Source organism: Polyangium spumosum (assembly GCF_009649845.1).
In the GTDB taxonomy this organism is placed as follows: Bacteria; Myxococcota_A; Polyangia; order Polyangiales; family Polyangiaceae; genus Polyangium; species Polyangium spumosum.
The window spans coordinates 115,343-230,685 of sequence record NZ_WJIE01000009.1; the positions used below are offsets into that span (position 1 = coordinate 115,343).

Annotated in this window: 85 protein-coding genes (1 of these 85 cut by a window edge); 47 read left to right on the forward strand and 38 right to left on the reverse strand. The window is 70.0% G+C overall.

From position 1 onward, the window contains the following. From GF068_RS28425 to GF068_RS28475, 11 genes are all read left to right on the forward strand, one after another. Positions 1-3,454 carry the 3' portion of a type VI secretion protein IcmF/TssM N-terminal domain-containing protein gene (locus tag GF068_RS28425; protein WP_153822628.1) on the forward strand. 614 nt of this gene lie to the left of the window's left edge, so only the last 3,454 of its 4,068 coding nucleotides appear in the window; the start codon falls outside the window, past its left edge; it ends in the stop codon at positions 3,452-3,454. A 5-nt stretch (positions 3,455-3,459) separates the two neighbouring features. Beyond that, positions 3,460-4,539 carry a type VI secretion system protein TssA gene (gene tssA, locus GF068_RS28430; protein ID WP_153822629.1) on the forward strand — a complete coding sequence of 360 codons (1,080 nt, stop codon included), beginning with the start codon at positions 3,460-3,462 and terminating at the stop codon, positions 4,537-4,539. A gap of 161 nt (positions 4,540-4,700) precedes the next feature. Next, entirely contained in the window at positions 4,701-5,204 is a 504-nt protein-coding gene (gene tssB, locus GF068_RS28435) for a type VI secretion system contractile sheath small subunit (protein ID WP_153822630.1), read from the forward strand. 21 nt (positions 5,205-5,225) lie between these two features. Then, positions 5,226-6,728, forward strand: a complete 1,503-nt coding sequence (gene tssC / locus GF068_RS28440; protein WP_153822631.1) for a type VI secretion system contractile sheath large subunit — start codon at positions 5,226-5,228, stop codon at positions 6,726-6,728. Positions 6,729-6,834: 106 nt separating this feature from the next. Continuing rightward, positions 6,835-7,329, forward strand: a complete 495-nt coding sequence (locus GF068_RS28445; RefSeq protein WP_153822632.1) for an Hcp family type VI secretion system effector — start codon at positions 6,835-6,837, stop codon at positions 7,327-7,329. Between the two features lie 36 nt (positions 7,330-7,365). After that, entirely contained in the window at positions 7,366-7,842 is a 477-nt protein-coding gene (gene tssE / locus GF068_RS28450) for a type VI secretion system baseplate subunit TssE (RefSeq protein WP_153822633.1), read from the forward strand. Then, complete coding sequence (gene tssF, locus GF068_RS28455) at positions 7,839-9,647, forward strand: type VI secretion system baseplate subunit TssF (protein ID WP_153822634.1); 1,809 nt, start codon at positions 7,839-7,841, stop codon at positions 9,645-9,647. The genes tssE and tssF overlap by 4 nt, the downstream gene beginning before the upstream one ends. After that, positions 9,611-10,666: a type VI secretion system baseplate subunit TssG gene (gene tssG, locus GF068_RS28460; RefSeq protein ID WP_153822635.1), complete on the forward strand. Its 1,056-nt coding sequence runs from the start codon at positions 9,611-9,613 to the stop codon at positions 10,664-10,666. Before tssF ends, tssG begins: the two co-directional genes overlap by 37 nt. Positions 10,667-10,719: 53 nt before the next feature. Continuing rightward, positions 10,720-14,433, forward strand: coding sequence for a hypothetical protein (locus tag GF068_RS28465; RefSeq protein ID WP_153822636.1), 3,714 nt, complete (start codon positions 10,720-10,722; stop codon positions 14,431-14,433). 83 nt (positions 14,434-14,516) lie between these two features. Beyond that, positions 14,517-14,843: an ArsR/SmtB family transcription factor gene (locus GF068_RS28470; RefSeq protein WP_338046604.1), complete on the forward strand. Its 327-nt coding sequence runs from the start codon at positions 14,517-14,519 to the stop codon at positions 14,841-14,843. Positions 14,844-14,908: 65 nt separating this feature from the next. Next, positions 14,909-15,412, forward strand: a complete 504-nt coding sequence (locus tag GF068_RS28475; protein ID WP_153822637.1) for an ArsI/CadI family heavy metal resistance metalloenzyme — start codon at positions 14,909-14,911, stop codon at positions 15,410-15,412. Between the two features lie 3 nt (positions 15,413-15,415). Here the strand turns inward: GF068_RS28475 and GF068_RS28480 are convergent, their stop codons facing one another. From GF068_RS28480 to GF068_RS28490, 3 genes are read right to left on the reverse strand one after another with little or no spacing between them, the layout of a single operon-like run. Beyond that, a complete protein-coding gene (locus GF068_RS28480) occupies positions 15,416-15,805 on the reverse strand; it encodes a DUF4280 domain-containing protein (RefSeq protein ID WP_153822638.1) in 390 nt (129 codons plus the stop codon). Positions 15,806-15,807: 2 nt separating this feature from the next. After that, entirely contained in the window at positions 15,808-16,563 is a 756-nt protein-coding gene (locus tag GF068_RS28485; protein ID WP_153822639.1) for a toxin-antitoxin system YwqK family antitoxin, read from the reverse strand. 13 nt (positions 16,564-16,576) lie between these two features. Continuing rightward, positions 16,577-18,577: a type VI secretion system Vgr family protein gene (locus GF068_RS28490; protein ID WP_153822640.1), complete on the reverse strand. Its 2,001-nt coding sequence runs from the start codon at positions 18,575-18,577 to the stop codon at positions 16,577-16,579. Between the two features lie 113 nt (positions 18,578-18,690). Here GF068_RS28490 and GF068_RS28495 point away from each other — a divergent pair, with 113 nt between their 5' ends. After that, entirely contained in the window at positions 18,691-19,533 is an 843-nt protein-coding gene (locus tag GF068_RS28495; RefSeq protein WP_153822641.1) for a hypothetical protein, read from the forward strand. Between the two features lie 14 nt (positions 19,534-19,547). Here the strand turns inward: GF068_RS28495 and GF068_RS28500 are convergent, their stop codons facing one another. From GF068_RS28500 to GF068_RS28510, 3 genes are read right to left on the reverse strand one after another with little or no spacing between them, the layout of a single operon-like run. Beyond that, the gene (locus tag GF068_RS28500) at positions 19,548-20,330 is read right to left on the reverse strand and encodes a hypothetical protein (protein WP_153822642.1); all 783 of its coding nucleotides are present in this window, start codon (positions 20,328-20,330) and stop codon (positions 19,548-19,550) included. A 4-nt stretch (positions 20,331-20,334) separates the two neighbouring features. Then, positions 20,335-25,359 carry a pesticin C-terminus-like muramidase gene (locus GF068_RS28505; protein WP_153822643.1) on the reverse strand — a complete coding sequence of 1,675 codons (5,025 nt, stop codon included), beginning with the start codon at positions 25,357-25,359 and terminating at the stop codon, positions 20,335-20,337. Between the two features lie 41 nt (positions 25,360-25,400). Then, entirely contained in the window at positions 25,401-26,945 is a 1,545-nt protein-coding gene (locus tag GF068_RS28510) for a class I SAM-dependent methyltransferase (protein ID WP_170319731.1), read from the reverse strand. Between the two features lie 106 nt (positions 26,946-27,051). Here GF068_RS28510 and GF068_RS43750 point away from each other — a divergent pair, with 106 nt between their 5' ends. Continuing rightward, on the forward strand, positions 27,052-27,951 hold the full coding sequence (locus tag GF068_RS43750) for a hypothetical protein (protein ID WP_170319732.1): 900 nt from the start codon (positions 27,052-27,054) through the stop codon (positions 27,949-27,951). Between the two features lie 88 nt (positions 27,952-28,039). On the opposite strand, the gene GF068_RS28520 is transcribed toward GF068_RS43750, so the two are convergent. The 5 genes from GF068_RS28520 to GF068_RS28540 form a co-directional block, all read right to left on the reverse strand. Further along, entirely contained in the window at positions 28,040-33,982 is a 5,943-nt protein-coding gene (locus GF068_RS28520; RefSeq protein WP_153822646.1) for a MopE-related protein, read from the reverse strand. A gap of 104 nt (positions 33,983-34,086) precedes the next feature. Beyond that, the gene (locus GF068_RS28525) at positions 34,087-35,118 is read right to left on the reverse strand and encodes a tetratricopeptide repeat protein (protein ID WP_153822647.1); all 1,032 of its coding nucleotides are present in this window, start codon (positions 35,116-35,118) and stop codon (positions 34,087-34,089) included. Positions 35,119-35,310: 192 nt separating this feature from the next. Then, a complete protein-coding gene (locus GF068_RS28530; RefSeq protein WP_153822648.1) occupies positions 35,311-36,285 on the reverse strand; it encodes a hypothetical protein in 975 nt (324 codons plus the stop codon). A 65-nt stretch (positions 36,286-36,350) separates the two neighbouring features. Next, on the reverse strand, positions 36,351-36,965 hold the full coding sequence (locus tag GF068_RS28535) for a hypothetical protein (RefSeq protein WP_153822649.1): 615 nt from the start codon (positions 36,963-36,965) through the stop codon (positions 36,351-36,353). Positions 36,966-37,008: 43 nt separating this feature from the next. Then, the gene (locus GF068_RS28540) at positions 37,009-38,505 is read right to left on the reverse strand and encodes a M20/M25/M40 family metallo-hydrolase (RefSeq protein WP_153822650.1); all 1,497 of its coding nucleotides are present in this window, start codon (positions 38,503-38,505) and stop codon (positions 37,009-37,011) included. Between the two features lie 161 nt (positions 38,506-38,666). Here GF068_RS28540 and GF068_RS28545 point away from each other — a divergent pair, with 161 nt between their 5' ends. From GF068_RS28545 to GF068_RS28555, 3 genes are read left to right on the forward strand one after another with little or no spacing between them, the layout of a single operon-like run. Beyond that, positions 38,667-39,479: a metal-dependent hydrolase gene (locus GF068_RS28545; protein WP_153822651.1), complete on the forward strand. Its 813-nt coding sequence runs from the start codon at positions 38,667-38,669 to the stop codon at positions 39,477-39,479. Continuing rightward, positions 39,476-40,123 carry a hypothetical protein gene (locus tag GF068_RS28550; protein WP_153822652.1) on the forward strand — a complete coding sequence of 216 codons (648 nt, stop codon included), beginning with the start codon at positions 39,476-39,478 and terminating at the stop codon, positions 40,121-40,123. Before GF068_RS28545 ends, GF068_RS28550 begins: the two co-directional genes overlap by 4 nt. Next, the gene (locus GF068_RS28555; RefSeq protein ID WP_153822653.1) at positions 40,120-41,493 is read left to right on the forward strand and encodes a DUF4831 family protein; all 1,374 of its coding nucleotides are present in this window, start codon (positions 40,120-40,122) and stop codon (positions 41,491-41,493) included. The genes GF068_RS28550 and GF068_RS28555 overlap by 4 nt, the downstream gene beginning before the upstream one ends. A 10-nt stretch (positions 41,494-41,503) precedes the next feature. Here the strand turns inward: GF068_RS28555 and GF068_RS28560 are convergent, their stop codons facing one another. The 5 genes from GF068_RS28560 to GF068_RS28575 all read right to left on the reverse strand — a co-directional run bounded on the left by GF068_RS28560 (position 41,504) and on the right by GF068_RS28575 (position 48,062). Then, positions 41,504-43,186, reverse strand: a complete 1,683-nt coding sequence (locus tag GF068_RS28560; RefSeq protein ID WP_153822654.1) for an ATP-binding protein — start codon at positions 43,184-43,186, stop codon at positions 41,504-41,506. 73 nt (positions 43,187-43,259) lie between these two features. Then, on the reverse strand, positions 43,260-44,507 hold the full coding sequence (locus tag GF068_RS28565) for a hypothetical protein (protein ID WP_153822655.1): 1,248 nt from the start codon (positions 44,505-44,507) through the stop codon (positions 43,260-43,262). 40 nt (positions 44,508-44,547) lie between these two features. Further along, complete coding sequence (locus GF068_RS28570; RefSeq protein ID WP_170319733.1) at positions 44,548-45,864, reverse strand: monooxygenase; 1,317 nt, start codon at positions 45,862-45,864, stop codon at positions 44,548-44,550. Between the two features lie 44 nt (positions 45,865-45,908). Further along, complete coding sequence (locus tag GF068_RS43755) at positions 45,909-46,664, reverse strand: alpha/beta hydrolase (RefSeq protein WP_170319734.1); 756 nt, start codon at positions 46,662-46,664, stop codon at positions 45,909-45,911. 48 nt (positions 46,665-46,712) lie between these two features. Continuing rightward, complete coding sequence (locus GF068_RS28575; protein ID WP_153822657.1) at positions 46,713-48,062, reverse strand: NAD-dependent malic enzyme; 1,350 nt, start codon at positions 48,060-48,062, stop codon at positions 46,713-46,715. Positions 48,063-48,273: 211 nt separating this feature from the next. Here GF068_RS28575 and GF068_RS28580 point away from each other — a divergent pair, with 211 nt between their 5' ends. After that, positions 48,274-48,522: a hypothetical protein gene (locus tag GF068_RS28580; RefSeq protein ID WP_153822658.1), complete on the forward strand. Its 249-nt coding sequence runs from the start codon at positions 48,274-48,276 to the stop codon at positions 48,520-48,522. A 150-nt stretch (positions 48,523-48,672) separates the two neighbouring features. Continuing rightward, the gene (locus tag GF068_RS28585; RefSeq protein WP_153822659.1) at positions 48,673-49,506 is read left to right on the forward strand and encodes an SAM-dependent methyltransferase; all 834 of its coding nucleotides are present in this window, start codon (positions 48,673-48,675) and stop codon (positions 49,504-49,506) included. Positions 49,507-49,516: 10 nt separating this feature from the next. Here GF068_RS28585 and GF068_RS28590 read toward each other — a convergent pair whose 3' ends face one another. The 5 genes from GF068_RS28590 to GF068_RS28610 form a co-directional block, all read right to left on the reverse strand. Then, entirely contained in the window at positions 49,517-50,731 is a 1,215-nt protein-coding gene (locus GF068_RS28590; RefSeq protein ID WP_153822660.1) for a GNAT family N-acetyltransferase, read from the reverse strand. A 40-nt stretch (positions 50,732-50,771) separates the two neighbouring features. Next, the gene (locus GF068_RS28595) at positions 50,772-52,061 is read right to left on the reverse strand and encodes a matrixin family metalloprotease (RefSeq protein WP_170319735.1); all 1,290 of its coding nucleotides are present in this window, start codon (positions 52,059-52,061) and stop codon (positions 50,772-50,774) included. Between the two features lie 83 nt (positions 52,062-52,144). Next, a complete protein-coding gene (locus GF068_RS28600; RefSeq protein WP_153822662.1) occupies positions 52,145-52,639 on the reverse strand; it encodes a hypothetical protein in 495 nt (164 codons plus the stop codon). Between the two features lie 34 nt (positions 52,640-52,673). After that, positions 52,674-53,132: a hypothetical protein gene (locus tag GF068_RS28605; protein ID WP_153822663.1), complete on the reverse strand. Its 459-nt coding sequence runs from the start codon at positions 53,130-53,132 to the stop codon at positions 52,674-52,676. A 1-nt stretch (position 53,133) separates the two neighbouring features. Further along, positions 53,134-56,580, reverse strand: coding sequence for a hypothetical protein (locus GF068_RS28610; RefSeq protein ID WP_153822664.1), 3,447 nt, complete (start codon positions 56,578-56,580; stop codon positions 53,134-53,136). Between the two features lie 159 nt (positions 56,581-56,739). On the opposite strand from GF068_RS28610, the gene GF068_RS28615 reads away from it, so the two are divergent. From GF068_RS28615 to GF068_RS28640, 6 genes are read left to right on the forward strand one after another with little or no spacing between them, the layout of a single operon-like run. Beyond that, entirely contained in the window at positions 56,740-59,286 is a 2,547-nt protein-coding gene (locus GF068_RS28615) for a penicillin acylase family protein (RefSeq protein WP_153822665.1), read from the forward strand. A 35-nt stretch (positions 59,287-59,321) separates the two neighbouring features. Beyond that, the gene (locus tag GF068_RS28620; protein ID WP_153822666.1) at positions 59,322-61,178 is read left to right on the forward strand and encodes a hypothetical protein; all 1,857 of its coding nucleotides are present in this window, start codon (positions 59,322-59,324) and stop codon (positions 61,176-61,178) included. A gap of 30 nt (positions 61,179-61,208) precedes the next feature. Beyond that, entirely contained in the window at positions 61,209-62,234 is a 1,026-nt protein-coding gene (locus GF068_RS28625) for an AAA family ATPase (protein ID WP_153822667.1), read from the forward strand. Next, complete coding sequence (locus tag GF068_RS28630) at positions 62,231-64,351, forward strand: hypothetical protein (protein ID WP_153822668.1); 2,121 nt, start codon at positions 62,231-62,233, stop codon at positions 64,349-64,351. Before GF068_RS28625 ends, GF068_RS28630 begins: the two co-directional genes overlap by 4 nt. Further along, positions 64,348-65,565 carry an ABC transporter ATP-binding protein gene (locus tag GF068_RS28635; RefSeq protein ID WP_338046605.1) on the forward strand — a complete coding sequence of 406 codons (1,218 nt, stop codon included), beginning with the start codon at positions 64,348-64,350 and terminating at the stop codon, positions 65,563-65,565. Before GF068_RS28630 ends, GF068_RS28635 begins: the two co-directional genes overlap by 4 nt. Beyond that, positions 65,562-67,289: an ABC transporter permease gene (locus GF068_RS28640; RefSeq protein ID WP_153822669.1), complete on the forward strand. Its 1,728-nt coding sequence runs from the start codon at positions 65,562-65,564 to the stop codon at positions 67,287-67,289. The genes GF068_RS28635 and GF068_RS28640 overlap by 4 nt, the downstream gene beginning before the upstream one ends. 3 nt (positions 67,290-67,292) lie before the next feature. Here GF068_RS28640 and GF068_RS28645 read toward each other — a convergent pair whose 3' ends face one another. Together GF068_RS28645 and GF068_RS28650 are read right to left on the reverse strand one after the other, a co-directional pair. Beyond that, positions 67,293-69,272: a YfbK domain-containing protein gene (locus GF068_RS28645; protein WP_153822670.1), complete on the reverse strand. Its 1,980-nt coding sequence runs from the start codon at positions 69,270-69,272 to the stop codon at positions 67,293-67,295. Next, the gene (locus tag GF068_RS28650) at positions 69,269-69,796 is read right to left on the reverse strand and encodes an RNA polymerase sigma factor (protein ID WP_153822671.1); all 528 of its coding nucleotides are present in this window, start codon (positions 69,794-69,796) and stop codon (positions 69,269-69,271) included. The genes GF068_RS28645 and GF068_RS28650 overlap by 4 nt, the downstream gene beginning before the upstream one ends. 209 nt (positions 69,797-70,005) lie before the next feature. Between GF068_RS28650 and GF068_RS28655 the strand changes: the two genes are divergently transcribed. The 5 genes from GF068_RS28655 to GF068_RS28675 are packed head-to-tail and all read left to right on the forward strand — an operon-like array spanning position 70,006 to position 75,004. Next, positions 70,006-70,563 carry an NADAR family protein gene (locus GF068_RS28655; RefSeq protein ID WP_153822672.1) on the forward strand — a complete coding sequence of 186 codons (558 nt, stop codon included), beginning with the start codon at positions 70,006-70,008 and terminating at the stop codon, positions 70,561-70,563. Between the two features lie 47 nt (positions 70,564-70,610). Further along, positions 70,611-72,083 (forward strand): serine/threonine-protein kinase, encoded by a 1,473-nt coding sequence (locus GF068_RS28660; protein WP_153822673.1) that lies wholly within the window; start codon positions 70,611-70,613, stop codon positions 72,081-72,083. Between the two features lie 17 nt (positions 72,084-72,100). Then, a complete protein-coding gene (locus GF068_RS28665) occupies positions 72,101-73,093 on the forward strand; it encodes a tetratricopeptide repeat protein (protein ID WP_153822674.1) in 993 nt (330 codons plus the stop codon). Then, positions 73,093-74,394, forward strand: coding sequence for a hypothetical protein (locus tag GF068_RS28670; RefSeq protein WP_153822675.1), 1,302 nt, complete (start codon positions 73,093-73,095; stop codon positions 74,392-74,394). The genes GF068_RS28665 and GF068_RS28670 overlap by 1 nt, the downstream gene beginning before the upstream one ends. 19 nt (positions 74,395-74,413) lie before the next feature. Beyond that, entirely contained in the window at positions 74,414-75,004 is a 591-nt protein-coding gene (locus tag GF068_RS28675) for a Uma2 family endonuclease (protein ID WP_153822676.1), read from the forward strand. 3 nt (positions 75,005-75,007) lie between these two features. Here GF068_RS28675 and GF068_RS28680 read toward each other — a convergent pair whose 3' ends face one another. Beyond that, positions 75,008-75,586 carry a prolyl hydroxylase family protein gene (locus tag GF068_RS28680; protein WP_153822677.1) on the reverse strand — a complete coding sequence of 193 codons (579 nt, stop codon included), beginning with the start codon at positions 75,584-75,586 and terminating at the stop codon, positions 75,008-75,010. Between the two features lie 106 nt (positions 75,587-75,692). Between GF068_RS28680 and GF068_RS28685 the strand changes: the two genes are divergently transcribed. Beyond that, entirely contained in the window at positions 75,693-78,290 is a 2,598-nt protein-coding gene (locus GF068_RS28685; protein ID WP_153822678.1) for a helix-turn-helix domain-containing protein, read from the forward strand. Positions 78,291-78,530: 240 nt separating this feature from the next. Beyond that, positions 78,531-79,955 (forward strand): serine hydrolase domain-containing protein, encoded by a 1,425-nt coding sequence (locus GF068_RS28690; protein ID WP_170319736.1) that lies wholly within the window; start codon positions 78,531-78,533, stop codon positions 79,953-79,955. A gap of 55 nt (positions 79,956-80,010) precedes the next feature. On the opposite strand, the gene GF068_RS44455 is transcribed toward GF068_RS28690, so the two are convergent. After that, positions 80,011-82,692 (reverse strand): hypothetical protein, encoded by a 2,682-nt coding sequence (locus tag GF068_RS44455; protein ID WP_153822680.1) that lies wholly within the window; start codon positions 82,690-82,692, stop codon positions 80,011-80,013. Positions 82,693-82,953: 261 nt separating this feature from the next. Here GF068_RS44455 and GF068_RS28700 point away from each other — a divergent pair, with 261 nt between their 5' ends. Genes GF068_RS28700 through GF068_RS28710 form a run of 3 tightly spaced genes read left to right on the forward strand, consistent with a single transcriptional unit; the run spans position 82,954 to position 88,959 of the window. Further along, entirely contained in the window at positions 82,954-83,850 is an 897-nt protein-coding gene (locus tag GF068_RS28700) for a DUF58 domain-containing protein (RefSeq protein ID WP_153822681.1), read from the forward strand. Between the two features lies 1 nt (position 83,851). Beyond that, positions 83,852-85,843, forward strand: a complete 1,992-nt coding sequence (locus GF068_RS28705; protein ID WP_153822682.1) for a vWA domain-containing protein — start codon at positions 83,852-83,854, stop codon at positions 85,841-85,843. Beyond that, a complete protein-coding gene (locus GF068_RS28710) occupies positions 85,840-88,959 on the forward strand; it encodes a VWA domain-containing protein (RefSeq protein WP_338046607.1) in 3,120 nt (1,039 codons plus the stop codon). The genes GF068_RS28705 and GF068_RS28710 overlap by 4 nt, the downstream gene beginning before the upstream one ends. A 38-nt stretch (positions 88,960-88,997) precedes the next feature. Here GF068_RS28710 and GF068_RS28715 read toward each other — a convergent pair whose 3' ends face one another. The 5 genes from GF068_RS28715 to cysT form a co-directional block, all read right to left on the reverse strand. Beyond that, positions 88,998-90,101, reverse strand: coding sequence for a PHP domain-containing protein (locus tag GF068_RS28715; protein ID WP_153822683.1), 1,104 nt, complete (start codon positions 90,099-90,101; stop codon positions 88,998-89,000). Between the two features lie 58 nt (positions 90,102-90,159). Further along, entirely contained in the window at positions 90,160-90,684 is a 525-nt protein-coding gene (locus GF068_RS28720) for a hypothetical protein (protein ID WP_153822684.1), read from the reverse strand. A gap of 121 nt (positions 90,685-90,805) precedes the next feature. Continuing rightward, positions 90,806-91,885 carry a sulfate/molybdate ABC transporter ATP-binding protein gene (locus tag GF068_RS28725; protein ID WP_338046608.1) on the reverse strand — a complete coding sequence of 360 codons (1,080 nt, stop codon included), beginning with the start codon at positions 91,883-91,885 and terminating at the stop codon, positions 90,806-90,808. Between the two features lie 6 nt (positions 91,886-91,891). Next, entirely contained in the window at positions 91,892-92,737 is an 846-nt protein-coding gene (locus GF068_RS28730; RefSeq protein ID WP_153822685.1) for a sulfate ABC transporter permease subunit, read from the reverse strand. Then, positions 92,730-93,572, reverse strand: coding sequence for a sulfate ABC transporter permease subunit CysT (gene cysT / locus GF068_RS28735; protein ID WP_206079575.1), 843 nt, complete (start codon positions 93,570-93,572; stop codon positions 92,730-92,732). The genes GF068_RS28730 and cysT overlap by 8 nt, the downstream gene beginning before the upstream one ends. A 392-nt stretch (positions 93,573-93,964) precedes the next feature. Between cysT and GF068_RS28740 the strand changes: the two genes are divergently transcribed. Beyond that, on the forward strand, positions 93,965-94,201 hold the full coding sequence (locus GF068_RS28740) for a hypothetical protein (protein WP_136927744.1): 237 nt from the start codon (positions 93,965-93,967) through the stop codon (positions 94,199-94,201). Between the two features lie 8 nt (positions 94,202-94,209). Here GF068_RS28740 and GF068_RS28745 read toward each other — a convergent pair whose 3' ends face one another. Further along, positions 94,210-94,653 carry a universal stress protein gene (locus tag GF068_RS28745; RefSeq protein WP_153822686.1) on the reverse strand — a complete coding sequence of 148 codons (444 nt, stop codon included), beginning with the start codon at positions 94,651-94,653 and terminating at the stop codon, positions 94,210-94,212. Positions 94,654-95,066: 413 nt separating this feature from the next. Here GF068_RS28745 and GF068_RS28750 point away from each other — a divergent pair, with 413 nt between their 5' ends. Then, complete coding sequence (locus GF068_RS28750; RefSeq protein ID WP_153822687.1) at positions 95,067-95,528, forward strand: RNA recognition motif domain-containing protein; 462 nt, start codon at positions 95,067-95,069, stop codon at positions 95,526-95,528. Between the two features lie 82 nt (positions 95,529-95,610). Here the strand turns inward: GF068_RS28750 and eno are convergent, their stop codons facing one another. Next, positions 95,611-96,885, reverse strand: coding sequence for a phosphopyruvate hydratase (gene eno, locus GF068_RS28755; RefSeq protein ID WP_153822688.1), 1,275 nt, complete (start codon positions 96,883-96,885; stop codon positions 95,611-95,613). Between the two features lie 116 nt (positions 96,886-97,001). On the opposite strand from eno, the gene GF068_RS28760 reads away from it, so the two are divergent. Both GF068_RS28760 and GF068_RS28765 read left to right on the forward strand, forming a co-directional pair. Next, entirely contained in the window at positions 97,002-97,637 is a 636-nt protein-coding gene (locus tag GF068_RS28760) for a DotU family type IV/VI secretion system protein (protein ID WP_338046609.1), read from the forward strand. Beyond that, entirely contained in the window at positions 97,637-98,725 is a 1,089-nt protein-coding gene (locus GF068_RS28765) for a type VI secretion system protein (protein WP_153822690.1), read from the forward strand. The genes GF068_RS28760 and GF068_RS28765 overlap by 1 nt, the downstream gene beginning before the upstream one ends. Here GF068_RS28765 and GF068_RS28770 read toward each other — a convergent pair. Continuing rightward, entirely contained in the window at positions 98,722-99,603 is an 882-nt protein-coding gene (locus GF068_RS28770; RefSeq protein WP_153822691.1) for a thioredoxin domain-containing protein, read from the reverse strand. The genes GF068_RS28765 and GF068_RS28770 overlap by 4 nt on opposite strands. 82 nt (positions 99,604-99,685) lie before the next feature. Here GF068_RS28770 and GF068_RS28775 point away from each other — a divergent pair, with 82 nt between their 5' ends. Both GF068_RS28775 and GF068_RS28780 read left to right on the forward strand, forming a co-directional pair. Next, entirely contained in the window at positions 99,686-101,161 is a 1,476-nt protein-coding gene (locus GF068_RS28775) for a YncE family protein (RefSeq protein WP_153822692.1), read from the forward strand. Beyond that, the gene (locus GF068_RS28780; RefSeq protein ID WP_153822693.1) at positions 101,158-102,540 is read left to right on the forward strand and encodes a YncE family protein; all 1,383 of its coding nucleotides are present in this window, start codon (positions 101,158-101,160) and stop codon (positions 102,538-102,540) included. Before GF068_RS28775 ends, GF068_RS28780 begins: the two co-directional genes overlap by 4 nt. A gap of 22 nt (positions 102,541-102,562) precedes the next feature. On the opposite strand, the gene GF068_RS28785 is transcribed toward GF068_RS28780, so the two are convergent. Both GF068_RS28785 and GF068_RS28790 read right to left on the reverse strand, forming a co-directional pair. Then, the gene (locus tag GF068_RS28785) at positions 102,563-102,958 is read right to left on the reverse strand and encodes a RidA family protein (protein WP_153822694.1); all 396 of its coding nucleotides are present in this window, start codon (positions 102,956-102,958) and stop codon (positions 102,563-102,565) included. Between the two features lie 59 nt (positions 102,959-103,017). After that, the gene (locus GF068_RS28790; protein ID WP_153822695.1) at positions 103,018-103,314 is read right to left on the reverse strand and encodes a hypothetical protein; all 297 of its coding nucleotides are present in this window, start codon (positions 103,312-103,314) and stop codon (positions 103,018-103,020) included. Between the two features lie 176 nt (positions 103,315-103,490). On the opposite strand from GF068_RS28790, the gene GF068_RS28795 reads away from it, so the two are divergent. Further along, complete coding sequence (locus GF068_RS28795; RefSeq protein ID WP_170319737.1) at positions 103,491-106,196, forward strand: M1 family metallopeptidase; 2,706 nt, start codon at positions 103,491-103,493, stop codon at positions 106,194-106,196. Positions 106,197-106,716: 520 nt separating this feature from the next. Here GF068_RS28795 and GF068_RS28800 read toward each other — a convergent pair. The 3 genes from GF068_RS28800 to GF068_RS28810 all read right to left on the reverse strand — a co-directional run bounded on the left by GF068_RS28800 (position 106,717) and on the right by GF068_RS28810 (position 109,540). Then, positions 106,717-107,592: a hypothetical protein gene (locus GF068_RS28800; RefSeq protein ID WP_153822697.1), complete on the reverse strand. Its 876-nt coding sequence runs from the start codon at positions 107,590-107,592 to the stop codon at positions 106,717-106,719. 86 nt (positions 107,593-107,678) lie between these two features. Continuing rightward, complete coding sequence (locus GF068_RS28805; protein ID WP_153822698.1) at positions 107,679-108,794, reverse strand: hypothetical protein; 1,116 nt, start codon at positions 108,792-108,794, stop codon at positions 107,679-107,681. A 14-nt stretch (positions 108,795-108,808) separates the two neighbouring features. Then, the gene (locus GF068_RS28810) at positions 108,809-109,540 is read right to left on the reverse strand and encodes a hypothetical protein (protein ID WP_153822699.1); all 732 of its coding nucleotides are present in this window, start codon (positions 109,538-109,540) and stop codon (positions 108,809-108,811) included. Positions 109,541-109,794: 254 nt separating this feature from the next. On the opposite strand from GF068_RS28810, the gene GF068_RS28815 reads away from it, so the two are divergent. The 6 genes from GF068_RS28815 (at position 109,795) to GF068_RS28840 (ending at position 115,319) form a co-directional block, all read left to right on the forward strand. Further along, on the forward strand, positions 109,795-110,694 hold the full coding sequence (locus tag GF068_RS28815; RefSeq protein ID WP_153822700.1) for an RNA polymerase sigma factor: 900 nt from the start codon (positions 109,795-109,797) through the stop codon (positions 110,692-110,694). Positions 110,695-110,728: 34 nt separating this feature from the next. After that, complete coding sequence (locus tag GF068_RS28820) at positions 110,729-111,952, forward strand: hypothetical protein (RefSeq protein WP_153822701.1); 1,224 nt, start codon at positions 110,729-110,731, stop codon at positions 111,950-111,952. Positions 111,953-112,014: 62 nt separating this feature from the next. Continuing rightward, positions 112,015-113,151: a hypothetical protein gene (locus GF068_RS28825; protein WP_153822702.1), complete on the forward strand. Its 1,137-nt coding sequence runs from the start codon at positions 112,015-112,017 to the stop codon at positions 113,149-113,151. Between the two features lie 290 nt (positions 113,152-113,441). Further along, positions 113,442-114,056: a hypothetical protein gene (locus GF068_RS28830; RefSeq protein WP_153822703.1), complete on the forward strand. Its 615-nt coding sequence runs from the start codon at positions 113,442-113,444 to the stop codon at positions 114,054-114,056. 122 nt (positions 114,057-114,178) lie between these two features. Next, entirely contained in the window at positions 114,179-115,036 is an 858-nt protein-coding gene (locus tag GF068_RS28835; RefSeq protein ID WP_153822704.1) for a DUF6748 domain-containing protein, read from the forward strand. Between the two features lie 67 nt (positions 115,037-115,103). Continuing rightward, a complete protein-coding gene (locus tag GF068_RS28840; protein WP_153822705.1) occupies positions 115,104-115,319 on the forward strand; it encodes a hypothetical protein in 216 nt (71 codons plus the stop codon). The last annotated feature ends 24 nt before the right edge of the window (positions 115,320-115,343 follow it).

Below are 115,343 nucleotides of genomic sequence, written 5' to 3' on the forward strand. Positions count from 1 at the left end.
CGGCATGAACGTCCCGGTCTACGTGGTCGTCACGCAGACCGATCGCCTCTCCGGCTTCCGCAGCCTCGGCACGGAGGTCACGCAAAACGGCAAGGACGACATCCTCGGCTGGTCGAGCCCGCACCCGCCCTTCACCGAGGGCTCGGACGACTGGGCCTCCGAGGCGATCGGCTCCGTCCGCGACGCGCTCCTCCGCTACCAGGCGCGGCGCTTCGCCGGCGCCCCCGTCGTCCGCTCGCCCGACGACTTCTTCCTCTTCCCGAGCGAGATCGAGTCCCTCGGCGACGGCCTGCGCACCTACGTCGATCCCGTCTTCCTCGAGGGCGCCGGCCAGGAGACGCTCACGCTCCGCGGCATCTACTTCACGGGCCTCGCCGATCCGCCCGCCGGCCCTCTGCCGCTGCCGGCTCCCGGCGCCTCGCCCGCCGCGCTCGCGCCCCCCGCCAAACCTGCCGCCGCGGCCGCGCCGCCGGGCAAGGTCCTCTTCACGAAGGACCTGTTCGAGCACAAGGTCTTCGCCGAGCGCAACCTCGGCAAACCCGCCGCCGCCGCGCTCCGCCGTCGCCAGCGCGTGAACCTCGGGCTCCAGCTCGTCGCGGGTTGCCTCGCGGGCATGTTCCTCGCGGCCCTCTGGATCGACGCCTCGCGCCTCGAGCGCCGCACCACGGCGGTCATGCCCTTCCTGCGCGACGTCCAGAGCAGCGTCCTCTCGGCGAAGAGCGAGGCCCCCGGCACCGAGACGAGCTTCGAGGCGAAGAAGCTGCGCGCCAAGGCCCTCATCGAGAAGCTCGAGACGATCGAGGAGTCGGGCCGCCTGCGCTCCCCGCTGAACCCTGCCTCCTGGTGGAGCCGCCTCGACGGCCGCGTCGACAGCGCCTTCGTCATCGCCCTCGAGCAGGTCCTCGTCGACACCTTCCGCGCCGGCCTCGACGAGGAGGCCAACCACCTCCTGCGCCCGCTGCCGCCGCAAGCTCCGCCCGACACGTTTTTCCCGCTCAGCGTCGAGAAGAGCCAGGAGTACATCCTGCTCGAGACGTGGCTGCGCGAGCTCGGCGCGTTCGAGGCCCACGTCGCGCGCCACGACGCCCTGCTCGGCGAGCTGCCGAAGGACGCCACGCCCGACGCGCGTATGCAGGGCGTCGCCGACCTCTCGGACTACCTGCTCGGCTACAAGACCTCACCCACGATCGCGGTCGAGTACTACCGCAACGCCCTCGCCCGCGGCGCGCGCCGCCAGCCCTTCGACCTCGCCCCGCGGCGTGATCCGGCCCGCGAGAAGGCGCAGGCCCTCTTCAAGGGCTTGCAGGATCGTGTGCTCGAGGCCTACAGCGACGCCGTCGTCCGCGCCGACGTCGAGCAGCTCGTCCAGAGCCTGAAGGACCTCGAGACGAAGGGCGCCGAGTACACCGCGCAGGACCTCTGGACCTTGCGTGACGCGATCGCCCGCGTCGAGGCGCACCTCGGCGCGCCCACGCTCGCCTGGGTGTCGAGCGAGTCGCTGCCGCCGAACGAAGGCATCGCGGGCCTGCTCAAGGCCGTCAAGACCTCGCGCCTGCTCGGCCCCGACGTCGAGGCGGCCCTGCGCGGCGGCGTCGACGCGCGCCTGCTCGATCTCAAGACGTACGTCGCGAGCGCGGGCGCGCCCCTCTCCGGGCCCATCCTGGAGCGCAAGGGCGGCGTCCTGCTCATGCGCCTCTCGCCCTTCATCCTCGGGCTCAAGGCGCCCATCGACGCGCTCCGCCAGCAGACGTTCATGACGGCCGAGGAGGAGCAGACCCTCACGGCCGAGCTCGATCGCGCCCGCGTCGACTGGGACGCCGAGGTCCTCAAGGAGGCCTCGCGTTTGCCCAAGGACTACGAGACCTTCCTCCAGGGCAAACTCCTCACGACCATCGACCCGCGCGTCCGCAACACGATCTCCGATCTCACGGTCCGTCAGGTCAAGGCGAGCACCCTCGGCGCCGTCGCCCGCGCCGCGCGGCCGGCCACGCCCCTGCCTGGGAACAGCAATCGCCAGTTCGAGACCGTACGCGCCGACGCCGCGAACCTCGGCCAGGCGATGGCCCCCATCCGCGAGATGATCGGCGCGTTCGTGCGCCTGCGCATGGACGACGCCCGCGACAGGTTGCGCGAGCTCTTGCGCGGCCAGGGCTCCGAGGTCCTCGGCCGCGGCGCGGAGGTCCTGCGCGCCGAGAACCTCTACGGCCTCAAGAAGGGCGGCTTCACCTGGTGGGACGGCCGGTCCACGCCTGCCTTCGAGGCCTTCAGCGTGCCCGACGCGGGGCGGTTGTCCGAGTACGCCGCGGCCCAGCGCACGCGCGCGGCCACGCTGCACAAGGAGCTCGCCGAGCCCGTGCTCGCCGCGATGGAGAGCCCCGAGGTCGCGGGCGACGGCGCCGGGGATCCAAACGTCGCGCTTTGGCAGAACGTCGCCTGGCCGCTCAAGGACCACGAGAACAAGAAGGCGGGCAACGGGGTCTCGAACCTCGAGACCTTCATGCTCTCGGACCTCCCGCTCATCACGGGGAAGAACTGCATCGCCGAGCTCGACAAACGCGCGAACGTCGACGGCTCGGGCGGGTTCTTCGCGGGCAAACAGAAGTACATCGTCGAGGAGCTACGCGAGCGCTGCCGCGCCCTCGCCGGCGACGAGATGCGTGATCGGTACGCCGCGCTCCGCCGCACCTTCAACCGCGAGCTCTCGGGCAAGTTCCCCTTCGTCAAGATCGAGCCTGGCATCCGCGTCGAGGACGCGCGGCCCGAGGTCGTCCGCCGCTTCCTCCAGGACGCCGGCGATTTCCGCGCCGATTTTGGCTACGTCCTCGGCAAGGAGACGAAGGCCTCGGCGGGCGAGGTCGGCCGCTTCCTCGACAAGATCGAGGCCGTCCGCGCCTTCATGATGCCCATGTGGGCGCAGGTCGAGTCGGCCGAGGACGGCATCTACGACGTCAAGGTCGAGTTCCGCGTCAACCCCGGCCTCGAGGTCGGCGGCAACCGCATCGCCGAGTGGGCCATGCGGCTCGCGGACGAGCGCCTCTTCCGTGACGGCCCCAAGGTCGAGGCGAGCTGGCGCGTGAACGATCCGGTCCGCGTCGATCTGCGCTGGGCGAAGTCGAGCCTCGACGTGCCTCTGTCGACGCAGGGCCCGAACGTCTTCGTGAACGACAGGACCGTCACCTTCGAGGAGCGCGGCCCCTGGGCGCTGCTCCGCATGATCGCGTTCCACCAGACCTCCGCGCGGGACGCGTCGCAGAAGTCCGAGGGCGGCTCGCACGTGCTCGGCTTCGTCATCCAGTCCTCGCCGGATCCCACGGGTGGCTTCATCGAGCGCGTCGGGACCGAGGCCAACACCGTACGTGTCTTCATCCGCATCGGGATCACCGGCGTCGAGAAGGACCGGTTCCTCCGCTACCCCGAGTTCCCCGCGGTCGCCCCGACCCTCTACGAGAGATAACCGCGATGTCGTCGACGAACGCCCTGCACATCGATCTGGAGACGTTGCTCCAGCCCATCTCCGAGGAGGCGCCGTGTGGCGCGTCTCTCCGGTACGAAGGCACGTACGACCGGGTCCGCGAGGCGCGCCGCGAGGACGATCCGTCGCTGCCCATGGGCGACTGGGAGACCAAGCTCAAGGTCGCCGACTTCGCGCTCGTGGACAAACTTTGCCAGGAGGCGCTGCGCAAGAAATCGAAGGACCTCCAGATCGCGGCGTGGCTCGTGGAGGCTTGGCTGCGGCGCTATCGCGTGAAGGGCCTCGGCCAGGGTTTGTCGCTCGTCGCCGCGCTCTGCGAGCGGTACTGGGACGGCCTCTTCCCCGCGCTCGGCGACGACGAGGACGCCTCCGCGCGCGCGGCGCTTTACGAGTGGATGGACGACGTCCTCTCCGATCGCCTGCGCCAGACGCCGTTCGCGGACGGGGACGCGTCGTTCTCGCTGCTCGATTGGGAGCTCGGCGCGAAGGCCGGGCCTGTGGACGGGGAGGGGGAGGCGGCGCGGCCGACGCGGGAGTCGCTGCTCGCCAAGATCTCGCTCGGCGGCGCGCGCTTCACGGACGTCGCGCTCGACGCGGGCACGGCGATCATCGCGGCCGAGGCGGCCGAGGCGGCGATCGCCGCGCAGATCCCGCGCCCGCCCACGCTGCGCCGCGTGCGTGAGGTCCTCGCGCAGATCGAGATGCTCGCGCGGGACGCGGCGCGTATCAACGGCGAGAGCGCTCCCTCCGCGGCGAGCGCGCCCGGGGAGAGCCCGCCGCTGCTCGGATCGGCCGCGGCGGCGGCGGCGGCGTTCACGGCCTCGGGCGGCGCGGGGGCGTCGGGCTCCTTCGCCATCTCGAGCCGCGCCGACGCGTATTACCGCCTCGCCGAGGCGGCCGAGTACCTCATGCGGACCGAGCCGCACAGCCCCGTCCCGTACCTGGTCAAACGTGCGGTGCAGTGGGGCAACATGTCGCTCGCGCAGCTCCTCTACGAGTTCGTCGGAAACCCTGATGATCTCGTGGCGATACAGCGCTTGCTCGGGATGCGCGGGAGGGAGGAATAACGGGGGATCCGCGAGCGCGCCCCTACGAGGGTGTTGTGTTTTCGAGCCCGAGCACGGTAAGAAGGAAAATGCGCCAGAAGTAGACCCCGTGCGCGGGCGGTGTTTCGGGAAGTTCGCAAAGCCGCGGCTGCCGCCGCGAGAGCCGAGGAAGGGAGCCATCGATGGCAGAGAGCAAGCAGCACTGGCTGGACCGGAACCGTCCGCCGCGTGTGCAGATCACGTATGACGTCGAGACGGGCAACGCAATCGAGAAGAAAGAGATCCCGTTCGTCGTCGGCGTGCTGAGCGATCTGGGGCAGAACCCGGCGAATCCGCTGCCCAAGCTGAAGGATCGCAAGTTCGTCGAGGTCGACCGCGACAATTTCAACGACGTCCTGGCCTCCACGAAGCCGGAGATCACGGTGAAGGTCGACGACGTGATCAAGGGGACGGGCAAGATCGCGATTCCCCTGACGTTCACGCACATGGACGATTTCCGGCCCGAGCGCCTCGTCGAGCGGATCCCGGAGCTCCGCAAGCTGCTCCGCGCGCGCGAGCGCCTGAACGACCTCCTCGCCAAGCTCGAAGGCAACGACGAGCTCTCGGCGGCGCTGCGTGAGGTCATGGAGAGCACCGAGGCTCTCGAGAAGATCAAGGCGGAAGTTTCGAAGGACGACCAGAGCTGAGTCCGCGCGGAGGATACGAACATGCCGGAGACGAGCAGCGCGAAACAACACATCGACACGAGCGCGGATGGCGCGGCGATCATCGATCAGATCCTCGCCGAGGGCGCGATGGTCCGGGGGGACAACCCCGCCCAGAAGCAACACGCCCGCGACATCGTCGGGGAGTTCTGCCAGCAGATCCTCGATGAGCGGGATCCTGCGGACAAGCAGCGGGCCATCGACCTCGGCGCGGTCGCGGCCATTCAGGATCGCATCAACGAGATCGACGAGATCATCGGCAAGCAGCTCGACGTGATCCTGCACGCGGCCGAGTTCCAGTCGCTCGAGGCGCGCTGGCGGGGGCTGCACTACCTCGTCATGAACACGGAGACGAGCACGCGGCTCAAGATTCGCGTGATGAACGTCCGCAAGGACGAGCTCCGCAAGGATTTCGAGTCGGCGCCCGACTTCGATCGCAGCGCGCTCTTCAAGAAGGTCTACGAGGAGGAGTACGGCACCTTCGGCGGCGCGCCGTATGGCCTGCTCCTCGGCGACTACGAGTTCGACGGATCGAGCCCGGACGTCGGCCTCTTGACCGAGCTTTCGAAGGTCGCGGCGGCGGCGCACGCGCCCTTCATCTCGGCGGCGAGCCCGTTCCTCTTCGACATGGAGAACTTCGGGCAGATCGGCGTGCCCGGCGATCTCGCCAAGCTCTTCGAGAGCACGCAGCTCATCAAGTGGCGCGAGTTCCGCGAGAGCGAGGACAGCCGTTACGTCGGCCTCGTGCTCCCGCATGTGCTCATGCGCCTCCCGTACGGCCCGAAGGGCGTGCCCGTGGACGGCTTCATGTACGAGGAGAACGTCGGCGCCGAGGACAAGAACTTCCTCTGGGGCAACGCGGCGTACGCGCTCGGCCAGCGGATCACGAACGCGTTCGCGCATTATGGCTGGTGCGCGGCGATCCGCGGCGTCGAGGGCGGCGGCCTCGTCGAGAACCTCCCGGTGCACGTCTTCAAGACGAGCGACGGCGACCTCGCGGTGAAGACGCCGACCGAGGTGGCGATCACCGATCGCCGCGAGAACGAGCTCTCCGAGCTCGGGTTCATCGGGCTCTGCTATCGCAAGAACAGCGGCCAGGCTGCGTTCTTCGGCGGCGCGACCGCGAACAAGCCCAAGGTGTACAACCTGCCCTCGGCGACGGCGAACGCGCGTCTGTCGGCGCAGCTCCCGTACATCATGGCGACGAGCCGGTTCGCCCATTACATCAAGGTCATGATGCGCGACAAGATCGGCAGCTTCATGACCAAGGACAACGTGTCGTCGTACCTCAACAACTGGATCGCGGACTACGTGCTCCTCAACGACGACGCGGGTCAGGACACGAAGGCGCGGCTGCCTCTTCGTGAGGCGCGGATCGACGTCACCGACGTTCCGGGCAAGCCGGGCGCGTACCGCGCCGTGGTCTTCCTGAAGCCGCACTTCCAGCTCAACGAGCTCACGGTCTCGATGCGCCTCGTGGCGGATCTTCCGCCTCCTGCAGCGTGACGGGCTTCGCAGATCGGTGTAGGGTGTAAATCATGGAGATCGCCGTCCCACGCGCGGATACTCGCGCGCGGGCGGCGATCATCGACGGGGACGCGGAGGATTTACGATGGAAACCAGCTTTTTGGAGATCGAGGGCGTCAAGGGCGAGAGCACGGCGGCGCAGGGCAAGGACAAGATCGAGGTCATGTCCTTCAGCCACGGCGTGGCGATGCCGCTGACGAGCGGCGCCTCGGCGAACGCGCGCGCGCACGGCCGCTGCGTGCATCAGGACTTCACGTTCAGCAAGTACCTCGACATCACCTCGCCGACGCTGAACCTCAAGTGCAGCGGCGGCGACAACATCAAGAAGGCCGAGCTCACCGTCTTCCAGGCCGACAAGAACGACGGCGACATGGTCCTTTATTACAAGATCACGTTCGAGGACGTGATCCTGACGAACATCTCGGTGAGCGGCGGCTCGGGTGGCCGTCCCATCGAGACGGTCACGTTCAACTACCGCAAGATCAAGTGGTCGTACGCCCAGCAGGGCCAGCCTTCGCCGGCGGGCAAGAAGGGCACGGCCGAGGCGGGCTGGACGCTCGAGGAGAACAAGAAGCTCTAACCCGAGGACGTATTCTCGTCCCAGGGGAGCGACAGAATGGCGAAGGCGTGGGGATCCACGAGCGCGGGCAGGGTTCCCCTGTTCGATCGGCTGATCGACGAGAACCCTGCTCAAAAACAGGAAGTGGTCCCCTATTGCACCCTCGACCGAGACGGGCTGCGCGCCTCCGTGGCCCGCGAGCTCGGTCGAATCCTCGGCACCCGCAGCCCCATCTCCGGCGACGAGGCCCTCTCCCGACCGCGCACGACCATCGATTACGGGTTGCCCGACCTCGAGCTCGGCGGCCGTGCGCTCGTGCCGGAGGAGCTGCGCCGCCTCGTGCGCCTCGTGCAGAAGACGATCGAGGCGTACGAGCCGAGGCTCCAGAACGTACGCGTGGAGATCAAGCGACGCGAGGACGCGCCGCCGCACGCGCGGCTCGTCGTCGCGCTCACGGCGACGCTCGTCACGGACGAGGTGCGTGAGCCCCTCTCGTTCGAGGCGCCGCTCGAAGCGAGCTCGGGGGCCGCATGAGCCGGGGTGATCCCGATCGGGAGATGCTCGAGCTCTACGCGCGCGAGCTCGTGTATCTGCGCGAGCGCGGCGCCGAGTTCGCCAAGGACTATCCGAAGATCGCGGCGCGCCTCGGCACGTCGAGCCAGGCCTCGGCCGATCCACACGTCGAGCGCCTCGTCGAGGCCTTCGCGTTCCTCTCGGCGCGCCTCACGCGCGACATGGAGGCCGAGCTGCCGATTTACACGACGTCGCTGCTCGGCGTCCTCTATCCGCAGCTCGTTTGCCCCGTCCCTGCGATGGCGATCGCCGCCTTCGAGGTCGACCCGAAGGAGCAGAAGCTCGGCTCCGGCTACACGGTCGACAAGCACACGCCGCTCTTCGCGGCCTCGCAGAGCGGGCCCGTTTGTCATTTTCGCACCGCGTATCCGGTCACGCTCTGGCCGATCGAGATCACGCACGCGGGCATGGTCCCGCCCGAGAACCTCGACCTGCCCGGCTGGCTCGTCGCGAACGCCGCGGCCGTGCTCGAGATCGAGCTCTCGACCGGCGGGGTCCCGCTCGACAAACTCGGCATGCGCTCGCTGCGCTTCCACGTCGCGGGCGGGGGCATGGGCGCGGCGCGGCTCTACGACCTCGTCGCCGCGCACGCCGTCGGCGTCCTCGTGGTCGGGGACAACCCTTCGCAGGACTGGGCCCACGGCAAGATCCGCCCCGTCGGCTTCGAGGCGAGCGAGGACGTCCTGCCGTATCCGCCCCACGCGCACCGCGGCCATCGCCTCGTGCAGGAGTATTTCGCGTTCCCGGAGAAGTTTCATTTCTTCGACATCGAGCTCCCGAAGCTCCCGCCCCGGAAGAACGCGAAGATCCTCGTCCTCTTCGACCAGAAGCCGCCGGCCGGCGCCGCGGTCCGCAAGACGACGCTCTCGCTCGGCTGCACCCCGATCATCAACCTCTTCCCGCGCAGCGCCGAGCCCATCCGCGTCGATCACACCCGGCCCGAGTATCGCCTCGTCGCCGACGCGCGCCGCGAGCGGACCACCGAGGTCCACTCGATCACGCGTGTGGCCGCCACCGCGCCCGGCGAGCCCAAGCAGATCGATTACGCGTCCTTTTTCTCCTTCGTGCACCACCAGAAGGGCGAGCGGCCGCGCGCCTTCTGGCACGCGCGCCGTGTCGCCACGGGCCGCAAGGACCTGCCGGGCACCGACCTCTGGCTCACCTTCGTCGACACCGACTTCAAGCTCGCGCGTCCGCCCTCGGAGACCGTCTACGCGGGCGTCCTCTGCACGAACCGCGACCTCGCGAACGAGATCGCCAAGGACACCCAGCTCTCCCCCGAGCGCCCCATCCCGGCCCGGAAAATCGTTTGTCTCACGAAACCGACGCCCCAGCGCGCGGCGCCCATGGGCGGCGAGGCCCTCTGGCGGCTCGTCTCGAACCTCTCGCAGAACCACCTCTCGATCACCGACGGCAAGGCCGGCGTCTCCGCGCTCCGCGAGATCCTGCGCGCGTACGTCTTCGGCGATTCGCCCGACGCCGAGCGCCAGATCGACGCGCTTCTCGACATCTCGAGCCGCGTCGTCACGCGCCGCCTCGGCAGCGACGCGTGGCGCGGCTACTGTCGTGGCCTCGAGATCACGCTCACGCTCGCGGACGAGCAGTTCGCCGGATCGAGCCCGGTCCTTTTGGCCTCGGTGCTGAGCCGCTTCTTCGCCTTGCAGGCGCACATCAATGCGTTCACCGAGCTCGTCCTGAAGCGCGCCTCGCGCGCGGAGGTCTGGAAGCGATGGCCGCCCACGGCTGGCGAAAGAGCCCTTCTGTAGAGGCCTGGCTCTTCGACGAGGGGCACGCCTTCGATTTTTATCAGGCCGTCTCCCTCCTCGAGCGCTGGCGCGAGGGCGACGCCGTCCCCGTCGGCGAGGGCTCCGATCCTTCACGCGAGGCCGTGCGGTTCTCGTCGAGCATCGCGCTCTCCTTCCCCGAGACCGACGTCGCGAAGATTCGCCCGCCGCACCGCGAGGGCCAGCCGGCGAAGATGCTCGTCAACTTCCTCGGCCTCGGCGGCGCCCTCGGCCCTCTGCCGCCGCCCATCGTCGAGTCGATCTTCATGCGCGCCGTCCGCGGCGACACCGCGGCGCGTGATTTCCTCGACATCTTCAATCACCGCCTCGTCTCCTTCGCTTATCGGATCCGCAAGGGCCACCGCGTCGGCCTCGGCGCCTCCTCGCCCGAGAAAGACGCCGCGGCGCGGCACCTCTTTTCGCTGCTCGGGCTCGGCTTTCGCGCGCTCGAAGGCCGCCTCGCGGTCCAGGATCGCGCCCTGCTCGAGCACGCGGCGAACCTCTCGAGCGAGAGGCGCTCGCTCGAGGGCCTCGTGGCCATCCTCCGCCGCCATTTTGGCGTCTCGATCGAGCCCATCCCGCTCACCGGGGCGTTTCATCCCATCGAGGACGGTGATCGTACTGCGATCGGCCGCTCCGGCCAGAACCGCGCCCTCGGCCGCGACGCCTGCCTCGGGGGGCGCTTCTGGGATCAGGAGTCGACCTTCGACCTGCGCATCGGGCCGATGAAGCTCGACGAATTCCTTCGATTCCTCCCGGGCGGCGACGCGCTCGCGCCGCTCTGCTCCCTCGTGCGGTTTTATGCTGGCGCCCGATTCCACTTCGGCCTCGTCCTCGTGCTCGCCGAGGGCGAGGCGCCGCGGGCGGCGCTTGGTCGCCCTGGGCGCGCGCTCCTCGGCCAGATCGCGTGGCTCGGCGACGTGGGCAAGGTGGGCAGGAGGGACCGCGAGGTGCGTTTGTCCCGTGCGGCCATTCGGAAGGGGCTCGGGGAGGCTGGCTGAGGCTTGTCAACCGAGCGTGTGCCGGGATATCGTTCGACTGAGGCTTTTTTCGCATGACGACCGAAGACCAGAGCCAGGGCGCCACGGAGAGCATTCCGAGCAAGCTCGGGAAGTTCGCGCAGGAGCAGATCGACAAGGCCGAGGTCACGGTCACGAAGGGCGTCTCCACCGTCCGCGACTCCACGAACGGGATCATCGGCAAGGCCGAAGAGCAGATCCTCAAGCTCAACAAGGCCCTCTACGAGACCAAAAACGGCATCTCCTCCGGCATCGACACGGCGATCAAGGAGACCGAAGGGCAGCTCAAGGGCATCACGCCCGAGCTCAAGAAGATGGGCGAGGACGCCATCGCGTCCGCGAAGTCGAAGCTCGACGGGCTCGTCGGCGAGGTCGAGGGCAAACTCGAATCGCAGAAGGACTCGCTCGTCACGACGGCGAAGGATCAGATCCAGAGCGCGGCCGACGCGGCGAAGGGCAAGATCGACGAGATCGGAGAGCTCGGCGAGGAGCAGGCGACGAAGGTCCTCGACGCGGTGAAGGCGCAGGCCGACACGGTCGAGCAGAAGCTCGGGGACATCGCGGGCGAGATCGACGGCAAGATCGAGGCGATCGGCGACGACGTCCGGAGCAAGTTCGAGGCGGCGATCGCGAAGGTTCCCGATCACGACGGCGCCAAGGCCGAGATGTCGGCGAACATCGACGCCGTCGTGGGCGAGCTACGCGAGGCCACGAAGGGCTCGATCGATCAGGCGCGCGAGACGCTGAAGAGCCTCGTCCAGCAGACCGACGACACGATCAAGCAGACGATCGGCGACGTGCGGCGCGCGATCGGCGAGGTCCCGACCCGCATCAACCAGTGCGCGCAGGACATCCTCGCGAAGGTCGACGACGCCATCCAGAAGACGATCGACGAGATCGCGAACCTCGCGCGTGGTCTCGTCGCGCGCACGGCGGAGCTGCTCAACGAGGCGCTGCTCACGATCACGAGCACGATCGACAAACTGCTCGCCGACGGCTTCGCGCTCGTGCGGGGGATCAAGGCCGACCTCGATCGGCTGCTCGACCAACTGCTCGAGCAGATCCGCGACCTGACGCTCGGCACGCTCGAGGACGTGCGCAAGGCGGCGAACGAGCTTCTCGGCACGTTCGAGGCCGAATGCAAGAAGATCCTCCAGACGATGGAGGACTCGGTCATCGTCTCGGTCGAGGAGCTCGGCGGCAAGATGAACGCCTCGATCAAGGCGCTCCAGGCCGACTTGAACCTCGAGGCGGACAAGATCGTCCGGGACCTCGTGGCGGAGGGCGCGAAGGGGCACGACGACGCGCTCGCGGACTTCATCAGCGCCGGTTATGAAGAGGACACCTCGGTCATCCCCAAGATCCGGGCCAAGGGCGAGGCTGCGATCAAGCAGATCGAGGCCAAGACCAAGGCGCAAGGGGAGAAGCTGATCAAGGACTTCGAGCTGCAAGCGACGCTCTTGAAGCCGAAGATCCAGGCGCAGGGCATCAAGGTCATCGCGCAGATCGCCGCGCTCGGACCGAAGCTCGCGATGCAGGCCATGCAGATCGCGACGAGCATCGCGTCGTCGATCAAGGACAAGGGCGAGGCGGTCAAGAAGACGTTCGAGGAGCTGCAATCGACGCTCGTCGACGCGATCACGAAGAAGATCCCCGATTACCTCGAGAGCTGCAAGAAGCAGATCAAGGCCGCGGCGGACGCGCTCGTCGAGGCGGGCAAGACGTTCTACGAGAAGACGCTCGCCGACATCATGGGGGCGATCAAGGCGGCGGAGCAGCGGTTCAAGCAGCTCGCCTCCGAGATGAAGGACCTCATCGAGACGCAGGTGCTCGAGCTCGTGGCCTCCATTCGCCGGACGGTGGAGACCTCGATCCAGCGCTTCAAGGACCTCGGCGCGGCGTTCGAGGACAAGACGAACGCGCTCGTGAACGACATCCCGGCGCGGATCCTCAAGCTGGAGCAGGTCGCGCGGACGGCGGTCGAGAGTCAGATCGCGCTCGCGCAGGGGCTCGCGAATGCGACGAAGGAGGACATCCTCCTCAAGGCGCGGACGGCGCTCGCGGAGATCAAGAAGGCGGCGTACGGGGTCACGGCGGGCATTTCGGGTGATCTGGGCGCATTGAAGGGGACGCTCGCCGCGATCGTGCCGGCGGGCGGGGGGCTCGACGCGGCGGGGGCGATCAACCTCGTGGTCTCGGGCGGGCTCGAGCAGATGGTCACGTCGGCGGCGAACGCGGCGTCCGCGGCGGTGACGGCGGGCGTGAACGCGGCCGAGGCCGTGAACAACGCGGCGGAGCAGGCGGCGGCCGCGATGGGGGCGGCGGGGTTCGAGGGCGCCTCGAAGGCATTGACGGACGTGCTGAACCAGCAAATGGGGGAGGTGCGGACGGAGGGCGAGAAGGCGAAAAACGTCATCGCCGCGGCGAAGGAGAAGACGATGGCGGTCGCCAAGGAGGCGAACGACGCGTGCTCCGAGGCGGCGGCGGCGGCGCAGGCCGAGGCGGCGAAGGTCGTGGAGGCCGCGCAATCGACGGGCGACGCGATCAAGGCCTCGGCGGACAACCTGACGAAGAGCCTCGAGAAGGCGAAGGAGATCGTCAAGGACGCCGGCAAGACCGCGATGCAATCGATGAAGGAGGCCCAGGACGCGCGCAAGGGCGGCGACGGCGCGCAGGCCGGCGCGGGGGCACAAGCCGGGGCGGCGGCAGGCGCGGACGCGGGTGGGGCGGACGCGGCGGCGGACGCGGGTGGCGCGGAGGCGGCGGCGGACGCGGGCGGGGCGGAGGCGGCGGCGGATGCGGGTGGCGCGGAAGCTCCGGCGGCGGAGGCGGCGGCTCCCGAGGCAGCGGCTCCCGAGGCCAAGGCAGAGGTTCCGGGCGCCAAGGCAGAGGTTCCGGGCGCCAAGGCAGAGGTTCCGGGCGCCTCGAAACCGGAAGCGGGCGCCGATGTAGCGGCGCCGGCCGTCCCGAAGGCGCCTCCGGGCGCCAAGGTGCCGGAAGCGGCCGCCAAGGTACCGGAAGCGGGCGCCAAGGTACCGGAAGCGGGCGCCAAGGTACCGGAAGCGGGCGCCGGTGTAGCGGCGCCGGCCGTCCCGAAGGCGCCTCCGGCCGCCAAGGTACCGGAAGCGGCTGCCAAGGTACCGGAAGCGGGCGCCAAGGTACCGGAAGCGGGCGCCGGTGTAGCGGCGCCGGCCGTCCCGAAGGCGCCTCCGGCTGCCAAGGTACCGGAAGCGGCCGCCAAGGTACCGGAAGCGGCTGCCAAGGTACCGGAAGCGGCTGCCAAGGTACCGGAAGCGGGCGCCAAGGTACCGGAAGCGGCTGCCAAGGTACCGGAAGCGGGCGCCGATGTAGCGGCGCCGGCCGTCCCGAAGGCGCCTCCGGCCGCCAAGGTACCGGAAGCGGGCGCCAAGGTACCGGAAGCAGCCGCCCCTGCGGCGGCGCCGGCCGTCCCGAAGGCGCCTCCGGCCGCCAAGGTGCCGGAAGCGGCCGCCAAGGCAGCGGTCCCGGGCGCCCCGGCGGCCGCCCCGAAGGCCCCCGAACCCCCGGCCGCGCCGGCCGACGCCGCGCTCTTCGCCCCGAAGGCCGCGCCCGCGGCGCCCAAACCCCCGGCCGCGCCCGCGCCGCCCGCCGCTCCTTCCATGCCCGGCGCCGCGAAACCTCCCGCCGCGCCCGCCGCGCCCGCCGCCCCCAAGCCCGTCCTCCCCGGCGGCGGCAAATGGCCCGGCCCCGGCGGCAAGCCCGGCCCCTGACGCGACGAGCGCGAGGGCACGACTTCCACGTTTCTCGAAGAAGCCCCTTGCGGACTTAGTTCGAGGATGTTAGAAGTAGGCCCGTGACCTCGAAGCTGGATCGTCACGCGCAGCAGCTCAGCGCGCTTGGCCATCCCGTTCGCCTTCAGATCCTGCGCTTCGTCGTGCAGGGGGGCGAAGGGGGGACGTCGGCGGGCGAGATCCAGGCGCATGTCGATCTGCCGGCGTCGACCTTGAGCCATCACCTGAAGCGGCTCGTCGAGGCGGGCCTGTTCACGACCCGCCTCGAAGGCACATTTCACTACTACGCCGCCGATTACGCGGCGCTCCTGGCCCTCACGGGTTACCTCTGGGAAGACTGCTGCAATCGTGGCAAAGGCGGCAAAGTCGTGAAGAGCGGCTGCTGCTGAACGGCCGCTTTTTTTGGGCCCCAAGGTTCGAGTTTTTTGGAAGCAAGAAGAAAAGGAGACTCCCCATGAACGTCCTCAAGCCCCACGTGTCCCTGAACGTCACCAACATCGAGCAATCCGTGGCCTTTTACGAGAAGGCGTTCGGCGTCGCGGCGACGAAGCGGCGGGCCGGATATGCGAAATTCGATCTGCAGGTCCCCTCGCTCAACCTGACGATGCAGGAGGCCCCTCGCACGGGGATCAACGTCAGCCATTTCGGCGTGCAGGTCGCGAGCACCGAGGATGTCCTCGAAGCCAAGGCCCGCTTCGAGGCCCAGGGGCTGAAGACCCTCACGGAGGAGGAGACGTCTTGCTGCTACGCCGTGCAGGACAAGGTGTGGGTCGAGGATCCGGACGGCAATTCGTGGGAGGTGTTCGTCGTGAAGGCGGACGCCGACGTGATGGGGACGTCCACGGCGCTGAACAAAGACGCGAGCGCGTGCTGCACGCCCGTCGGCCTCTCGGAGAAAAGCGAAGTGAAGAGCGAGGTCAAGCCGACGGCGTCGTCCTGCTGCGGCCCGAAGACCTGAGGCTCAAGGCACCTGCACGGTGACCTGCCCCGGGAACGAGATCTGAATCACCCCGCCCCACATACACATCAGCTTCGAGCTGTTGTTCAGCGCGGGCATGTTCGCCAGTAACACCGTCGGAGCACCCACGATCCACGGCGCCGGCGTGTTCGGGATACACGGCATCGGCGTGAGCACCCCCATCGCCGCCGCCGTCGCCGCGGCCACCGTCGGGTTCGCCAGGCTCTGACACATCCCGAACGGCAGCACGTTCAGCATCGGCTTGCCGTCCATGATGTTCGCGAGTGGCCCCGGGGCGGTCATCGTCCGGTTTGCGGGCAGCACCGTGAGCGAGCTCGGCGCCACGCCGAAGCTGCATTGCATCATCGCCCCCATGCATACGTGCTGGCCCATCGTCAGCCTCCCGCGAGTTTGTTCACGATCTTGTCGAAGAAGGACGTCTCCTTCTCCTCGGACTTCGACTTCGGGAGGCACTTGTCGTCGTACTCGACCTCGCCGCGCTTCTCGCCGTCCTTGTACGTCGCCTTCGCCTTGAGCTTGCCGTTCACGTCGTAGCTGAAGGTGTCGCCTTGTTTCTTGCCGTCGTCGTAGGTGGCCCGCTCGCGCACCTCGCCGTCCGGGAAGTATTCGATCACCTCCCCGTGCAGCTTGTCCGCCTTGTAGTGCGCTTTCCGCAGCGTATTGCCCTTGCCGTCGAGGAAAAGCGACTCCCCCTCGAGCTTGCCGTTCTTGTAGAACGAACGTACGACCTCGCCCCCCTGCTCGTCGAACGATTGAAACGGTCCGTTTTGCTTGCCCTTCTCGAAGAGCAACAACGTCCGCAGGCGCCCGTCCTCGTAGAGCCGCGTCGGCCCGTGTTGCTCGCCCTTCACGAACGTGACGACCTGCGAGAGCTTGCCGTTCTCGTCGAAGAGCTTCGTCTCGCCGTGCAGGAGGCCGTCCTCGAACGACGAGCGCTCGACCTCGCGCCCCTCCGGGTCGTACGTGATCGACAAACCGTGGAGTTTTCCCTTCTGATAACTCGCCCGGTGCGCGATCTGTTTTTCGGTCTCCCCGTACTGGACGAACTCGCCGTGCAGCGCGCCGTCTTCCATCTGGAACCGGGTGAGCAGCTTGCCGTTCTCGTCGCGCTCTTCGTGGTCGGTCGGCATGAATGGCCTCGCCTCAGTTGATCTTCACCATGCCGCCCTTCAAGGTCAGCATGCCGCCGCCCTCCACGGCGGCCTGCGCGCCGCCCTTCGCCTTCAGCGCGATCGCGCCCTCGAGCGTCATGTTCGTCCCGCCCTTGGCCTTGAAATCGGTGCCGGCCTTGAGCGTCATCCCCGTCCCGCTCTCGGCCTTGAAGTCCGTGCCCGCCTTCATCGTGAAGGCCTGCTTGGCCTTGATCGTCACGCTCTTCGCCTCGATCACGAGGTCGCCGTCGACCTTGATCGTGTAGTTCTTCGTCACCTTGTAATCGAGGTTCGCCTTGTTCGTGTGCGCCTCGTCCTTCGTGACCTCGAGCGTGCGTTTGCCCTTCACGGCGTGGAGCTCGTCGCCCTTGTCCACCTTGATCGTGCGGTTGCCCTTCGTGACGGTGAGCGTCTCGTCGCCCTCCTCGATCGTCACCTTCCGCTCGTTCTTGACGTTCATCGCGACATCGTGGAGGACCTTCACGGTCCAGTCGTTCTCCACCTCGAAGAGCATGTCCTTCTGGGCGTGCGCGTAGAACTCCTCGTTATCCTTCTTGTCGTCGAAGCGCAGCTCGTTGCCCGCGTCGCCCTCCTTCGAGGAGCGGCTCAGGATCGTGCTCTTCGTCTGCATGTCCGGCAAACCGTAGGGCACCGTCTGCTCGGCGTTGTACACCGAGCCCGTCACGAGCGGCCGATCCGGGTCGCCGTCGATGAAGCTCACGACGACCTCCTGCCCGATCCGCGGCAAGAACCACGTGCCCCAGCTCTTGCCCGCCCAGGCCTGCACCACGCGCACGAAGCACGAGCTCTTGTCGTCCTTCGCGCCCTTGCGATCCCAGTGGAACTGGACCTTGATGCGCCCGTATTCGTCCGTCCACTGCTCCTCGCCGCTCTTGCCCACGACGACGGCCGTCTGCGTGCCCGGGATCGCCGGCTTCGGCGTGATACGCGGCGCGCGGTACGAGGTCTTCTTCGGGAACGCCTCGAAGGTATTCGTGTACCCCTCCTGGCTCGCCCGGTGCGAGACCGAGAGCAGCACCCAGTCGGTGTTCGCGTCGTCCCGATCATGCTCGTCGAGCTTGAACGCGTGCCCCGCCGTGAACGCGCGGCACGTGGACGTGCCCGCCAGACGCACGGCCCGCGCCTCCTCGGCCTCGATGCGCAGCTTCGCCCGCGCGTCCCCCGGGCTCTTCTCGACGTGACCGCCCGGGTATTCGAAGAGCTCGAGCTTGCCCGATTCGCCCGCGACCTCCGCGAGGAGCGACGTGCTCGGCATCTCGAAGTTGTAATCCGTCGCCGCGTATTTGCCCGCGACGATCTCCTCCTCGAGCGTGCACTCGAGGACGGCGTCCTCGTCCGTCGACGTGGAGAACTGCTCGACGAAGCGCGCCTTGTCGAGGTTCGGGCACGCCGCGGCCGACGCGCTGTCGTCGGAGAGCACCATGACGTGCTTGCCGTCCTCGTGCGCGAAATAATAGTGGATGCCCTCGTCCTCCATGAGGCGCGAGACGAAATCGAGCGCGGTCTCCTGGTACTGCACGCAGTACGGGCGCGGCGTGTAGGAGCCCTTCAGCGAATCCTTGAAGTGCTCGCCCGACGAGAACCCGAGCTCCTGGAAGAGCTCCTTCAGGATGTCGGGCACGCTCTTCTCCTGGAAGATGCGGCAATCGCTGGTCTTGCCGAGCAGCCATAACCACGGGTGCAGCTCCGCCCGGTAGCGCGTCTGCTTGCCGACCCGCCCCGCCTGGACGAACCGCGTGCAGATCCCGTGGATGAAGCGCGGCTTCTCCTTCGCCATGCCCCGCACGGTCAAGGTCACGCCCTTGCCGACGATCGCCTTGAAGTCGAGGGCCTTCTCCGGCGAGACGAGCTCGAGCTCGAAGCGGAACAGCCCCGAGATCCGCTCCTCCCCGTGCAGATCGACGAGGAGCACGGCGTCGGGTCCGAACGGCGTCGCGATGCCGATGCCAAGTGTGCCCTGCGGATAAGGCATGGAGCTCCGAGCGAGCGTACCGGGGATCGTCGCCTCCCGGCAAGAGGCTTGATCTCTGGCGCGCGCGTTGCGAAGATCGGTATCGTGCCCCGGCCCGAGAGAGAGACCCGCCGATGACGTTCTTCCGGACGGGCCACGGTCTCTTCCAGTTCGGGAGGCCGAAGCGCCTCGACAGGCACGGGATCCTCTCGTTTTTGCGCGGCATCGCGCTCGATCGCCGCGGCATGCTGGAGCTGCGGCGTATGCTCGCCGAGGAGCTGCATCGCAGCTCGATCCACAACCTGCGCGACGATGTCGTGATCGAGCAGCTCGCGGAGCGGTACCTGCGCGGCTCGCTCACGCTCGTCCACGTGCGCCCGCCCGACGTTGGGCTCGAGCTCGAAGGTTTCCTCGTCGAGGGCGCCGACGTCACGCCGCTCGTCGGCCCCAAGAACGAGGCCGGGGACCTGCGCCCCGCGCCCGAGGTCCCGCCGGAGTATCCCGTCCTCGCGCGGGTCGAGTCCGATCAGATCGTCGACTCCACGCTGAAGCTCTGCGCGAAGCTCGCGGACCTGCTCTTCGGGGCGTTTGGCCTGCAAAAACGCCCGTCGACCCTGGCGAAGGAGCTCGTGTTGCTCGCGGCCGAAGAGGCGAGCGGCGTGAAGCTCGCGAACACGAAGGTCGACCTCGGCCTCGGCCTGCAGCTCCACCCGCAAGGGAAGGTCCTGCTGCCCGATCCGCAGGTGAAGGACGCGTACGTCGCCGCGGCGGCCGAGATCGCCGCGGGCCCGCGCCCGGCCGCGAAGGGCCTCATCGATCTGATGCTGCCGCTCACGCGGGTCGATACGAAGCGCCGCTTCGAAAACCCCGTCGGCGCCGGGCTGGTGAAGAGCGAGTCGGTCGAGGAAGCGGCCCCTCCGCCCGCGCCCGCGCCCGAGGACAAACCGGCGCCGAACCGCTGGATCTTCTCGCTCTGACGTCGCGGCTCCCGTCAACGCACGACGCGTAACGCGCCGTCGACCTTCGCCACGTAGACGGGGATCTGGAGCTGCGAGCCGTCCTTGTCCGGCACCGTCTGGAGCAGCGGGCGCTTCGGCTTTCGCATGAGCTCCCAGATCCGGCCCTCGCACATCGAGACCGGCAGGATGTCCGTCGCCCCGAACGCGAGGTCCATCGGGCCCGGCAGCAGCTTGCCCTGCACGAACTCCACGAAGTCGTCGCGCATGCGCGCCTCCGTCTCGTAATACGCTTGCCCGAAATCGCGTATCTTCGGCGCGAACTCCTTCACGAGCCCCACCACGTCCGACGCGGCGAAGAGGTCCCGCAGGCGCGTCGCGTAGGCGAGCAGCGGCTCCGGATCCTCGATCGGCTCCGCTTCCCGGAGGAGCTCGGGGAACGCGGGGCCCTCGTTGTCGAATTCGAACGAGAGCTGCAAAGGGATCGCCGGGACCTGCCCGGCGAGCGCTTTTTGTACGTCGATGGAGAGCACGACGTCGCCGGCCTCGTCCGGCGCCACGATGTCCCCGGCCTTGTACGCCGACACCGAGCCGGTGATGTCGATGTCGAGCGGCGAGCTCATCCCTTTCCGCGTGATCGTCGGGAGCGCCTGGATGCCGAGCACGTTCCCCTTGCCGACGAGGAGCTGGTTCACCGGCGGCGCCACGCTGATCGGCGCCCGCGCGTCCACGGCGAGGAGCTGAAAGCCGTTCAGCGTGACCCGCGCGAGGCAGGCGCGCAGCGACAGGTTCAGGTGGAAGATCGGTTTGTCCTGCATGCGCTCACTTGCACTTGTCCACGAGTTCCTTGCACGGATCGATGTAGCTGGCCGACATGATCTTATCGAGCTCCTTGTTCACGAAGCTCAGGAAGGTCTTGTCGTCGATCCAGTCGCGCGCCCAGTCGCGCGTGCCGATGATGTCGAGCCGCTGCCGGATGTCGTGCGCGAGCCCCTCGATCGAGCTCGAGTCGCGGAAGATGTCCTTGCGGGCGTCGATCTTCGCCGCGAGCGTCTGCGCGATCTTCTCGGTGGACCATTGCGTGTCCGGTGTCCACGCGCTCCCGGACTCCGTGAACACCCGGATGTTCAGCCCGTCGGTGAGTTTGTCCTCGAGGATCTCCTCGATCTGGCTCCGCGTGATGAAGGGGGCCGTGTAGGGCTCGTCCGGCCATTCGAAGTCCCCGAGGTCCTCGGCTTCGATGAACGTCTGCTGCGAGACGTGGTTGCCCAGCCAGCCGCCCGGGCCCACCGACGCCTTGATCTTCCCCGCGAGCCCCGTCCAGCTCATGGAGCTCTTCATCGAGAAGCCTTCCCGGCTGTGGATCTGGAGCTTCCCCTGGAATTCGAACCCGCTCTCCAGCGTGGCCTCGAATTCGACGCAGCTCCCTGCCTGGACACGCGCCCCCACGGCGCCCGCGATGCTCAAGGTGAACGGGATCGCGACGGTGGCGTCCACGCCCGGGCTGACGCGCTCGATCTCGTAGTTGATGGAGACGCCCCCCTCGATCTTCGCGAAGAGCTGCGCCTTGAAGCTGCAGCTCGCGATCCCGACGCCGATCTCGGCGGAGGCCGAGAACAGGTTGAACTGGAAGATCAGCTTCGCCCCGGCGTACGCCCGTTCGTCCTTGTATTCCTTCTGCTGCCATTCGAGGTTGAAGACGCCCTGGAGGACCTGGAACTCCCACTGGGCATACCAGCCGATCTTGGGGACCGCGTCCTGGATGCCCTTCATGATCTTGAGCGCGTGCTGCACGAGCCCCACGATGCCCAGGATCGGCTGGATGACGTCGGCCGCGTTGACGAGCGACTTGCCATCCATCGTGATGGTGACGCCCTCCCCGAAGGGTTTTTTCTCCGCCCCCTTCTTGGGTTTTTCCCAGCCGGCTGGCTCCTCGAGCGACTCTCCTGCGTCGACCCACGCGAGGCCCTTGCTGCCGTCGGAGAGCGTGACCTCGTCGAGCTTCTCCCCGAGCTTCGAGCCCATCTTGGCGCTGCGCACCTTGGGCATTTTGATCGCGAGCGCGAGCTTGTTCGGCGCGTAGACCGCGATGGTGAGGGGCTTTTCGAATCCCTCGACCTTGTACTCCGTCGCCGCGGTGAAGGCCTTCCAGAACGTGGCGCCGAGGATGTTGTGGCCCAGGGTGCCCTTGAACGCGACCTTGACGTCGTATTGCGTGTAGCCCTCGCCCGCGGCCTTCCCCTGCACCGTGACCTTCTCGCCCCCGCGCGACACCGTGATCGCGCTCGGCGAAGGCTTCGCGCCGCCCCGGTAGAGGAGCGTCACCACGTCCTCGAGCGTCTGCGCGTCGGGGACCACCTCGAAGCGGGCCACGTTTTTCACGCGGCTCTTTCGGCTCGCGAGCTCGTGCGCGCAAAAAACGACGAGCTCGCTCTCCCCCGCGCCCGTCGTCGCCCCGCCCGACGTCGAGCCGGCCGTCTCGCCCTCCTCGGACGTCTCCTCCGTCGCCTCGTTCTCCGCCGGCGGCGCCTGCAAAAGCGAGAGCGTGCGCCAGTGCTCGATGAGGCCGATCGGGTGCAGGTGCCAGACCTTGTCCTTCGAGGGCAAACCCGCGCTCGATGCGTCTCCCCAGAAGCCGAGCTTCTTGATGTACTCACGCGTCGTCGCGAGCGACGCGTCGTCGAGGTTCCACGGCGGCCCCTTCAATCGATCGAGCCCCGGCACCTCGCCGGCCCACTCCGTCGGATGCAGGCACGCGATCCGCCGCAGCTTCTCGGCGATCGCGGGGTCCTTCAAGGCCGCCTTGATCTCCGCCGCCGAGACCTTCCCGTCCTTGTTCTCGTCGACGAGCCCGAGCAGGCTCGGCGCGTCGCAGAGCCCATCCTGGCTGAATTTGCCGGGCTCCTCGATCCGCTGCCAGCGCGGCCAGTCGTACGCGAAGAGGACCTTCGTATCCTTGTCGACTTCGATCCAGCCCTTCCCCCCGCCGAAATCCACCTCTTGCCAGACCTTGCCCTCCTTGTCCTTGAAGACCCGCGCGTCCGAGGCGGGCAAGATCTCGGTGAAGATCTCCGCCGCGTTCGAGCCCGCCCCGTCCTCGAACACGACCGCGCCGTCGGGTTTTTCCTTGGAAAGGACGGGCAACGCGCTCTTCAGCGTGTAGCGCGACGTCTTGCCGTCCCAGTCCCCGAGCAGCTCGCGCTTCGTCCAGCCCGTGCGTTTCTCCTGCTCCGCTTTCGGGAGCACATACCGCACCTGGCGGTCGCTCTCGCCCTTCTGCGCGACCCAGTACACCTTCGCGCCCTTCGGCGCGTTGATTTCAATCGTCGCGCCCCCGCCGGGCTCGGTCGTGAGCGTCGCGAGTGGCGCCGCCAGCGTATACGCCGCGCTCCCCTGGTCATACGCCCCGAGCAGCTCGCGCTTCGTCCATCCCACGGCCTCGCTGCAAGCGACCTTGCGCAGATCGCCGGGCGGCTGCTCCACGAGGCTGAGGCGTGCGCCGGCGGGCCAGTCGACCTTCACCTCGGGCGGCGTGACGTTCTTGCGTGTCTTGAACTTCGTGCCCGCCGCGATCTGCAAGAGCCCCGGGCCGCCCTTGTCGCCCTTGGGGTTCTTCATGAACTCGACGTCGCCCGTCAGCACCTCGAAATGGGTCGTCGCCGGCCGCGTGAAGAACACGCCCGGATACCCGAGAATGGCGCCCGCCGTGACCGGGATCTTGCACGCGACCACCTGATCGAACTTCTCGGGCTCGAGCTTGCACTCGTATTTGATGTTCGGGTCGCCCTCGCCGCCCACGTAGACCCAGCCGCCGCCCGAGAGCTCGTGCCAGCCGGTCCCGATCTTCCCCCCGGGCGCGACCGCGTTCGGGTCCTTGAAGCTCACCTCCTCGCCGAGCTTGGCCACCCGCAAGACCTTGCTCCCCCGGCCCGTCTCGCGCACGTTGAGCCCCCCCGAATCCTCGGTGGTCGCAATCGTGAACTTGTGCTTCTTGAACATCACGGGCGGGTTCTTCTTCTGCGCGTCGGTGTACTCCTCGAAAGGCAAGAGGTGCATCACCAGCGAGAAGAGCTCGAGCTTCGCGCCCTTCGGCGTGTACCGCTCGTGCCGGACGAGCACGAAGCCATTCGAATACCGCATCGGCTCGCCCGCGAGCTCCACCTCGAGCGCCTTCTTGTTGATGCGATACGCCACGATGTCGCCGTCGGCGATGGCCTGGAGCGCATCCGCGCCCGCGTCGAGGTGCACGCCCCCGTGCCAGAAGTTGTTGGCCCCGATGGGGAAGAACCCGCCCTCGCCCCCCTCGTTCAGCGAATAATGGGCCTCGGCGTCCTTGCCGACGATCGGGAGGCGGATGCTCGCGCTCGCGCTCGCAGGCGTGAGGAAATCCCCCTCGACGAGGGTGTAAATGAGCGAACGCGTGCCGTCCTTGGCCGGCTTGCCGGAGAGCTCGTTCTGGAGCGTGCCCTTGATCGAGGTGTCCGCCTCGATCTTCTTGATGAAATCGACGTAGCTCTTGATCCCCGCGATCACCTGGCAGCCCGCGGACCAGGCGCGGCTGCGGTCCGCGGCGACCAGGCCCGTGTCGCCGCCGTAATGGATGTTGATGTCGCCCGCGTCGTACGCCGTCGCGTGGGTGTCGCCGACCGCGCCGACCTGCTCCTCGTCGCCGACGAGCGCCGTCCGTACGGTCGGGTCCGGCCGGAGCGCGCGATAGTTCTTCCCGCTCAGGTCCTTCCCCGTCATGCCGTCCTTCAGGCTGACGTGTGTCCCGTACCGCGAGATCCCGTGATTGCCGAGCGCATACTTGTGTTGCCCGAGCAAGAGCACCGACTGGCTGCCCTTGATCGTCCACTCCGTGGTGCACTGGTAGAGCGCGACCTTCTTCTGCCCCGCCGTCGTCTTGTAGACGAGGAACATGCAATCGTCGTACTTCGTGTTCGTGCTCTGGACCGGCTTCTTCTCCTTGTGATCGAAGCCGCGCGCCGCGAGCAGGTTCACGCGCCCGTTCTCGTCCTGGAAGTCGTACGCGCTTTTCCCCTCGTTGCCGAACCGCTTCTGCGCCCGCTTCCACACCTCGCGCAGGTGGTCGTAGAGCACGTCCTCGGGCATCGTGGAGAGGTCGAACTGCGTCGTCGGCTCGCGATACACCACGAGCGGCGCGTCGTCGTCGTCGTCGTCCTCCGCCCCCGTGCCGCCGGCCTTCTTCAGGAAATCCGAGCGATCGAGGATGCGCCAGTTGTACCCGCCGCGTTGCGCCACCGCGAACGAGCCGTCCGCGTTCCGGGGCTTCTGGTTCTTGAGGTTGGTATTGTCCCTCCAGTAATCGAGGTCGTGGATGAGCGCGCAGAAGCCCGGGTAATCGTTGTCCTTGACGCAAGCGACGAGCCGCGGGTGCTTCGTCGAGAGGTCCCCGCGATACGCGAGGTCGACGAGCACCTCCTTCATCGGCGTCGGGTACTTCTCCCAGTCGCCGCCGTAGTCCGCGACCCTCGTCTTCGCCTTCTCGACGTAGGCGGGATAAATCTTCTGGTAGAGCGTCTTCGCGACGTCCTTCGAGATCGTCGGCAGGCTCGCGACGTTGTCCGCGACCCACTTCTTGGCCGCGTCCCCCTTCTTCCCCGCGCCATTGCTCAGCTTCTCCGCGTCGGCCGCGGACACGCCCGCCGCGACGAGGTCGGCCTTGACCACCGCCTTCGTGCGGCCCCCCATGTCGTAACCGGCCCCGAGCGTCACCCCGGACGCGGCCGAATCGGGCCAATGTACCTCGAGGATGTCCTTGGTGTTGCCCCCCTCGACGGCGAACGTGAGCTCGGAGAAATGGGGGAAGACGTGGGTGCCGCTCATGATGCCACCGGACGTGGGATGATACACGTCGGCGCGGCGGATCACTCCATCAAAAGACCCATCCGCGCGAAGCGCAGGAGCTTCTGCTCGGTGATCTCGGCGAAGACGTCGGCCGACACGCAAGGCGCGCCGTTCATCTCCACCGACACCTCGCCGCGCCGCGCCTCCTCGAGCGCGGCCTCCGTGAGCGCCGCGGCGTCACGTGTCCCGTCCATCCGCGCGAGGATCACCCGATCGAAGCTGTCGACCTGCACGCCCTCGTGCAGGAGCGTCGTGCAAAACGGGCTGCCCACGCTCGCCTGGTAACGCGCGAACGAAAAGGCCCGCGGGCGCTCGCTCACCCCACGCGCGACGGGCTTCGGCGAGGCCCAGAGCCGGAGCGCGTTTTTCGTGTACAACCCGAGCAGGTTCCGCGCGAGCCGCGCCCGCGCCTCCCCCTCGAACGCGGCGAGCCCGAGCCTCTCGCCCGCCTCCCAGGCGAGCGCGTCGAACGGCAAGCCCCCCGGCGCGCGCGCCGCGAGCGCGACGAGCGCGGCCTTGAGCGTCGCCTGATCCGTGGAGATCGTGCCGCCCGGCCCGAGGAACGTCTCCTCGACGCCCTCGCCGAGGTTCGGGCTCGTCGCGCCCGGCGTGAGCGGCGAGGCGACGACGAGCGGAAAGAGGCGATCGACCGAGACACGGCGCGAGATCGCCACGTCGTCGCGGCAGAGGACGGCGCGGCGAAAGCAGCGGAGCTCGAGCAGGTCGAGGGATTGCTGCATGGCCACGACGTCCCCGCCCGACCGCGCGCGTACGGCCTCCGCGGCGGCGGGGCCGAGGCGCTCGGGGAGGACGAGCGGGACGTGCGCGTCGGTGACGAAGGCGAGCCCGGCGTCCTGCATGTCGCGGGCGAAGTCGGAGAAATACTCGGCGCGGTTGTACGCGACGAGGTGCTCGCCGAGCAGGTAATCGTCCGCGAGCTGGCCGAGGGTCTGGAGCTCGCTCGCGAGCCAGGCGCGCGCCGGATCGGCGGCGAGGGTCTCGGCGGCGCCGAGGAACTGCAAAAAAGCGCGCGCCTTCACGACGCGCTCGGCGGCCGATCCTTCCGCGCCGACCTCGCGGCGGAGCATGTCGCGCAAGGCGCCGCGCAGGTGCCAGCCGGGGAGGGTATTGAAGCTGATGTAGGCGAGCCCGTGGGGCGCGAGGTGCCTGCGGACGAGGCGTCGCAGGGCCGCGCGCGCGTCGTCGGGGATCCACGAGTACACGCCGTGACAGACGATGTAATCGAAGGAGGCGGGCTCGTCCTCGAATTCGCGGACGTCGGCGAGGTGGAGGGCGAGGTTCTGGAGCCGCGCGCCCTCGGCGTGCTTGCGGGCGACGGCGAGCGAGTCTTCGGCGCGGTCGAGGGCGACGAAGCGGCTCTCGGGGAAGGCGGCGGCCATGGGCAGGACGTTGCCGCCGGTGGCGCAGCCGATCTCGAGGAGGCGGCAGCGAGCGGGCGGAGCGGGCCGGAGGCCGAAGAGGGCGCCGACCGCGCCGAGGTGGTCGGGGTGTGTCTCGGCGAAGGGCAGGGCCTCGTAGAAATAGTCCTCGTTCGGGGGGGCCAAGCGTTTTCTCCGGGAGGGCGGGCACCTTGGCGAGATCGGGGTGCGGGCGCAAGTGTTTGCCTTCCCGGGCCAGCCTGCCCCATGCTGCTCGCCCGTCGGTCTGCGTATGGATGGTCTTTCCCTGGTCCTTCTCGCCGTGCTCGCGGCGCTCGTGCTGGTGATCGTGGTGCTCCTGCAGTCGCGAGGCGCGCTCGCGCGGGAGCTCGCGGCGGCGCGGGAGGAGGCGGCGAAGAGCGGAACGGCACTGGCGAAGAGCGGAACGGAGCCGGCGAAGAGCGGAACGGAGCCGGCGAAGAGCGGAACGGCACTGGCGAAGAGCGGAACGGAGCCGGCGAAGAGCGGAACGGAGCCGGCGAAGAGCGGAACGGAGCTGGCGAAGGCGCGGGAGGAGCTCGCGAAGAGCGGAACGGAGCTGGCGAAGGCGCGGGAGGAGGCGGCGAAGAGCGGAACGGAGCTGGCGAAGGCGCGGGAGGAGGCGGCGAAGAGCGGGGAGGCGCTGGCGAAGACGCGGGAGGCGCTTGCGAAGACCGGGGAGGACCTGGCGAAGACGCGGGAGGCGCTTGCGAAGAGCGGGGAGGAGCTGGCGAAAGCGCGGGAGGACCTGGCGAAGAGCGAGGAGGCGCTGGCGAAGACACGCGAGCAGCCCGCGAAGCGTGAAGGGGACCTCGTGGCCGCGATGCAACGCGTCGAGGCGCTCTCCCGCGCCCTGCGGCAAGCCGAGCAGGAGGCCGAGGCGCTGTCCATCCAGAAGGACGCGTTCGCCGCGGAGGCGCGCGCGCTGCGCGACGAGCTCGAGCGGCGCAAGAAGGCCGCCGAGCAAGCCGCCGCCGCCGAGGGCAAGCCGCTCCCCACGCAGAAGCCGAAGGCCCGGCCGTCGAAGCCGCCGGAGCCAATCACGGCATTTTTCTGTCTGATCTGCGGGGAGGGGAGCAACGGGGCGAAGCCGCACCGCTGCCTCGTCGAGGAGGAGGAGCAGCGGAAGAAGGTGGCGATGGGGAGGAAGTAGCCTCACCCACCAGCCCCCTCTCCCGCCCCCCAACCCCCTCACCCCCCAACCCCCTCTCCCGCGGGGCGGGAGAGGGGGAGGGGAGCGGTCACTGGAAGCTCGCCGCGGTGACGGCCTGGACGTTGGAGAGGATGCCGGCGACGTTCGCCGGCGTCGACCACGTCCCGCTGCTCATGCGCGTGTGCTTCAGGCTCCCGCCTTCGATGAGGAGCATCTCCGCGTCCTGGCTGCCGATGCCCGGGACCACGACCGGCGGCGCGGTGAGGGTGATGTTGACGCCCGCGACCTTCGACGCTGACGTATTCCAGCCGTTCGTCCCGTCGTAGATGACCGAGTAGAGCCGGCTGCTGTCGGACGTGTTCCGGTAGACGAGGACCGCGCCGTTGTTCGGGAGCGGCGCGAGCCCCGGCCGGAGGTTCGTGTTCGCCTTGTCGTTGCCCGCTTCGTCGCGGACGATGGCCGGGGCCGACCAGGTACCCGAGTACCGCGAGAAGGCGATCTGGTTGGCGCTGTTCACGAACGTCATCAGCAGATCGCCGCCGCTGAGCCGGATGACGTTCGGCTGGATCGTCATGTTCGCCGTGACGTTGCCCGTGGTCGCGGCCGTCGCCCAGGCGCCATTGCTCCCCCGGAGCTGGAAGAACACGTCCGAGCTGCTTTGCTCGGGGAACACGAGCGCCGCGTTGCCCTGGGCGTCGAGAGCCACCCAGTCGAGGTCGTGGATCGTCGCGCTCGTCGGGGCCCCGGTCCACTGGTAGGGCGTGAGCCACGTCGACGACGACGGCGTACCGACGTGCTGGACGAAGTGGTACCGGCCCGCGCCCGGCCCCTGGAAGCGGAACACGAGGCCCGCGAAGGGACCCGACGCGCTCACCACCGGGGCGCCGTTCGCCCCGACGCCGCTCGGCAGGTCCGCGAGCGTCGACCACGTGTTGGCCGCACCGTTCCACCGCGTGAAGCGCAGGTTGTCGGCGTCTCCCCGCACCACGCCGATGGCATGACGCGTCGTCGTGATGGCGATCGAGGGCGTGCCCTGCACGGCGGCGGAGGCGAGCGTCGCGGAGCTCCAGGTCGACCCGTTGAACACGGAGCGCTGGAGGGTGTAGGGCGCGCTCGTGCCCGACGTGGAGAGCAGCACCACGGTGGGACAGAGCTGGCAATCGGCGCCGCCGCAGTCCTCGCCCGTCTCGGTGCCGTTCTGCGTGCCGTCCGTGCAGCTCGCCGGCACGCAGAGGCCGCGGTCGCAGGCGTCGCTCGTGCAATCGCCGTTGCCCGCGCAGGCCAGACCATTGACGCAGTCCGTGGGGCACGAGCCGCCGCAGTCGACGTCGGTCTCGTCGTCGTTCTGCACGTTGTCGTTGCAGGTCGGCGGCAGGCAGACGTTGCCGCTGCAGACGCCGCTCATGCAGTCGCTCGGGACGCTGCACACCTTGTTGTCGGCGCATTTGCCGCAGGTCGGCCCGCCGCAGTTGATGTCGGTCTCGCTGCCGTTCTTCACCATGTCGGTGCACGTGGCCGGCTGGCACGCGCCGTCGACGCAGACGCCCGACACGCAGTCGTCGCCGCCGCCGCAGCTCTGCGCCACGCACTTGTTGTTCGCGCCGCAGGTGCTCGAGCCGCATTGCGCGCTGGTCGTGCAGTCCATGCCCGCGTCGGCGCACTTCACCGTGCACGTGCCGCCGCAGTTGACGTCGCTCTCGTCGCCGTTCTGGATGGTGTCGGACGGGCAGCAGAACGGACCGTTGTCCACGAAGCCGTCGCAGTTGTTGTCGAGGCTGTCGCAGGGCGACATATCCTCGGCCTCCGACTGCACATCCTGTTTGCAGACGATCCCGCCGCTCTCGCAGGCCAGCGTGCCGTCCGCGCAGACGCCCTCCGCGCCCGTGTCGCAGGCCTCGCCGCCGCCCGGGTTGCCCTCGTCGACGTTGCCGTCGCAGTTGTTGTCGAGGCCGTCGCAGGCCTCGGCCGACGCTTGCACGTTCTGATCGCAGACGATCGCGCCGTTCGTGCAGATGGTCGTGCCGTCCGCGCAGACGCCCTGCTGCCCCGTGGGGCACGCGAGGCCGCCGCCCGGGTTGTCCTCGTCCGTCTGGCCGTCGCAGTTGTTGTCGAGGCCGTCGCAGGTCTCGACCGACGCCGACGTGATCGGGTTGCAGAGGACCGAGCCGCCCGTGCAGATCGTCGTGCCGTCCGCGCAGACGCCCAGCTCACCCGTGGGGCAAGCGAGGCCGCCGCCGGGGTCGCCCTCGTCGATGTTGCCGTCGCAGTTGTTGTCGAGGCTGTCGCAGGTCTCGGCCGACGCCTGCACGTTCTGGTTGCAGACGGTCGCGCCGTTCGCGCAGGTGGTCGTGCCGTCCGCGCAGACGCCCGGAGTGCCCGTGTCGCAAGCGAGGCCGCTGCCCGGGTTGCCCTCGTCGACGTTGCCGTCGCAGTTGTTGTCGAGGCCGTCGCAGGTCTCGGTCGACGATTGCACGTTCTGGTTGCAGACGATCGCGCCGTTCGCGCAGACGGACGTGCCGTCCGCGCAGACGCCGAGCTGCCCCGTGGGGCAGGCGAGGCCGCCGCCCGGGTTGTCCTCGTCGACGTTGCCGTCGCAGTCGTTGTCGAAGCCGTCGCAGACCTCCGGCGACGCCGCCGTGTTCTGGTTGCAGACGAGCGCGCCGTTCACGCAGGCGTTCGTGCCGTCCGCGCAGACGCCCGGCTGGCCCGTGCCGCAAGCGAGGCCGCCGCCCGGGTTGTTCTCGTCGATGCTGCCGTCGCAGTCATTGTCGAGCCCGTCGCAGATCTCCGGCGACGACTGCACGTTCGGGTTGCAGACGGGCATCCCGCCCGAGCACGCCGTCGTGCCGGCCGAGCAGACGCCCGGCTGGCCCGTGACGCAAGAGAGCCCGCCGCCCGGGTTGCCCTCGTCGATGCTGCCGTCGCAGTCGTTGTCGAGCCCGTCGCAGATCTCCGGCGACGACTGCACGTTCGGGTTGCAGACCGGCGTCCCGCCCGAGCACGCCGTCGTGCCGGCCGAGCAGACGCCCGGCTGGCCCGTGACGCAAGAGAGCCCGCCGCCCGGGTTGCCGTCGTCCACGGCGCCGTTGCAGTTGTTGTCGAGCCCGTCGCAGACCTCCGTCGACGGTTGGAGGTTCTGGTTGCAGAGGATCGAGCCGTTCGAGCACGCGGTCGTGCCCGCCTTGCAGATGCCGAGCTGGCCCGTGTCGCAGCCGGCGCCGCCGCCCGGGTTGCCCTCGTCCGAGGTGCCGTTGCAGTTGTTGTCTAGGCCGTCGCAGCTCTCGAGCGAGGGCTGGATGTTCGGGTTGCACTTGATGGAGCCGTTCGTGCAGGCGGTCGTGCCCGTGGCGCAGACGCCGGGCTGCCCCGTGGAGCATGCGACGCCGCTGCCCGGGTCGCCCTCGTCCGCGGTGCCGTTGCAGTTGTTATCGAGCCCGTCGCACGTCTCGGGTGAGGGCTGGATGTTCGGGTTGCACTGGATGGATCCGTTCGCGCAGGCAGTCGTGCCCGTAGCGCAGACGCCCGGCTGGCCTGTGGAGCATGCGACGCCGCTGCCCGGGTTGCCCTCGTCCACGGTGCCGTTGCAGTTGTTGTCGAGCCCGTCGCACGTCTCGGGCGCAGGCTGCAGGTTCGGATTGCAGACGATCGAGCCGCTCGAGCAGTTCGTCTTGCCCGCGGCGCAGATGCCGGGCAGGCCCGTGGTGCAGTCCTGGTTGCCGCCCGGGTTGTTCTCGTCGGTTTGTCCGTCGCAGTCGTTGTCCTGGCCGTCGCAGAGCTCGGACGAGGGCTGCTGGTTCTGGTTGCACTTGATGGATCCGTCCGTGCAGGCGGTCGTGCCCGGCGCGCAGATGCCGGGCTGGCCCGTGTTGCAGGAGACGCCGCCGCCCGGGTTGTTCTCGTCGATCTGCGCGTTGCAGTTGTTGTCGAGCCCGTCGCAGATCTCGAGCTGCGCCTGGTTCACCTGCGTGCACGCGAGGACGCCGTTCTGGCACGCGAGGACGCCCTTCGCGCACTCGCCGCTGAGGCCGGGGACCGTACACGACCCGCCGCCGCCGGGGTTGCCCTCGTCGGTCTGCCCGTCGCAATCGTTGTCGATGCCGTCGCACGCCTCGGGCTGCGGGGTCGTGGTCTGCGTGCAGATCGCCGAGCCGCTGATGCATTCGAACACGCCCGCGGCGCAACTGCCCGGCTTGCCCGTGTTGCACGGGACGTTGCCGCCCGGGTTGCCTTCGTCGACCTGCGTGTCGCAGTCGTTGTCCTGGCCGTCGCAGAGCTCGGGCGAGGGGAATTTCGTCTGCGCGCAGCTCAGCGCGCCGCTCGTGCACTTGATGACGCCGATCCCGCAGACGCCGACCTGCCCCTGGACGGTGCAGGTCGCGCCGCCGCCCGGATCCCCCTCGTCGACGGACCCGTTGCAGTCGTTGTCGAACCCGTCGCAGATCTCGGCGATGGGCTGCTTGGTCTGCGCGCAGATGACGACGCCGTTCTGGCAGGCGGTCGCGCCCTTGGCGCACTCGCCTTGCAAGCCGGCCACCGTGCAGGGCGTGCCCGTGCCTTGCACGTTCTCGTCCGTGGCGCCGTTGCAGTCGTTGTCTTTGCTGTCGCAGATCTCGGTCGTCGGCGTCACCACCTGCGTGCACTGGATCCCGCCGCCCTCGCAGTTGGTCACGCCACCCGCGCACACCCCGAGCTGCCCCGGGACCTGGCAGGGTTGCCCGCTGCCGGGGTTGCCGTTGTCGATGATGTTGTCGCAGTTGTCGTCGACGCCGTTGCAGAGCTCCGTCGACGGCGCCGCAGGGACGCACGTGAGCTTGCCCGTCTGGCACTTCGTCTTGCCGTTGGCGCACGCGCCCACGGCGTCGGGCGCGTTGCACGGCGTCCCGCCCTCGGGATCCCCGTCGTCGATCGCGCCGTTGCAATCGTCGTCGACGCCGTTGCAGAGCTCCGTCGTGGCCTGGATGTTCTGCTGGCACTCCACGCCGCCGCTCACGCACGCGGTCACGCCGTCCTTGCAGGGGCCGGGCTTGCCCGTATTGCAGACCTCGCCGCCGCCCGGGTTCCCCTCGTCCACGAGCCCGTTGCAGTTGTCGTCCTTGTTGTTGCAGAGCTCGGCGACCTGGAAGCTGCCGTCGTCGACGACGTGGTTGCAATCGTTGTCCTTGCCGTCGCAGAACTCGTCCTTCGGCTTCACCTGGCCGAGGCACGGGCCCCACTGGCCCTCGATGCACTCCTGCTCGCCGGCCTTGCACTCCGGGGTCACGCCGCCGATGGGGGTGATCTCATCGCTGTCCACCCCGCCCGGGCCGTCGTAACACGCCTGCTTCGTCCCCTTCGCGCAGAGGTATCCGTCGTCCGTCTTCCCGTCGCAGTCGTCGTCCGCCCCGTTCCACGACTCGGTGCCGGGCACCACGTCGCCGTCGCAGTCCCCCCACGTCCCGCTGGCCTGGCACTTCTGTGTGCCGCTCCGACAAACGCCGACCCCCTCGGTGCCCTCGGGGCCTCCGTAACACGGCTTCGAGGGCTCACCCGGGGTGCAGGGGCAGTTCTCGTCGACCTTGCCGTCGCAGTCGTTGTCCTGGCCGTCGCCGCACTCCTCGGCCGCCGGCAGCACCTGGCTGTCGCACTCCGACCAGGCGCCCGCCTCGCAGATCTGCGTGCCCCGCTTCATGCAGACGCCGAACTTCGACTCGTCCGTCGAGCCGTTGTAACACTCCTGCGTCTGCCCCGCGTCGCAGGGGCAGCCCTCGTCGACATTGCCGTCGCAGTTGTTGTCGATGCCGTCCTTGCAGACCTCCTGGTCGTTCGGCGTGCCCTCGACGCACTCCGTCGGCAGCCCGTTGAGGCAACGCTCGTCCTTGTCCAGGAAGACGTGGCACGCGCCCTGACCGCAGTCTTGCGGGTCGATCGAGAGGTCGGCGCAGGGGTTCGGGTCGTAGCTGGTGTCGATCCCGAGGATGTTCGTGCAGCTCGCGACGAGCCCACCACCCAAGAGCACGATCGCCCAGTGATTGAAGCGCTTCTTGCTCATCATCGAACCTCGACCTCCACGCGCGACACACGCCGGGGAGCTACGGACGCGGCCAGGCCGCAAGGAAAAGGAGTTATTGTGACCATGCTAAGGCCGGCGACGCCCCGCTAGAAGCTGTAATCGATCTCGACGCCGCCCCTGCCCGGGCTCGCGTCGGCGCGGAGGCGCAACCGGGGCTCGGTCGAGCCGAATTTCGAGGGCGGGGGCTCCGTGAGATACAAGATGACGCCGGCCGCCAGGGCGCCGAGACCCACGGGCAACGCGACGCTGCTGACGACGCCGGTGATCGCCGCCGTGTCCTTGGCGCCCTCCCCGGTCGGATTGCAGATCCTGCCGGAGCAATTCTTCTCGATCGGCTCCTTTTGCGCCCAGGTGATGACCCCCGTCACGATGCCGCCGAGGATACCCACGGCGCCCACGCCGCCGAGCGTGTAGGCCATCACGCGCCGCCCCGAGATCCCGGGATCGAGCGCGGGCATCATCGACGGCACCGGCTGGAGGGGCTTCGCCGTCTTCGTGGGATCGCCGCCGGTCGCCGTCGCCGGCGGCATCACGACGTTGACCACCTGGTTGTCTTTCTCCTTCACGGTGAATTTCGTGAACGACGAGGCGCGCCCCGGGACCTCCGTCGTGAGCACGTGTTCGCCCGGATCGATCGGGAGAGGGATGCCGATGGCCAGCGGGACGAGCGGGCCGCCGTCGAGCGGCTTGCGCAGCACACGCGTCGTTGACGGGGCGTCGCGCGGGACGCGCAGGATGACCTTGGGGATACGCTTCTCGAGCTCCTCCCGCCGCGCCGAAGCCGCCTCCTCGTTGTCGCGCTCCGCCTTCTTTTCGAGGTCCGTGAGCTCGCCGAACTTGTCGAGGTAGTCGTCGTAGTGCACCGCCGCCGTCGCGATGCGCCCCCACTTGTCGTAACACTGGGCGATGCGGTAGAGGGTCGCGGGCCGCGGATCCTCCCGGTAGAGCTGCTTCAGCGCCTTGCACGCCTCCTCGAAGCGGCCGGCGTCGATGTTCGCCTGCGCCTCGTCGAGCGCGCTCTTCGGCTGCGCGGGCGCGTCAGCGTCCTCGGCCCAGGCTTGCTCGGTCCCGGCGTGAAACACAACGACGCCCGCGAGAAACCACAATACACACCGCATCGTTTGCGATGTTACGGGTCGATCGCGCGCAGGATCAAGAACATTGCAGGGCGCGACGGCCGTTCGTGGGCAGCCCCTGATCGTCGGCCGGCGCGCCGGTCTGGGCGCGACACTTCGCTCATGCCCGAGCGCGACCGTGGACGCGTTCACCACGGCGCCCTCTGGATGGGGACGCTCGCCCTCGATCCGTGATTACTTCGTCGCGGGGGCGGGCGCGGTCGTGGGCGCGGGGGCGGGCGCGGCGCCGTGTCCGCCGTGCGGATCCCCTGCTGCCGCCTCGGCGTCGACCGAGACGCCCTTGCGGGTCGTCTTCGTCAGCGGGCCCTCGAGGGGCTTTCCGTCCTTGTCCACGAGCTCGACCGTGACCTCGTAGTCGCCCTTGGGCAGGTTCTTCGCGACCTTCGGCGCCCAGGTGGTGAACTCGCCGGTGAGCGGCGTGGCGAGGGCGGGGCTCGTGACCGTGTATTTGACCTTCTCGCCTTTGTCGAGCTGCGTGCCGAAGAGGTAAAAATCGAGCAGCAGCTCCTTGCCCATCGCGCCCTTGTTTTCGCCCTTGGGGCGGCTGTAGACGACGTGCGGCTTCTTCGGGTCGAAGGTGCTCTTGCCCTTCTTGCCGACCCAGAACGTCAAGAGCTGCTGCGCGCCCTGGCCCTTGACCGACTCGTGCGTCGCGCGGCTCGCGAAGGCGACGAGCGTGTGCTCGCCCTCGGTGAGCTCGGCGCCGGCGGGCAGGAGCTCGGCGATCTTCACGGGCTTCTTCGTGTCGTAGATCGGCTTGTACGGGTGATCGTCGAGGATGAGGTGGACGTGCGGCCCGTTCACCACCGTGGCCCAGTCCTTCACGTCGAGCTTGACCTCGAAGTCCTTGGCCTTGGCGAGGTCCCCGACCGACGCGTCGTTCTTCGGCGCCGTGATCTTCACGCTCGGCAGCGGCTTCGGGTCCTCGCTCGGCTTCATGTCCTCGACCACGGGCGCCGGCGCTGCGGGCTTCGCCTCGGTCGTCGTCGTCGTCGCCGTCGACGTCGCCGCCGCCTCGGGCGTCTGCGTCGCCGTCTCCGCCGGCTTCGCCTCCGTCGACGGATCCTTCACCTCGGTCTCCCCGCCGCCGCACGCGAAGGCGCCCACGGCGAGGGAGAGCATCCCGACAAACGATAACGTGGTTTTCATGGTCCGCCCCTCTAACGCGGCGCCGGGCGCGCGTCGAGAGGTGCGCGCCGGGTTTCGTCCGTTCGTCAGTAGAAAAACGCCGCGCAGCACCCCTCCTGGTTGTCACACGCGCCCTTCGGCTCCTCGCACGTCCCGCGCAGGGATTGGTTCTCCCGGCACGCACACTGCCACGTCCCGTCGGCTCGCATCGTGCACGCCGATCGCATCTCGCCCACCGCCGCGCACGTCGTCGAGCAGCTACACACATGCGACCCCGAGGTGCAGCTCTGCCCCACGCACGCGCTCGTCTCGGGCCGGGTTTGTCCCTGCGCGCACGCCCGGAACGCCTCCTCCTCGGCCTTGCACGCGGCGGGCGGCACGACCTGGGACGGGATACACGCGAAGTCCGCTTTCTGATCGGCCCAGCACCCGAGCAGCGCCTCGAACGCGCCTTCACAGGCCTCCTCCGCGCCGAGGTAGGCCGCGCAGTCGTCCGCGCACTTCGACCACACGAAGCAGTTGATCTGCGCGACGTGATCGCAGAGCTCGCCGCAACGCGCCGGGGGCGGGCTCGGGCCTTCGCCGCCCGCGCCGCCCGCGCCGCCCGTCGGGGGAGGGGGAGGGGCCTCGTCTCCGCCACAGGCGGCGAGGCCCAGCAAGGTCCCGAAGACGAGCATTTTCCAGCCGATTCCGATACGCATCGGGCGACTGTATCCCGGCGCGTCGGCCTTCGGGAAGCGCCGTTCAGCGCTTGCGGAGCTCCTCGGGCACGCGGGCGAAGGTCTCGGGCGCGTCGGCCGCCGCCCACGCGACCGTGACCACGGCCCCGACGACCTGATCGAGATCCTCCTTCGTCACCTTGTCGAGCGTGTCGTTCGCCGTGTGGTGCACGTCGAAGTACTTCGTCGCGTCCTGGTGTAGATCCCCGATCGGCACGCCCGCGGCGCGCAGCGGGATGAGGTCGGCGCCGCCGTGCGCCGGGCCCGGCTCGTACGTGACGCCGAGCGGCGCGACGAGGCTCGCGATCCGCTCGGCCGCCGGCCGCGAGGCGTCCGCGACGAGGAAACGCGACGCGTGCGCGCGGCCCGAGCCGAGGTCGATCTCCAGCGCGAGCTGGTGCTTGTCGAGCTCGGCCGCGTGGTCCTTGGCGTACGCGACCGCGCCGCGTAGCCCGTTCTCCTCGTTGGCGAAGAGCACCACGCGGATCGTGCGCCGCGGCCGCGCGCCGAGCTTCAGGACGAGCCGCGCCGCCTCGACGACCGCCGCGCACCCCGCGCCGTCGTCGATCGCGCCCTGCCCGAGGTCCCACGCGTCGAGGTGCGCGCCGATGAGGACGATCTCGTCGGGCTTCTCGCGTCCCTTCACCTCGCCGATCACGTTGGCGCTCTCGGCGTCGGGCAGGGTCTTCGCGCCGAGGGCGAAGCGCAGGCGCACGGGTTTGCCCTGACGGACGAGGCGCTCGAGGAGCTCGGCGTCGGGCACGGAGATCGCGGCGGCCGGGATCTTGGGGACGTCCTTGTCGTAGGCCATGGCGCCCGTGTGCGGGAGCCTGTCGTGGTCGGTGCCGATCGAGCGGAGGATCATGCCGATCGCGCCTTTTCGGGCCGCGGCGATGGCGCCGCGGTACCGGATCGGACCGACCTTGCTGTAGCTCGAGCCGTCGCTCGTGCGCTGCATGGCGGTCGAGAAGAAGACGATCTTGCCTTTGACCTTGGCCTCGTCCATCGCGGCGAGGGCGTCGAGCGACTCGGCCAGGACGACCTCGCCTTCGAGCCCCTTCGCGGGCGTGCCGACGCTGCCGCCGAGCGCGGTGATCGCGAGGTCGTGCGGGAACGGCGCGACGATCTTCGCGCTCTCGGCGCCGCGCACCCAGTGCGGGACCATGACCTTCTCGGCGCGTACGTCCTCGAGGCCCTTTTCCTTCATCGTGCGCAGGGCCCACGCGACGGCGGCCTTGTCCCCGGGCGACCCCGCGAGCCTCGGCCCGACCTCGTCGACGAGCGAACGCACCATGTCGTACGCCTGCGAGTCGGCCTGCGCGGCGCGCTGGAGGCTTGTGATGTTCACGTCGACGACGGGAGCGGGAGCGGGAGCAGCGGCGGCAGCGGTCGCGGGAGCGGCAGCGGTTGCGGTCGCGGTCGCGGGGGCGGGCGCGGTCACGCGCTCGGGGGTCGGGGTCTCCGCGGCCGAGCAGGCGACGAGCGAGAGCGTGGCGAGGAGGAGGGCGCTTCGGGCGGACATGGCGGGCGCGAGTTTGGCGCAAGTCGGCGGGGATGAAAATGGTCGGATCACGCGTGAACCGTGCCTCTTCCTCGGAGCATCGGGCCTGTCGCGATTGTCCGGAGCATCGCGTTGACCCGGCAAGAACGTGAGGGTACCCTCGAATCACCCCCGGACTCGCCATGCAGACCAGCCACGAACGCCCCCCCATCAAGCCCCGCGATCCCGGCCTCACCTTCGACGAGACCGTCCCGCGCCACTGGTTCGGGGGGAATGCGCTCGCCACGCACATCGCGAACGGGGTCAACCTGCTCTTCCCCGCGGGCGAGCGCTTCTTCGTGCGCAGCGTCCACCATTACCTCGACAAGCTCGACGACCCCGCGCTCCGCGAGCAGGTGAAGGGCTTCTTCGGCCAGGAGGGCCGCCACGCGAAGCTCCACGAGCGGTTCTTCGAGCGGCTCGAGCAGCAAGGTTACGAGATCAAGCCCTTCCTCCGCGTCTACGAGCGTATCGCCTACGGCCTCCTCGAACCCGCGTTCCCTCCGGCGTTTCGGCTCTCCGTGACCGCGGCGGCCGAGCATTTCACCGCCATCATGGCCGAGAATGCGCTCCGCGAGCGGTTCCTGGATCACGCGCACCCCGCGCTGCGCGACCTGCTCTTCTGGCACGCCGCTGAGGAGATCGAGCACCGCGCCGTCGCCTTCGAGGTGCTCTCCAGGGTCGCGCCGAGTTACCCCCTGCGCGTCGCCGGCATGGCCATGGCCGCTACCACGCTCGCGGCGTTCTGGATCGCCGGGACGATCGTCTTGCTCGATCAGGACCGCCGTCGCGGCCTCGACCTCCGGGCCGAGCTCGCGAAGCTCGGCGATCATCCGATCGGCCAGCGCGTGTTCTTGCGGGGCATCAAGTCCTACCTCCGCCGCGATTTCCACCCCTTGCAGGCCGAGATCGACGACCTCGCGCGGCAATGGCTAGAAGCGAAGGGCATGGCATGACCCTGCCCGTGGATCCCGGCCCGCGGGCGGCGCGCCGCGTCCTCTCGATCGACAGCGCGTACGACGAGGACACGGTCGAGATCCAGCGGATGCGGGATTCACTTTATGCCGGCCTCGGGGGCCACGTCGTGCGGCTCGGCCGGACGCTCACCGAGCGCGGCACCGTGCTCGAGGTGCTGCGAAACGCGGACGCCGAGGGGCGGCCTTTCTCGACGATCCTCGTCACCTCCCACGGCGAGCCGAGCCGCGTCCTCGACACGAATTCGCCGGACGGGCTGCTGCTCGCCGCCGATTTCCCCGAGGACGAACTCCGGGTCTGGGCCCAGGGTCGGGCGATCCATTTCATGTGCTGCGACACGGGCGCGGGCCCGCTGCTCACGCGGCTCTCGGGCCTCGGCGCGCGCCTCGTCGTGGGGTTCGAGGGCAAGCCGCGCTGGCATTCGGCCGAAGGGCGGCAGCGCTGGCGCGAATTCGACGCCGAGAGCGTGGGCGTCGTGATCGACGCGCCTTCTCCGGAGGCCGTGAGCGAGCTGCGCGCGCGCTGGCTCGGCCTCCTCGAGGCGTGGCTCCCGACGGCGGCTCCGGGGTATGCGGAGGATTTGCGCGAGATGCGGCAGACGCTCCGGACGATGGTGATCCTGTGAGGCGCATCGATCGGACGAGGCGCGTCCTCGCGGCGGCGCTCGTGGGCCTGCTCTGGGCCGGCTGCGGCGGGACGCGGATGATCGGCAGCGGCCCGCACGCCCACGGCGAGGCCGCGCCCGAGGGCATCCGGTACCATTTGCCGAAGACGCTCGTCGAGGTGCACGTCCGGACCACGCTCACGTCGCGCAAGAGCGTCTCGTACGAGAAAAACGACGCGGGGCTCTTCGAGTTCGTGGTGAAGAGCCTGCCCTTCGACGTCGAGGAGAGCGCGGCGACGGTCACGGTCCTCTACGTGCCGGACACGCGGGCGTTTTATGCGCTGCGCCTCGAGCCGGGCCGAACCTCCGACGATAAGCTCGTCGTCGAGACGTACGGCAATGGGCTCCTGAAGTCGATCAACATGGAGAGCGCGGGGCAGGAGGGGCAGATCGTCACGAAGACGCTCGAGGCGGCGGCGAACATCGCCGACTTCCTCGTGGGGCTCGCGGATCGCGGGACCGACGCGGCGAGGGCGTTCGCCTGCAAGAAGCTCCAGGCCGATCCCTCGGCCGCGAAATTCCCCTGCGAGGACCTCGAAGGTTTGCCCATGCAGACGTTGTATTTCCTCGCGGCGGACGCGGAGGGCCGGAAGCTCTTCTCGCGCGCCCACGAGCTCGACCGCGTGGTCCGCGCGCGCAGGAAGGCGAGGGAGGAGATCGACGACAGGATCGCCGCCGCGGATGGGAAAGAGCTCGCCGTGCTCGAATCGAAGCGCGCCTTGCTCGAAGCCTCGGTCCGCGCCGCGCAAGACGAATGCAAGGAGGTGCGCCTCGCGTTCGAGGCCGGGCTCCGGGCCTTCGCGCAGGAGCAGCGGTTCGCGCCGGAGTCGATCACGCGGGACGTCGTGCGGGTCTTCGACGTCGCGGAGATCCCCGACGAGGCCACGCTGCCCGAGGGCACGAAATCGGCTGACGTCCCGGCCAAACTCGCGCATCACCCGGCCATGCTGGAGCTCTGGAACGGGGCACGTTTTGCGCTCGCCCTGACCCCCGAGCGAGGCGCGGCGGCGAAGAGCCCGACGAGCGCCCCGCCGGACGAGGAAGCGGAGGGGCGCGTGTTTTATCGCCCGTCCCGCGCGGCCACGCTCCGGCTCCTCTCGCAAGGGAAAATCGCGGATTCGTCGGAGGGACACGTCGGCGAGGCGTTCGAGGGGGTGCGTATCGTGGACGCGCGGCGCATCGACGTGATGGATCCACGCGAGCCTCCGGCCACGGTCTCCTTCGACCCGGCCGCGTTCGCCGAGCGCAGGCTCGCGCTCGTCTTCGACACGAAGGGCCGCCTCGTGCGTTTTTCGCAGAGCAGCAGCTCGTCCCTCACCGGTTCGCGTTGATCCGACCGGCTCAAGGGGCCCGCCGCGGCAACTGCACCACGAAGGTCGCGCCGGGGCCCTCCGTGCTCTCGACCCAGATGGCCCCGTCGTGCGCCATGACGATCTGGTGGGCAATGAAGAGGCCGAGCCCGAGACCGCCGTAATGCTCGGAGGGGACGGCCCGCTCGAATTTGCTGAAGATCCGGGCGCGCGCCTCCTCGGGGATGCCGATGCCATGATCACGCACGACGAGGCGCGCCGTGTGAGCGTCGGCGGACAGGTCGACGTCGACGGGCTTGCCCCTGCCGTATTTGAGCGCGTTCGAGACCAGGTTCGTCACCACCTGCTCGACACGAAGCGCGTCCCACTGGCCCGTCACGGGCCCCTCGCACGTGAAGTGAAACGTGCTGCCGACGCGGGCCGCGTCCGGCTCGAGGCGCTCGAGCACCACGCGGACGATCTGCGCGAGATCGACCTCCTCGCGCCGCAACGAGAGGCGGCCGAGCGTGATGCGTGACACGTCGAGCAGGTTCTCGATCAAGGCCTCCAGGCGCTCGGTATGGCGCTCGAGGGCCTGCTGCTTCTGGACGAGCCGCGCGTCCGGAGACGCCGCCTTGTGCAGCGCGACGCGCAGGCTGCCGAGCTGGAGCTTCAGGCTCGTGAGCGGCGTTCGGAGCTCGTGCGAGGCGATGGCCAGGAAGTCGTCGCGCGCGCGGACCGCGGCGCGTTGCTCCTCGAGCGCCGCGTCTCGCGCGCTCTCCGCGTGTTTGCGCTCGGTGATGTCGAGGACCACGGCGCCGACGCCATAAAGCTCGCCCGACCGCGCTCGCACCGCATAAAAGCTCGCAAGCCAATGACGCCGCTGTTCCGGGGGGGTCGCCGCCGTTCGTCCCGAGGCCTCGATGTCGCGGGCGGGCTCTCCTGTCGTGAGCACGCGCCTGAGCACGGGCTCGAGCTCCACGCCGACGTCCGGCACGACCTCCGAGGGCGTGCGGCCGAGGTGCGCCTCCACGGGCAGCCCGTTCATCGCGGCCAGCGCCTCGTTCATTCGCACGTATCGCAGGGCGGTGTCCAGGAACGCGAGGCCGACCGGGGCTCGCGTGAACAACGCGTCGAGCAACGCGCCTGCCTTGCGCGCCTCCTCGGACGCGCGCTCGGCGACCTCTCGGGCGTGCCGCTCGGCCTCCTCGGCGCGCTTGCGGGCCGTGATGTCCATGAAGAACCCCTCGATCGCGATGAGCTCCCCGTTGGGCCCGAAGACACCGACGCCCCGCTCCCAGATCCATTTCTCCTCGCCGGATCGGGTCCGCAGGCGCCAGTCGACCTCGAAGGGCCTGCGCGCCTCGAGGGCGGTTTGCACCTCGTTCCAGGTCCGGTCGAGATCGTCTGGATGATAGAGCGAAGCGAAGGTGACCTCCCGCGTCTCGACGAAGGCCTCCGGCGGGTAGCCGGTGAGCTCGCGGATGCCCTCGCTCACCGATATCACGGTCCAGTCGTGATCGTTTTTGCATCGATAAGCCGCGCCTGGCAGGGTGCTCATGAGGGTCGAGACCACGCGCTCCGTGGCCGCGCGCGCGGCGAGGCACCGGCGCAGGCGCGTGGCCAGGAGCACGCAGAGCGACACGGCCAGGAGGATGGCAAAAAGCAGCCCGACGAGCACGCTCGGGTGGACCGCCGCGCTGCACGGGGTTTGCCAGGTGGACAGGCCGCCCACGGTGGGGCGTGGGTGTGCAAGCGCCGGACCGTGATCGGGGAGGGAGGCGCCGCCCGCGGAGGGCGGGCATCGATCACTTCTTCTTTTTCTTCTTTTTCCTCGGGGGAGGCGGAGGCCGCGTCTTTCCCGGCGCGGCGGGGACCCAGGGCGCGGCCCGATCGATCGGGCGGGGCGTATCGACGGGTAATGCCTTTTCGCCGGCGCGTTTGACCGTGAACGACGAATAAACGACGTTGTACATGTGGGCGCCGCCGAAATTCGAGAGGTCACCGACGGCCGCGACGCCGATCGGAATGCAGAAGAGGCTGCGGCGCTCGTCGTCGAGCTCGCTGTAGGGGATGAAGTTGCCCTTGTCGTCGCGCACGCCGCGCGTGTAGCCGCCGCCGCCGCCTTGCGACATCCCGTCCTCGATCGCCTGGGCGAGCTGCAAGATGATCTCGTTCGCGCAGATGGGCTTGATGATGCCCCTCTCCTTGGTCCCGGCCGGATACTGGACCTTCGACTCGATCTTCACGACGACGGTGACGCCCTGTTTGTCCGCGCCCATTTGCAAGGACCGCGCGGCGAGCTTGCCCTTCACGGATTCGGCGATGCCGGCCCAGCGGCTCGCGTCGCTGTCGTTGGTGCTGACGAGGCGCACGCCCTCGACCTTGCCTTGCCCGTCGAGCTTGACCTCGAACGTGGCGCGGGCGTCCTTGACGGCGGAGCCGCGGACGGCGTCGGCGAGGGTGGAGGAGACCACGCCGGCCGCGGGGACGTCGATGCCGGTGGATTTGTCCTTGTTGTGGAGGGTGCCGGAGAGGACGCGGCTCGCGACGTCGGATTCGACGGGGCGCGGCGCCTCGATGGTGGTGGGCGCGGGCCGCGCCGCCGGCGCGCCGGGCACGACGCCCGGGACGGCCCAGACGGGCGTGGACAAACCGGGCAGCGCACCCACGACGGGGGACGGCGGGGGCGCGCCGCCATATTCGTCCACGGGAGGGCTCGGCGTCGCGGGGGTGGGTTCGGGCGCGGGTTCGGGCGCCGGTTCGGGCGCGGCAGCCGCAGCGGCAGCGGGCGCGGCAGCGGCAGCGGCAGCAGGAGCGGGCGCGGAAGCGGCAGCAGGAGCGGATTCGGCAGCGGGAGCGGGCGCCGGCGCTTGCGTCACCGTGCCGGGCGGGCCTTCCGTCTCGATATCGACCGTCGTATCCGCAGGCGGCTCGACGCGGGGCGGGAGGAGCTCGAGCTCCGGCGTGGGCCTCTTCGGGGCGACGGCGAGGAAAAGCACGTGCGCGGCGAGCGCGACGGCGACCGCCCCGAGTTCGCGCCCCCGTTCCTTCACCACAGGCCGAGGCTAGCACGAGCGCCGGCCCTCGGGCACCTCACAGCGTGATGTAAAAGAATGCGATACACATCTCGTCCTCGGTCCCTTCGCCCTGGGTCGTCACCGTGTCGCGGCCCGTCGTGTCGTAACCGCAGGTGATCCGGGTCGTGCTGCCGCCCTTCACCTTCGGGGGCGTCTCGTACATCGAGAACGATTGCCAGTGGAAATCCCAGTTGCTCACCTCGACCAGGCATTGCTTCTGCCCATCGAGCTCGTTCTCCACGTACATCGTCTTGCCCGCCCCGTGCATGTGCGGCGCCACGCCCCACACGGTCACCTCGGGGATCTGCGCCGGGATCGTCTCCTCGTTCGTCACGGCCGTCATCGGCTGCCCCGGCGGCAGGTTGATCCCGTTCGCCGCGACGCGCTGGATGCTCGCCTCCTTGTCGACCGAATCGGCGACGACGGTCGCGATACGCGTCTGGTCGGGGAACGCGCCGCCCGCGAGGTTGTAATGGACCTGCACGACCATCTTGCGCCCGCCCGGCAGCCTCAAGCCCGTGCCCGCGGGGTAACGCGTCGGCCCGCCGCCCGGGGCCCAGCCCACGACGAACCGCGAGGCCGAGACGCCCGAGCCACCATAACACGTATACCCCGGGCCCGGCTCGGCGGCGTCGAGCGCTTCGGCCTGCGCCTCGGCCTCGGCCGTATCGAGCGCGAACGCGATCACGTGGTGGACGACACGAGGATCCCCCGGGAGGACCTCGTAAGCCGTGAGGAACTTGTCCGTGGGGATCCCCGGATCGACCACGAAGCAACGATAATCGTCGATCTTCGACCCGTCGGGCGTGTAGGTGACGCCCGTGTCGATCGTGAGGTTCGTGTCCGTGAGGCCCTTCGGCGGCTCGGGCGGCGGGGGCGCCTTCGCGAGGTCGCCCGGGGGCGCGCCGCCCTCGGCCCAGGCGGAGATCGTGGCGATCTCCTTGGTGGTGAGCCACCGGGCGTCCTGGAACTTGTTGCAATGGCCGCAGTTGTTCGGGTTGAAGGGCGGCATCTCGCGCGCCGTGGTGCGGTCCGCGATGAGGCCCGCGAGCGGGCTCGCCTGCTCGAACGTGAGCAGCGGGAAGGGCGCGATGCCGCCCTCCACGTGGCAATTCGCGCAGTTCTTCATCAGGATCGGCGCGACGTCCTCGGCGTAGGTCGGCGTCTGCGAGACAATCACCTCCACGCCGCACGTGGGATCGAGGACGGGGATGGTGGCGTCCGGAGGGATCTCCCCCGACGTGCCGGCGCCGCCGCCACCTCCACACGCGGCGGCGAGCACGGCGAAGAGGCCCATCGAGAGGGGAATCGCGAGGAGGGAGCAGGTGCGCATGCCACAGCAGACACCGGCGCGGCGCGTTTCGTAAAAGGAAAACGTCAGCGGCCGTTCAAGAAAGCGAGCGCCTTCTCGACCTGCTCGTCCGTCATCACGTGTCCGGCGCGGGGGCGACCGATCTCCAGGTGGGGCCAGCGCATTCGCTTCAGCATCTTCGCGAGCGCCTTCTGCTTGTCGTGCGAGGGATCCCCCGCGCCCCACGCGACCACGATCGGCGCGCGCCGCTTCGTCCCCTTGGCCTCCATCTCGTGGTACGAGGCGCCCGAGCCACCCGCGAAGAGCGCATACCCCGCCGCGTCGAGGCGATTTCGCATCGCCAGCGAGGTCGCGTAATAAGCGCCGTTCGAGAAGCCGAAGACATACACGCGCTCGAAGGGTTTTCCCGCGGCCTTCTCGAGCTCCGCGCGCGCGGCCGTCCATTCGGCGACGAGGGCGTCTTCATGCGCTCTCCGCGCGTCCATGCTCGTCGGCCAGGCCCACCACGACTCCATCGTCTTCGGCCCGATCCCGCGCTTGCCCCGCGGCATCATCACGGTATGGCCGTACGTCGCGCCCACCCGCGCGGCGTTGCGCTGCGAGTTCCATTGATCATTCGTATCGGGCTGGACGACGCCGTGCAGGTGGATGATCAACGTGCGCGGGCCGGGCGCGGGTTTTTCCGGGACGAAATAACAGACCTCGTTCGGCAGCGACGGGAGCTCGGCCGCGCACCAGCGGCGCGTGTTCTCCTCGGCGGACGCCGGACGCGGGCTACCCGCGAGGAGGGCGAAGACGAACGCGAGGGCCAAGCGGCGCATGGCCCGACCCTACCACGCCTCGCCCCCGGCAGGCACGTTCGTGTGGATTTAGGAGGGCTTGCGCAACGTCAAACGCGCCGTGCCTTCGAGGCCCTGCGCGCGCGCCGCCTCGACGACCGCCTCGCACACGGCCTCGTGCACGTGCGGCAGGAGCGGCGACGGGACGACCTCGCCTTGTTCGGCGCAGGACGCGATCGCGCGCGCCGCGGCGATACGCATCTCGGGCGTGATCGCGCGGCTCTCCACGGCGAGCGCGCCGCGGAAGAGGCCCGGGAACGCGAGCGCGTTGTTGATGCTGCGCCCGTCGCTGCAGAACGCCGCGCCCGCCGCCATCGCGTCCGTCGGCTCGATCTCGGGGTCCGGGTTCGACAGGGGGAAGATGACCTGGCCCGGCCGGATCCATTTCGGATCGATCAAGCCCGGTTTGCCCGTCGCCGCGATCACGATATCGGCCTCGCGCATCAGCGTCGGCAGGTCGACCGGGTGCGCGCCCAGGCCCTTCAGCCAGTTCATGGCCTCCTCCGACCGGTCCGTCACGAGCACGTCCCGCGCCCCGTGCGCCATCATCAGCCGGGCGATCGCGCTGCCGGCCGCGCCGAGCCCGATCTGCCCGACGCGCGCCTTCTCGAGCGAGACCCCCGTCATCTTGCAGGCGTTGAGCACCGCCGCCAGCGCCACCGTGGCCGTGCCGTGCTGGTCGTCGTGCATGACGGGCTTCTCGAGCCGCTCGATGAGCTCCTCCTCGATGCGATAACAATCCGGGATGCGGATGTCCTCGAGGTGAATGCCGCCGAAGGTGAGGGAGAGGCGCAGGACCGTCTCCACGAACTCCTTCGGATCCAGCGTGTCCACGAGGATCGGCGAGGCGCTGATCCCCACGAATTTATCGTAAAGGACGGCCTTTCCTTCCATGACCGGCAGCGACGCGAGCGGCCCGACGTTGCCGAGGCCGAGCACGCGCGTGCCGTTCGTGAAGATACCGACCGAGTTCCCGATCCCCGTGAGGTGCCGCGCGCGCTCGGGCTCACGCTCGATCGCCCGCGCGACGCGGGCCACGCCGGGCGTGTAGATGTAGCGCAAATCGCGCTGATGCCGGAGCTCGATCCGGCTTGTCATGTGGAGCTTGCCGCCCTTGTGCAGGTCGAAGACGCGGTCGATCGTGTCGAGGATCTCGACGCCGTCGACCTTGCGGACGGCCTCGATCACGCGGTCGCGCTGGCCCTCGTCCATGGTCTCGACGGTGACCTCGCGCAGCGTGTCGCTGTCCAGGCTGCGTAAGGTGGTGATGTCACCGAGCAGCCCGCCCTCCTCGGCGATGGCGGTGGCGAGGCTGGCGAGCTGGCCCACGCGGTGTTTGCATTTGACGCGAAGTACGGTGTCGAGGCTGGTCTTCCTCATGGGGGGCGCCGACCATACCACGAAGCGGAGCGAGTGGGAGAAGGGGGAACGCGGGCGGGCGGCAGGGCGGACGGAGTCGGGAGGGTCGGCAGAAAAATGACGCAGCTCACAGTTGCGTCCGAGCGTCCCCTGGTTGTAATCTGCGATCGAGCAAGGTCACGTGGGGTACACTCACGGGCCGACCTCCGCGTTTTTGACTCAGGAGTGTGATATGCAGACGAGCTTGCTGAACGACTTTCTCTCGGAGATGGTGCTCGACCCCGCGAAGCTCGCGGCGTACATCGTCGACCCGCAGGGGACGATGAAGGCCGCCGGGCTCGGCGCCGACGACCAGAAGGCCCTCGAGAGCACGGACCAGACCGCGATTCACGCCCGCATTGCGGACGGCGACGCGGCGGCGCGCGCGCACAAGGTCGGCACGGTGACCGATATTTACGCTTACGCGATGCAATTCGCGTAGCGTGCGCGCGCGGTCGTCAAGACCGGGGTACGCGGCGAACCCTGCGATGCAGTGCAGCGCAGGGGAATTGATGAATTCCGACCCGCTCGTGCCCGGCCCGCTCCACCCAGGGGCGAAGCCGGGCGTTTTCATTTTCGAGGAGGACGCTCGATGAACAAAGGCTCGCTCGTCGTCGTGGGGACGGGCATACAGACCGTGGGACACATCACCCCGGAGGCCATCGCCTGGATCAAATGGGCGGACACGGTCCTCTATCTCGTCGCGGATCTGGTCGCAGAGAACGCGATCCTGAAGATCAAGCCGGATGCCCAGACCCTCGAGCATCTGTACGAGAAAAACAAGCCGCGGTACTTGACCTACCGACAGATGATGAATCGCATGATCGATTCCGTGCGAAATGGAAACCGCACGTGCGTCGCGCTTTATGGCCACCCGGGCGTCTTCGCGTATCCGGCGCACGCCGCCATCCGGAAGCTGCGCGAGGAGGGGTACGAGGCCCGCATGTTGCCCGGCGTCTCGGCCGAGGACTGCCTGTTCGCCGACCTCAACGTGGATCCCGCGACGTACGGCTGTCAGAGCTACGAGGCGACGCATTTCGTGCTCACGCGGCGACGCCCCGACACCAGCGCCTCGCTCATCCTGTGGCAGCCCGACTCGTTCGGGCACGTCCTGTCGAGCCTCGACGTCCGGCAGAGCGCCATCGCCGTGCTGGCCGAGTATCTGGCGAAGTTCTACTCCCTCGAGCACCGCCTCTGCATCTACGAGGCGCCCATGTACATAGGCTGCGCACCCCGGATGGACTGGGTGAAGCTCGGCGAGTTCACCCAGGCCAAACTCACGCCCGCGAGCACGCTTTATTTCCCGCCGGCCGAGGTTGCCCCCATGGACCATGCGCTGGCGCAATCCCTCGGCCTGCCGTCGATGGCCCAGGTGCAGGAGGACCTCGCGCGCCTCGATGCGTCGCCTGCCGCGAAGGCGGAGTGACGCGCTCCCCTCAAAAAGCCTCGGGGCACCACGGCGCGCGGGTCGAGCGGAAGAGCCGATCGGCCCGCCCCGCCGCGCCCTCTTCGAGCACCTCGACGCGCCCCCCGTCGGCGAGCTGCGTGAACGAGATCCCACCGAGATAGGCCGACCCGAGCGCCTCGGCGGGCAGCCGCAGGTCCGGCGATTCGTTCGTCGGTACCGCGCGGCCCTCCGCGCCGTCGAGGCGGAATCGCCCCGTGTTCCAGGGGCAAAACGTATCCTCGATCTCGAGCACGATCGAATCCCGCGCCCCGTACGTGCGCGCTGCGAGCGCCGCGGGCACGTCCACGATACGCACCCACAGCGCGTCGTACGTGCTGAAATGCAGGCAGCGTGGCTCGGCGAGCAGGACGAAGAGAGGGTGATCGACGGGCAGGTTCGTCGCCGTTACCTGGCGCATGAGGTCGATGTCGAGGAGGTAACGCCAGACGGCGCGCGTGCCGGCGGGGCTCTGGCCGACGGCCTCGATGACGTTCAGGGTCCCGGCGGTGACGTGCCCGTCCCATTTGTGTTCGACGCGGTAGAGCGCATACGCCTCGGGGCGACCGTCGAGCTCGACGAACACGCGCTGCAGCGGGCCCTTGCCTGCGCGCGCCGCCTCGGGGTCGGCGAGGCGCCGCCTCTGCCACCACGCGGCGGAGCGGGAGGGCATTCCAGGGTGGAGCTTTCGGGCGCTGTCCCAGAGGGGCGGGAAGAGCTCGGCCGCCTGGGCCTCGGTGACGAGGCGGGCGCGGCAGGAGAGGGGACGCCGGTCGGCGAAGGAGGCCGCTGATCGCTCGAGGGAGATGTCGCCCGCGAGGGAGGCGAGCCCATAACCATACCGCCCATAGATGGGGCCTTCGGTGGTCCACAACGTGGCGATGGCCTGCTTGCGGGCGCGGGCCTCGTCGAGGTGCACGCGCATCATGGCCGAGAGGACGCCGCGGCGGCGGTGCGTCGGCATGACCCCGACCATGGTCAGGCCCGCGCAGGCGACCTCGCCGCCGCCGGGGACGCTGAGGGTGATCGACAACGCGCCGCCGCCGCCGACGACCGCGCCGTCTTCGTACGCCACGAAGCGCGTCTCGAATTCGGCCATGGGGCCGCGCGCGGGGGGCTCGGGTGGGGGGGTGATCCCGAAGGCCGTGCGGATGGGCAGGAGGAGGTCCTCGATGTGCTCGGGACCCACCAGGCGGACGTCGATCATGTGCCGACGTTATCACGCCCCGGGCGCGCGCTCGAAGGCCTCAGTGGCAGCAAGTCCCGCTCGCCCAGGCCACGCCGCCGCCGGACCGGTAGATCACCACGTTGCCGTCGTTCTGCACGGCGAGGTTCGCGAAGTAATTCGACGACCCGTTCGTGTTCGTGTCCCATACGGCATTGCCATTGGACTTGTAGATCACGAGGTTGCCGTCCTCCTGCATGATCACGCGGTCGCCGCCGTCGCCGTTCGTGTTCGAGTCCCAGAGCGCCTGGCTGCCCTTGTAGAGCACGAAGTTGCCGTCGCTCTGGAACTTGAGCTGGAAGCGGCCGTCGCACGACCAGACGGATTGCTCCGCCCCCAATCCCTGGCCGGCGTTCAGCCAGCCGCAGCCCGAGGGCGACGTGTACGCGCCGTAACGCGACCAGATGCCGGCGTGATCGTCGTAATTGAGCGAGGTGTCGTTGCCGCTGTAATAGGCGTACATGGTCGCGCTCGAGACCGTCGAGTGGCCGAGGCCGAGGGCGTGCCCGATCTCGTGCAGCGCGACCGTCTCCAGGTACGCCGACGACCAGCCCTCGGCGTCGTCGAAATGCACGTCGCCGCCGAGGCCGCCGCCGGGGGACCAGGCGTGGGCGAGCACGCCGCCCGAGCCGTCGAACGTATTGCTGGTGCCGCAACCATGGTCGCCCGTGTAGAACCCGAACGAGATGTTCTCGCCGGAGGTGACCTCGTTGAAGTTCAGGTTCGAGATGGAGGTCCACGAGCGAATGGCGTTCCAGAGCGCCGTGCGGACGGTCGACGCGCTGATGTCGGAGGTGTAATTCGCGAACTTGTACGTCAGGGTCGTGGACGACCAGGTCCCTCCGAGGTGCGAATAGGGGTCGATGTCGAGATCCCATCGCGGGACGACGCTCGGCGGGTCGTAATAATCGGGGTGACCGCAGCGGGGCATCTCCATGACCTTCTGCGTCTCGGCGTCGACGACGCCGGTCACGGCCAGGCCATTCTGGGCCTGGAAGAGGCGCACGCCCTCCTCGATCGCCTCGTCGAAGCGCGCTGGGTCGGCCGGCTCGCGCGAGACGGCGGGGGTCCAGCCGGGGAAATGCTCGGCGAGCTCCTCGTTCTGGTAATACCCGTACCGGCGAAGGTACTCGTAGACCGCCTTCACGTCCTGCCCCTGCGCGCCGAGGCCGAGGCCCGCGGATTCCATGGTGGTCTCGTCGCCGAGCGTCGTGATGTCGTCGGCCGCGCAGCCCACGAGGGCGAGCGAAGCAGCAGCGAGGGGCGCGAGGAAAAGAGCGAGGCGAGAGTCGAAGCGGTTCGTCGAGGCCATCTGAACATTCTCCATTGAGGGGGACGCGAGCTTCCTTCGCCTCTCACCTATCGCAACGGCCATGCCAGCTCGGCGGGACGCGGCTAACTGTCCGGAAGGATTGGGGGTCTTGGGGATCGAGGTGGAGGGCGAGCTCTCCGGGCGGGTGAGGGTTGAGGGCGCGGACCTCCAAGGGTGGAGGCTGGGACCACCAACCGGGTGGGCGGGGCGCGGGGCGCGGGGCGCGGGGGCACCACGACGTCGTCGTCGTCGTCTGCAATCACGCCGGCATCGTGTGCCGTCACACCCTCATCGTCTGCAACCACGACGTCGTCGTCTGCAATCACGCCGGCATCGTGTGCCGTCACACCCTCATCGTCTGCAACCACGACGTCGTCGTCTGCAATCACGCCGGCATCGTGTGCCTTCACACCGGCGTCGTCTGCAACCACGACGGCATCGTCTGCAATCACGCCGGCATCGTCTGCAATCACGACGGCATCGTGTGCCGTCAGACCGGCGTCGTTTGCAATCACGACGGCGTCGTCTGCAACCACGACGGCGTCGTCTGCAACCACGACGGCGTCGTCTGCAATCACGACGGCGGGACCCGCTCGGGCCCACGCCGACCGATCAGAACCGCCCCACCACCACGATCCCCTGCGTCTGCGCACTCACGACCGGCGCCACGGTCACCTTCACCGGCGCCGCGGCCGGGTGCAGCTCCGGGTTGATCCACGCGAGCGCCAATCCAAGAAACACCCCCGCCGCGCCGACGCCGAGCGACGTCGTCGCCGTACGCCCGTCCGCCGTCGCTTGCTCGCGCAGGCGGTAGCCCTCGGCGTCGCACTTGTCCGGATCCGACGTGAGGCAATGCTGCTTCAATGCAGCGGTCGCCTCGTCCGAGCGCGCCGCGTAAATGGCCCCCGCGACGATGGCGCCGACCCCGGCGCCGATCACGAGCGAGCCCGCGACACGAGGGCCCGTCCAGAAAGGAGGCGACGGCGGAGGCGAAGGCGCCGCGGGCGGAGGCTCGGCCGAGGCGATCGCGGGGAGGAGGAGTGCGGCGAGGAAAATGGGCAGGGGGCGCATGTCAGAGGTCGAAGAGCTCGTCGTCCTGGCCCGCGTCTTCCTCGGCGATCCGCGCCTCGGCGTGCTTGGCGACCGATTCGAAGAATTTTTGCTCGGGCGATCTCGGCGCCAATCGAGAGGCCGCCTCGCGGGCCTGCGAGCGCAGGAGCGCCTCGCTGCGGTCCGAGCGGATGCCCGATCGAGGCCGCGCCTGGCCCGTCACCACCGAGAAGAGCGCGCTGCGGACACGCTCGAAAGAGGCCTCGCCCGCCGCGTGCGCCCGCCGGAGCAGCGTCGCCACGAGCTCGAGGTGCGCGAAGAGGAAGGTCGGCGGCGCCTCTTCGAGCAGCGCGGAGACCGCGTCGAGCTCGGCCTCGCCGCCCTCCTGCACCCACTCGCTGAGGACCTCGATCGTCGGCAACGCAAAGGAGCGCGAGGCGTCGTGGAAGAGGCGCGCGGCATGGAAGCGGACCCAGCCGACGCGGGCCCGCGCGAGGTGGCGGACGCGGCGCAGGAGCGGGAGCCATTCGGGGGAGCGCGAGAGGCCCGAGAGGATCGTCGAGAGGCCCTCGGGCGGGAGAGGCTCGTACTCCTCGGCGACGGCGACGATGCCCGACGCGGCGCGCGCGATGCGCTCGATGAAGAGGCCCGTGACGTCCTCGGGCAGGCGCTTGCCCGCGTGGTGGAGGAAGCGCATCGTGGAGTGGCCGTCGAGGCTCCGCGCCGCGCCGAGGCGCGTGAGGAAGAGGATGATCTCCTCCTCGGAGAGGGCCCCCTCGGTGAAGAGGCCACCCGCGTCGAGGGCGCCGAAGAGGGCCTCGGCGACCTCGGGGCCCTCGGAGAGATCCACGCCGACGGCGAGGTCGACCGCGTCACGCGGGGAGGACCGCGCGAGGGTGCGAAGCGCGCCGAGCGCGGCGCGGCGGACGAAGCCGTCCCGATGGCCGAGCAGGTGCCGGAGCGCCTCGCGATCGCCGGGCAGGGGCTTTTCGACCCAGCGATGGAAGACCTGCGCGAGCGAGGCGCAGAGCGTGGGGTCCTCGCCCGCGACGATCCGCGCGACGAGGGCCTCGGCGCGATCGGGCGAGGCCTCGCGGAGCGCATGCAGCAAGGAGGCGACGTGCGGGCCGAGCGGGCTGTCGGGCGCGGCCATGACGGCCTCGCAGATCGCCGCCGCGGAGGCGGGGTGCATGCGGGAGAGGACGTGCAGGAGCAGGCGCGGCGAGCCGCTCTTGCCCGCGAGCGCGAGGGCCTCGAGCGCCGCGCCGAGCCACGCGGCCGTCTCCGCAGGCGGGCGGCCACAGGCGAGCATCTCGTCGACGACGGCGCGACACGTGTCGGCCGAGCGGCGCTCGGCGCCGCCACGCTCGACCTCACCCGAGCCAGGGATCTCGCTCGGCGGCAGGTCGATGAGGCCACGCTGCGCGGGCGAGCGTTGCGTGAGGGCCTCGTAGAGCCTGCGCTCGGTCGAGGTGGGCACGGCGCCCGCGGCGGCCTCGGCGGCGGCGCGGACCTCGGCGGAGCTCGCGCGCCGGGCCGCGCGGCGGAGCGCGTCGGCGACGGCGAAGTGCACGAGCGCGTCGGTCGAGCCCTCGGCCGCGGCGCTCAGCATCGTGAGGATCCCGAGGCGCTCCTCGTCGCGCCACCCAGGCTCCATCTGGTCGCCGAGCGAGAGGCCGGAGCCGTCGGCGAGCACGCGCTCGAGGCCGCTGACGCCGGAGAGAGCGGCGCGCCGGACCGAGGATTTGGCACAACGCGCGAGCGTGGCGAGGGCCTGCTTGCGCAAGGCGCGGCGGCGCTCGTCCGTGGGGCCGGCGTCGACGGCGCCGTCGGCGAGGAAGGTGTCGAGCACGTCGAGCGGCGAGTGCTTGTGCTCGTGGGCGTCGTCCGCGGCGAGCCAGCGATCCACGGCGTCGAGCAGGGCCTCGTGCACGCCGAGGGGGCGGGCCGAGGCGCGCGAGGCGAGCTCGCGCAGGACACGCATCGGGTGGTCGGGGTGCGGGCTCTGGAGGCGGAGGTCGTCGCGGCCGAGCTCCCAGAGCAGGTCGGCGGCGCGAGGCAGGTGCGCGAGGTGCAGGCCCACGCGGCGCAGGATCGCGGGCAGCTCGTAGAGCACGGAGGCCGCCGAGAAGAGGGCGCCCGCGCCGCGGGTGGACTCGCTCTGCGCAGGGGAGCGGAGGACCGCCGCGGCGAGGTCGAGCATCGCGGCCGGGTGATCCGAGGAGAGCTCACGCAGGCCGCCGAGGAGGCGGCATCGGTCGGCCGACGAGGCGGCCTCGACGGCGCCGCGGACGTGGCGGAAGAGGGCGGCGACGATCTCGGCGGCGGCGCCGTCGGGCAAGGAGGGTCCGTCGAGCTCGCCGACGTTGCGGAGGAGCGGGACGACGGCGTGCGCGCCGAAGCGTGACTCGAGGGCCCGCGCGCGTTCTTCGAGCGAGCCCGTGAGCGGGCCCGAGGGGCCAACGAGGGCGCGGTGGAGCGCGTGATCCGAGAGGGAGCCGGGCACGATCCGCGCGCCGTGCGGGCCACGCTCGACGACGCCCGCGGCCTCGAGTGCGCGGAGGGCCGAGACGAGGTCGCGGCGGCGACAGCCGAGCAGATCCCCCGCGCCCTGGAGGAAGCGCTCGTCCGAGGTGCGCACCGGCGCGAGGATCGCGACGAGCGCGAGCACGCCCGCGAGCAGCTTCGGGTCGCCCGCGGCGGCGGAGCGGAGCAGGAGCAGCTCGTGGCCCCGATCGAGCGCGCACGCGGCGAGCTCGCCCTTGCCGAGCGCCACCGGATGGATGGCCCCTTCCCGCACGAGCTGGCCCGCGAGCGTGATCACGAACGGATGCCCCTCGGCGAGCTCGGCGAGCCTCGTGGCGTGTTCACGCGCGTCGTCGCCGAGCACGTGCCGCGCGGTGGCCTCGGCCTCGGTCGGCGAGAGCGCGCCGAGCGCGGGCAGGACACGCACGGCGTCCGTCGAGAGCCCGACCTGCGCGAAGAGCGCCGAGAGGCGCGGCTGGCCCGCGGGGCGCGTGGTGAAGACGAAGCGCACGTCGCGGCGCTCGAGGGCCATGGAGAGCAGCGTCGCGGGCGCGGCCTTGCGGCCCGCGTCGTCGATCACGAGCAGGCAAGGGCCGGGCGGCAGGCGCGTGGTCGGCGGCGCGGTCCCGACGGTGACGTCGGTCGCGAAGCGGAGCATCGTGCCGATACGCTGCGCGGCGAGCGCGTCGGCGAGCGCGCAGAGCAGGCTCGTCTTGCCCGTGCCCGCGCGGCCTTCCAGCACGGCGACACGCGCGGGGCTGCGCGCGCTGGCGAAGTCGACGAGCGCCGCGAGGATCTCGGCGCGCCCGCCGAAGGGGAGCGTTTCCTGGAAGGGGCGGCCCGCGGCGAGCGCGGAAGCTTCGAACTCGCTCGGGCCGAGGAGCGCCACGCCGTGCTCGACGTGCGCGTCCGGAGGAGGGGGAAAGCCGAGGGTCGTCTCCATGGAAGTCGAGCGCTCCGCGACGCGGGCGCGCCGAGCCTACCACGGGCCACGCCCGGCCCGGTGAGGGAGAGCGCGCGATTGCGCGCGCAGAAAACCGGTGGGAGCGGAATGCGCGGACGCACCGGCCCTGCCGTGGCCGTGCGGGTGTAGGCTGGAAACATGCTTCGCCTCGCCCCACGCACCTGTGTTTTGGCCCTTGGGATTGGCTCGATCCTCGCCGGTTGCACCGAGCCGGACGCGACGAAGGCGCCCGCCGGACCACCGGCGCCGCTCGCCGACGTCGAGCTCGTCGTGGACGAGCTCGGCATCACCCACGTCTACGCGAGGTCCGACGCGGACGCGTTTTTCGGGGCGGGATACGCGATGGCGCGGGATCGGCTCTTTCACATGGAGCTCATGCGCCGGAGGGCAGCGGGGACACGCGCGGAGCTCGTGGGCGTGAAGGTGCTCGACGACGACGTGATGGCCCGGACGATGAACTTCACGAAGCTCGGCGAGGCCGACGAGGCGCGGGTGCGGGCCGAGCGTCCCGAGGAGGCGGCGCTCTTCGACGCGTGGACCGCGGGCGTGAACCTTCGAATCGAGGAGGTGCGGAGCGGCGCGGCGCCGCGGCCGTTCGGCATGCGCGAATCGGAGCTCGATTTTTTGCCGGAGCCCTGGGCGTCGCACGAGGCGTTCGCGGTGGGCAAGCTGCTCTCGTTCGGCATGTCGAACAGCCTCGATCGCGACATCCTGGCCACGGCCGTCGCGCGGATGGCGCCCGAGACGGCAGAGCGATTGCCGGTGCTCATGCCCGCGTTCGACGTGTTCCCGGGCGCGCCGGCGGGAGCCGGGGGCAACGCGGCGCCTGCGCCGGGCCCGTTCGGCCCGCCCGGCCCGCCGAAGGCCGACGCCGCGGCGTTCCCGCGCGACTACGAGCCGATCATGCGCGAGACGGCCTCGAACAACTGGGCGCTCGCGGGCAAACACACCGAGAGCGGCAGGCCCTACGTGTGCGGGGATCCGCATCAATCACTGACGAGCCCCTCGCGCTTCTGGGCCGTGCACATGAACAGCGCCGAGGCCGGCGGCACGCTCGACGTCGTGGGCTTCTCGTTCGTCGGCACGCCGACGGTGCAGCTCGGGCACAACGCGCACATCGGATGGACGGCGACGACGAACTTCGCGGACGTGATGGATCTGTGGGACGTCGCGCCCGACGCCGCGTACGAGAGCGTCTCGGTCGGCGGCGAGACGGTGCCGCTCGTCAAGCGCGACGAGGTGTTCCGGGTGATCGCGCCGGGCGCGAAGGCGGGGACGTTCGTGGACGAGGTGACGGTCGAGATCGCGGAGGTGCCGGGGTACGGCGTGATCCTGCCGGACGAGATGTTACCCATCCCGCGCCCGCTGCTCGCCGACGGGCGGCTGCTCTTCAACTGGACGGGCTTTGCGCCCTCGATGGAGGCGGTCGCGTACCTCGAGATCGACCGGGCGAAGGACATCGACGCGTTCGAGGAGGCGGCCTCGATCCTGGAGGTCGGCGCGGCGAACTTCGTGGCGGCCGACGCGAAGGAGATCGACATGTTCGTCCACGCGCGGGTCCCCGATCGCGGCGACCCGAGCGCGCGCCCGATGCCGTGGCGATCGATCACGGACCCCGAGGATCCCGCGAGTTACTGGACGCGCGGGGATCTGCCGGCGGACAGGATGCCGAAGCGGCGGGATCCTCCCGAGGGCTTTCTCTTCACGGCGAACACGGATCCGTTCGGCTTCACGCAGGACGGCGTGGTGGAGAACGACCCCTATTATTACGGCGCGTTCTACGCGAACGGCTTCCGGGGATACCGGATCGAGCAGGCGATCGAGGAGCTCGTCGCGTCGGGCGCGAAGGTCGATCGCGCGGCGATGGAGGAGCTGCAACGCGACGTGCGGAGCCCACTCGCCGATACGATCGTGCCGCTCCTGGAAGAGGCGCTCGCGAACGTGGAGGCGGATCCGGCGCTCGCCGCGTACAAGGGTCGGGCGGATCTCGTGGCGTACGCGGCGAAGCTCTCGGCGTGGGATCGAGAGATGCGGGCGGATCGCGGCGAGCCCGTGATGTTCAACGCGCTCGTCTGGTTCGCGGCGCGGCGCGTGTTCGAGAAGCCGATGACGTCGGCGCTCTTCGGCGCGATCCACGAGGCCTCACCGCCGTTTTTCCTGGGCATGCTGCACAACGTGCTCACGAACCGGTTCGCCGACGCCTCGTACTTCGCGCCGGACGGGGCGCGCGTGCTGCTGCTCGCGGCGCTCGACGAGGCGTCCGCGTGGATCACGACGCGCTTCGGCTCGATCGACGCGGACTTCGAGCTCGGCGACGTGCAAGGCGCGCTCTTCCAGTCGGACCTGCCGGGGAGCGCGTGGGACACGGAGCCGATGGCCGTGGGCGGCGCGTCGGACACGATCAACGTCGCGCCGACGCGGTTCTTCGACGGTAACGAGCCGGCCGCGTACTTCGAGTCGACGGAGATGTCGCTCTACCGCATGGTCGTGGGCTTCGCGGCGGACGGGACGCCCGAGGCCACGGTGAACTTCGGGCGGGGCAACAGCGCCGAGCCGGACAGCCCGCATTACGACGACCAGGACGCGGCGTGGACGAGCGTGACGTACGCGCCGCTGCCGTTCCGGCGCGCCGACGTGGAGGCCCGAGAGGAGTCGCGGGTGATACTCGCCGGCGGAGGCAAGTAGCGCCCGCGGCGGGCAAAAGGTAAAAAGAGGCTGCCATGAGCAAGCGCCCGCCTTCCCCCGAGGATCGCCCCTTCCGCGACGCGTTCCAGAGCTTCGCCGGTCGCGTGCGGCGGCGCCTCGCTTTCGAACGGATGCTCTCGGGCGCCGCGATCGGGCTCGTGCTCGGCGCGGGCGCGGCGGCGGCGGCGTGGCAGACGCGGCACGGCGCGCTGCGGCCGTGGATGGCCGCGGGCGGCGCGCTCGGCGCGGCAGCAGGCGCGATCGTGGCGCGGCGCAAGCGCTGGCGGGACGAGGAGGTCGCGCTCTTCCTGGACGGGCGCCTCGGCGGCAAGGAGTCGATCGCCACGGCGATCGAGCTCGACCGCGAGGACGAGCGGGACGATCCGGCGCGGGCCGTGGTGCTGTCGCAGGCGCAGACGGTGCTCGAAAAGGCGAGCCCGAAGGACGCGCGCCCGCGGTTCGTCCGGATCCATCACCTCGCGATCCCGCTCGGGCTCGCGGCGATCGGGTACATGAGCCTGCTGCCTTTGCCCGCGCTCCCGCCCCCGCCGCCGGCGCCGCCCGGGGTCGAGCAGGTCAAGCTCGCGGACATCAAGGGGCTCGACAAGATCATCGACCTCGCGAACACGAACGCGCGCGACGACGCGCAACGCAAGCGGCTCGACAAGATCGCCGAGGACGCGAAGAAGCTGCGCCAGAAGCTCCGCGAGGGCATGGAGAAGCGCGAGGCGCAGGCCCAGATCGGCAAGCTCAAGGACGCGATCACGGCCGAGCGCCTGTCGCTCGGCGACGGCGAGCAGCGGCAGGGCCTGGAGAGCGCGCTCGGCAAGCTCGCGGAGAACCCGGACCTCTCGGACGCGGCCAAGGCGCTCGGCGACAGGGACCTCGTGTCGTTCGACGACGCGATGGAGGACCTCGCGAACAAGCTCGAGAAGCAGGACCGCGAGCGCGCGAAGAAGACGCTCGAAGAGGCGGCCGAGGCCGCGCGCAAGCAGAACGCGCCGGACGTGGCCAAGGCGCTCGAGGAGCAGAAGAAGCGCCTCGAGGAGATGGCCAAGAAGAACGAGAAGCTGAAGGAGCTCGGCGAGGCGATCGGCGAAGGTCTGTCCGAGGACGCGAAGGAAGCGCTGAAGGATCCGGGCAGCGGCAAGGGCGGCTCGAAGGAGCAGCAGAAGCTCGCGGAGAAGCTCGAGGAGGCGCTGGGGAAGCTCACGCCCGAGGAGCGCAAGCGGCTCGCCGAGAACATGAAGAAGCGCGCCGCGCAGATGAGCGGCGAGGAGGCGCCGGGCGAGGGGCCGAGCAAGGAGCAGCTCGAGGAGCTCGCCGAAGAGCTCGGCTCCGAGGAGGGCCAGAAGCGGCTCGCGGAGGAGCTCAAGAAGATGGCCGAGCCCGAGCCCGAGGGCAGCGAGGAAGGCGAGCGGCAGAAGCGGCTCGAGGACGCGCAGAAGGGCCTCGGCGAGGCCGAAGGGCAGCTCGGCGGCGCGCCGATGCCGGTGCCGATGCCCGGACAGGGCGGGCCGGGGAACAAGCCCGGGTCAGGGAACAAGCCGGGCGGCAAGAACGGTAACGGCGGGCCGGGATCGGGCGGCAAGGACCAGGGGCAGCCGTTCGCCGGCCACAGCGAGGGCGGCGGGCCAGGCGATCACAAGGGGCAGACGGGCGTGGTGGATGGACCGGGCGTGAAGGCGCGCGCGACGGGGCCGATCAACAAGGGAAAGCCGATGCCGGGGCTCGTCATGGGACGGACGACGGGGCGCGCGGGTGAATCGGCGAACATCCAGGGGACGGGCGCGCTCGGGCAGGCGGCGGCGGGCGAGCTCGGGGCGATCGAGCGCAGCGACGTGCCGGAAGAGTACCGCGAGCAGGTCGGGCGCTATTTCCAGCCCAAGTAACGCCCATCCGCGGCTACGCTGCGCCTCGGCATGACGACGACGGGCGACTTTCAGAAGAGGCTCGAGCGAGCCCGCGAGGCGAGCGCGCGCCTCAAGGACGCGATCGGGCAGGTGATCGTGGGCCAGGGCGAGGTCGTGGAGCAGGCGCTCTGGGGGCTCGTGGCCGGCGGGCACGTGCTGCTCGAGGGCGCGCCGGGGCTCGGCAAGACGCTGCTCGTGCGCACGATCGCGAGCTGCCTCGACCTGAAATTCTCGCGCATCCAGTTCACGCCCGACCTCATGCCGAGCGACGTGACGGGCACGAACATCCTCGTGACCTCGGCCGACGGTTCGAGGCACTTCGCCCTGCACAAAGGGCCGATCTTCGGCCAGGTCGTGCTCGCGGACGAGATCAACCGCGCGACGCCGAAGACGCAGAGTTCGTTGCTCGAGGCGATGCAGGAGCACGCGTGCACGATCGGCGGCGTGCGGCACGCGATGGAAGAGCCGTTTTTCGTGCTCGCCACGGAGAACCCGATCGAGATGGAAGGGACGTACCCGCTGCCCGAGGCGCAGCTCGATCGGTTCCTGCTCAAGGTGATGGTGCCGAGCCCGACCGAGGACGAGATGACCGAGATCCTCGCGCGGACGACGGGGCAACCGAAGGACGCGCCGCCGAAGGTGCTCGATCGCGACGAGGTGCTCGCCATCCGCTCGGCGTGCCGCGACGTCGCCGTGGCCGAGCCGATCATGCGCTTCGCCTCGCGCCTCGTGCGCGCGAGTGATCCGACGACACAAGGCGCGCCCGACCTCGTGCGGCGCGCGATCCGCTACGGCGCGGGCGTGCGCGGCGCGCAGTCGCTCGTGCTCGCGGCGAAGGCCGTGAGCGTGCTCGAGGGCCGCGCGCACGTCTCGTTCGGCGACGTGCAGCGCGTCGCCAAGCCCGTGTTGCGCCACCGCCTGATCCGATCGTTCGAGGGCGAGGCCGACGGGGTCTCGACCGATCAGGTGGTCGACGCGCTCGTGGAGAGCGTGCCCGCTCGCCCGGAGAACGTGGAGCAGGCGATCCGTCGATGAGGCTCCGCGCGCTCTCGCTGGTCCCGATCCTCGCGCTCGTTTCGCTGCGAGCGCTCGCCGAGCCCGCGCCGAACACGGCCGCGACCTCCATCGAGCCGCTGCCCGCTCCGTCCGGCCCCACCGCCGCGCCGGGGCGCAGCGTGGCCCTCGAGGTCTCGCCGCTGCTCGGGTCGACCTCGCCGACGCCCGCGGGCTGGAGCGGCTTCCTCGTGCGGGTGCAGAACAACGAGGCGAAGCCCTTGCGGGGCGAGGTCGAGGTGCTCTCGCGGCTGCACTCGAACCAGCAGCGCTTCCGCGCGACGGCGCCCTTCGTCGTCGGCGCGGGGACGAGCGTGATCGTGCGGCTGCCGACGCACGGCAACGTCTACGGCGAGACGAAGGTCGTCGCGCGGGACGACGCGGGCAACGAGCTCGGCACGCACACGACGGCCGTGACGAACGTGCAGGAGGTCTTCCTGCTCGACGTGAGCGAGACGTCGCGGCTGAAGGGCGCGATCGGCGACGCGTCGATCTCGCCGCTCTTCTCGCCGTGGGGCGGCTACGGCACGTACGGCTCGGGGCCGCAGATCAAGGTGGGATCGCCGCGCTTCGATCCGGCGACGGGAGATCCGATCCTGCCCGATCGCGCCGCGCTCTACGCGCCTGCGTCGGCGGTGCTGCTGCGCTCGGACGTGCTCGTGAAGATCGGCGCGGCCGAGCTCGAGGCGCTCAGCGGGTACGTGCTCGCGGGCGGCACGCTCGCCGTCGCGCTCGCGCGGCCCGAGGATCTCAGGAGCCCCGTGCTCGCCGCCTTCGCGGGCGGCGAGATCACGCAGACCTCGCCGCACTCCGAGACGCTGAAGGAGCTCGTCCTCCCCGCGGCGCCCTCGAACGCGACGAAGGAGATCCCGTTCGCCGAGGCGCCGAGCGAGGAGATCGGCAAGGCGCTCGCCGGCTTCTCGGGCGGCAACCTGCGCGGCAGCCGTTACGGGGCCTCCGCGACGTATGGCCTCGGCGAGGTCCACCTGCTCGCCTTCGATCCCACGCGCAAGCCCACCGTGGACGACCCGTGGGTGCAGGGGCGCGTGCTCGATCTGACGCGCAGGGCCTTCGATCGGAAGAGCAGCGTCGTCTACCGCCAGGGCGGCTCGCCCGGCACGGTGGACCTCGATCGTGTGCGCCAGGAGCTCGATCCGAACGAGGGCTCGCGCTGGGCCATCGCGGTCGCGGCGCTCTTGCTGATCGTCTACGCGGTCCTCGCCGGGCCGATGAACTTCACGATGAACGCGAACAAGGGCAAACCCCTGCGCGCGCTCGTCTGGCTGCCGATCCTCTCGGCGGCCGCGTTCCTCGCCGTGGTGCTCATCGGCCTCGTCGCGAAGGGCCTCTCGGGCAGGTCGCGTCACCTCACGCTCGTCGAGGCGGGCGCGGGGATGACGAAGGGCACGGCGCGGCGGTGGCGCGGCTTCTTCACGCCTCGATCGAAGGACCTCACGGTCCGCACGAGTGACGGGACGAGCGTGGTCACGACCGCGGTCGTGGCCTCGCCGGCGACGATCGACGATCACATGCTCGTCGATCGCGACGGCGCGCGGCTCGTCGATCTCGCGCTCTTGCCCTGGCAAACCGTGGTCGTGCGCGAGGACGGGTTCGCCGACGTGGGCGAGGGGATCTCCATCGTGCACGAGGGCGAGCAGGACACGGCCGTGACGAACCGCAGCGGCCGCGATCTGCGGGCCGCGTTGCTCGTCTTGCCGGGCGTCACGCCGCGGTACTTCCCGATGATCAAGGACGGCGAGAAGGTGCTCGCGAGCGCGGGCAAGGACTGGAAGACCTCGACGCAGGGGGCCGGGTGGCTCCGGCAGGTCAGCGGCACGCGTCGCGCCGGATCGCTGGATCTGCACCCGCTCGGCTCGACCCACCTGCGCACGCTGCTCGAGCCCGACGCGCCCGGGCTCGGCGAGGCGTGGTGGGCCGTGGAGGACAGTGCGGGCGGGCTCGTGGACTGGTTCCCCGAGGACGTGCCGGTGCTGCTCGGTCAGCTCGACGGCGGCGAAGGCAAGACCTCGGACGCGGGCCTGAAGCTCGAGCGTGATCGGCTGCTCGTGCGGATCGTCGGATACGGAGGTCGGCCGTGAGCGAGCAGAGCGCGACGCCCGAGACCTGGGAAGAGCGATCCCCCGCGACCGCGGTCGAGCCGCCTGCCGTCGTCGCCGCGGCACCGCCCACGATCCGCGTGCGCCACCTCTGGCATCGCTACGCGAACCGCGACGTCCTGCGTGACGTGACCTTCGACGTCGGCGCGGGCGAGATCTTCGGCTTCATCGGCCCGAACGGCGCCGGCAAGACCACGACGATCCGCGTGATGGCCACGCTGCTCGAGCCGATGGCCGGGCGCGTGGAGGTCGACGGGATCGACGTCACGCTCGACCCCGAGGCCGTACGCAAGGTGATCGGCTACATGCCGGATCACGCGGGCGTCTACGATCGCATCACGGTGCGCGAGTACCTCGAGTTCTTCGCGGACTCGTTCCGCGTGCCCTCGATCAGCGTCGTCGACGCGGTCCTCGAGCTGACGGACCTCGGCAAGCTGCAGGACCGCCTCGTCGCCGAGATGTCGAAGGGCATGAAGCAGAGGCTGCAGCTCGCGCGCATCCTCCTGCACGATCCGAAGGTCCTCATCCTCGACGAGCCGGCGAGTGATCTCGATCCCCGCGCTCGCATCGAGATCCGCGATCTCCTGCTGGAGCTGCGCGGCCTCGGCAAGACGATCTTCCTCTCGTCGCACATCCTCACGGAGCTCGCCGACGTCTGCACCTCGATCGGCATCCTCGAGCGCGGCCGTCTCGTCGTCGCCGGGCCGATCCACGAGATCTCGGCGCGGCTCGAGGCGGTCCGCGCGGCCGAGGCGCACGGACATGCGCCGCCGCCGCGTTACGTGCCGCCGGGCGTACGCGCGCTCGTGCCCGCGCAGGCCGCGCAAGCCGCCGCGCCCGATCCCAGCGCGCCCGTGCCCATGCCGCCGGCGGGCGTGCCTCTCGTCGCGCCTCCGGGGCCGCTCCCGACGGCCGCGCCCGCGCCGCTCCCGCAGGCGCCGAGCGTGCGTCGGGTGAAGCTACGCGTGCTCGGCAACCCCGAGGCGGCCGCGTATTTCCTGCGCGGCGGGCCCGGGATCGTCGAGGTCACGGTCATGGGCGGCGTCGTGCACGTGGGCTACACGGGCACGGAGACGAAGATCGCGGAGATGGTGACCCACCTCGTGCACCGCAACATCGGCATCGTCGGCGTGGAGCCGGAGAGAAACGAGCTCGAGCGGATCTTCCTCGAGGTCACGCGCGGAGACGTCCAATGAGCGCGCAGACCGGCACCCAAGCGCCCGCGGGCTCCGCCTCGCGCCTGCGCCGCCTGCTCGACGATCCGAACCCGATCTGGATCCGCGAGCTGCGCCAGTCCGCGCGCCTCGTCCGCACGCCGATCATCCTCTGCGTGCTCTCGATCCTGGCCACGCTGGCGATCGCCGCGATCGGCGGCCTGGTCTCGATCAACGAGAGCCCCGCGACCACGGGTTACGTCCTCTTCCAGGTCTTCTTCTCGCTCGCGTACTTCGTGGTCACGTTCGTCGGGCCCGCGGTCGCGGCGAACGCGATCGCCTCGGAGCGCGAGGGCCGCACGTGGGAGGCCGTGATCCTCACGGGCCTGCGGCCTGCCGTCATCGCGCGTGGAAAGTTCCTCGCTGCGTACACGGCGATCAGCATGTACGTCGTGATGCTGGCGCCCGTCGGCGCGCTGCCGTTCCTCTTCGGCGGCGTCACGGCGACGGAGACGATCGTCGCGTTCCTCTTCCTGTTCCTCATCGCCGGCCTCGCGGTCGCCTTCGGGCTCGCGGTCAGCTCGAAGATGAACAGCCTGCGCGCCGCGCTCGTGGTCACCTTGATCTGCGCGGTGATCGCCTCGCTCAACGTCTACGGCTGGTTCGGCGCGGGGCTCTCGGTCGCCGCGCATCACGCCTGGCCCGGCGTGCCGGAGGGTCCTCCCGTCTGGTTGCCCACGGCGTACGCGCGCGCGCCCTTCGATCTCACGTACGTCCTCTGCCTGATCGTCCTGCCGATCGTGGCGACGGCGATCCCTGCGTGGTTCCTCTACGAGGTCACGATCGCCAACCTCACGAGCGTCACCGACGATCGCTCGACGGGCCTGAAGCGCTGGTTCCTCGTGGCCGCGCCGGTCTCCGCGATCTGCGCCGGCGCGCCCATGGCGGCGGTGGATCCGCGCGACGTCGACGAGATCGCGGTCGCCGGCATCTGCGCGTTGCTCGTGTTCTTGATGTTCTCGGTCTACCTCTTCCTCGGCGACTCGCTCGGGCCCTCGCGGCGCGTGCGCTTGCACTGGGACAGGCAGGGCGTGCGCCGCTTCAAGCGCTTGCTCGGGCCGGGCATCCTCGGCACGTCGATGATGCAGCTCGGCGTGGGCGGGGCGGCGCTCGGCCTGGTGATCGGGGCGGGGATCATCGTCCAGTCGGTGGTCCGGGCGAGTCACGGGGGCGACCTCGGGGACATCCTCCTCGTCGGGCTCTACGCGGCCGCGTTTTACCTGTTCTCCGTGGGGTTCGGCGCGTTCTTGCGGGCGCGGTCGAGCACGCCGCTGCTCTCGCGGGTGCTCTTGCTCGCGGTGCATTTCCTGGTCGCCGTGGGGCCGTGGGTCGTGGCGGCGATCGCGGGCATCTTCGCGTCGCCGTCCGGGCGCGGCGCGCTCATCGTGGCGGCGCCGTCGCCGCTTTACGTCTTCGTCGCGATCGACGCGATCGGCAAGACGGGCGAGGAGCTGCTCATCGTGGCCTCGGTGATCGCCTCGGCCGCGTGGGGCCTCTTCGGGATCCTGTTCCTCACCCTCGCGCGGAGCCGGGTGAACCGCGTCATCGCGGCGCACGAGGCCGCGCTCGGCGAGAGTGATCGGATCCTCGCCGAGGAGGACGCCGCGGCGGTGCGCGCGATGGAGGAAGCGGCGGCGCGAGCGGCCGCGCCTGCGCCTGCGCCCGCCCCGGAGCCCGAGCCCGAGCCCGAGCCCCAGGCGGGCTGATCCTCAGAGCTCACTGCAGAGCGGATCCCCCGGGGCGCACCCCCTTCGTGGCGCGGAGCTCGCCGGGCGGGGCGATGTCCCGGGGCTGAGCTCCAGGAGCTCGAGCAGGTCCACGAAGCGGGCCCGCTGCCCGCCGGGGTCCGCGCCGAGGTTTTTCCTGGCCATCGCCCTCACGTCCGCGAGCGTCACGTCCCCCTTGAACGGCGAATCTCGCAGGATCAACCCGAACGCCGCCACCGACGCCGCGAACCCGAAATCCGCGCTCGTCTCCCGATACCCCTCGTCGAGCAGCGGCACCTCGACCTCGCGGCTCGTTTGTCCCGACGCATCCTTGTACCGGACCCGCAGCGTCAACAGATACGGCGTGCGTGGCGCCTCCGAGCCGCCCGAGGTGTCGGGCCTGGGTTCGAGCTCGTAGAGCGCCGTCACCGCCTGCCCGGCGTAGAGGTCGACCGGGCCTTTCCACGCATCCAGAAACTCGCGCTCCGGGCCAGTCCGATCCTCGTTGCCGATCAGCCGGAACGATCGCACCCATACCGGATCGAAATCGACCTCGACCCGCACGTCCCTCGCGAGCGGCGCGCGTGTCCCCAGCGCCTCCTCGACCAGCTTGCGCGCGTCGTCCGGCCCCGTGATCGCTGCGAAGCCTCCCTTTCCCTCCTCGGCCAGGCGCTTCAGGGTTTGTCCGGCCGGTCCATCCATCGGGCCGAAGCCGAGCGTCGTCAGGGTGATGCCTGCCTTCGCCTTCTCCCGGACCGTGGCCGCGAGCCCGCTCTCCGCCGGATCGGCCGTGAAATGGTCGTCCGTCGCCAGGAAGACCCGGTTCACGCCGTCGACGAAATGCGCCTGTGCCTGCGCGAGGGCTCGCTGGATGAAATCGCCGGAGGGGGCGGCGTCGCTCGGCTTGAACTTGTCGATGGCGTCGAGGATCCGGCTTTTGTCGTCGCCCGGCGTCGGCGGCAGCCAAGGCTCCTGCGAGGCGCCTCTGTGCGCGAGGATCGTCAGCCGATCCTGCGCGTCGAGCCGCGAGGCCAGCCTGCGCAGGGCGGCCTGGAGCAATGAAAGTTTGTCCGGGTGATTCACGAAGGCCGGCGAATCGTCGATCACGAAGACCAGGTTCGCCCGGGGGCGGCTCGCCGGATCGATCGGCGCTGTCTTCAACGCGAGGCGCACGAGCCTGTGCGAAGGCGCCCACGGCGCCCGGTCGACCTCGGCGCGCGCGGCGAGCGGCTCGTCTCCGCTCGGGAGCGGGTCGTCGTAGGCGAATGCATTGACGAGCTCGTCGACACGCACGAGGTCCTTCGGCGGGCGGCGCGCGGCCTCCTCGATGAACCGCTCGACGAGCGAATACGAGACCGTGTCCACGTCGAGCGGGAACGTCGTGCGAGCGATGCTCGTCGTGTAGACGAACGGGTTCTCGTCGGCCCTCGGCCTCGATCGCGCGGTCAACCTGCGGAGCGCGGGGACCTTGAAGCCACCCGCGGCGGCCTTCCGCGCCCGCTCCTCCTGGAGATGCCGCAATCGCTCGCGACGCTCGACCGGGTCGACGTTCACGTTTTTCGCGTCCTTCGCGTCTTGCTTTCGGCGCTCCTTCTCCTTCGCGTGCTCCCGCGCCTCGAAGGCCGCCATGTCCTGCATGGCCTGGAGCCTCGCCTCCTCCCTTTCCCGATGAAAGTGCATGACCCCGAGCGGGATCGCCGCGGCCGCGACGGCCGCCGCCGCGAGCAGCGTCCATCGAAGGATACGTCTTTCCTTCCGGCGCGTGGCTCGCTCCACCACGCGCCGATGCCCGTCCGAGAGCTCCGCGGGCGCCCGCTCCGCGAGCCCGTCGCGGAGCAGATCGGTCGTCGCCTGCAAGGCCTCGACCTCCGCGCGGATCTCCGGATCGGCCCCGATCTCCGCCGAAAGCGCGCGTCTTTTGTCCTCGTCGAGCTCGCCGAGCACGTAGGAGGCGAGGCGCGGATCCTCTTTCGAGAGCGTCATCGACTCCTCCTCCCGGCCGCGTGGTCTTTCTTCTCCATTTGCTCGCGCAACGCGCGCAGGGCCGTATGCAACAGAAAACCCACGTTCGAGGCGCTCGTCCCGAGCACCTCCGCGATCTCCTGGTAGCTCAGGTCGCCGCTGAATTTGAGTAATACCGCCTCGCGTTGTCGCTCCGGCAGGGTATCGAGCGCGCCGAGGACACGGCGCATCGCGTCCCTGCGCTCGAGCGCCTCCGAGGGCCCGGGTTGATCGTCTCGCATGACCTCGTCCACCTCCGCCACGCTCTCGACGTGTCGTTTGTCGCGCCGCACGTCGAGGGCCCGGTTGCGGCAGACGGTGAAGAGCCAGGCCCGAAGGTGCGGCTCCACCGCCGCCCGGTCCTGGTCGCACAAGCGCAGGAACGTGTCCTGCACCACGTCGGCCGCCTGTGCGGATCCCACGATCGCCGCCGCGTAACGGAGCAAAGGCGCTTCGTAACGCGAGAGCGCGAGGAGGACCCAGTGGCTCGTTGGTTCGCTCGGCATGGGCGCGAAGAGCGTGTCGTTCGCTCGAAGAACGGCGGGGCGGGTGGTTTCTTAGAAAAAAAGTGCGCGGGGCGTGTCGGGGCGCTCCGGGTGGCTCTTTTCAAGCCCTAGCCCAGACGTTGCCTCCGCGCACCGGCGATCCCCGCGCCGACCCACCGGAGGGGCGAGGACACTTCCTCCCCGGCGTTGCGATGGGTTAGGATCCCGTCATGGACGTCGCCACCCTGATCGCCCGGCGAGACCGCGGCGAGCCGCTCGATTTCTTGTTCTTCTGGGGCCATACGCCGGGCAAGGACGGCGAGCTCGGCGCGTTTTGTTTGAGCCAATGGTATCCCGCGCCGTTCGTCGTCCGCGGCGATCGATATGCCGCCGCCGAACATTTCATGATGGCCGAGAAGGCGCGGCTCTTCGGGGACGAGGAGACACGCGCGAAGATCCTCGCGACGGACGATCCGGGCAAGGCGAAGGCGCTCGGGCGCAAGGTGCGCAATTTCGACGAGGCGCGGTGGCGCGAGTTTCGGTACACGATCGTGGTGGAGGCGAGCCTCGCCAAGTTCGGGCAGAACGCGGCGCTCGGGGATTGGCTCCGGAAGACCGGGACGAAGATCCTCGTGGAGGCGAGCCCCAGGGACGCGATCTGGGGGATCGGGCTCGGGGCGTCGGATCCACGCGCGACGGACCCGCGGGCCTGGCCGGGGCTGAATTTGCTGGGGTTTGCGCTCATGGAGGCGCGACAAGGGCTTGCCGACGCGGCGCGTCCTCGATAGGCTCTCCCGTCCCGAATCCCGAGGGCGATAGGCGACGCGCGCAGCCGATGAGTCGTGAGAGCGAAATCGATGTTCCGGTGAAGGCGGGCGACGTGATCGCCGGGAAATACCGCGTCGACCGGGTGCTCGGCGTGGGCGGCATGGGGGCCGTCGTCGCCGCCGAGCACACCGACCTCGAGCAGCGGGTCGCGATCAAGTTCATGCTGGAGGCCGCCGCCAAGAACGAGGTGGGCAAGAAGCGCTTTTTGCGCGAGGCCCAGGCGGCGACGAAGCTCAAGAGCGAGCACGTCACGCGGATGCTCGACTTCGGCACGCTCGAGGACGGGGTGCCGTACCTCGTGATGGAGCTGCTCGAGGGCGAGGACCTCGACGCGATGATTCGCGCCGCCGGGAAGCTGCCGATCGAGGAGGCGTGCGAGATCGTCCTGCAGACCTGCGAGGCGCTCGCCGAGGCGCACGGGCGCGGCATCGTGCACCGGGACATCAAGCCGGCGAACCTCTTCGTGACCCGCCGCGCGGACGGGAGCCCCGCGGTGAAGGTGCTCGATTTCGGAATCGCCAAGCACCAGGATCCAGGGGCGATCGACGGCACCGCGCTCACGCGCAGCAACGCGCTGCTCGGCTCGCCGATGTACATGTCGCTCGAGCAGTTCCGCGCGGCGCGTGAGGTCGACGCGCGCAGCGACGTCTGGTCGCTCGGCGTGGTCTTGTACAAGGCGCTCACCGGGGCGATGCCCTTCGTCGCCGATTCGCTCGGATCGCTCATCATGGTGCTGATGACCGAGGATCCGGAGCCGCCCGCGCGCCTCCGCGAGGACCTGCCCGGAGCGCTCGGCGATGTGGTGCTGCGTTGCCTGCAGAAGGCCCCGGCGGATCGATTCCAGAGCGTCGCCGAGCTCGCGGACGCCCTCGCCCCGTTCGCGCCCGAGCGGTCGAGGCCGCTGCTCGATCGAATCCACGCGCACCTCGCCGCCCCGCAGGGCGCGGGCCACGCGCCGTCCGAGAAGACCGGAGATACGTCGCCCGGACAAACCACGGGTTCGACGCGCCTCGGGAAGAGCTCGTCCTCGGGCGAGCGCGCCTCGGCGCCCCCGATGGGGAAGACGGCCGCGACGTGGACGCAGACCGAGCCGGGGGCGCGGCCCTCGCGATCGGGGAAATGGTTCGTCCTGACAGGCGTGGCCGCGCTTCTGCTGGGCATTGCGGGGGCGCGCCTGCTCGGCGGGCGCGGCGAGGGGAAGGGCGTGACGGCGGAGCCGCCGCCGCCGCCGGCGGTCGAGGCGCCTCCGCCCGCCGTGACCGTCGCGCCTTCGCCGAGCGTGACCGTCGCGCCGGCCCCGAGCCCCGAGCCCAGCGACGCCGCGCCGCCCGCGTCGGCGACGGCGTCCGCGCATGCGGCGACGCCCAGGGTCGCGGCGCCATTGAAGACCGGCGCCGCCGGGGCGAAGCCTGCTACGACCGAGGCGCCGAGCGCGGCGCCCGCGCCGAGCCTCGTCCCCGATTTCGGAGGTCGAAAGTGAGGAGGCGCGCGGCCGGCTTGCTCCTCGTTTCGGCGCTCCTCGGCGGCGCGCGGCCCGGCTTCGCGCAGCAGGGCGACGCCGCCGCGGCCGAGCACCTCTTCCAGGAGGCGCTCGCCCTCATGGCCAAGGGTGATTACGAGCAGGCTTGCCCGCGGCTCGCCGAGAGCCACAAGCTCGATTCGGGCATCGGCACGTTGCTTTACCTCGGCGACTGTCAGGAAAAACTCGGCAAGACGGCGAGCGCCTGGGCGACCTTCCGCGAGGCGGCCTCGGCCGCGCGCCGAGCGGGCCAACCGGAGCGCGAGAAGGTGGGCCGCGAGCGGGCGGACGCCCTCGAATCCGTGGTCTCGCGCCTCGTCATCGAGGTGCCCGCGGAGCTGCCGCGTGAGGGCCTCGTCCTGCGCCGGGACAAACAGGAGGTGTCGGCCGTCCTCTGGAATACCGCGGTGCCGATCGATCCGGGGACGTACACGATCGAGGCGACCGCGCCGGGGAAGGTGCCTTTTTCGGCGACCGTGGTGATCGAGCGTGGGGGCGGGACGAAGACCGTGGCCGTGCCGCCGCTCGAGGACGTGAAGATCGTGGCGGCGCCGGCTCCCCTCGAGGTCGCGAAGGCGCCGCCGCCGCCGCCGCCGCCGCCGCCCTCGCCGCCCAGGCGCAAATGGCCCGATCCGCTCGGGATCGCCGGTATCGCCGCCGCGGGCGCGGGCTTCGTCACGATGGGCGTCTCGCTGGGCGTGGGGCTCGCGGCGCGCGCGCGGTTCGACGAATCCGCGCCGTATTGCGACGCGACGTATTGTGATCGGGAGGGCGTCGCGATTCGCAAGGACGCGCTCGACATGGCGCGCGTCGGGACGGGGGTCTTCGTCCCCGGGGCGATCTTCGCCTCGGTGGGCACCATGCTCTTCGTCATCTCCCTCGCGACGCGGCAGCCCTCGGATGCCTCGGGCAAAACGAGCGCCGCGCTCACGCTCGGGCCCGGGGGGCTCTCCGTGCGAGGGAGCTTCTGATGCGCATTCGTCCTGCCAATCTCGTTGTCGTCCTCGGGGCGCTCGGAGGGCTGGGCCAGGCGGGGTGCCACTCGGTCTTCGGCATCGAGGAGGGCGTGCTCCGCCCGAGCTTCGAGGTCTCCGGCGCGATCGAGCGCGACACCACGTGGTATGCGGATCAGACGCCGATCCTCGCGGGATATGTGACGGTCGAGCCGGGCGTGACGCTCACGATCGAGCCGGGCACGCAGATCCTCGCCCACGCGGAGGGCGGGATCCTGGTGAAGCCGGGGGCCCGTATCCTCGCGCGGGGCACGAAGGAAGCGCCGATCGTGTTCACGAGCGCCGAGGCCACTCGCGCCGAGGGCGATTGGCGTGGGCTCATCGTTTGTGGTCGCGCTCCGCTCAATGGATCACCCGGCGGCGTACGCCAGCTCGACGTCCTTCCCCCCGGCGTCAGCGCCGCCTGCGGCGGGACCGACGACGACGACGATAGCGGCGAGATTCGTTACGTGCGAATCGAGTTCGCGGGTCGGAACGATGGGCTCGAAGGCTCGCCGGGCGGGTTCCGGCTCGAGGGCGTCGGCAATCGCACGGTCGTCGATCACGTGCAGCTCCACCGCACCGAGGGCGACGGCATGGATCTGCGGGGCGGGACGGTCTCGGTGAAGTACATCCTCGTCACGTTGTACGAGGACGACGGCTTCGACTGGGCGCTCGGCTGGCGCGGCAAGGGGCAATTCATCGGCGTCGTCATGGGCGACATGCGGGGCGACACGGGCATCCAGGCTGGACAGGGCACGAGTGACTCCGTTATCGACGGCGCGGGCACGGCGCCCTCGGATCCCTTGCTCTACAACGTGACGCTCGTGGGGATGGAGGACCAGTACGGGCCGAACGTGAAGCTGCGGGGCGCGACGCGGGGGCGGATGTTCGACATGCTGGTGGCGAGCGCGGGCGTGTCGAGCCTGGGCATCGACGAGGAGCCGACGCACCAGAATGCGAACCAGGGGCTGCTCGACATCCGCCATTCGATCTTCGCGAGCGACGACAATTTCGAGGACGACGAGCCGGGCTTCGCGGAGTCGATCTGGGCGATGGCTCCCGGGCGGAAGAATCGGGCTCTCTCGGCGGAGGAGAGCGGGTTGCCGCTCTTCACCGGGGAGACGGTCCACCTGTCGCTCGTGAGCGGCGCGGCGGGGCTCTCGGGGGCGATCGCGCCGCCGGACGACGGGTTCTTCGATCCGACGGCGCTCTTCGTGGGCGCTTGTGGCGAGCTCTGCCCGGAGTTCGAGGGGTGGACGGCGTTTCCCGCGCGCTGAAATGTGGTAAGGTAGGCGCATGTCGGATCCGGCTCGTACGTTGAAGCGTCCGAAGACCTGGGAAGACCTGGAAGATTTGCCCGAGGGGGTCGTCGGGGAGATCGTGGGCGGGGAGGTCGTCCTTCTGCCTCGGCCAAACCCGCCGCACGGGCGAGCGCAGGCGAGGTTGACGATGAAGATTGGCGCCCCCTTCGATCTGGGCGACGGGGGGCCGGGGGGCTGGGCGATCCGCGTCGAGCCCCGCGTCCAGTTCGGCGAGGACATCCGCGTGCCCGATCTGGCCGGCTGGCGAATCGAGCGCTTCGAGGAGCCGAAGGAAGGCCCGTTCGTCGTCGTCCCGGACTGGGTTTGTGAGGTCCTCTCGCCGGGCACGGCTCGCTCGGACAAACGGGAGAAGCTCTGGCTCTACGGTCATCACGGCGTCCGCCATTACTGGATCATCGATACGGAGCTCCAGCTCCTCGAGGTCTACCGGCTCGAGGGCAAGGTCTGGGTCGTCGCCGCGAGGTTTGGCGGGGATGAACGCGTCCGCGCCGAACCGTTCGACGCGATCGAGCTCGATCTCTCCCTGCTCTGGATGCCCCCTCCCGCCGCGCCTCCCGCCCCCTGACCTTCACCCCCGCCGATACATCACGTCCGTTCGGAGCACGTATTTCGTCCCCTCGATCACCGGCGCTCCCCGGTGGTACAGCGGGTGCGAAAACACGAGCGCCATTCCTCGCTGCGGCGTCACGCGGAGCTCGTCGTCCGTCACGAACATGAAATCCGTCGTCCCGCCGACGCAGTCGTCGTTCAGGTAAAAGATCAACGTCAAGAGGCTCTGCTCCTCCTGCGAGCGGAGGAACGCGCCGTCCCTGTGCCAGTCGAACTGCTGCCCCGGCGTGTAGCGGTAATACCGGAATCGCTCGTTCAACCCCACGGGGCGATACACGCCGAGCTGCGAGGGCACGTAGGCCGATATTCGCGGCCAGAGCTTCGCCGCGAGCGCCGGGTCGTCCTGCATCACGCGCCGGTTGTTCCGGATGTCCGGCGCCATCATGAACTTGTTCGCGCCCACCGTGATCGGCGCGTCCGAGAAGCCGTGGGCCTCGGCGCGCTGGATGAGCTCCGCGCACTCGGCGGGGCGGAGGACGTTCGAGAGCGTGAAGAGCTCCCGATCGGAGGAGAGCAGGCGTTTCTCGATCGTGTTCATGCCCGTCAGCATGCGGCCGCGCCGGGCACGAGGACAGGGCAGAACCGGGCAGCCACCGGGCAGAGGTGGACAGGAGCGCCGCCCGGATGGATGATGCAACGGGCGAATGGCGCAGCGGTTCAACCACGAGGCCTTGCTGCGGGCGCGCCTCGAGCTCGACCTCACCCAGGAGGCGCTCGCGGCCTCGGTCGGCGTCGACGTGCGCACCTATCGAAGGTACGAGTCCGGCGAGGTCAACGAGGGCGGCTTCTCGGTCCGGCAGCCGGCGCGGCGAAAGCTGCTCGAACGGCTCGGCGCCGAGCTCGGGCTCGACCCGGCCGACCTCGTGATCGAAGCCGCCCCCGAGCCTCCCCCGCCGCTCGCCCCGCCCGAACCGAAGCTCTTTCGGCCCGAGTTCGTGCACACGCTGCAACACGCGCCGTTTTTCGTGGGGCGCGAGGACATCCTCGCCGAGCTCTGGGCCTGGGTCGAGGCGCCCGAAAAGCGGGAGGGGCCGGGCGTGGTCGCGCTCGTGGGCGTGGGCGGCGCGGGGAAGACGGCCATCGCCGAGCGATTGATCGCGCGCTTCGGGGACGGGCCGCGGCCGGGCGGCGTGTTCGTGTGGAGCTTTTACGACGACGAACGCACGGAGGTGTTCCTGGCCCACGCCGTGCGGTATTTCGCGGGCGCGGAGGCGCCGGCCGGCGAGCGGCTCGAGAGGCTCTGCGCGGCGCTCGGGAGCGGCCCGCCCCACCTCGTCGTGCTCGACGGGCTGGAGACCGTGCAGGCCGCGGGTGGCGCTTCACGCGCCCATGGCGAGCTGGAAGATCCGCTCCTCCGCCGCCTGCTCATCAGCCTCGCGCGGGGCCTCGGGGCGGCGCGCGCCCTCGTCACGTCGCGGTTCTTGCTCGGCGACCTCGCGCCCTGGGCCGACGGCGGCGCGCGCACCGTGAAGCTCGGGCCGCTCTCCGCGACGGACGCCGAGCGGTTGCTCCGGTCGTGGGGCGCGAACGCGGACGGCGACGCCCTCGCGCGGGTCGTCCGGGCCTCCGGCGGGCATGCGCTCTCGCTCGCCGTGGCCGGCTCGTACGCGGGCGCCTTCCTCGGCGGGGACCTCTGCCCGCTCGATCCGCTCGATCTCGCCGAGGCCGCGCGGGACGATCCGCTCGCGCGCCGCCTCGCTCGGGTCCTCTCGGCATACGCGGCCGCCTTGCCCGCCGCCGAGCGTGACCTGCTCGCGCGCCTCTCCGCGCTCTCGGCCGGCGCCGACGAGGACGCGCTCCTCGCGCTCGCCTCCGCCTCCCCGCGTGTCGCGGGCGCCCTCGCCGGGGCCTCGGCCGAGGTCCTGCGCCGCGCGCTCGCCCGCCTCGAGCGGCTCGGGCTCGTCTTTCGCGCGGGGGGCGATCCGCCGCGTTTTTCGTCGCACCCCTTCGTGCGGGACCATTTCCGCTCGTTGCTCACCGTCGCTCCTTCGGCCGTGCAGGCCGCCATGACGCCGCCGTCCGAGGGCACCCTGATCTTCGCGCCCCGGCAAAAACCCCGGGATGCGAGCCGCCTCGACGCGCTGGAGGAGGTCGTCCGCGCGCTCGTCGCCGCCGGCAAGGCGACGGAGGCGTATCGGGTGTATTCGCAGACGATGGGAGCGTTTTCGCACCTCGGGCTCGTTCTCGGCGAGATGAGCCGCGGCGCGCGGATCCTGCGGCTGTTTGGCGAGACAACCGACCCGGCCTCCCCCGCCACCTCGCTCCCGTTCGGGTGGCGCCTCTCGCTCCTCTACGAGCGCGGGCTTTATGCAGGGGCGCTCGGCGACCTCGTGTTCGCCCTTCGCTCCTACGCGGAGCACAACCGCCTCGTCGAAGGGACGTCCGAAACATCCCACTTCATCACGGGTTTGCGTACATTGGCATATACGGAGCGCCTCGCGGGGGCGCTCTCGGCGGCGCGGGCGCACGCGTCGCGGTCGCTCTTGCTGGCGGAGTCGGCCGGGCTCTCGACACACGTCACGCGGGCCCTCGCGCTTCACGCGGCCATCACCCACGACCTCGGGGACGTCTCCGCCGCGCAGGCGGGCTTCGCGCGGCTCGTGGCGATGGGGGACGCGCGGGTCGCGCGGCGGGGGCTCTGGGAGGCAGAACACCTCCTCGCGCTCGGAGAGCTCTCGGAGGTGGTCGAGATGACCGAGGCCAACGTGGCCGCCTGCGAGCGCCTCGGCTGGGCCGGGCACGCGGCGCAGGGGCACGTGCTGCTCGGGCTCGCCGTGGCCGACGTGGACCCGGCCGGGGCCGAGCGGAGGCTCTCCGCGGCGCGGACGTGGGTCGCGGTCTCGGGCGAGGTGGAGATGGCGGCGCGCGTACACGAGCTCGCGGCGCGGATCGCGCTCGCGCGGGGGGCTTTGTTCGAGGCGGCGCGGGAGGCGCTCACCGGCGAGCGGCTCGCGGAGGCATGTGGGCTGGCTCTCTTTCGGGCGCGGCTCTTCGCGCTTGGGCTCGAGGTCGCGCTCGCGCGGGGCGACGAGGAGGCGGCGGAGCGGGCCAAGGACGCGCCGCGCCGGGTCCTCGCCGAGGACGCCTGGGGCCGCGCGGACGTCCTGCACTGGGCCGGGCTCTGCCTCGCGAGCGCGGGGGACGCGGCGCTCGCCCAGCGGTACCTCGAAGAGGCGCTTGCCACGCGGGAGCGTCTCGGTCATCCGGGGCAGGACGCGACCCGACGCGCGCTTCGGACATGAAATGTCCTGGTCTCGCGATGTACCAGGGTTCACAGGCATCCAACCTGGCGGCTATGCTCGTAAGTTCCCGGATTGTCGACGAGTGCACGTAACGACCGACGTCCCCACGCCGGACGTCTCGGGGACATGGCGACGGAGCACGGACCCGGCGTCGTCCCTGCGCACGACACGTATCGAGCGCCGCCACGATCCGCATCACCCTGGGATCTTCACGGTCCTTTCTCCCTCGATGGAGGAATCATGAAACAACTCGCTTTCGCGGCGCTCTTCAGCTCGATCCTCGTGACGCCGGCTCTCTCCTTCGCCACGGCATCGAGCTCGACGCGCCCCTATGTCTTGCAGTACGGCTCGTCGCCCGGGCAGGTGAACATGGACGCCTGCACCCTCGACGCGGCCTCCGACCACGTACGCGACGTGGTGAACGCCGGCGTCATCGACGGGGCGGTGCTCCTCGTCGCGCGCCACGGCAAGGTCGTCCTTCACCGCGCCTATGGCCGCCGTGACGGCAACTTCGCGGGCCCCGCCGCCGAGAACCCGTCGATGTCGCGCGACGCCATCTTCGACCTGCAGTCGATCACCAAGACCTTCACCGCGTACATCGCGGTGGACCTCCACGACCAGGGGCTGCTCGACCTCTCGGCGCCGGTGGCGAACTACCTGCCGGAGTTCAACACGCCGGAAAAATCGGGCGTGCTCGTGCGTGACCTCGTCCGGTTCACCTCGGGCCACTCGATCGACGCCGCCGCCTCGCTCGTCGGCGACCCCGATCCCTGGGGCACGATGCTCGCCGAGGGCCTCGTCGCCACGCCGGGGACGATGGTCTTCTACAGCGACATCGGCTACCGCCTGCTCGGCCGCGTCCTCGAGGCCGCGGGCGGGCTGCCGCTCGACGAGCTCGTGCAGGAGCGGCTCACCGGGCCGCTCGGCATGAAGGACACGGCCTGGCAGCCGCTCGTCAACATGCCGAGCAAGGCGCTCCGGTTCGCCGGCACGGGATACTCGTCCGTGCGCGAGACGAACGGCGCGCCGAGGTACTTGCGGGGCGAGACGGCGGACGAGCAGGACGCCTGGATCGAGTCGCACACGCACGCGGCGACGGGCTGCGACGGGGCCTTCTCGACGGCCTGGGATCTGGCGCTCTTCGGGCAGATGTTCCTGAACCGCGGGGCGCGCGTCGTGGGCTATCCGGGCTGGGGTTACTGCACGCCCTGGATGTGGACGTGTGACATCGAGCTGCTCGCGTCCCCGGCGCTCGTCGAGGCGACGATCGACCTGCAGACGAAGGACGCCTCGGGCGCGCCGCTCGGCATCCACGGCGCGACGTCGAGCTGGCTCGACGACCTGCTCTTCGCGAACAAGAGCTACGGCTGGGAGCTCGCCGACGCCGACCCCGGGGCGCACGTGGTCACCGGGCTCTACGCGTCGCCGTCGGCGGTGTCGAAGATCGGCGGCGCCGGCACGTTCCTCACGGTCGACCCGGATCCTTCGCGTGACCTCGTCGTGGTTCTCTTGACGAACCACGGCCTGCCCTCGTTCGTCGGGCCGGACGGCATCCAGGTCGACGGGAGCGGCAACCTGATCTGGCCTGGGTACGAGAACATGCTGAACGGCATCGCGCCGAACATCGTGAACGACCTCGTGCAGCTCGCGATCACGGGGCCGTGACGAGGCGCGAGGGGGCGAGGGCCACGCGTTTGGCGCTCGCCCCTTCGGGATCGTTTCAGGGGATCAGGGTGGGGTTCGGGTAGCAGCAGCCGGTGATGCAGCTCTCGCCGGCGGGGCAAGGATCCTGGCCGGGCTGGCCGCACTTCTGCACGCCGACCGGGCAGGACTGCTCCACGCATTCGGGCGGCAGGTCCGGCTTGCCGATGCAGACCTCGCAGTCCTCGCAGGTGTTGAGGCAGGCGGTGACCTGCGTGCACGGCTTGCACATCGACGGATCGTTGATCGTGTTGATGTTGCAGCTCCCCGTGCCGGAGGGGTTCTCCGAGCCGAGCCAGACCGTGTAAGGCAGGCCGGGCAGGGCGCAGCAGCCGAAGCAGTCACAGCCGTTCGGCGTCAGCGGGCCGCAATAATCGAGGCAGGCCTGCGATTGCGACTGGAATGCCTGGGCGCACGTGCCGCCGTAGCCCGGGATGCTCGTGCTCGGGTTGTACGCGCACTGGCTGCCCTCCGGCGGGTAGTCGGGGGCGACGGAGAGCGGGTCGCACTTGTGGCTCCAGAAGCAATCGTCGTTGCCCGCGCCGGTGTCCTGATCGAAGTAACAATCGGACTTGCAGGGCGAGTTGTTCTGGCCGGAGATGCCGCCGTAGAAGCTGTCCTCGGTGTTGTCGCAGGGGCCGAGGCATTGCTCGTCGGCCGCGTCGGTCTTGCAGTCGCCGTCGTTGTCGATGCAGTCGCCGCAGGCGTAGGTCTTCCCCTGGCAGGTCGCGGGCTGGCAGAAGTTGCCGCAGCCGCCCTGCGCGGGGTCGCACGTCTCGCCGCAGCCGCAGAGGCCGTTGTTCGGGATGCCCTTGCAGGCGTCGAGGATCGGGTCGCAGACGTCGCTCGTGCAGGCGATGCCGTCGTTGCAGACGGGCGGCGAGCCCGCGTTGCAGCCGGTCGCCGAGCAGGTCTCGGTGCCGTTGCAGAAGAGGCCGTCGTCGCAGATGAAGTCCTGCGGGAAGTGCGCGCAGGTGCCCGTGGGGTCGCTGCACTGGTCGTAGGTGCACGCGACGCCGTCGTCACAGTCGACGGGCGTGCCGCCCATGCAGCCGACGAGCGGGTTGCAGGTCTCGACGCCGTTGCAGGTGAAGCCGTCGTTGCAGACGTCGTCGTTCGGCGTGTTCGTGCACGCGCCCGTCTGCGGGTCGCAGGCGTCGGCGGTGCAGGGCACGCCGTCGTTGCAGTTGACGGGCGCGCTCGCCTTGCAGACGACGTCGCAGTACTCGACGCCGTTGCACGCGTCGCCGTCGCTGCACTCGGCGTCCGTCGTGCAGGGCTGGGCCGTCGTGCAGCCGCCGATCTGGGGCACGCAGAGCTCTCCCGCGGGGCACTTGCTGCTGTCCGCGGTCGAGGTGCAGGCGCCGTTTGGCTCCTGGCAGGCCTCGTTCGTGCAGGCGATGCCGTCGGACGCGCAGATCACGGCCGTGCCGGCCTTGCAGCCCGTGCCGGCGGCGCCGCCGATCGGGTCACACGACTCGACGCCGTTGCAGATCTGGCCGTCCTGGCAGGCCGCGTGGTTCGGCAAGAAGACGCACTTCTGTTGCCCGTTGTCGCAGCTATCGGCCGTGCAGGAGAGGTTGTCGTTGCAGACGACCGGCGTCCCGGGCTGGCAGCCGACGCCCGCCGCGCAGGTCTCGACGCCGTTGCAGAAGGCGCCGTCGTCGCAGGCCACGTTGCTCGGCGCGTTCGTGCAGCCATCGGTGGCCTCGTCGCAGCCGTCGGTCGTGCAGGTGATGCCGTCGTTGCAGTCGACGGGCGCGCCGGGCTTGCAGCCGGCGAGTTTGTCGCAGGTCTCGGCGCCGTTGCAGAACAGGCCGTCCGTGCACTTGCCGTCGTTCTCGACGTGCTTGCAGCCGCCGGAGGCCTGGTCGCAGAAGTCGTCGGTGCAGGCGACGCCGTCGTCGCAGTCGAGCGGCGTCCCTGCCTTGCACCCGAGCACGCCGCACGTCTCGACGCCGTTGCAGGCGACGTTGTCGTCGCAGAGGCTGTCGCTCGGCATGTTCATGCAGCCGTCGAACTGCTCGTTGCAGGTGTCGACGGTGCACGAGATGCCGTCGTCGCAGGGCGATCCGGAGCTCGGCGTGCAGCCGGTGACGGGATCGCCGTTCGAGGGGTCGCAGGTCTCGACGCCGTCGCAGAACTGGCCGTTGTCGCAGGCCGCGCGGCTCGGCGTGTTGACGCATGCGCCGGAGACGCACGTGTCGACGGTACACCCGATGGCGTCGTCGCAATCGGCGTTGCTCACGCATTCGGGCGTCTGACCGCCCATGCCGCCGGTGCCGGCCATGCCGCCGGTGCCGGCCATGCCGCCCATGCCGCCGGTGCCGGCCATCACGCCGCCGCCCATGCCGCCGACGCCGCCGAAGCCACCGCTGCCGGCCATGACGCCGCCGATGCCGCCTGCGCCGCCGGAGCCGCCGATGCCGCCTGCGCCGCCTGCGCCGCCCGCACCTCCGAGCCCGCCTGCGCCGCCGATGCCGCCCGCGCCGCCTGCGCCGCCCGCGCCGCCGATGCCGCCCGCACCTCCGAGCCCGCCCGCGCCGCCGAAGCCGCCCGCACCGCCTGCGCCGCCTGCGCCGCCGTTGCCGCCGGAGCCGGCCATGATGCCGCCGTTGCCGCCGCTCCCGGCCTGGGTCGACGCGCCGGCCCCGCTCGAGATGTCACCGCCGCCACCACACCCGATCGCGGCCAATGCCACCCACGCGAACCAATGAGGTCTCGATCTCCGCCGCTCGAGCATGGCCAACTCCCTTTCGCAAGAAGCCGTTCGACCGCTCAGTGTAAGCGAAAAACTACGCTGACGCGGTATGGTAAATGTTGTTACCACCTCTTCTTCCTTTGATTGTTGCGCAAACCACATGTTTGTGAACCGGGCCACGGAGGTGGCGTGGTCCTGGGCCCGAGGGCGTGGTGCGCGACGCTCTCGACGCCGCGGCGGCGCTGGGCCAGAAGGGCTCGGATGCAGGAGACTCGTCCGGGGATCCCCTCCCGGCTCCTCGATCCGGCTTTTGTTCGCGAGCTCGAGGTGCTCAGGCGGCGGCTCGAGATCCGCGCGCGCTCGGGCGCCTCGGGCGAACACGCGGCGCGGCGGCGCGGCGGCTCGGCCGAGTTCCAGGAGCACAGGCCCTACAGCCCCGGCGACGACCTGCGCCGCATCGACTGGGCCGCCTACGCGCGCACCGACGAGCCGGTGCTGAAGCTCTTTCGCGCCGAGGAAGACGTCATCGTGCGGCTGCTCGTGGACACGTCGGCGAGCTTGGATTTCGGCGAGCCGCCGAAGTTCGAGGCCGCGTGCCGCATCGCCGCGGCGTTCGGGTACATGGCCCTCGCGGCCTCGGAGCGGGCGCAGGTGATCTCGGCAGGGGAGGGGATCCAGCGCGAAGAGACGCCGGTGCGAGGCCGGAGCGGGCTGCCGTCGCTGCTGCGCGCGCTCGGGGCGATCACGCCGGGCGGCGGGACGGATCTCGCCCGCGCCATCGATCGGCTGATACAAAAGAACAAGCGTGCAGGCATGCTCCTCGTCGTCTCCGATTTCCTCGACGGCGGTCCGCTCGGCCCGGCGCTCGCGCGCGCGGCGGCCGCGGGCCACGATCTCGTGCTCGTGCAGGTCGTCGCGCCCGAGGAGATCGAGCCCCCATACGAGGGCGACTGGGCGCTCGAGGACGCCGAGACCGGCGCGGTCGTCGAGGTGACCATGGATGCCGCGGCGATCGAGGCGTACGTGCTCCGGTTCGCGGGCCTCTGCGAGGAGCTCAGGCAAATGGCGAAGCGGCTGCGCGCGACGTACGTGCGGGTTCGTACGGACGAACCCCTGGAGAGCGCGGTCCGAAGGATCGTGTCGAGGAGCATCGATTAGGATGTCCTCGCCGCTCGATCTGCTCGCGCCGAAGGGGCTCGCGCTCCTCGGGCTGCTCGGCCCGCTGGTCGTGCTCTACATCCTGAAGGTGCGGCGCAAGAAGAAGCGCGTCGCCTCGACGTGGCTCTGGGCCTCGGCCAAGCGCGACCTCATCGCGCGCTCGCCCTTCCAGAAGCTCATCGCGCAGGTGCCGCTGATCCTGCAGGCGCTCGCGCTGCTGCTCCTCGCGTTCGCCCTCGCGCGCCCGGCGACGCGGGGCCGGGCGATCACGGGGGATCACCTCGCGATCATCGTGGACGCGAGCGCGTCGATGTCGGCCGAGAGCGCGGCCGGGGCGGAGACGAAGTCGCGGATGGAGCTCGCGCGCAAGGTGGCGGAGGACATCCTGTCGTCGCTCGGCCCGGGCAGCGACGCGCTCCTGCTCGAAGCGGGGCGCGACGCGCGCGTGGTGGCGCCTCTCGATCGCGACGTGGTGCGGCTCAAGGCCGCGCTGAAGGCGCTGCGCGTGCACGACGTGGAGGGCGACCTCGGCGCGGCCGTGGCGCTCGCGGTGGATCGGCTCAGGCAGCTCGGGGGATCGCGGAGGATCGTGGTGATCACGGACGGCAACCTCGCGGCCCCGACGGCGCTCTCGGGCGCGTCCTTGCCGATCGAGGTGATCACCGTGGGCACGCCGGTGGAGAACGCGGCCATCGTGCGCGTCGACGTGCGGTCGGGGATCGAGCCGACGCTGAAGCGCGAGCAGGTGCAGGCCTTCCTCGTGGTGGCGAACTTCGGCAAGGCGCCGCGCGAGCTCTACGTGACGATGCGCGAGGACAACGCGTCGGACATCCTCGCCTCGCGGAAGATCCTGGTCGCGCCGGGTGAACGTCAGGCCGTGGTGCTCGATTTCCTCCCGGCGCCGGGTGACTACCGGCGCGGGCTCCTCTTCGACATCGCGCCGCACGACGCGATGGAGGTCGACGACATGGCCTTCGCGCGCGTGCCGGCCGGGGACAAACTGCCCGTCGCGTACGTGGCGCCCGATCCGCAGAACATCTCGCCGTGGATCGAGCGGGCGATCGTGAGTGATCCGGCGACGACGCTGAAGACGATGTCGGTGGCGGAGCTCGGCAAGCCGGGCGCGGTCGAGATGGATTCGTTCGTCGTGGTGGAGGGGGCGTGCCCGGACTTCGTGCCGGGCGGGGACCTCCTGATCGTCGCGCCGCCGCCGGGTCGTTGCTTCGGCACGGTGGTCGGCAGGACGCTCGAGAGCCCGGCGATCACGTCGTGGGAGAGCGGCGACGCGCGCATGCGGTTCCTCTCGCTCGACGGCGTGTCGATCTCACGCGCGGCCGCGCTCAAGCCCGAGGGTCCGACGCAGGAGCTCATCCGCACGCAGGACGGCACGATCGCGACCGACATCTCCACGCCGACGCGCACGGGCACGCTGCTCGGCTTCGACGTCGGCGACAGCGACTGGCCGCTCAAGGCGAGCTTCGTGCTCTTCATGCGCAACCTGCTCGAGCAGGCGCGTATCCACCGCGCGCACGGCATCACGGGTCCCGCGCGCGCGGGCGAGCCCTTGCGCGTGCGTTTGCCCGCGTCGGCGAAGGACGTGGAGGTGAAAGGCCCGACCGGCGACAGGCTCGACGTGTCGCTGCGCGGCGGGCTCGCGGTCGTGCCGGAGATCTCGAAGGTCGGCCTCTACCAGCTCGCGTGGCAGGGCCCCGAGGCCGGCTCGTTCGTGGCCCCGGCGAACCTGACGAGCGCGGCCGAGAGTGACCTCGGCAGCGTGATGGCCCCGGCCGGATCGGGCGCGGACGCGGTCAAGGTGACGGCCGCGGGCGCGGAGCCCGACGCGCACAACGAGTGGGGCTGGGTGCTCGCGCTCGTGGCTCTCGGCTTCGTGGTCTTCGACGTCTGGTACCTGACGCGCAAGCCCCGCCTCGCGCCCACCGCGCCCGCCGAGCCGAAGCGACCGCCGGCGCCGGAGAGGAGGGCCGCGGCGTGATTCCGAGCCATCTGCGCCCGTACCTGCCCTTCGTCGTCGTGGCCTTGGGCCTCTTCGTGTTCGTCCTCGTCGCGCGCTGGGTGATCCGCGCGGCGGCGCTCACGAAGCGCAAGGTCCTGCTCGCGGGGATGATCCTGGGCGCGCTGCCGGCGCTCTACGTGGGCCTCGTCTGGACGGGCCTCGTCCCCGGCGGTTATCTGCGCCTCGCGCGGCCGCAGATCACGCTGCTCGTGCTCGCGTCGACCACGTTCGTCGCCTACCGCATGGCGACCGGCTGGACAAACCAGGGCCCCTTCCGCACGCGGCTCGGGGATCTGCTCGCCCAGCTCGCCACGTTCATCGCGGCCATGGCCGCCGCGGGCCCCGAGCTCGGCCGGCCGCTCGACAGGCTCACGGTGCTCGTGGCGATCGATCGCAGCCGCTCGATCGACCTCGTCCCGAGCGCGGAGCAACGCATCAAGCAGGAGCTCGCGGTCGCCGAGCTCGGGATGCGCGAGGAGGATCGGATCGGGACGATCATCTTCGGCGCGGACGCGGCCACGGAGGACCCGCCGCGGCCGAAGTCGGACCTGCCCGCGCCGCAACGCGTCTCGGTGGGGCGCGACGGGACCGACCTCGGCGCGGCGATCCGGCGCGCGCTGGCCGAGGTCCCCGCCGACAGCGCCGCGCGGATCGTGATGCTCTCGGACGGCGTGGTCACGCGCGGCGACACCATGGCCGCGGCCGCGGCGGCCGTCGCGGCGGAGATCCCGGTCGACGTGGTGCCGCTCGAGCAGCGCTCGATCCCCGACATCCGCGTGGTCGCGCTCCGGGCGCCGACACGCGCCGACGAGGGCGAGCCCATCGATCTGCGCCTCGTGACCTCGTCGCCGAGCCCCGCCGCGATCCAGATCCGGCTCCGGCGCGACGGCGAGCTCATCGCCGAGGCGGGCGCGAAGATCGCCGCGGGTGAGGACGTCCTGCGCATCCGCGAGAAGGCGCCCGGCCCGGGCTTCCACCGCTACGACGTGGAGATCACGGCGGCCGATCCGGCGCTCGATCAATCCCCGGAGGACAACGCCGGCAGCGCGTTCATGCGCGTGCGGGGTCAGGCCTCGGCGCTCGTGCTCGACGGCGACGCGGGCAAGACCGGCTTCCTCGCGCGGGCGCTCGAGGCCGCGGCCTTCAGGGTGGACGAGGGCTCGACGAGCAGCGTGCCCGCGGATCTCGCGGGCCTCGTCGGCTACGACCTCGTCGTGATGGGCGACGTGCGCGCCTCGGATCTATCGCCCGGCCAGATCGACGCGCTCGCGAGTTACGTGCGTGACCTCGGCGGCGGCCTGCTCCTCATGGGCGGGGATCGCAGCCTCGGGCCGGGCGGGTATGCGCGTACGCCGATCGAAGAGGTCTCGCCCGTATCGTTCGACCTCAAACAAGAGCGGCGCCGCGCCAGCCTCGCCGAGGTGATCGGGATCGACATCTCCGGCTCGATGGCGGCCTCGGCCGGCGCGCACACGAAGCTCGAGCTCGCCAACGAGGCGGCCGCGCGCAGCGCCGCGTTGCTCGGCGCCGGCGATCGGCTCGGCGTCCTGCACGTCGACACCGCGGTCAACTGGAGCGTCCCGCTCGGCCCGGTGAGCGACAAGGCCGGGATCGACCGAGCGATCCGCGGCGTGGGCCCCGGCGGAGGCGGCATCCTCGTCGACATCACGCTCGAGGCCGCGTACGCCGCGCTCGCGAAGGAGAAGGTCAACCTCAAGCACGTGCTCCTCTTCGCCGACGGCTCCGACGCCGAGCAGATGGGCCCGTGCCGCACGATGGTCTCGAACGCGCTTCGCGCCGGCATCACCACGAGCGTCGTCGCCCTCGGCAACGGCGGCGACGTGCCCGAGCTCGAGACGCTCTCGCGCCTCGGCAGCGGCCGCTTCTACCTCATCGAGGACGCCAACCGCCTGCCCGCCGTCTTCACGCAGGAGACGATCCTCGCCGCGCGCTCGTCGATCGTGGAGAAGGAGTTCCGCGCCTCGCGCAGCGCGCCGTCCCCGATCCTCTCGGGCGTGCCGCTCGACGAGGCGCCCTCGCTCGACGGGTACGTCGTGACGATCCCCAAGGGCCGCGCGAGCGTGCTTTTGACCGGCCCCGAGGGCGATCCGATCCTCGCGGTGTGGTCGGCGGGCGTCGGTCGCGCGGGCGCCTTCACGAGTGACCTCAAGGATCGCTGGGGCAGCCGTTGGACGACGTGGCCGGGCGCGGCGCGCCTCGTCGGGCAGCTCGCGCGTGACCTCACCCGCAAGGGCGAAGACGGCCGCGTGCGTGTCGAGGCCGACGCCTCGGGCGGCGAGCTGCACGTGCGGGCCACGGTCGTCGGCGACGACGGCCGCGCGCAGTCGTTCCGCCGCTTGATGGTGCGTGTCGCCGGGCCCGACGGCTTCGTCCGCGAGACGGCGCTCGAGGCCACCGGCGCCGGCGCGTACGCCGCGTCGATCCCGCTCTCGCGCCCTGGCACGTACATCGCGATCGCCAAGGACGAGCAGTCGGGCGACGTCGTCGGCACGGCGGGCGCGGCGCTCACGGCGGGCGAGGAGCTCCGGCCCACGGGCTCGGACGCCGCGCTCCTCGGCCGCATCGCGGACCTCACCGGCGGCAAGCGCCGCGACACGCTCGCCGGCATCTTCGGCGACCGCGCCGCGCGGCGCTTCTCCTACCAGGACATCACGCCCATCCTGATCGCGATGGCCGGCTTCGCGCTCCTCCTCGCAGTGGCGGCGCGTCGCTTCGCCTTGCCGGAGCCCGTCCTCGCCTGGGCCGCCCGCACGCGTGAGGCCCTGCGCGCGAAGCCCTCCGCCGAGGCCCCTGCGCGCCCCGATCCGCGCTCGCCCGACGCCGTCGTGGGCGCGCTCCTCCAGGCGAAAGAGCGCGCCGCCCGCGACCGCGCCGCCCGCGAGGCCCCGCTGCCCGCGGCCTCGGCCGCCGCGCTCGCGCAGCCTCCGCCGGCCGCGACGCGGCCCCAGGCGCACGCCCCGACCGCGGCCCCGCACCCGCCCCAGGGCGCGCCTCCTGCCGGTCCGCCGCAGCCCCGCGCGCTCACGGCGGCCGAGATCCTCCTCGCGCGCCGCAAGGGCCAGCCGCGCTCCTGATCGTCACGACGAACGGTGCGTTCGTCCCAAAAAACGTTTTACCGAACGACTCGATACGCCTGCGTCCAGGCCATCTTCCCGTCCGGCATCGCCACGCGCGCGCGCACCCAGCGCTCGTCTCCGCGGAGCTCGTACGTCGCGTCGCCCTCGGGCCCTCGCTCGATCTTCGCGAGCTCCTTGCCGCCGCCGCCGATGAACGTGACGACCGCGCCTTCTTCTTCCGGCCACACGCTGAGCTTGTTCCCCGTCACGCGGATGCGCGTGAGCGTCACGCCCGACGACGCGTAGAGCCGTCCTTTCGCGAGCCCCTCGCAGATGAGCGCTCGATCCAGCCGCTCCGCGAAGACCTGGACCCAGCCTTTCCCGGGCCGCGCCGGCTTCACGCCTGGCTTCGTCGTCGCGCCGTAGTGATGGGCGTCGTCGACCGCAACGCCCGCGATCGACCATCCCTCGTCGAGCAGCGTGTTCCACACGGCCTCGTGGGACGGCCGCTCCGCGTTGCCCTCCGTGTTCACGAAGGGGTGACCGCTCCAGATCTCGAGCAGCTCCGCGCCGCGCGTGACGCGCACGTCGTCCAGCGTGAGCGCCCAGTCGAAGTTCGGGTGGTTCACGAGGGCGACGCCGCCCTGCGCGTGCACGCGGCTCACGCCGTGCAGCAGCGCCTTCTGCTTCGTCTTGAACTTGCCGCCGCCGATCGTCTTTTTCGTGCAGAGGCCGTTGACGTGGACGGGTTTGCCCTCCGCCAGCATCGTGACCTCTTCGCCCGCGAGGATGAGGAAGTCCTTCCGTTCGAGCGCGGCGAACGTCTTCGGGCTGACGCGGTTCTCGTGATCGGTGAGGGCGAGGAACGTGTAGCCGTGGCCGCGATACCAGCGATACACGTCCTCCGGGGGACGATCGCCGTCGCTCCACTTGCTGTGCGTGTGCAGGTTGCCGCGCTGGAACGTGGAGACGTCGAGCGTCTCGGCGAAGCGCGGAGGACCGAGCTTCGGCGGCTCGAGGTTGATGTTCAGGGTGAGCGGCGCCGCGACGGCCGTGCGCTCGGGCGGGACACGCGTGAACGCGACGATGCCCGCCGCGCCTGCCACGGCGACCCCGACGCCGAGGGCGACATACCGAACCATGCCCGTCTTCGACCGCATCCGCCTTTCCCTGCCCGGCAGGATACCTCTATCGTCCGGAACGCCGAAAGCCGCCGGCTCAGTCGAGGACGAGCCGCACTTTCACGTCGACCTCGATGCCGCCCGGGGGCCACGCCAGAAAGTCCGGGTTCGTACGACCCGTCCACTCGACGCGGACCTTCTTGCCGTCCTCGAAGAAGGGACGCACGTCGCCTTCGTGGAGCACGTCGAGGATGAGGTCGGGCTCCTTCGCGGGGATGTCCGTCTTCGAGACGAGCGGCGTGCGCCCGGTCGATGTCACGGCCTCGCCGAGGATCTGGTCGAGGAACGTCAGGTCCTCGGCGGGCGGCGCGACGGAGACACGCACGAACCCGAGCCGCGCGGCGCCGTACGAGTTGACGTCACCGTCGAGCGTGACCTCGTTCCACCAGAAGAACGTCCCGTCGACGTGCGGGGTGACGGTGAAGTTCGCGTCCACGTCGTGCTCGCTCACGACGGAAGAACACCCGAACGTGCCCATGGCCATCACCGCCCCGACGAGGAGAGCCCACCGCGCCCCGCGCCGATCGTCGCCGCCCACCCTGTGCCCTGCGCTCGATCTCATGAAGCCATTCATCCGGAAAACGTAGCACATCCGCGCCCTCGATCCCGCCGCGCAGGCGCGCACCCGACGCAAGCCCGGATCGAGGCCGAGCGAGCGCTCGGCGTCCGCGTCGCGCCTGCTCCTAGATCGAATAGTCCTGCACGAAGAGCTTGGCTTCGCGCAGGTTCACGAACACGTCCTCGCCCTCCACGAGCCCGAGCTCGGCCACGCGATCCTTCGCGAGCTCCACCGTCAGCGGTTGCCCGTCTTCCAGCCGGAGCTCGATCCGCACCATGAAGCCCACCCGCACGAGGCGCTCCACCCGCGCGGTCGCCACCTCCACGCTGCTGCGCCGCTCCACGCGGCTCGTCACGCCCACGAGCTCGACGTCGTGCGGCCGGACGAACGCGCGTACGCTCGTCCCGTCCCCCGCGCCCGGCGGCGCCGCCGCCGCGAGGCTCCCGAGCGCCGCGCGTCCGCCGCGCACCTCGCCTTCGAGCTCGTTGATCGAGCCCACGAAGCCCGCGACGAACGCCGTCGCCGGCCGATCGTAGATGTCCTCGGGCGTGCCGATCTGCTCCACCTTGCCGCGGTTCATCACGATCACCCGATCCGCCACGCTGAGCGCCTCTTCCTGGTCGTGCGTGACGAACACCGTGGTGATCGATCGCTCCTCGTGCAGGCGCCGCAGCCACTCGCGCAGCTCGAGCCGCACCTTCGCGTCGAGCGCGCCGAACGGCTCGTCGAGCAGGAGCACGCTCGGGCCCGGCGCGAGCGCGCGGGCGAGCGCGACGCGCTGCCGTTGCCCGCCCGAGAGCTCGTGCGGGTACCTCTCGCCGAGCTCCGAGAGCCGCACCAGCGCGAGCAGCTCGTTCACCACGTGATCGATCTCCGCCCGCGGCCGCCGCCGGATCGTCAGGCCAAACGCCACGTTGTCCCGCACCGTCATGTGCCGGAACAAGGCGTAGCCCTGGAACACGAAGCCGATGTTGCGCTCCTGCACCCGCTGGTACGTCACGTCCACGCCGCGCAGGAGCACGCGACCTCCGTCCGGCGCCTCGAGCCCCGCCAGGATCCGCAGCACCGTCGTCTTGCCGCCGCCGCTCGGGCCGAGCAGCGCGACGAGCTCGCCCGTCCCGATCTCGAACGACACGTCGTCGACCGCGCGCGCGCCGCCGCCGCCGGAGAACCGCTTCACGAGCGCACGCGCCACGATACCCACGAGCGCCTAACCTCCCTTTCCTTCGACTTCCACGCGCGAGCCGCGCTTCCGCCGCGCCACGTCGAGCAGCAAGAGCAGCCCGATCGACGCGAGCGCGAGCACCGTCGCCACCACGTACGCGCCGCGCTCGTCCCGATCTTCGAGCGCCCGGTACACGAAGACCGTCGCCGTCTCCGTCTGCCCGGCGACCCCGCCCGACACGAGCAGCACCGCGCCGAACTCGCCGATCGCGCGCGCCATCGTCAGCGTCGCGCCGTACGCGAGCCCCCAGCGGATGCCGGGCAGGGTCACGCGAAAGAAGGTCGTCAGCGGCGACGCGCCGAGCGTGTACGCGGCGAGCTCCTGATCCGTGCCCATCTCCTCGAGCACCGGCCCGACCTCACGCGCCACGAACGGCAACGTCACGAACGACGTCGCCATCGCCATCGCCGGCCAGGCGAACACGACCTCCACGCCGAGCGCGTCCGCGATCGGCCGGAGCAGCCCGCCCTTGCCGAAGAGCGCGAGCAAGACGACGCCCACCGCGACCGGCGAGAGCGCAAACGGCACGTCGACGAGCGCGGAGAGCACGCGTTTTCCCACGAACCGATCCCGCACGAGGACGAAGGCGAGCGCCGTCCCGAGCGCGCCGTTCACCACGACCGCGAGCGCCGTGAGCCTGGCCGTCATGCCGAGCGCGGAGAGCACGTCGGGCCGCGCGAGCACCTCGAAGACGGGCCCGAGCCCGCCCCCGAGCGCGCCGCGCAGGAGCGATCCGACCGGCAAGAGCACGAGCGCGCCCACGTAGAGCACGGCCGCCGCGATCAACGAGGCGCGTACGCCCGCCCTCGGTCTGCCTGCTCGTTCAGCCATGCGCCCCCCGCTGCCGCGCCGAGACGACGAGCACCACGCAGAACGAGATCGTCACGAGCACGAGCGACATCGCGCTCGCCGCGTGCACGTCGCCCGACTCCACCTCCCCGAACACGTGCACCGCCGCGGTCAGCGTCCGCCGTGGGATGTTGCCGGCCACCACGACCACCGAGCCGAACTCGCCGAGGGCCCGCGCGAAGCTCTGCAGCGCGCCCGAGACGACGGCGGGCGCGATCGCGGGCAGCGTCACCCGCCGGAACGTCGTCCACTCGCTCGCGCCGAGCGTGTAGGCGGCCTCCTCGTCGGCCCCGTCGAGCTCGTGCAGCACTGGCTGCACCGTGCGCACCACGAGCGGCAGCGTCACGAAGAGCAGGGCGAGGAGGATCGCCGGCGGGGCGTAGACCACGCGAAAACCCGCCGCCTCGAAGAGCTGCCCGAGCGCGGCGTGGGGCCCGAGGAGCGTGACGATCATCATGCCCGTCACGAGCGTCGGGATGGCGAAGGGCAGGTCGATGAGGACGTCGAGCAGCTTGCGTCCGGGGAACCGGTAGCGGACGAGCACGTACGCGATGAGCGTGCCCATCACCGCGTTGACGGCGGCCATCACGAGCGCCGTCTGCAGGGTCAGGAGGATGGCCGCGCGCGCGACCGGGTGGACGAGGGCCCGACCGAGCTCGCCGAGCCCGCGGGAGAGTCCTTCCCGCGCGAGCGTCGCGACCGGCAGCGCCACCATGAGCAGGAGGTAGGACCCTGCCGCGACGCGCAACCCGAGCTTGCCGAGCTGCTGTCCTCGCGCCCTCGAGCGGCTCGTCGGCCGGGCTTCGGCCAGCTCCACGGTCGTGCTCAATCGAGCGTGAGAATGGCGCGCCGCGTAGCTCGTCCGCAACCCCGATTTGAAAGTTGCATCGGAAAGATGCGACAATGTGCTCGGAGGGGCGCGAAGGGGGGGTTCGTCCCTCGCTCGGGTCGCGTCGCCACGTGCGGACCGCCTTGCAATTTCCCCCGTGATCTGCAGTCGATACGTGGTGTAGGTCTCCAGGGTTGCGGCGTCCCCGCGATTCTGGTAACCACCTCGAACGTGATCAGTGCGATGCGTGGGAACCCACACGCCCTTTCATCGCGTCTCCTGATCGCGCTTGCCCAGGCCGAGGGACACGTGGACCCCGGCGTCGGGCGTCGTAACGCGACGTTCCACGGCTTGACGGAACGAGCGTAATCACCCCGAACATGAGCCCGCCGGAAACACTCTTCGACAAGGTGATTGCCGCCAGTGGTCTTTCGGAGGTGTTTGCCCGAGGTACCATCAAGCGCGCGTGTTCGCGCGTGGGGGTGACGGCGGAGACGATGAGCCCCTCGGAGCTCGCGCGCGCGCTCGGCTCGATCGAGCAGGCGCTGTCGGTCTTCCTGCCGCCGGATCAGAAAGACTCGCGCATGCAGGCCATCCGCGCCCTCTCGCGCGGCTGAGACACGGGTCACGTGTCGGTCGCGCGGACCGTCATCACGGGGACCTCGGCGTGGCGGAGCACGCCCACGGCCACGCTGCCGAGGAGCACGCGGCCGATCGCGCCGCGGCCGTGCGTGCCCATCACGATGAGATCGGCCGAGATCTCCTTCGCGGTCCGGCAAATTTCGTCGGCCGAGCGCCCCTCGCGCAGCACGGCGTCGAGCGTGACGCCGCGGGCTCGCTGCGCCTCGACGAAGGCGTCGAGCTGCTTTTGCGCGCCCTGCTGCACGCTCTCGGCGAGCTCGCTCGTGGGGATGTAGGACCCGTCGGGGAAGTTGTAGACGGGCAGGCTGTAGACGTGAACGACGGTCACCTTGGCGCCGAGCTTCGTGGCGAGCTCGAGCGCGCTCTCCAGCGCGCGCTGCGAGGTCTCTTCGAAGTCGATCGGCACGAGGATCTTCTGGAACGCCATGGTCTCTCCCTGATGCGTTGGTCCGGGATCGGAAGGTCGCGGGGCGCCGCTTCGTTATCACGTCCGCCCGCTCGTGGCGTGATCGTGCGCGTTTCGCCCGCGCGAAACCAGCCTGCGCGACGCGCCGGAGCGGACGCGTCCTACCCTGGACGGACGGCTCTCGCGCGGCGATCAGCTACGGAAACCGGCGTTTCCCGCGTCGCGATAGTTGCTTGCGTGTTGGGGACCGCGGCGTTAGCCTCATGATTGCCCTAGGCCCGTTCGTCGTCGAACTCTGACAGCCCGCTTTGCTCGCGCGCTCGATCTGTATCGGCTGACGGTCGCTCGTCTGTGTGGTCTCGAAGCGATCCGATGCATGGCCCGGGTCGCCTCCGGGGAAGGTCAGGAGAGGTCGTGCATCGGGTGGTCTGAGGATGAGCAAGCGACTGTACGTGGGCAATTTGGCCTTCCATTCCACCGAGGAGAGCGTCCGCAGCGCTTTCCAGGCCGCCGGGGTGGAGGTGGTGGGTGTCCAGGTCATGACCGATCGGGTGACGGGGCAATCGCGCGGGTTCGGTTTCGTGGACGTGGCGGGCGACAAGGAAGCGCAGGCGGCGATCGATGCGCTTCACGGCAAGAGCCTGGACGGTCGCACCCTGACCGTGAACGAGGCGCGTGAGCGCACGCCGGGCGGCGGCGGCGGTGGTGGTGGCTTCCGCGGCGGCGGCGGCGGCATGGGCGGCGGCGGCGGCGGTGGTTACGGCGGCGGCGGCGGTGGTGGCGGCGGCGGTCGTGGCGGCGGCGGCGGTGGTCGTGGCGGCGGCGATCGGCGCGGCGGTCGTGGCGGCGGCGGCGGCCGGGATCGTGGCGGTCGGGATCGCGGCGATCGCTGGTAGGACGTGAGGGTCCGGCGAGAGCCGGCCCGATACGGAGGCGCCCCGGAGCATGGCTTCGGGGCGCTTCGTTTTTGTGCGCGCTTCAGCGCTTGAAGGGCTTCTTGGCGGCGAACATCTGTCCCTCGCCGAGCTCGAAGCCGATGCGCAGGAGCTGGTTGTACTTGGCCACGCGATCCGAGCGGGAGGACGAGCCCGTCTTGATCTGGCCCGCGTTCGTGGCGACCGCGAGGTCGGCGATGAACGTGTCCTCGGTCTCGCCGGAGCGGTGCGAGATGATCGAGCGGTAGCCGCCTTCGCCCGCGGTGCGGATGCAGTCGAGCGTCTCGGTGACCGTGCCGATCTGGTTCAGCTTGATCAGGATGGCGTTGGCGATTCCCTCGGACATGCCACGCGCGAGGCGCTCGGGGTTCGTGACGAAGAGGTCGTCGCCGACGAGCTGCACCTTCTTGCCGAGCTTCTCCGAGATGAGCCTCCAGCCCTTGTCGTCGTTCTCCGCGCAGCCGTCCTCGATCGAGACGATCGGGTAACGCGCGCAGAGGTCCTCGTAGATCGCGACGAGCTCCTCGGGCGTCTTCGGCCCCTTGTCGAAGGTGTAGAGGCCCTTGTCCGCGTCGAAGAACTCGCTCATCGCGGCGTCGAGCGCGAGGCCGATGTCCTCGCCGGGCTTGTAGCCGGCCGCCTCGATCGCGCGCATGACCTCCCCGAGCGCCGACTCGTTCGTGGCGAGGCGCGGCGCGAAGCCACCCTCGTCGCCCACGGCCGTGACGTGCCCGCCCTTCTTCAGGATCCCCTTCAGCGTGTGGAAGATCTCGACGCCCATGCGCAGCGCCTCCTCGAACGAGGGCGCGCCGTAAGGCACGATCATGAACTCCTGCACTTCCAGGCCGTTGTCGGCGTGCACGCCGCCGTTCAGGATGTTCATGAGCGGCGTCGGCAGCACACGCGCGGCGGCGCCGCCGAGGTACCGCCAGAGGGGCAGACCCACGGTGTCGGCCGCGGCGCGCGCCACGGCCATCGAGACGCCGAGGATCGCGTTTGCGCCGAGCTTGCCCTTGTTCGAGGTGCCGTCGGCGTCGATGAGGACCTTGTCGACCGCGCTCTGGTCGAGGGCGTCCATCCCCACGACGGCCGGGCCGAGGACGGTGTCCACGTTGCGGACCGCCTTCGAGACGCCCTTGCCCAGGTACCGCTTCTTGTCGCCGTCGCGCAGCTCGACGGCCTCGTACGCCCCCGTGGAGGCCCCGCTCGGGACCGCGGCGCGCCCCAGGCCGCTCGTCGTCCTGACCTCGACCTCCACGGTGGGGTTGCCACGGGAATCGAGGATCTCACGGGCCATCACGCTCTGAATCTCGGACATGAGGAACGCTCCTTCGGCAGAGGGCGGGAGCATAGCGTGGCCTTCGTCATCGAACAGCCGATCACGACAGAAGTCTTCCTCCCCGGGGCGTGACTCGCGTTATGCTCCCCGGCCCCGTGGAACGTTCGATCGGCGTGTATGGCGAGGAGCTGCTCCTCTGGATCTGCGCGGTGCGCCAGTCTCCGAGGCGTCCGCCCGCGGAGCACCTGCTCCAGACGGCGAACTCCCTGATGAACGAGCTGAAGAGCTCGAAGGCGTCCGAGGCGCTGCCCGTCGTCTCCGCCGACGATGGGCAGTTCGCCATCGCCGCGATCATCGACGAGATCGCCATGAGCCTGCCGGACCTGCGTCCGCTCTGGTCGCAATACTCGCTCCAGGCGACGCGCTGGTACACGACGAACGCGGGCGTCGAGTTCTACCAGCGCCTCGAGCGCGTGAAGGAGGGCCCGAAGAGCGTGCTCGCCACGTACTACGTGGTGCTCGGGCTCGGCTTCATGGGCAAGTTCGGGCTTCCCGGGCAGGTGCAATACGGCGCGACGCAGACCCGCATCGACGTCGCGCGGGCCCTCGGCGTGGACGCCGATCGCGACTGGCACGCGGGCGCGCTCCGGCCCGTGCGCGAGGAGACGGTGCGCCCGATCGACCACCAGACGCCCTGGTGGAAATCGCTCTGGATGAGCCGCGGGATCGGGATCTTCTTCGTGGTCGTGGGCCTCGTCCTGGTCCTCGTCTCGCTGCTCGGGGGCAAGTGATGGCGAACGAGACCGGCCCGTTCACGCAGGAGATCGACGCGCTGCTCGCGGCGATCGCGCAGAAGCACCCGACCAAGAAGGCGCCGTACCAGGTGCCGATCTACCTCGTCGTTGGTGATCCGGGCACGGGGCGATCGACGGCGATCCGCTCGCAGTTCCTCACGTGGTCCTCGGGCGACGGGCCCCTGCCGCCCGCGTCGACCACGCCGTTCTGCACGTACTGGATGGCCGACGAGTGCGTGTTCATCGAGCCCGAAGGTCACGTGATGGGCCCGCGCCGCGATCCGGCCCTGCTCGAGGCGCTCTGCAAGGAGCTCCTGCGCAAGCGCCCGCGCGAGCCGCTCGACGCGCTCATCCTCGTCCTGAACGTCGCGGCCTTCGCCGACATGGACGAGGAGGGCGTGAAGGCGTACGCGAAGAACTACCGCGACATGCTCGTGGAGATCGGCGTGCACCTCGCCGGCGACGTGCCCACGTACGTCATCCTCACGCGCTTCGACACGGTCTGGGGCTTCGCCGACGTCTTCCAGTGGACGCCCGAGCGCAAGCGCGAAGATCCCTGGGGCTTCACGCTCCACCAGGAGGTCGCGCCGCAGGACGCGCTGCCGAAGATCCGCGAGGAGCTCGACGGGCTCGGCGCGCGTATCGAGATGTTCTGCTTCGCCAAGCTCTCGGGCGAGGAGCCCGTCGAGACGCGCATCCGCGCCTACCAGCACCTCGTGGAGGTGCGCGAGCTGCTCGATCGGCTGCGTGTCCTCTTCGGCGTGCTCGCGATGCCAAACGCCTACGAGCGCGTGCCGTGGTTCCGCGCGCTCGCGATCGGCAGCGCGGTCCCCGGCGTCGGCGACCGGCAACGCGCGGGCGTCGCGCGTTTCCAGAGCATGGGCCTCTACCCGGCGCAGATGCCCCAGGGCATGCGGCCGGGCGGGCTGCCGATCCACGCGCTCGTCAAGACCGTCACCTTGCCCGAGAAGGAGCTCGTCCCGCTGCGGGTGCGCTGGCGGGACGACCTCGCGACCTTGATCCTCGCCGGCTCGGCGGTGCTCGTGTGGATCGCCGCGATCATCGTCGCGGGCGTGAACCGCTAGCGCTTGGCGCCGCGGGCGAGCTCGATCTCCATCGAGACCCAGGCGTCGAGGTCGGGCTCGGGCTTGAAGAGGCCGAGATCGAACTCGCGGCCGTTGATCAGGAGGAACGGCGTGCCCATGAGGCCGGCGTCGTCCGCGGCGGCCTTGTCGCGATCGATCGCCTTCGTCGCCGCCTCCGACTGCATGTCCGCGCGGAGCTTGCCCATGTCGAGCCCGAGCTCCTCGGCGATCTCGCCGATCGTCGCCTCGCCGAGTTTGTCCTGGTTCTCGAAGAGCTCGCGCTCCATCTCCCAGTAGCGCCCCTGCCGATGGGCGGCCCAGGCGGCGCGGGCCGCGAGCTCCGCGTGGGTGTGCCTCGGCAACGGGTAGAACTTGTGCACGAGGCGCACGTCGTCCTCGTGCGCGGCGGCGACGCGCTCGATCATCGGCACGATCCTCCGGCACGCGGGGCACTCGAAGTCCGACCAGACCGTGATCGTGACGGGCGCGTTCTCCGGGCCCTTCGTCGGCGAGCCGGCCACGTCGACCGCGTGGACCTTGCCCCCGAAGCGGATCTCGTAGGCCTTCTCGGCGTCGGCGCGGGCGAGGCCGGCCTTCACGCGTTCGGCGAGGAAACGCGCCGCGGGGGCGCACGCCGAGCAAGGTCGCTTCTCGTCGAGGCATTCGGCGAGCGTCACGGCCTGGTCGGCGCACGGCGTGTACACCGTGTCGAGCAGACGTTCGTACGTCTCGCGCTCGCGTGGCACGAGATCCGACACGTCCACGGGCCTCGACGCGCCGGTGTCGACGACGGCGCTCCCTGCCTGTTGCCCCCCGCCACACGCGCTCGCGAAGAGCGTCGCCGGAAGCAGGAGCGGAAAGATCGTTCGGAGATTCACGCGCCGATACTACACCGCCGCGGGCGGATCGGCGTTGCCCCACTCGACGCCGGGGCGCGCTCGGGGTATTCACCGGCCGAACGTGCACGACGCCGTACCGCCTCCTCCTGCTCCCGCGACGACCAGCGCGCCGGTCTCCGTCCGCGACGCTGGCAAGAAGCGGCTGCGGTGCCCGACGTGCCTCGAGCTCGTGACGCCCGGGGTCGAGCTCTGCCCCGAGTGCGACGAGCCCCTCGCCGGCCCGAGGAGCCTTCGGTCGGGCACGACGACGGCCAAAGCGCCGAGCTGGCTCTCCTTGCACTGGCGCCCGCTCGTCACGGGCCTCGCGATGATGGGCGTGCTCGCGACCGGCATCGCCCTCCGGAGCCTCGCCCCCGGCCGCTTCTTGCCGCCCCGCGCCGCCTCGCGTTCGCCGGCGACCGTCACGCCGACCTGCACCGCGCCCTGCTGGCACGGCGAGGCTTGCCAGGTCGGCCAGTGTGTCTGGCAAAAGCCAAACGACGTCGGGCACCTCGGCGAACAGCCGCTCGTGACGGGGCCCTTCGCCCTGCCGAAGGACGTCTCCGACGCCTTGCCGCTCGACCAGGACCGCTTCGCGCTCGCGCTCCTGGCGGGCATCGAGGTGCACGACGCGCGCACGGGCGCGCTCGTCACGCTCGTCAGCGACGCCCCGCAGATCAAGGGCCTCTACCGCGTCGGCGACCACCTCTACGCGACCTCGCCGCAGCGGCTCTACGTGGTCGACGCGGCCTCGATGGGCCTTTCGAAGACCATCGATCTCGGCGCCATGGTCGGGCAGGTGTCGGTCGGGGCGAACGGCCGGCGCGCGCTCGTGTCGTTGCCCTCGGCGCACGCGGTGGCGATCCTGGCGACCGAGTATCACGCGGAGATCGACCGCATCCACTTCGGCGACGATCCCGTCGGGCCGATGGGCGTCGACGACACGGGCACGCGCGCGCTCGGCACGACGGGCCAGGTCCCGCTCTCGGGCCTCCGGGATCCCGCGGGCGGCGCCGTCTATGCCTTCGATCCGAGCCGGCTCGCGTCGCAGCAGGACCGCGTGCGCACCTCGATGCTGGGCAACCCCGTCAGCGTGCTCATGACGCCGGACGGCAGCACGAGTTACGTCGCGCTACGCGCCGAGGACGCGCTCGTCCCGCTCGAGTGGCTGCCGTCGGGCGCGGTGCGCCGCCGCGAGCGTATCCAGACCTGCGACGAGCCCGAGCAGATCGAGCTCGTGCGGCGTGGCCGTCGCGCGCTCGTGCGTTGCAACGAGGGGCGCGCGCTCGAGGTCTTCGACCTCGCGAAGGGCGAGCTCGCGCGGCACATCCCGTTCAACGGGCGGGCGACCGACCTCGTGGTCACGCCCGACGGCGAGCAGGCCCTCGTGACGCTCACGGGGGACGGCGCGGGCTCGCTCGCGATCGTCGACCTCGAGACCTACGCGGTGAAGCTCCTTCCGCTCTCGGGTGAGCCCAAGCGCGTCAGGCTCACGCCGGACGGCCGCACGGCGCTCGTCTTCTCGGACTGGGCCAAGGTCGCGTGGGTGGTGCGATGAGCCAGCAGCGCGTCCCGTGCCCTGCGTGCAAGGCGCCGATCGTCCACGGGGCGCGCAAGTGCCGCGCCTGCAAGACGTGGCTCGTGCAGGAGGCGCAGCCGCGGGCGCCGCGCGTGATCCTCGGCGGCCTCGCGCTCGTCGGGACGATCTTCGCCGTCGTCGTGGGCGGGCGCGAGTCGCCCGTGGGTGAGGCGCCGCCGCTGACGAACCTCGACCCCTCGGCCTCGTCCGCGGCGGCGGGGGCGCCGCGCCCCGGCTCGATTGGCCCCGAAATCGAGGCCGAGCCCGAGCCTTTGCCGGCCGACCCGCAGAAGCGCTGGAAGGTCCGCGAGATTCGCCTCGGCGACAACGTCCATCCGCTCGACGTCGTCTTCCACCCGAAGGGCACGAGCGTCTACGTCAGCGCGGACGACGCCTCGCTGCGCGAGTACAGGCTGAAGACGGGCGAGCTCGTGCACAAGGCGTCGATGCCGGCGCAGGGCGACGAGCTCCGGATGCTCTTCGACCGGTACGTGGCCGTCCTCCGGCACGAGGACGCGGCGCGCATCCCGGTGATGGACACGTCGGCGTGGGATCGGGATCCCGTGCTGCTCAACGTCGGCAAGAGCCCTGGCGAGATTGTGCCGATGCCGGACGGCCGCAGCGTCGTGGCCTCGACCATCGACGGCAAGCGCGTCGCGCGTTTCGATTTGCCGACGGGCGTGCGCCTCGCGGACATCACCTTCCCGCACGCGACGGGCCAGCTCTTCCTCGTCCGCGCGGAGAACCGCCCGTACATCGCGGCGATGGGCGCGCTCTCGCATGGCGGCCGCGCGGCGGGCGCGTGGATCGACCTCTTCGACCCGAGCGAGGAGCCCTTCGGCGCCACGCGCCGCAGCATCTTCGTCGGCCGCGAGCCGCGCACCGGCGCGATCAGCCGTGACGGCGGCTCGCTCTTCTTCCCGGACCGTGTCTCGAACAAGGCCGTGCTCCTCGACATCGCCGCGACCACCGAGGTCAAGTCGACGCCCGTCGGCCTCGGCCCGTCGCAGGGGTTTCTCCTCCACGACGATCGCCTCGGCGTCACGCTCGACAGCAAGGCGCGCACGGTGACGGTCGTCGACCTCGCCACCATGAAGGTCACGAGCACGCTCATGCTGGACGGCGTGCCTTGCGCGGGCGCGGCCTCGCCGGACGGGCGCACGCTCTTCGTCGCGCTCGGCGGCACCGAGCGGCCCCCGAAGGGCAGCGGCGTCGCCGTGATCGCCGGTGATCCGCTGCGCGTCGTCGCCACGCTCCCGACGGGCCCGGGCGTCTGCGCCGTCGACGTCACGCGTGACGGCTCTCGCGCCGTCGTCGCGTCCTATTACGACAAATCGGTCCTCGTCATCGAGCAATGAGCCGGCGCGGCGCTCGTCGCGCTCACGCCATCTCCTCGACGTAGGCGTCCACCTCGATTTCCACGAGCATGTCCGGCGCGATGAGCCGCCGCACCTCGACCATCGTCGCGGCGGGCGCGTGTGCGCCGACCTTCTCCTGGTGTGCGCGCCCGATCTCGGGCCAGCGCTCGATGTCGGTCACGTACATCCGTGTCCGCACCACGTCTGCGAGCGACCCGCCGAGCTCTCGCAGCGCTGCCTCGATGATCTCGAAACATCGAACGGCCTGCGCATACGCGTCTCCTTTTGCGTGTGTCCCTCCGCCCACCGCGACGGGCGCCGTCCCGCCCACGTACACGTGCGGCCCGATCGCCACGGCCCGGCAATAGCCCACGCGCGCCTCCCACGCGGCGCCCGAGAAGACGCGTCGTTTTCTCATCACCCGGGTCTACCACGGGACGGCGCGTCCCATGGGCGCCCCCGACCGTGGAGGGGTCGTCATTGCGCCTGCGGCTTCGGCGCGAGGAGGGCGCGCCAGAGCTCGAGGTTGGAGAGGTCGACGATGGCGTCCGCCACGTGATCCGGCCCCTCCGAGCGCAGGTGCTCGGCGAGCCGCTCCTGCTCGTCCGGGCGGAGCGGCCGCCGGAGCCGTCGCTCGATCTGGTGCGTGAACACCACGAGCTGGCCCTGGGCAAACCCCTCGATGCGCCCCTCCTCGATCCCCATCACGCGCCCCTCCTCGCGCCCCTCCTCGATCCCCATTGCCTTTCCTTCCCTGAAGATCCGGTTTTGCATGACGATCTCCCGCGACAAACAGGAGTGTACCACATCCGCGAGCCCTCGCTCTCTCTTGTCCGCCTCTGCCAGCGCCACCATCGCCGCGCGGCCGCCGCGCTCCCCGAACCATCGTGATTTCGAGCGCCCCTCGTGCCACCATGCCCGCGCCGGAACCTCGCTCGAAGGCTCGAAGGATGAAATCCCCCCGCACCCTCCTCGCCCTCCTCGCCACCACCGTCGCTTGCTCGGCCGCCCCTCCGCCGCCCTCGCCTCCGCCGCCCTCCCCGACCGCCGCCGCCAAACCTTCGGCCCGAGCGCCTTCGGACCTCCCCGCGCCTCCCGCGGGCCTGCGCCTCCCGCGCGCCGTGCACCCGCTTCGTTATGCCGCGACGCTCACCCTCGTCCCTGGGGACGACGTCCTCCGCGGCGAGATCACCATCGACCTCAGCCTCGCCGAGCCCACGCGTGTCCTCTGGCTCCACGCCGAGAAGCTCACCGTCGACGAGGCCCGCATCGAAGCGGGGGCCAGACACCTCCCCCTCCGCGTCGTGCCGACCGACGACGGCCTCCTCGGCTTCGCGCTCGATACCGCGGCGCCGCCCGGCCCGGCGCGCCTCGTCGTGAAATACCGCGGCGTGATCTCCGCCGTCGACGACCACGGCGCCTTTCGTGAGGAGGAGGGCGGCGCCTCGTACATCTTCTCCCATTTCGAGGCCACCGCCGCGCGCCGCGTCTTTCCTTGTATCGACGACCCCGGCGTGAAGGTCCCCTGGCAGCTCTCCCTCCGCGTGCGCGAGGCCGACGTCGCCCTCTCGAATACGCGTGTGCTCGGCGAGGACGAGGAGCCGGGTGGCATGAAGCTCGTCCGCTTCGCGCCCACGCCGCCATTGCCGAGTTATCTCCTCGCCTTCGCGGTTGGCCCCTTCGACATCGTCGACGCCGGCGTGGCCGGGAAAAACAAGGTCCCCGTCCGTATCGTCGTCCCCCGCGGCCTCGCCGAGAAGGCCTCGTTCGCGGCGAAGACCACGCCGCCCCTGCTCGGCATGGCCGAGGCGTACCTCGGCTCGGCTTATCCGTACGACAAACTCGACGTCGTCACCATTCCGCGCCTCTCCTCCTTCGGCGCCATGGAAAACCCTGGGCTCGTCACCTACGGCGCCCGCGGCTCGCTCTCCGCGCCGTCCGACGAGACCCCGATGTTCCGCCGCGGCTTCACCGCGACCATGGCCCACGAGCTCGCCCATCAATGGTTCGGCAACCTCGTGACCATGGACTTCTGGGACGATCTCTGGCTCAACGAGGCCTTCGCCACCTGGATGGGCAGCAAGATCGTCGAGCAGTTCGCCCCCGCGTGGCGCGAGGACGCCCGCCGCGTCGCCATGACCTCGTATGCCATGAGCGAGGACGGCCTGCTCAGCGCGCGCAAGATCCGGCAGGAGATCCTCACCCAGGACGACATCTCCAATGCCTTCGACGGCATCACCTACCAGAAAGGCGCGGCCGTCCTCCGCATGTTCGAGGCCTACGTCGGCCCCGACAAGTTCCAGCGCGGCGTCCGCCGCTACCTCGACGAGCACGCCCACGGCAATGCGAAGGCGGCCGACTTTCTGGCCGCGCTCTCGGCCGAGACGAGCCCCGAGATCGGCGCCGCCATCGCGACGTTCCTCGACCAGCCCGGCGTCCCGCTCGTCAAGGCCGAGCTCTCGTGCGAGAAGGGCAAGAGCCCCGCGGTAAAACTCTCGCAATCGCGGTGGCTCCCCGCCGGATCGGCGGGCGCGGCCGAATCGACGTGGCACGTCCCCGTTTGTCTCCGGTATGGCGCCGGCCCCGAGGCGCGCGCTTGCACGCTCCTCACGACGAAGACGGCCGAGCTCCCGCTCGAAAGTGCGAAATCGTGCCCGGCCCTGGTCGCCCTCAAGGACGACGGCGTCGGTTATCATCACGCCGATCCCGGCAAGGAGGCGCTCGCGCGGCTCCTCGGCAAACCGGGCACCTTCCTCGGATTGCCCCAGCGCCTCGCGCTCCTCGACGACGCCTCGGCGCTCGTCGAGAGTGGCGCCCTCGGCTCTGGCGACGTGCTCTCCCTCGTCCCCGGCCTCGTCGCTGGGCGCGAGCCACTGCTCGAGCGCGGCGCGGCCTCCCTCGTCGCTCGCGTGCGCGACGTGCACGTCCCCGCCGACCTCCGCCCGCGATTCGCGCGTTTCGTCTCTCGCACCTTCGGCCCTCGCGCCCGCGCGCTTGGCCTGCTCCCGAAGCCCGGCGAGGACGAATCCATCACCTTCCTCCGCCCGCTGCTCGTCTCGCTCGTCGCGGATCGTGGCGAGGATCCGGCCTTGCTCGCCGAGCTTCGTGCCCTCGCCTCGCGATTCCTCGACGATCCGGCCGCGGCCCCCCTCGACGTCGCGGGCCCTGCGCTCGCCCTCGCGGCGCGGCACGGCGGCGATCGGGCGCTCTTCGACCGATTGCGCGAGGCCGCCAGAAACGAGCGCGACGAGCGCCGCCGCAGCGCCCTGCTCGAGGCGCTCACGAGCTTCCGCGCCCCTGCCCTCGTCGACGAATCCCTCGCGCTCGTGCTCGAGGGCGGCTTCGATCCGCGCAGCGCCGTCCGGCTGTTCCGTCAGGACGAGCGAATGCTCGATCGCTCCCTCGGCTATATCGAAAAAAACTGGAGCGCCCTCGTCACGCGGATGCCGGGCGAGGCCCTCGGTTACCTCCCGCTCGTGTTCCAGGGCGCTTGTGACGAAGCCGGGCGCGCGGCCGTCGCGCGCGTCTTCGAGGGCCGCGTCTCCGAGATCGTCGGCGCTCCGCGCTCCCTCGCGCAGTCCCTCGAGGCGATCTCCCTCTGCGTGGCCCAGCAAAAGAAGCTCGAGCCGAGCCTCCGGGCATTTCTTCAGAAATAGTAGCCGGCGCGGTCCCCCGAGCAACACGCGCGAAAATCGGATCGTCCCCCGAGGACCGCGGAACACCGTTCGTTTTTGGAGGACGGGGGCTGTTCGGCGGCGGAACGACCCGCGCGTCCGCCTGCCGGGGGCGGTTCGGGCGGGGAACCGGGGCGGGGCGCGGGGCAGGGCTGTTCCGCGGCGGAACAGCGGGGGGACGGCTCTGCGGCCCGGGGCTGTTTCGCGAAACCGGGGTGGGCTCGCCGCGCGTGCCGAGCTTGTTCCGGGCGCGGACCGTCGCCGGGCGGATCACGCACGGCCTGCTCCTTCGCGCCGCAGGCGAGCGGCGCGCGCAGCGAGCGCTGTGTTGGCCTGGGACTGCGGAGGGGCGATCGCGTCGAACGTCGGTGGGGCGAGACCGGGGGTCGCTTCTGCCGGAGACGCGATCGGTTCGGGGGCGAAACAGGGATGGGATTTTCGGCGCGGCGGTTGTTCCGGCGATCCGTGGGAGCTTCGTGGATCCTCCCGTCCCTGCCGGGTGTTACTTTTTGGTCTTTGCCTTGAGCGCGGCGGCCTTTTCGAGCAGCGCTTTTGCTTGCGCTTCGAGCTCCTCGGCGGCCTCGGCCTGGGCGAGGCGCTCCTCCTCGGCGCGCGCCTCGGCTTCGGCTTCTTCTTCGAGCTTCGCGAGCAGGGCCTTTCGCTCCTCGAGCTGGGCCGTGAGCTCCTCGATCGACGTCTTCACCTCGTCGATCGTCTCCTCCTCGTCCCGCGGCGGCTCGCTGTAGAAGAAACGCTCGGCGAAATCGCGCGGCAGGCTGTGATTCTCGAAGGGCAGCTTGGCGAGGCCTCCATGCGCCTCCTTGCGGGCGGCGTTCACCTTGTCGATGAACTGCTTGCGATTGCCCACGTCGCGGAAGTCGCGATTCGTCGATTGCGCGCTCTTGCGTTGTTTGTCGGCGTCCTCCGCGGCGGCGACGAGCGTCTCGGCCTCGGGGGCGAGGGCGACGAGCACGGGCACGCCGCATTTCGCGAGCGTCTCGGCCCAATCGCTCATGAGCGCGAGTTGCCCGCCGAGGACGGGCCGCCGGAACTTCGCGAGTGGCTTGTTCTTGAAGAGCGCCTTGCGGAGCTGCTTGCGTGTATTGCCGCTCGTGGACTCGTCGACGATGCGGGAGACACGGCCGGCGAAGCCATCGAGCCCCCCGTCGGCCTTGTCGACGCCTGCCTGCGCTTGCGCGAGCAGGTCGAGGATATCGATCTCCTCGAGGAGGATGAGCTTCCAATGGTCGCGTAGCGCCTGGAAGACCGGCACGTAACCCGCGGCCAGCGGCTCCTGCTTGGCCTGGGAGAGGGTGTATTGCAATTCCCGCAGGAGGGTGAAAAGGCCGAGGCGATAGGCGAGGGTGCGAACTCCCATGGCGGGGACGGTAACCGAGGGAACGGGGAGGATGTCAAGGAGATTCGTAAGGGAGGGACCTGGGGGGCTCGTGGTGCATGCAGGGGCTACCCTCCTTTGTGCCCGTCCTCTGCTTCTTTGGCGCCCGCGCGTTTGGCCATGAGCTTGTCCCGGAGCGCGTGCAGCTCCTCGAGCTGGCGCTTGAGCTCCACGCGGGTGGGCCCCGGGGGTTGCAAGGGTTTCTTGGGCGCCTGGAGCTTGCGCTCGATCTCGGCGATCCACGGCTCGACCACGGCGAGGCCTGCCTCGGGCTCGTTGTTCACGAGGCAGGTCTGCACGTACATCCCCCTATGCACCCAGCCCTCCCCGTCGCTGATGAAGCCCGACCGGACGAGCGCGTCCCAGCCCTCACGCCATGCAGCGAACGGCGCGCCGAGCGTGTCCGCCGCCATGAAGATCGATTCGGCGGTCGCTGCCCTCATCGCAAACAAACACACCTCGAACACTTTGCCTTCGCCCGCGCGCGCCGTGAATTCCGCCTCGACCCGTCGGTAGTCGGCCGCGACGTCGGCAAAGCTCCGATCCTTTGATTTCGCAAACGTGTTGTACACGGCGCGGCGCGCGCGCACGAACTCATCCCAGAGCGCGCCTTCCTGTTCTTCCTCTGGCGTTGGAGGCGTGCCCTGCTGCGCCTCGTCCCCGCGGCGGGTCTCTTGCCACGGGACGACCTCGCCCCGTTTTTGCGCCTCGAGCACGGCCCGAAGGTTCCCCAGTTGCTCGAGCTCGTTCTCGTAAAAGTGCGGGGGGAACTCCGTCCCCGTACCCCTCGTGTCTTCGAGCAAGCGCTCGAGCTTGTCGAGCAGCGGATCGAGCACCACGAGCCCTTCGTCGGGCCTCTCGTCATACGCGCAGCCATCCGCGTAAAACCAGGACATCGAGCACTCGCGGTCGATGCCCGAGAAGCCGAGGCGAACCAGATCGTTCCAGGCCTCGCGAAAGACCTCGAAAGGGGGACGCTTGTGATGGGCTAGCATCAAGATGTGTTCAGCGATGCGACGCCTCATCTCGAGCAACAAAAATTCGTCTTCGCCAGCGCGCTCGACGAACTCGGCTTCGAGCTTGCGGAAGTCACGGGTGGCCTCCGCGAAGGTCCGGCTCGACTTCACCGACTCCACCAGGAGCTTGCCGTTCGCCTTCGCGAATGCGAGCTCATCCCTTTCCATTTCTCCGCCGTGCTTCAGTCGTCCCATTCGCTATGCCCCCGATACAAACACGATTGTCCCGTGCCGATTTGCTTTGGCCAGTGGCCATTCTTGCACATTGTATGACATGTACCGCAAAGGGTTTCGCCCCGATGATTGCCATCCTCGTCCCCTGTTTTGTCATCCATGCACATGTCATAATGCGTCGTACAGCTCCGCCGCTTCCTCCTCTTCGCAAACGCCTCCGCCGCCCCCGCCGCGACCGTCGCCGTGACCGTCACGCCGACGGCGATGGCGAAGGCTTCGATGATCACCTCGGTGAAGACGACCGTGACGACCACGACGACGGTCACCACCTCCCCGATCGCCCCCCGATCCGGCAATGCTCGCCCGTCCGCCGACGCGGACGTTCGCAGCATGCGCCGCTCGAGGACATCCGCGGGCAGCGTCATCCCTCGCAGGGCGATCCGCATGCAAATGCCCACGTCCGGATTGGGCTGGCCCGTCGTCTCCACCTCCACCACGCGCCCTTCCTGGTCGACCTTCACCGAAGCGTCCAGCGTGTAGTGTTCGGGCTTGATCGTGCCGCGGAGCTCATCCACGCATTCGCGGAGGCGCTCCGCGGTGGATTCAGGGATGCGCGGGCGGTCGTCGGGCACGGTAGGCCGGTAAATCGTGGCCGAGGAGCAGCCGAGCGGGAGGAGCGAGAGCGTCAGGCAACCAAGAAGGGCCAGGGAGAGGAGGGGGCGCCAGCGCGGACGTCTCATTGCTGGATGGAAGCAGAAACACCGAGCGCCTGTCAACGCAGCGTGTGTCGGCCGCCTTCGACGAGGCCCCGCCGCGCCATCGATGACCCCTCATCCGCGAGGAGCGGCGACGCCGCAGACCCGAGTCTTGCTGGACGAGCGCTCGCCATGGTAGACAACGCCTCGACGTGACGCGTTTCTCGGGGGCCGGAGGAAATCGACACGCGGCGGTCGATTTCCGCGAACCAAATCCTGCGCTCGGCCATGAGGCGCGCATGGAGCGTGCTGCCAATCTTCCCAAGCTGCTGGACGAACTACTTGCCGTTTGCCCTGAACTCGCTCGTTTCGTAGGCCGGCGGCGACGAGGCCCGAAAGCAGAAGACCGATTCCAGGAGGTCATGGCGCGGGCGTTTGCCCGCCTCCCCTCCTACGTGCCCCATGAGGACGGCATTCGTCCTTGGACGTTCGGCATCGCGAAAAACGTCGAGCGCGAGGCGCTTCGCGCAGAGCGGCACGAGCGGCGCCTGTTCTCCGCGGACACGAACGACGCCGAGCCGGCGGCGGGCCGCGGGCGGACGCCCGAGGAAGACGCCTTTCTCGCCGAAGCCCGAACCAAGCTCACGGAGGCGATGTCCAGCATGCCGGAGCGATACCTCGTGGTGTTCGTGCTCGTCGACCTCATGGACGTGCCGTACGAGGAGGCCGCGAAGCGGCTGCGGATCCCGATCGGCACCGTGAAGTCGAGGCGTTCGGCCGCCATCGACCACCTTCGTTACCACCTCGGGGAACGCGAGGACTGGATTGGCGCGCTGTTCCTGCGGCTCCGCCGTGCACGAGCAATACGCGGCGCGTACGAGTGGGCGTATCAGGCCGTGCACGTGTGCGGCCCGATCATCTTTGCGATTGCCAGCATGCATGGCCCGGAGCCGGAGCAGGCTGCCGCGCGGGCCCACTTCGCGGGCGCTGTGCGCGCGCTGGCAGGGCTCGTGACGGACGTGGCGCCCGTCGTGCCCGACGAGGTCACACCCGCGTCCGCGCCGTCGCACGAAGAGCCGCGGAGCGCATCACCTCCCCCCGCTCGCCCGCGCACGCGGCACGCACCGGACGCCGCGGACGAAGGCGAGAGCAAGCCCTCGGAGCGATCGACGACGCGGGGGGGAGGTTGGTCCCTGTAGAACCGCTCGCAGGGATGCGCTAGGATCCAGGCGTATGCGTCGCTTTGTCGCTGTGTTTTTGATGGTCGTCGGCCTCGCTGCACCCGCAATGGCACAGGCCGACGAAGAGGCCGACGAGACGGAGGAGAATGACGAGGAGCAGCGGTTCCAGGCGTTCGCAGCGCTGGGAGACCGCGAGGCCGCCGCGGGCCGGCGTCGCGCGGCGGTCGCGGCCTACCGGCGAGCCTTGAGCGTCCGCCCGGATCCGCTCATCGCCGGGCGGCTCGGGGTGCTCCTCGTGAAGCTCGGCAAGCCCGAGCAAGCGGCCGATCATCTGCTCGACGCGATCCAGCTCGCGGTGAAAGCATCACCCGCCGAGCGCCAGCGGTTCTTCGACGCGCACGAGGTCGCGCGGAACGCGGGCGCCTGGATCGAGGTACTCCTCTCGCACACGGGCGTACGCGTGACCCTCGACGGGAAGCCGTCGAACCTCGCCGGCCGCTCCTCTTACTTCACCTTCATGCGCGCCGGGGAGCATGAGCTGCGCGCGAAGCTCGACGGGTACGAGGAGGCGATCGTCACGTTCACGGTCGAGAAGAGGCAGGACAAGCAGCTCCCGATCACGTTGAAGCCGCTGCCCGTGCCGGACGTGCCCGCGCCCGCGGTGTACGAACCGGAGAAGGACCCGCCGAAGGTGGAGCGGGCCGTGGCCGTAGGCGACACGAAGCTCCCGAAGCAGGAGGACCCGTGGGGGTACGAGGAGCCGCGGCCCGCGGAGAAGTCCGAGGAAAAACGCTGGTCGATTGGAGGTGGGCCGGTCGTCGTGTTTGGCGTGGCGTCGTGGATGCCGGCCGTGGGGTTGGGCGTGGGCGCGAGTCTGCGGCCGAGCGAGTACGTCTCGCTCGGTCTCGAAGGACGGGCGGCGTGGCTGACCTCGGGCGTGGGCGGCGAGCCGATCAGCGCGATGACGGCGGGCGGGATCGTGAGCGCGTGTGGACACTATCGCTGGGCTTTCGGGTGCGCGATCGGGCATTTCGGGGTGATCTCCGTCTCGTTTTCCGGAGATACGTTCACACCTCGAACCGAGCACTTTGTCAAACCCGGCGTAGGCGGGCGCCTCGGAGCGAGGTTTGTCCTCACGCGTTCCTTCGCTGTACAGGGGGCCGTGGACTTGTTAGGTTTGTCTAGCGGCGTGCTGGTCGGCGTCGGGAAGCGTGTTGTCTCGGAGACGCCTCCCCTGATGGTTGCCAGCTCGATCGTCGGATCATGGGAGTTCTGATCATGCGAAGTTCGTTTCATCTGTTGTCCATGTTCGTCGTTGGGTTGGCATCCGCATGCAGCGTGCCGCCCGAATCAACGTGGAGCGATTGTGCTCCGGATGCTCGTCGGCCGTCGAAAGAGTGCCTCGCCGAGCTGGACGCGGGCACCGACGCGAGCGAGACGAGCAGCGACGCGAGCGACGACGCGGCGGATGGAGAGACGCAAGCCGCCACCTGCCCGGGCCGTTGCGTGCCCGAGCCGAGCAGCGAGTCGGCCGGGGATTGGCCGCGCACGCCGATGCTCCTCTGGTATGGGCCGCGGGAGCTCGCTCCCGCGAACTGCGACGAGGCGCGCAAGCTGGGCGGTTATGGCGAGGACGTGGAGTTCTTCGAGAAGTACCGCCGCTTCGCCTTCCTCGACGCGCCACCTGCGGCGTGTGAGTGCACCTGCCCAGACTCCGAAGGCACGTGCACCGGGCTGCCCGAGACGATCGAGGTCCGCGCCGGCACGTGCGCGGAGAACGGAGCCCCCGCGCTCCCTTTTGGCGGACCCGTCGGCTGGGACGGCTCGTGCACGAGCACGAACGCCCTGCCGGCGGGGGCTGATTGTGGCGGTGAGCCTTGCGCGCAGTCCGTCTTCACCTCGCCGCTCCCTGGGCCGACGAGCGAGGCGTGCCCGACGATAACGAAGCCGGCCGCGCTCACCAAGTCAACGGATTGGCTCTGGATGGGCCTCGCCTGCGAGGCGAAGGAGCGCGAAGGGAGATGCGAGACGGCCACGCGCCGATGTATGTACGACCTGCCGTACCCGTTTCTCCAGTGCGTCGCGCTCAGGGGGATACACGCCACGTGCCCCGGCAACTACGACCGGTATGACCCCATTTACCTCTACGGCGAGGTGCCGAACGACACGCGCGGCTGCGCGGCGTGCGAGTGCGGCGGTAACCCGGTCGGGAGCGCCTGCGCCGCAAAGATGCGGCTCTACAGCGATGGGGCGTGTGCGTTGGAGGCCGACAAGAACGGGTTGTCGTCGCTCGTTGATCAGTGCATCAACGTGGCCCCACCCGGGCAAGCGCTCGGGAGCAAGGCCATCACGGACCTCGCCTACGTGCCCGGCCTCTGCCTCGCGACGGGCGGGGAGCCCACGGGCGCGGCCTCGGAAGACCCCGCCGACGCCGTGACGTTCTGCTGCCTCTCGCCGCTCGAGTTCGCCGAGTAGGCGAAGCTCCCATCTTTTTCGGAAAATCAGCGAACAAAATGCAAGCTCCCGACAAGGGCGTGGGCGAGGGGTGCGGCTCGCTGTTGCCCCTCCTGCCCGAGCCGAACGCGGTTCTCCTGGCCTCGTGAACGAAACCGCGCCGCGTTCGGCTTCGGGCGGACTCTTCGCTCGACGACCCGTAGAAGAGGGCGATGGGGGCGGCGCACGTCTGGGCAAGCACCTCTCGCCTCCATCGTCCTCTTCTGCGGGCCGGTGACTTTCTGGAGGTACGCATGAGCGCCGCACCGAACATGGACGACGATGACGTGACGACGACCGTGATGGATCGCGCGGCGTTGCCCCCGGCGAGCGGAACGCGCGTCTCCGTGGCGCATTCCGAGCCGCCCCGGGATACGTTCGTGGATCCACCCTCGCCGTGGACCCGTGTCCGAACCGCCGTTGGCGCCGCGTTTCGGCGTGTCCGTGAGGGATTCCGTAGGTCACGCCTCTCCGATCGTCTGCCGCCACTCCCTCCCCCACGCTCCATCACGGCGACCCGTGTATCCCCGGGAGGCGTCGGCCACGACGAGCGCGGCGAGCAGCTCCTCCTCGACATCGTGCGCGCAGCGCGGCCCTATCAGGAGGCCGCGCTCTACGTCGTCAACTACGCCGTCGCTCTCAGGAACCTGGGGGACGACGCGCACGCCGAGGGGCTCGTGCACTTCGCGCTGGCTCGCATGCGCGCGGATGCCGGGGGGTTCGTAGCCATTGCGCGCCTGCGAGACAGGCTTCCGGAGCTGTCGTCCGCGGGGGCGCTCGTGCCCGCGCTAGGCCGTCTAGAGGCGGCCGGCATCGTCACACTCACGGCGACGACGGAGAGCGGATCGCCCCGGATCGAGCGCGTACAGCTCCGGGTCCCCCTTTGATCCACCTGCGGCCCGTCGCCGTCCATTCCAGCCAGACGGAAACGACGAAAAAGCAGCCGAATCGTCTTTTTCTGCCGCGCCACGGCACCCCATTTGCTGGGGAGCGGGCCGAGGAGGTCTCCGTGTCACCCCACCGCACCCTCACCGCTGCCTGTCTTGCAATCGCGCCGCTCTTTGCAGGTTGTCTCGGCTCTGACGCCTCCACCGAGGCCCTGGAGATCACCGCGGAGCACGAGGTCGATCTCTCCTTCTCCACCTATTACACCGCCAGGCGCGACGTACGCCGCTGCGCCTATCCCCAATGTGGCGGCTTCTTCATCTCCGCCGTCAATCAGGAGAAGACGACGTGCGCCGACGGCACCACCGCCGAGGAGTGTTACGTCGCCGATCTCCAGTTCTCCAGCCTCCTCCGCCTCGCGGGCGTCGAGGGGGTCGTCCGCGAATCCATCGGATTGCAGCGAGAAACGACGCGCGCCGTCCTCTACGGCGACCTCTTCCCGGGCACGAGCGGCCTCGGCACGCTCTCGTTGCGGTTTGCCTGGGTCGCCCTCGAGACGGCCGAGCTCAAAGGGTCGTTTTATCGCGTATTGCACAACGGCGTCGTCTGCGTCGCCGCGCCCTGCCCGAGCTTCGACCAGGAATACCTCAATTCGGGCACCGCGCGGACGTTCCACGAGGTGCACCTCCGCGAGATCCCCGGCGCCGGTCGGGACGAATTCGACTCCGGCACCGCCCTCTTCTCGTCCCTCGGCATGATCCTGACCGGACAAAACGTCGTGATCGAGGACTACGGACCGGCCGGGGACGCCGTCGTCTTCCGGGCGAACCAGGGATTCCTCCCGGTCATCATGCCCTCCATCCGCGGCCTCCGCGCCCCCGCCGAGCCGCCGGTCTTCGACCGCGGCTTCCGCAGCGGAATCGAGGGCGGCGAGGGCGGCGAGGGCGGGAGCGGGGGCATCCGGAACACGAGCACGCAGTGACGTCCACGATGGCCATTGCCCCGCGGCCCACGACGGGGCACCATCCCCGCGGGACGAGGAGGTGGCCATGGACATCGAATGGCGGACGGACGTGGACCCCGCCACGCGGCGCGAGATCGAGGCGCTCGTCGCCTCCCAGCACACGCTCGAAGACGTGGTCCGCTGGGGCCTCTCGCTCGCGCCCCCGCGCCTGATCGCGGACGTGGTCGTTCAGGACGAATACAACCACGACGTCGTCCTCGAACATCCGGCCGGCGTCTTTCTCGTCTACGACACCACCTGACTGGGCGGATTGACGGCGGTCGCC

Excerpts from the sequence above, each read along its gene's own strand:
- tssA (WP_153822629.1), top strand. The coding sequence starts at position 3,460 with ATGTCGTCGACGAACGCCCTGCACATCGATCTGGAGACGTTGCTCCAG.
- tssB (WP_153822630.1), top strand. The coding sequence starts at position 4,701 with ATGGCAGAGAGCAAGCAGCACTGGCTGGACCGGAACCGTCCGCCGCGT.
- tssC (WP_153822631.1), top strand. The coding sequence starts at position 5,226 with ATGCCGGAGACGAGCAGCGCGAAACAACACATCGACACGAGCGCGGAT.
- GF068_RS28445 (WP_153822632.1), top strand. The coding sequence starts at position 6,835 with ATGGAAACCAGCTTTTTGGAGATCGAGGGCGTCAAGGGCGAGAGCACG.
- tssE (WP_153822633.1), top strand. The coding sequence starts at position 7,366 with ATGGCGAAGGCGTGGGGATCCACGAGCGCGGGCAGGGTTCCCCTGTTC.
- tssF (WP_153822634.1), top strand. The coding sequence starts at position 7,839 with ATGAGCCGGGGTGATCCCGATCGGGAGATGCTCGAGCTCTACGCGCGC.
- tssG (WP_153822635.1), top strand. The coding sequence starts at position 9,611 with ATGGCCGCCCACGGCTGGCGAAAGAGCCCTTCTGTAGAGGCCTGGCTC.
- GF068_RS28465 (WP_153822636.1), top strand. The coding sequence starts at position 10,720 with ATGACGACCGAAGACCAGAGCCAGGGCGCCACGGAGAGCATTCCGAGC.
- GF068_RS28475 (WP_153822637.1), top strand. The coding sequence starts at position 14,909 with ATGAACGTCCTCAAGCCCCACGTGTCCCTGAACGTCACCAACATCGAG.
- GF068_RS28480 (WP_153822638.1), bottom strand. The coding sequence starts at position 15,805 with ATGGGCCAGCACGTATGCATGGGGGCGATGATGCAATGCAGCTTCGGC.
- GF068_RS28485 (WP_153822639.1), bottom strand. The coding sequence starts at position 16,563 with ATGCCGACCGACCACGAAGAGCGCGACGAGAACGGCAAGCTGCTCACC.
- GF068_RS28490 (WP_153822640.1), bottom strand. The coding sequence starts at position 18,577 with ATGCCTTATCCGCAGGGCACACTTGGCATCGGCATCGCGACGCCGTTC.
- GF068_RS28495 (WP_153822641.1), top strand. The coding sequence starts at position 18,691 with ATGACGTTCTTCCGGACGGGCCACGGTCTCTTCCAGTTCGGGAGGCCG.
- GF068_RS28500 (WP_153822642.1), bottom strand. The coding sequence starts at position 20,330 with ATGCAGGACAAACCGATCTTCCACCTGAACCTGTCGCTGCGCGCCTGC.
- GF068_RS28505 (WP_153822643.1), bottom strand. The coding sequence starts at position 25,359 with ATGAGCGGCACCCACGTCTTCCCCCATTTCTCCGAGCTCACGTTCGCC.
- GF068_RS43750 (WP_170319732.1), top strand. The coding sequence starts at position 27,052 with ATGGATGGTCTTTCCCTGGTCCTTCTCGCCGTGCTCGCGGCGCTCGTG.
- GF068_RS28520 (WP_153822646.1), bottom strand. The coding sequence starts at position 33,982 with ATGATGAGCAAGAAGCGCTTCAATCACTGGGCGATCGTGCTCTTGGGT.
- GF068_RS28525 (WP_153822647.1), bottom strand. The coding sequence starts at position 35,118 with ATGCGGTGTGTATTGTGGTTTCTCGCGGGCGTCGTTGTGTTTCACGCC.
- GF068_RS28530 (WP_153822648.1), bottom strand. The coding sequence starts at position 36,285 with ATGAAAACCACGTTATCGTTTGTCGGGATGCTCTCCCTCGCCGTGGGC.
- GF068_RS28535 (WP_153822649.1), bottom strand. The coding sequence starts at position 36,965 with ATGCGTATCGGAATCGGCTGGAAAATGCTCGTCTTCGGGACCTTGCTG.
- GF068_RS28540 (WP_153822650.1), bottom strand. The coding sequence starts at position 38,505 with ATGTCCGCCCGAAGCGCCCTCCTCCTCGCCACGCTCTCGCTCGTCGCC.
- GF068_RS28545 (WP_153822651.1), top strand. The coding sequence starts at position 38,667 with ATGCAGACCAGCCACGAACGCCCCCCCATCAAGCCCCGCGATCCCGGC.
- GF068_RS28550 (WP_153822652.1), top strand. The coding sequence starts at position 39,476 with ATGACCCTGCCCGTGGATCCCGGCCCGCGGGCGGCGCGCCGCGTCCTC.
- GF068_RS28570 (WP_170319733.1), bottom strand. The coding sequence starts at position 45,864 with ATGCGCACCTGCTCCCTCCTCGCGATTCCCCTCTCGATGGGCCTCTTC.
- GF068_RS43755 (WP_170319734.1), bottom strand. The coding sequence starts at position 46,664 with ATGCGCCGCTTGGCCCTCGCGTTCGTCTTCGCCCTCCTCGCGGGTAGC.
- GF068_RS28575 (WP_153822657.1), bottom strand. The coding sequence starts at position 48,062 with ATGAGGAAGACCAGCCTCGACACCGTACTTCGCGTCAAATGCAAACAC.
- GF068_RS28580 (WP_153822658.1), top strand. The coding sequence starts at position 48,274 with ATGCAGACGAGCTTGCTGAACGACTTTCTCTCGGAGATGGTGCTCGAC.
- GF068_RS28585 (WP_153822659.1), top strand. The coding sequence starts at position 48,673 with ATGAACAAAGGCTCGCTCGTCGTCGTGGGGACGGGCATACAGACCGTG.
- GF068_RS28590 (WP_153822660.1), bottom strand. The coding sequence starts at position 50,731 with ATGATCGACGTCCGCCTGGTGGGTCCCGAGCACATCGAGGACCTCCTC.
- GF068_RS28595 (WP_170319735.1), bottom strand. The coding sequence starts at position 52,061 with ATGGCCTCGACGAACCGCTTCGACTCTCGCCTCGCTCTTTTCCTCGCG.
- GF068_RS28605 (WP_153822663.1), bottom strand. The coding sequence starts at position 53,132 with ATGCGCCCCCTGCCCATTTTCCTCGCCGCACTCCTCCTCCCCGCGATC.
- GF068_RS28610 (WP_153822664.1), bottom strand. The coding sequence starts at position 56,580 with ATGGAGACGACCCTCGGCTTTCCCCCTCCTCCGGACGCGCACGTCGAG.
- GF068_RS28615 (WP_153822665.1), top strand. The coding sequence starts at position 56,740 with ATGCTTCGCCTCGCCCCACGCACCTGTGTTTTGGCCCTTGGGATTGGC.
- GF068_RS28620 (WP_153822666.1), top strand. The coding sequence starts at position 59,322 with ATGAGCAAGCGCCCGCCTTCCCCCGAGGATCGCCCCTTCCGCGACGCG.
- GF068_RS28625 (WP_153822667.1), top strand. The coding sequence starts at position 61,209 with ATGACGACGACGGGCGACTTTCAGAAGAGGCTCGAGCGAGCCCGCGAG.
- GF068_RS28630 (WP_153822668.1), top strand. The coding sequence starts at position 62,231 with ATGAGGCTCCGCGCGCTCTCGCTGGTCCCGATCCTCGCGCTCGTTTCG.
- GF068_RS28640 (WP_153822669.1), top strand. The coding sequence starts at position 65,562 with ATGAGCGCGCAGACCGGCACCCAAGCGCCCGCGGGCTCCGCCTCGCGC.
- GF068_RS28645 (WP_153822670.1), bottom strand. The coding sequence starts at position 69,272 with ATGACGCTCTCGAAAGAGGATCCGCGCCTCGCCTCCTACGTGCTCGGC.
- GF068_RS28650 (WP_153822671.1), bottom strand. The coding sequence starts at position 69,796 with ATGCCGAGCGAACCAACGAGCCACTGGGTCCTCCTCGCGCTCTCGCGT.
- GF068_RS28655 (WP_153822672.1), top strand. The coding sequence starts at position 70,006 with ATGGACGTCGCCACCCTGATCGCCCGGCGAGACCGCGGCGAGCCGCTC.
- GF068_RS28660 (WP_153822673.1), top strand. The coding sequence starts at position 70,611 with ATGAGTCGTGAGAGCGAAATCGATGTTCCGGTGAAGGCGGGCGACGTG.
- GF068_RS28670 (WP_153822675.1), top strand. The coding sequence starts at position 73,093 with ATGCGCATTCGTCCTGCCAATCTCGTTGTCGTCCTCGGGGCGCTCGGA.
- GF068_RS28675 (WP_153822676.1), top strand. The coding sequence starts at position 74,414 with ATGTCGGATCCGGCTCGTACGTTGAAGCGTCCGAAGACCTGGGAAGAC.
- GF068_RS28680 (WP_153822677.1), bottom strand. The coding sequence starts at position 75,586 with ATGAACACGATCGAGAAACGCCTGCTCTCCTCCGATCGGGAGCTCTTC.
- GF068_RS28685 (WP_153822678.1), top strand. The coding sequence starts at position 75,693 with ATGGCGCAGCGGTTCAACCACGAGGCCTTGCTGCGGGCGCGCCTCGAG.
- GF068_RS28690 (WP_170319736.1), top strand. The coding sequence starts at position 78,531 with ATGAAACAACTCGCTTTCGCGGCGCTCTTCAGCTCGATCCTCGTGACG.
- GF068_RS28700 (WP_153822681.1), top strand. The coding sequence starts at position 82,954 with ATGCAGGAGACTCGTCCGGGGATCCCCTCCCGGCTCCTCGATCCGGCT.
- GF068_RS28705 (WP_153822682.1), top strand. The coding sequence starts at position 83,852 with ATGTCCTCGCCGCTCGATCTGCTCGCGCCGAAGGGGCTCGCGCTCCTC.
- GF068_RS28715 (WP_153822683.1), bottom strand. The coding sequence starts at position 90,101 with ATGCGGTCGAAGACGGGCATGGTTCGGTATGTCGCCCTCGGCGTCGGG.
- GF068_RS28720 (WP_153822684.1), bottom strand. The coding sequence starts at position 90,684 with ATGAGATCGAGCGCAGGGCACAGGGTGGGCGGCGACGATCGGCGCGGG.
- GF068_RS28730 (WP_153822685.1), bottom strand. The coding sequence starts at position 92,737 with ATGGCTGAACGAGCAGGCAGACCGAGGGCGGGCGTACGCGCCTCGTTG.
- GF068_RS28740 (WP_136927744.1), top strand. The coding sequence starts at position 93,965 with ATGAGCCCGCCGGAAACACTCTTCGACAAGGTGATTGCCGCCAGTGGT.
- GF068_RS28745 (WP_153822686.1), bottom strand. The coding sequence starts at position 94,653 with ATGGCGTTCCAGAAGATCCTCGTGCCGATCGACTTCGAAGAGACCTCG.
- GF068_RS28750 (WP_153822687.1), top strand. The coding sequence starts at position 95,067 with ATGAGCAAGCGACTGTACGTGGGCAATTTGGCCTTCCATTCCACCGAG.
- eno (WP_153822688.1), bottom strand. The coding sequence starts at position 96,885 with ATGTCCGAGATTCAGAGCGTGATGGCCCGTGAGATCCTCGATTCCCGT.
- GF068_RS28765 (WP_153822690.1), top strand. The coding sequence starts at position 97,637 with ATGGCGAACGAGACCGGCCCGTTCACGCAGGAGATCGACGCGCTGCTC.
- GF068_RS28780 (WP_153822693.1), top strand. The coding sequence starts at position 101,158 with ATGAGCCAGCAGCGCGTCCCGTGCCCTGCGTGCAAGGCGCCGATCGTC.
- GF068_RS28785 (WP_153822694.1), bottom strand. The coding sequence starts at position 102,958 with ATGAGAAAACGACGCGTCTTCTCGGGCGCCGCGTGGGAGGCGCGCGTG.
- GF068_RS28790 (WP_153822695.1), bottom strand. The coding sequence starts at position 103,314 with ATGCAAAACCGGATCTTCAGGGAAGGAAAGGCAATGGGGATCGAGGAG.
- GF068_RS28795 (WP_170319737.1), top strand. The coding sequence starts at position 103,491 with ATGAAATCCCCCCGCACCCTCCTCGCCCTCCTCGCCACCACCGTCGCT.
- GF068_RS28800 (WP_153822697.1), bottom strand. The coding sequence starts at position 107,592 with ATGGGAGTTCGCACCCTCGCCTATCGCCTCGGCCTTTTCACCCTCCTG.
- GF068_RS28805 (WP_153822698.1), bottom strand. The coding sequence starts at position 108,794 with ATGGAAAGGGATGAGCTCGCATTCGCGAAGGCGAACGGCAAGCTCCTG.
- GF068_RS28810 (WP_153822699.1), bottom strand. The coding sequence starts at position 109,540 with ATGAGACGTCCGCGCTGGCGCCCCCTCCTCTCCCTGGCCCTTCTTGGT.
- GF068_RS28815 (WP_153822700.1), top strand. The coding sequence starts at position 109,795 with ATGGAGCGTGCTGCCAATCTTCCCAAGCTGCTGGACGAACTACTTGCC.
- GF068_RS28820 (WP_153822701.1), top strand. The coding sequence starts at position 110,729 with ATGCGTCGCTTTGTCGCTGTGTTTTTGATGGTCGTCGGCCTCGCTGCA.
- GF068_RS28830 (WP_153822703.1), top strand. The coding sequence starts at position 113,442 with ATGGACGACGATGACGTGACGACGACCGTGATGGATCGCGCGGCGTTG.
- GF068_RS28840 (WP_153822705.1), top strand. The coding sequence starts at position 115,104 with ATGGACATCGAATGGCGGACGGACGTGGACCCCGCCACGCGGCGCGAG.